Source organism: Nostoc sp. JL31 (genome assembly GCF_017114965.1).
GTDB lineage: Bacteria > Cyanobacteriota > Cyanobacteriia > Cyanobacteriales > Nostocaceae > Nostoc > Nostoc punctiforme_A.
The window spans coordinates 1-115,343 of the sequence record NZ_JABXKO010000103.1 but is presented as its reverse complement, the minus strand read 5'-3'; the positions used below and the strand labels follow the sequence as shown (position 1 = coordinate 115,343).

At 41.0% G+C, this 115,343-nt stretch carries 92 protein-coding genes and 2 pseudogenes (1 of these 94 running past the window's edge); 50 read left to right on the top strand and 44 right to left on the bottom strand.

From position 1 onward, the window contains the following. A protein-coding gene (locus HWQ43_RS25610; RefSeq protein ID WP_292738880.1) for a hypothetical protein crosses the window boundary here: on the top strand, positions 1–63 show its final stretch. It extends 219 nt beyond the left edge of the window; the window shows 63 of its 282 coding nt (coding positions 220–282); its start codon lies beyond the left edge, outside the window; it ends in the stop codon at positions 61–63. On the opposite strand, the gene dprA is transcribed toward HWQ43_RS25610, so the two are convergent. Then, on the bottom strand, positions 60–1,178 hold the full coding sequence (dprA, locus tag HWQ43_RS25605; RefSeq protein ID WP_292738878.1) for a DNA-processing protein DprA: 1,119 nt from the start codon (positions 1,176–1,178) through the stop codon (positions 60–62). The genes HWQ43_RS25610 and dprA overlap by 4 nt on opposite strands. 322 nt (positions 1,179–1,500) lie before the next feature. Between dprA and HWQ43_RS25600 the strand changes: the two genes are divergently transcribed. Beyond that, entirely contained in the window at positions 1,501–2,535 is a 1,035-nt protein-coding gene (locus tag HWQ43_RS25600) for an alpha/beta hydrolase (RefSeq protein WP_292738876.1), read from the top strand. A 92-nt stretch (positions 2,536–2,627) separates the two neighbouring features. Here HWQ43_RS25600 and HWQ43_RS25595 read toward each other — a convergent pair whose 3' ends face one another. From HWQ43_RS25595 to HWQ43_RS25585, 3 genes are all read right to left on the bottom strand, one after another. Then, a complete protein-coding gene (locus HWQ43_RS25595; RefSeq protein ID WP_292738874.1) occupies positions 2,628–3,317 on the bottom strand; it encodes an ElyC/SanA/YdcF family protein in 690 nt (229 codons plus the stop codon). Next, positions 3,317–3,973 carry a DUF2301 domain-containing membrane protein gene (locus HWQ43_RS25590; protein WP_292738872.1) on the bottom strand — a complete coding sequence of 219 codons (657 nt, stop codon included), beginning with the start codon at positions 3,971–3,973 and terminating at the stop codon, positions 3,317–3,319. Before HWQ43_RS25590 ends, HWQ43_RS25595 begins: the two co-directional genes overlap by 1 nt. 330 nt (positions 3,974–4,303) lie before the next feature. Further along, positions 4,304–5,107: an SAM-dependent chlorinase/fluorinase gene (locus HWQ43_RS25585; protein ID WP_292738870.1), complete on the bottom strand. Its 804-nt coding sequence runs from the start codon at positions 5,105–5,107 to the stop codon at positions 4,304–4,306. A gap of 109 nt (positions 5,108–5,216) precedes the next feature. Between HWQ43_RS25585 and HWQ43_RS25580 the strand changes: the two genes are divergently transcribed. Further along, the gene (locus HWQ43_RS25580; RefSeq protein WP_292738868.1) at positions 5,217–5,372 is read left to right on the top strand and encodes a hypothetical protein; all 156 of its coding nucleotides are present in this window, start codon (positions 5,217–5,219) and stop codon (positions 5,370–5,372) included. 138 nt (positions 5,373–5,510) lie between these two features. Here the strand turns inward: HWQ43_RS25580 and HWQ43_RS25575 are convergent, their stop codons facing one another. Continuing rightward, on the bottom strand, positions 5,511–6,239 hold the full coding sequence (locus tag HWQ43_RS25575; RefSeq protein WP_292738866.1) for a Uma2 family endonuclease: 729 nt from the start codon (positions 6,237–6,239) through the stop codon (positions 5,511–5,513). A 364-nt stretch (positions 6,240–6,603) separates the two neighbouring features. Here HWQ43_RS25575 and crtD point away from each other — a divergent pair, with 364 nt between their 5' ends. From crtD to HWQ43_RS25560, 3 genes are all read left to right on the top strand, one after another. After that, a complete protein-coding gene (gene crtD, locus HWQ43_RS25570) occupies positions 6,604–8,118 on the top strand; it encodes a C-3',4' desaturase CrtD (RefSeq protein ID WP_292738864.1) in 1,515 nt (504 codons plus the stop codon). Positions 8,119–8,320: 202 nt separating this feature from the next. Continuing rightward, positions 8,321–9,427, top strand: a complete 1,107-nt coding sequence (locus tag HWQ43_RS25565) for a saccharopine dehydrogenase NADP-binding domain-containing protein (protein WP_292738862.1) — start codon at positions 8,321–8,323, stop codon at positions 9,425–9,427. A 588-nt stretch (positions 9,428–10,015) separates the two neighbouring features. Continuing rightward, positions 10,016–10,405 (top strand): hypothetical protein, encoded by a 390-nt coding sequence (locus HWQ43_RS25560; RefSeq protein WP_292738860.1) that lies wholly within the window; start codon positions 10,016–10,018, stop codon positions 10,403–10,405. Positions 10,406–10,545: 140 nt separating this feature from the next. Here HWQ43_RS25560 and HWQ43_RS25555 read toward each other — a convergent pair whose 3' ends face one another. After that, on the bottom strand, positions 10,546–11,844 hold the full coding sequence (locus HWQ43_RS25555) for a sodium:proton antiporter (RefSeq protein ID WP_292738858.1): 1,299 nt from the start codon (positions 11,842–11,844) through the stop codon (positions 10,546–10,548). Between the two features lie 632 nt (positions 11,845–12,476). Between HWQ43_RS25555 and HWQ43_RS25550 the strand changes: the two genes are divergently transcribed. Beyond that, complete coding sequence (locus HWQ43_RS25550) at positions 12,477–12,746, top strand: hypothetical protein (protein WP_292720957.1); 270 nt, start codon at positions 12,477–12,479, stop codon at positions 12,744–12,746. A gap of 193 nt (positions 12,747–12,939) precedes the next feature. On the opposite strand, the gene HWQ43_RS25545 is transcribed toward HWQ43_RS25550, so the two are convergent. The 4 genes and pseudogenes from HWQ43_RS25545 to HWQ43_RS25530 all read right to left on the bottom strand — a co-directional run bounded on the left by HWQ43_RS25545 (position 12,940) and on the right by HWQ43_RS25530 (position 18,649). Beyond that, positions 12,940–14,091, bottom strand: coding sequence for a glycosyltransferase family 4 protein (locus tag HWQ43_RS25545; protein ID WP_292738856.1), 1,152 nt, complete (start codon positions 14,089–14,091; stop codon positions 12,940–12,942). A 63-nt stretch (positions 14,092–14,154) separates the two neighbouring features. After that, positions 14,155–15,324 carry a glycosyltransferase family 4 protein gene (locus HWQ43_RS25540; protein ID WP_292738854.1) on the bottom strand — a complete coding sequence of 390 codons (1,170 nt, stop codon included), beginning with the start codon at positions 15,322–15,324 and terminating at the stop codon, positions 14,155–14,157. Positions 15,325–16,131: 807 nt separating this feature from the next. Beyond that, positions 16,132–17,271, bottom strand: a complete 1,140-nt coding sequence (locus HWQ43_RS25535) for an amidohydrolase family protein (RefSeq protein ID WP_292738852.1) — start codon at positions 17,269–17,271, stop codon at positions 16,132–16,134. Positions 17,272–17,298: 27 nt separating this feature from the next. After that, a pseudogene (locus HWQ43_RS25530) lies at positions 17,299–18,649 on the bottom strand (glutamine synthetase). A gap of 172 nt (positions 18,650–18,821) precedes the next feature. On the opposite strand from HWQ43_RS25530, the gene HWQ43_RS25525 reads away from it, so the two are divergent. Further along, positions 18,822–21,263: a hypothetical protein gene (locus HWQ43_RS25525; RefSeq protein WP_292738850.1), complete on the top strand. Its 2,442-nt coding sequence runs from the start codon at positions 18,822–18,824 to the stop codon at positions 21,261–21,263. Between the two features lie 207 nt (positions 21,264–21,470). Here the strand turns inward: HWQ43_RS25525 and HWQ43_RS25520 are convergent, their stop codons facing one another. Beyond that, positions 21,471–21,755, bottom strand: coding sequence for a DUF2470 domain-containing protein (locus tag HWQ43_RS25520; protein WP_292738848.1), 285 nt, complete (start codon positions 21,753–21,755; stop codon positions 21,471–21,473). Between the two features lie 270 nt (positions 21,756–22,025). On the opposite strand from HWQ43_RS25520, the gene HWQ43_RS25515 reads away from it, so the two are divergent. Beyond that, entirely contained in the window at positions 22,026–22,781 is a 756-nt protein-coding gene (locus HWQ43_RS25515) for a metallophosphoesterase family protein (RefSeq protein WP_292738846.1), read from the top strand. A 489-nt stretch (positions 22,782–23,270) separates the two neighbouring features. Here HWQ43_RS25515 and HWQ43_RS25510 read toward each other — a convergent pair whose 3' ends face one another. The 3 genes from HWQ43_RS25510 to HWQ43_RS25500 form a co-directional block, all read right to left on the bottom strand. After that, complete coding sequence (locus HWQ43_RS25510; protein WP_292738844.1) at positions 23,271–24,614, bottom strand: glycosyltransferase; 1,344 nt, start codon at positions 24,612–24,614, stop codon at positions 23,271–23,273. Further along, a complete protein-coding gene (locus tag HWQ43_RS25505) occupies positions 24,614–25,408 on the bottom strand; it encodes a hypothetical protein (protein ID WP_292738842.1) in 795 nt (264 codons plus the stop codon). Before HWQ43_RS25505 ends, HWQ43_RS25510 begins: the two co-directional genes overlap by 1 nt. Positions 25,409–25,855: 447 nt before the next feature. Next, positions 25,856–26,719: a M48 family metallopeptidase gene (locus HWQ43_RS25500; RefSeq protein ID WP_292738840.1), complete on the bottom strand. Its 864-nt coding sequence runs from the start codon at positions 26,717–26,719 to the stop codon at positions 25,856–25,858. A gap of 393 nt (positions 26,720–27,112) precedes the next feature. Here HWQ43_RS25500 and HWQ43_RS25495 point away from each other — a divergent pair, with 393 nt between their 5' ends. Continuing rightward, complete coding sequence (locus HWQ43_RS25495) at positions 27,113–27,646, top strand: DUF4330 domain-containing protein (RefSeq protein ID WP_292738838.1); 534 nt, start codon at positions 27,113–27,115, stop codon at positions 27,644–27,646. Positions 27,647–27,770: 124 nt separating this feature from the next. Here the strand turns inward: HWQ43_RS25495 and HWQ43_RS25490 are convergent, their stop codons facing one another. Beyond that, entirely contained in the window at positions 27,771–28,667 is an 897-nt protein-coding gene (locus tag HWQ43_RS25490) for an alpha/beta hydrolase (RefSeq protein WP_292738836.1), read from the bottom strand. A gap of 742 nt (positions 28,668–29,409) precedes the next feature. Here HWQ43_RS25490 and HWQ43_RS25485 point away from each other — a divergent pair. Then, positions 29,410–29,994: a hypothetical protein gene (locus HWQ43_RS25485; RefSeq protein WP_292738834.1), complete on the top strand. Its 585-nt coding sequence runs from the start codon at positions 29,410–29,412 to the stop codon at positions 29,992–29,994. Between the two features lie 186 nt (positions 29,995–30,180). Next, positions 30,181–30,954, top strand: coding sequence for an armadillo-type fold-containing protein (locus tag HWQ43_RS25480; RefSeq protein ID WP_292738832.1), 774 nt, complete (start codon positions 30,181–30,183; stop codon positions 30,952–30,954). A gap of 70 nt (positions 30,955–31,024) precedes the next feature. Here the strand turns inward: HWQ43_RS25480 and ftsE are convergent, their stop codons facing one another. Then, entirely contained in the window at positions 31,025–31,771 is a 747-nt protein-coding gene (gene ftsE, locus HWQ43_RS25475) for a cell division ATP-binding protein FtsE (protein WP_292738829.1), read from the bottom strand. 309 nt (positions 31,772–32,080) lie between these two features. Further along, entirely contained in the window at positions 32,081–32,836 is a 756-nt protein-coding gene (locus tag HWQ43_RS25470) for a WecB/TagA/CpsF family glycosyltransferase (protein ID WP_292738827.1), read from the bottom strand. Positions 32,837–33,259: 423 nt separating this feature from the next. Between HWQ43_RS25470 and HWQ43_RS25465 the strand changes: the two genes are divergently transcribed. The 3 genes from HWQ43_RS25465 (at position 33,260) to HWQ43_RS25455 (ending at position 36,245) form a co-directional block, all read left to right on the top strand. Beyond that, positions 33,260–33,979, top strand: coding sequence for a response regulator transcription factor (locus HWQ43_RS25465; protein ID WP_292738826.1), 720 nt, complete (start codon positions 33,260–33,262; stop codon positions 33,977–33,979). A gap of 163 nt (positions 33,980–34,142) precedes the next feature. Continuing rightward, positions 34,143–35,816, top strand: coding sequence for a SpoIIE family protein phosphatase (locus HWQ43_RS25460; RefSeq protein ID WP_292738824.1), 1,674 nt, complete (start codon positions 34,143–34,145; stop codon positions 35,814–35,816). Positions 35,817–35,819: 3 nt separating this feature from the next. Next, a complete protein-coding gene (locus HWQ43_RS25455; RefSeq protein ID WP_292738822.1) occupies positions 35,820–36,245 on the top strand; it encodes an anti-sigma regulatory factor in 426 nt (141 codons plus the stop codon). 285 nt (positions 36,246–36,530) lie between these two features. On the opposite strand, the gene HWQ43_RS25450 is transcribed toward HWQ43_RS25455, so the two are convergent. After that, complete coding sequence (locus tag HWQ43_RS25450) at positions 36,531–36,962, bottom strand: ketosteroid isomerase family protein (protein WP_292738820.1); 432 nt, start codon at positions 36,960–36,962, stop codon at positions 36,531–36,533. A gap of 239 nt (positions 36,963–37,201) precedes the next feature. Here HWQ43_RS25450 and queG point away from each other — a divergent pair, with 239 nt between their 5' ends. Together queG and HWQ43_RS25440 are read left to right on the top strand one after the other, a co-directional pair. Continuing rightward, the gene (gene queG / locus HWQ43_RS25445) at positions 37,202–38,176 is read left to right on the top strand and encodes a tRNA epoxyqueuosine(34) reductase QueG (protein WP_292738818.1); all 975 of its coding nucleotides are present in this window, start codon (positions 37,202–37,204) and stop codon (positions 38,174–38,176) included. After that, a complete protein-coding gene (locus HWQ43_RS25440; protein ID WP_292738815.1) occupies positions 38,151–38,786 on the top strand; it encodes an HAD-IA family hydrolase in 636 nt (211 codons plus the stop codon). The genes queG and HWQ43_RS25440 overlap by 26 nt, the downstream gene beginning before the upstream one ends. Positions 38,787–39,063: 277 nt before the next feature. Here HWQ43_RS25440 and HWQ43_RS25435 read toward each other — a convergent pair whose 3' ends face one another. Further along, complete coding sequence (locus HWQ43_RS25435) at positions 39,064–39,441, bottom strand: hypothetical protein (protein ID WP_292738813.1); 378 nt, start codon at positions 39,439–39,441, stop codon at positions 39,064–39,066. A gap of 222 nt (positions 39,442–39,663) precedes the next feature. Here HWQ43_RS25435 and HWQ43_RS25430 point away from each other — a divergent pair, with 222 nt between their 5' ends. After that, positions 39,664–40,194 (top strand): orange carotenoid protein N-terminal domain-containing protein, encoded by a 531-nt coding sequence (locus tag HWQ43_RS25430; RefSeq protein WP_292738811.1) that lies wholly within the window; start codon positions 39,664–39,666, stop codon positions 40,192–40,194. Between the two features lie 65 nt (positions 40,195–40,259). On the opposite strand, the gene HWQ43_RS25425 is transcribed toward HWQ43_RS25430, so the two are convergent. The 4 genes from HWQ43_RS25425 to HWQ43_RS25410 all read right to left on the bottom strand — a co-directional run bounded on the left by HWQ43_RS25425 (position 40,260) and on the right by HWQ43_RS25410 (position 43,636). After that, positions 40,260–41,024: an ABC transporter ATP-binding protein gene (locus tag HWQ43_RS25425; RefSeq protein WP_292738809.1), complete on the bottom strand. Its 765-nt coding sequence runs from the start codon at positions 41,022–41,024 to the stop codon at positions 40,260–40,262. 71 nt (positions 41,025–41,095) lie between these two features. Further along, entirely contained in the window at positions 41,096–42,118 is a 1,023-nt protein-coding gene (locus tag HWQ43_RS25420; protein WP_292738931.1) for an alcohol dehydrogenase catalytic domain-containing protein, read from the bottom strand. A 189-nt stretch (positions 42,119–42,307) separates the two neighbouring features. Continuing rightward, complete coding sequence (locus HWQ43_RS25415) at positions 42,308–42,508, bottom strand: hypothetical protein (RefSeq protein WP_292738807.1); 201 nt, start codon at positions 42,506–42,508, stop codon at positions 42,308–42,310. A 57-nt stretch (positions 42,509–42,565) separates the two neighbouring features. Then, positions 42,566–43,636: a glycosyltransferase family 4 protein gene (locus HWQ43_RS25410; RefSeq protein ID WP_292738805.1), complete on the bottom strand. Its 1,071-nt coding sequence runs from the start codon at positions 43,634–43,636 to the stop codon at positions 42,566–42,568. A 457-nt stretch (positions 43,637–44,093) separates the two neighbouring features. Here HWQ43_RS25410 and xth point away from each other — a divergent pair, with 457 nt between their 5' ends. Beyond that, positions 44,094–44,876: an exodeoxyribonuclease III gene (gene xth / locus HWQ43_RS25405; protein WP_292738803.1), complete on the top strand. Its 783-nt coding sequence runs from the start codon at positions 44,094–44,096 to the stop codon at positions 44,874–44,876. A gap of 296 nt (positions 44,877–45,172) precedes the next feature. Here the strand turns inward: xth and HWQ43_RS25400 are convergent, their stop codons facing one another. The 3 genes from HWQ43_RS25400 to HWQ43_RS25390 form a co-directional block, all read right to left on the bottom strand. Continuing rightward, complete coding sequence (locus HWQ43_RS25400) at positions 45,173–46,261, bottom strand: T3SS effector HopA1 family protein (protein ID WP_292738801.1); 1,089 nt, start codon at positions 46,259–46,261, stop codon at positions 45,173–45,175. A 100-nt stretch (positions 46,262–46,361) separates the two neighbouring features. After that, positions 46,362–47,609: an aminoglycoside phosphotransferase family protein gene (locus HWQ43_RS25395; RefSeq protein WP_292738800.1), complete on the bottom strand. Its 1,248-nt coding sequence runs from the start codon at positions 47,607–47,609 to the stop codon at positions 46,362–46,364. Positions 47,610–48,480: 871 nt separating this feature from the next. Beyond that, positions 48,481–48,801 (bottom strand): TMEM14 family protein, encoded by a 321-nt coding sequence (locus HWQ43_RS25390; protein WP_292738799.1) that lies wholly within the window; start codon positions 48,799–48,801, stop codon positions 48,481–48,483. Positions 48,802–48,888: 87 nt separating this feature from the next. On the opposite strand from HWQ43_RS25390, the gene HWQ43_RS25385 reads away from it, so the two are divergent. The 3 genes from HWQ43_RS25385 (at position 48,889) to HWQ43_RS25375 (ending at position 53,205) form a co-directional block, all read left to right on the top strand. Beyond that, positions 48,889–50,238 carry an ATP-binding protein gene (locus HWQ43_RS25385; RefSeq protein WP_292738798.1) on the top strand — a complete coding sequence of 450 codons (1,350 nt, stop codon included), beginning with the start codon at positions 48,889–48,891 and terminating at the stop codon, positions 50,236–50,238. Between the two features lie 254 nt (positions 50,239–50,492). Then, a complete protein-coding gene (locus HWQ43_RS25380) occupies positions 50,493–51,782 on the top strand; it encodes a tellurite resistance TerB C-terminal domain-containing protein (RefSeq protein ID WP_292738797.1) in 1,290 nt (429 codons plus the stop codon). Between the two features lie 94 nt (positions 51,783–51,876). Beyond that, positions 51,877–53,205, top strand: a complete 1,329-nt coding sequence (locus HWQ43_RS25375; protein ID WP_292738796.1) for an ATP-binding protein — start codon at positions 51,877–51,879, stop codon at positions 53,203–53,205. 196 nt (positions 53,206–53,401) lie between these two features. Here HWQ43_RS25375 and HWQ43_RS25370 read toward each other — a convergent pair whose 3' ends face one another. Beyond that, positions 53,402–53,989 (bottom strand): Uma2 family endonuclease, encoded by a 588-nt coding sequence (locus HWQ43_RS25370; protein ID WP_292738795.1) that lies wholly within the window; start codon positions 53,987–53,989, stop codon positions 53,402–53,404. 287 nt (positions 53,990–54,276) lie between these two features. Beyond that, positions 54,277–55,479: an AGE family epimerase/isomerase gene (locus HWQ43_RS25365; RefSeq protein ID WP_292738794.1), complete on the bottom strand. Its 1,203-nt coding sequence runs from the start codon at positions 55,477–55,479 to the stop codon at positions 54,277–54,279. A 230-nt stretch (positions 55,480–55,709) separates the two neighbouring features. On the opposite strand from HWQ43_RS25365, the gene HWQ43_RS25360 reads away from it, so the two are divergent. Further along, positions 55,710–56,609 carry an aspartoacylase gene (locus tag HWQ43_RS25360; RefSeq protein ID WP_292738793.1) on the top strand — a complete coding sequence of 300 codons (900 nt, stop codon included), beginning with the start codon at positions 55,710–55,712 and terminating at the stop codon, positions 56,607–56,609. Positions 56,610–57,133: 524 nt separating this feature from the next. On the opposite strand, the gene HWQ43_RS25355 is transcribed toward HWQ43_RS25360, so the two are convergent. The 4 genes from HWQ43_RS25355 to pheT form a co-directional block, all read right to left on the bottom strand. Then, positions 57,134–57,928, bottom strand: coding sequence for a Tab2/Atab2 family RNA-binding protein (locus tag HWQ43_RS25355; RefSeq protein ID WP_292738792.1), 795 nt, complete (start codon positions 57,926–57,928; stop codon positions 57,134–57,136). A gap of 28 nt (positions 57,929–57,956) precedes the next feature. Continuing rightward, positions 57,957–58,772, bottom strand: coding sequence for an ice-binding family protein (locus HWQ43_RS25350; RefSeq protein WP_292738791.1), 816 nt, complete (start codon positions 58,770–58,772; stop codon positions 57,957–57,959). A 497-nt stretch (positions 58,773–59,269) separates the two neighbouring features. Continuing rightward, positions 59,270–59,539 (bottom strand): YciI family protein, encoded by a 270-nt coding sequence (locus HWQ43_RS25345; protein ID WP_292738790.1) that lies wholly within the window; start codon positions 59,537–59,539, stop codon positions 59,270–59,272. 126 nt (positions 59,540–59,665) lie between these two features. After that, positions 59,666–62,116 carry a phenylalanine--tRNA ligase subunit beta gene (gene pheT / locus HWQ43_RS25340; protein WP_292738789.1) on the bottom strand — a complete coding sequence of 817 codons (2,451 nt, stop codon included), beginning with the start codon at positions 62,114–62,116 and terminating at the stop codon, positions 59,666–59,668. A 525-nt stretch (positions 62,117–62,641) separates the two neighbouring features. Between pheT and HWQ43_RS25335 the strand changes: the two genes are divergently transcribed. Next, entirely contained in the window at positions 62,642–63,118 is a 477-nt protein-coding gene (locus HWQ43_RS25335; protein ID WP_292738788.1) for a hypothetical protein, read from the top strand. Positions 63,119–63,257: 139 nt separating this feature from the next. Here the strand turns inward: HWQ43_RS25335 and HWQ43_RS25330 are convergent, their stop codons facing one another. From HWQ43_RS25330 to HWQ43_RS25315, 4 genes and pseudogenes are all read right to left on the bottom strand, one after another. Further along, positions 63,258–63,755 carry a hypothetical protein gene (locus tag HWQ43_RS25330; protein WP_292738787.1) on the bottom strand — a complete coding sequence of 166 codons (498 nt, stop codon included), beginning with the start codon at positions 63,753–63,755 and terminating at the stop codon, positions 63,258–63,260. Between the two features lie 554 nt (positions 63,756–64,309). Continuing rightward, the gene (locus HWQ43_RS25325; protein WP_292738786.1) at positions 64,310–64,714 is read right to left on the bottom strand and encodes a PIN domain-containing protein; all 405 of its coding nucleotides are present in this window, start codon (positions 64,712–64,714) and stop codon (positions 64,310–64,312) included. Further along, positions 64,711–64,821: pseudogene (locus HWQ43_RS33890) on the bottom strand (type II toxin-antitoxin system VapB family antitoxin); the annotation flags it as partial. The pseudogene HWQ43_RS33890 and the gene HWQ43_RS25325, both read right to left, overlap by 4 nt. A gap of 146 nt (positions 64,822–64,967) precedes the next feature. Continuing rightward, positions 64,968–66,353, bottom strand: a complete 1,386-nt coding sequence (locus tag HWQ43_RS25315; protein WP_292738785.1) for a response regulator — start codon at positions 66,351–66,353, stop codon at positions 64,968–64,970. Between the two features lie 747 nt (positions 66,354–67,100). Here HWQ43_RS25315 and HWQ43_RS25310 point away from each other — a divergent pair. From HWQ43_RS25310 to HWQ43_RS25200, 23 genes are all read left to right on the top strand, one after another. Continuing rightward, the gene (locus HWQ43_RS25310) at positions 67,101–67,775 is read left to right on the top strand and encodes a VWA domain-containing protein (RefSeq protein WP_094351580.1); all 675 of its coding nucleotides are present in this window, start codon (positions 67,101–67,103) and stop codon (positions 67,773–67,775) included. Between the two features lie 50 nt (positions 67,776–67,825). Continuing rightward, positions 67,826–68,608 carry a PP2C family serine/threonine-protein phosphatase gene (locus HWQ43_RS25305; RefSeq protein ID WP_292738784.1) on the top strand — a complete coding sequence of 261 codons (783 nt, stop codon included), beginning with the start codon at positions 67,826–67,828 and terminating at the stop codon, positions 68,606–68,608. Between the two features lie 57 nt (positions 68,609–68,665). Continuing rightward, positions 68,666–70,831: a tetratricopeptide repeat protein gene (locus HWQ43_RS25300; protein ID WP_292738783.1), complete on the top strand. Its 2,166-nt coding sequence runs from the start codon at positions 68,666–68,668 to the stop codon at positions 70,829–70,831. A 327-nt stretch (positions 70,832–71,158) separates the two neighbouring features. Then, a complete protein-coding gene (gene rfbF, locus HWQ43_RS25295) occupies positions 71,159–71,932 on the top strand; it encodes a glucose-1-phosphate cytidylyltransferase (protein WP_292738782.1) in 774 nt (257 codons plus the stop codon). A 118-nt stretch (positions 71,933–72,050) separates the two neighbouring features. Continuing rightward, positions 72,051–73,265: an L-2-hydroxyglutarate oxidase gene (lhgO, locus tag HWQ43_RS25290; protein WP_292738781.1), complete on the top strand. Its 1,215-nt coding sequence runs from the start codon at positions 72,051–72,053 to the stop codon at positions 73,263–73,265. 433 nt (positions 73,266–73,698) lie between these two features. Then, positions 73,699–74,727 carry an NAD(P)-dependent oxidoreductase gene (locus tag HWQ43_RS25285; protein ID WP_292738779.1) on the top strand — a complete coding sequence of 343 codons (1,029 nt, stop codon included), beginning with the start codon at positions 73,699–73,701 and terminating at the stop codon, positions 74,725–74,727. Between the two features lie 271 nt (positions 74,728–74,998). Beyond that, a complete protein-coding gene (locus HWQ43_RS25280) occupies positions 74,999–75,952 on the top strand; it encodes a glycosyltransferase family 2 protein (protein WP_292738778.1) in 954 nt (317 codons plus the stop codon). Positions 75,953–75,989: 37 nt separating this feature from the next. Then, positions 75,990–76,997: a glycosyltransferase gene (locus HWQ43_RS25275; RefSeq protein ID WP_292738776.1), complete on the top strand. Its 1,008-nt coding sequence runs from the start codon at positions 75,990–75,992 to the stop codon at positions 76,995–76,997. Positions 76,998–77,047: 50 nt separating this feature from the next. Next, positions 77,048–77,890, top strand: coding sequence for a phytanoyl-CoA dioxygenase (locus tag HWQ43_RS25270; protein WP_292738774.1), 843 nt, complete (start codon positions 77,048–77,050; stop codon positions 77,888–77,890). Positions 77,891–77,911: 21 nt separating this feature from the next. Continuing rightward, positions 77,912–78,757 carry a phytanoyl-CoA dioxygenase gene (locus HWQ43_RS25265; RefSeq protein ID WP_292738772.1) on the top strand — a complete coding sequence of 282 codons (846 nt, stop codon included), beginning with the start codon at positions 77,912–77,914 and terminating at the stop codon, positions 78,755–78,757. A gap of 132 nt (positions 78,758–78,889) precedes the next feature. Continuing rightward, entirely contained in the window at positions 78,890–79,435 is a 546-nt protein-coding gene (gene rfbC / locus HWQ43_RS25260) for a dTDP-4-dehydrorhamnose 3,5-epimerase (protein WP_094351590.1), read from the top strand. Between the two features lie 370 nt (positions 79,436–79,805). Next, positions 79,806–81,119, top strand: coding sequence for a Gfo/Idh/MocA family oxidoreductase (locus HWQ43_RS25255; protein WP_292738770.1), 1,314 nt, complete (start codon positions 79,806–79,808; stop codon positions 81,117–81,119). 303 nt (positions 81,120–81,422) lie between these two features. Continuing rightward, on the top strand, positions 81,423–82,523 hold the full coding sequence (locus tag HWQ43_RS25250; protein WP_292738768.1) for a glycosyltransferase: 1,101 nt from the start codon (positions 81,423–81,425) through the stop codon (positions 82,521–82,523). A 125-nt stretch (positions 82,524–82,648) separates the two neighbouring features. Beyond that, positions 82,649–84,880 carry a polysaccharide biosynthesis tyrosine autokinase gene (locus HWQ43_RS25245; RefSeq protein WP_292738766.1) on the top strand — a complete coding sequence of 744 codons (2,232 nt, stop codon included), beginning with the start codon at positions 82,649–82,651 and terminating at the stop codon, positions 84,878–84,880. An 814-nt stretch (positions 84,881–85,694) separates the two neighbouring features. After that, entirely contained in the window at positions 85,695–86,414 is a 720-nt protein-coding gene (gene hepC / locus HWQ43_RS25240) for a heterocyst development glycosyltransferase HepC (protein ID WP_292738764.1), read from the top strand. Positions 86,415–86,626: 212 nt separating this feature from the next. Then, entirely contained in the window at positions 86,627–88,477 is a 1,851-nt protein-coding gene (gene hepA, locus HWQ43_RS25235) for a heterocyst formation ABC transporter subunit HepA (RefSeq protein WP_292738762.1), read from the top strand. Positions 88,478–88,759: 282 nt separating this feature from the next. Then, on the top strand, positions 88,760–89,920 hold the full coding sequence (locus tag HWQ43_RS25230; protein ID WP_292738760.1) for a glycosyltransferase family 4 protein: 1,161 nt from the start codon (positions 88,760–88,762) through the stop codon (positions 89,918–89,920). A 64-nt stretch (positions 89,921–89,984) separates the two neighbouring features. Further along, positions 89,985–90,977 carry a glycosyltransferase family 2 protein gene (locus HWQ43_RS25225; RefSeq protein ID WP_292738758.1) on the top strand — a complete coding sequence of 331 codons (993 nt, stop codon included), beginning with the start codon at positions 89,985–89,987 and terminating at the stop codon, positions 90,975–90,977. A gap of 181 nt (positions 90,978–91,158) precedes the next feature. Beyond that, positions 91,159–92,361, top strand: a complete 1,203-nt coding sequence (locus HWQ43_RS25220) for a glycosyltransferase family 4 protein (RefSeq protein WP_292738756.1) — start codon at positions 91,159–91,161, stop codon at positions 92,359–92,361. Continuing rightward, the gene (locus HWQ43_RS25215) at positions 92,279–93,229 is read left to right on the top strand and encodes a glycosyltransferase family 2 protein (protein WP_292738754.1); all 951 of its coding nucleotides are present in this window, start codon (positions 92,279–92,281) and stop codon (positions 93,227–93,229) included. The genes HWQ43_RS25220 and HWQ43_RS25215 overlap by 83 nt, the downstream gene beginning before the upstream one ends. A 47-nt stretch (positions 93,230–93,276) precedes the next feature. After that, positions 93,277–94,746 (top strand): O-antigen ligase domain-containing protein, encoded by a 1,470-nt coding sequence (locus HWQ43_RS25210; protein WP_292738752.1) that lies wholly within the window; start codon positions 93,277–93,279, stop codon positions 94,744–94,746. Between the two features lie 32 nt (positions 94,747–94,778). Next, positions 94,779–95,912, top strand: a complete 1,134-nt coding sequence (locus HWQ43_RS25205) for a glycosyltransferase (protein ID WP_292738750.1) — start codon at positions 94,779–94,781, stop codon at positions 95,910–95,912. Positions 95,913–96,227: 315 nt separating this feature from the next. Further along, a complete protein-coding gene (locus HWQ43_RS25200; protein ID WP_292738748.1) occupies positions 96,228–97,877 on the top strand; it encodes a GMC family oxidoreductase in 1,650 nt (549 codons plus the stop codon). Positions 97,878–98,181: 304 nt separating this feature from the next. On the opposite strand, the gene HWQ43_RS25195 is transcribed toward HWQ43_RS25200, so the two are convergent. The 8 genes from HWQ43_RS25195 to HWQ43_RS25160 all read right to left on the bottom strand — a co-directional run bounded on the left by HWQ43_RS25195 (position 98,182) and on the right by HWQ43_RS25160 (position 106,291). Beyond that, the gene (locus HWQ43_RS25195; RefSeq protein ID WP_292738746.1) at positions 98,182–99,369 is read right to left on the bottom strand and encodes a sugar MFS transporter; all 1,188 of its coding nucleotides are present in this window, start codon (positions 99,367–99,369) and stop codon (positions 98,182–98,184) included. A gap of 232 nt (positions 99,370–99,601) precedes the next feature. Next, entirely contained in the window at positions 99,602–100,606 is a 1,005-nt protein-coding gene (locus HWQ43_RS25190) for an SDR family oxidoreductase (RefSeq protein WP_292738744.1), read from the bottom strand. A 468-nt stretch (positions 100,607–101,074) separates the two neighbouring features. Further along, a complete protein-coding gene (locus HWQ43_RS25185; RefSeq protein WP_292738742.1) occupies positions 101,075–102,346 on the bottom strand; it encodes a carbamoylphosphate synthase large subunit in 1,272 nt (423 codons plus the stop codon). After that, positions 102,343–102,582 carry a hypothetical protein gene (locus HWQ43_RS25180; protein WP_292738740.1) on the bottom strand — a complete coding sequence of 80 codons (240 nt, stop codon included), beginning with the start codon at positions 102,580–102,582 and terminating at the stop codon, positions 102,343–102,345. The genes HWQ43_RS25185 and HWQ43_RS25180 overlap by 4 nt, the downstream gene beginning before the upstream one ends. Before the next feature lie 120 nt (positions 102,583–102,702). Then, on the bottom strand, positions 102,703–103,242 hold the full coding sequence (locus HWQ43_RS25175; RefSeq protein WP_292738738.1) for a DOMON-like domain-containing protein: 540 nt from the start codon (positions 103,240–103,242) through the stop codon (positions 102,703–102,705). Next, positions 103,239–104,357, bottom strand: a complete 1,119-nt coding sequence (locus tag HWQ43_RS25170; protein ID WP_292738736.1) for an aminoglycoside phosphotransferase family protein — start codon at positions 104,355–104,357, stop codon at positions 103,239–103,241. Before HWQ43_RS25170 ends, HWQ43_RS25175 begins: the two co-directional genes overlap by 4 nt. A gap of 226 nt (positions 104,358–104,583) precedes the next feature. After that, positions 104,584–105,888, bottom strand: coding sequence for an agenet domain-containing protein (locus HWQ43_RS25165; protein WP_292738734.1), 1,305 nt, complete (start codon positions 105,886–105,888; stop codon positions 104,584–104,586). Between the two features lie 169 nt (positions 105,889–106,057). Next, the gene (locus HWQ43_RS25160; RefSeq protein WP_292738732.1) at positions 106,058–106,291 is read right to left on the bottom strand and encodes a hypothetical protein; all 234 of its coding nucleotides are present in this window, start codon (positions 106,289–106,291) and stop codon (positions 106,058–106,060) included. A 309-nt stretch (positions 106,292–106,600) separates the two neighbouring features. Here HWQ43_RS25160 and HWQ43_RS25155 point away from each other — a divergent pair, with 309 nt between their 5' ends. The 3 genes from HWQ43_RS25155 (at position 106,601) to HWQ43_RS25145 (ending at position 115,260) form a co-directional block, all read left to right on the top strand. Beyond that, positions 106,601–106,981 carry an endonuclease domain-containing protein gene (locus HWQ43_RS25155; RefSeq protein ID WP_292738730.1) on the top strand — a complete coding sequence of 127 codons (381 nt, stop codon included), beginning with the start codon at positions 106,601–106,603 and terminating at the stop codon, positions 106,979–106,981. 259 nt (positions 106,982–107,240) lie between these two features. Continuing rightward, the gene (locus HWQ43_RS25150) at positions 107,241–112,601 is read left to right on the top strand and encodes an AAA family ATPase (protein ID WP_292738728.1); all 5,361 of its coding nucleotides are present in this window, start codon (positions 107,241–107,243) and stop codon (positions 112,599–112,601) included. A 640-nt stretch (positions 112,602–113,241) separates the two neighbouring features. Then, on the top strand, positions 113,242–115,260 hold the full coding sequence (locus tag HWQ43_RS25145; RefSeq protein WP_292738726.1) for a carotenoid oxygenase family protein: 2,019 nt from the start codon (positions 113,242–113,244) through the stop codon (positions 115,258–115,260). Positions 115,261–115,343: the final 83 nt, after the last annotated feature.

The following is a 115,343-nucleotide window of genomic DNA, read 5'->3' as shown; positions in this document are numbered from 1 at the left end:
AACGAATGGGTAATTTATTTGTTGGAAGTCCCTAAACTAAAGTTGTTGTCTTTTAACTCTTAACTTTTTTGATACCGCATACCTGGTAGTTGCGAAACAAAACCCATAAGTTCCAACTGTAATAAAGCGCCGGAAACTGAGCCAGCAGCCATGCCGGTTTGTTGGACAATAAAATCAAAGGGTAAAGCTTCACTTGCGATCGCATCCATTACCCTTTGCAATTCTGGTGATAAAGTTGGCAAACTTAACTGTTCTGGTGCTATAGAAGCCTCAATTGCATCAATTTGTGGTATTGCTCCTAGCATGGTTAACAGTTCGTCTAGTTCTTTAAGAATGAAGGAAGCTCCCTGACTCAGCAACTTTAAGCATCCTTGGGATGGATAATCGTCCACTCTTCCAGGTAAGGCATAGACATCTCTACCAAATTCATTTGCATAGGTAGCAGTAATTAACGCACCGGATTTTAATGGCGCTTCCATTACTAGGATGGCGCGACTTAAGCCTGCAATAATTCGGTTGCGACGGGGAAAGTGAGTGCGATCGGGTGGGGTTTTTGTAGGGTACTCACTGACGACTAAACCAGCCGTCAAAATTTGCTTGTACAAATCCCGATTTTTATGTGGATAGATCACATCTACACCAGTTCCCAAAACTGCGATCGTGCGTCCACCTGCTTTCATGGCAGCGATGTGGCTTTCGGTGTCAATTCCCTCTGCCATACCAGAAACAACTGTAAAGCCATTTTTAGCCAAAGCTGTACTAATTTGGCGAGTCCAACGGATACCGTATTCTGAGGGTTGGCGTGTGCCGACAATCCCAACCATTGGTTTTTGTCCGAGATTTTCTTGGAGTTCAACTTCACCGCGATAGTACAAAATCGGCGGTGGACTCGGAGTTTCCAGCAGTAAGCGGGGATAATCTGCATCTGCTGGTGTCCAGAAATGGGAATTTTCCTGCTGGTGCTTGGTGAATAGTTGTTCTGGGTGCAAACGCGATCGCTGTTGTACTACTTTTTCTAGTGTCTGAAAACCAAAACCCTCTACTTCTCCTAACTGTACCTTAGTAGCGTTCCAAGCTGTTGCCAGCGTGCCAAAATGCTGTTGCAGCCGTCGCAGTAATACCGGCCCAATTCCTGAAATTTGTGCCCAAGCTAACCAATATGCGCCTTCTTCTACCACCGTTCTATCCTCACGCCCACTGGATTGAGTATTCCCAAATTGGGATTGTTTGTTGATGGGGATGAGGTGGATGAGGAAGCAGGGGAAGAATAATTAATGACTAATGACTAATGACTAATGACTAATGACTAATGACTAATGACTAATGACTAACCCCTTGACTTTTGACTCTTGACTCTTGACTATTAACTATTGACTATCTATCTTCTGATCTTCTGTGATGAAATATTTTTATCGTTTTTTAATAAGCCTATCTGGGTGCTTAATATTTTTACTGGTGCATAGTGGCCTTGGTTTGTTGCCTAGTTTGGCAGCCGAAAAAGTGACTATTAGATACGGATTGTTTGAGCAATCGATCCCAGTGGCAGATATACGCAACTATGGCGAGACACAAAAGGCTTCTAGCGATTTGCAATCTTTCTTAGATTACCTCAGCGCTAAGGAAAAACAGAAGTTCCAAGAAGCCCTGCAAGTGAAAATGTCGCTTGATATTGTGGCTTTAGATAAGCTGATAAACACAGGAATGGGCAAGCAAATTTTATCTTTTGCTTCTGGTGCGATCGCTCGTCGCGATCAAGCCAGTATACAAGCACTACGATCTGCCCTCATCATCGGAGCAAAATCACCAGAAGGTCTAGGAATAACCAGCTTTCTACAAGCCTATCCCAGTAATCAACTAGTTATTGATGTGTCAAAGATTAAGAAGCTAGTCGGTATGGCAAATCCCTCTGCTAGTTCTGCTGATGCGCCGCCGAAAGATGACGTAAGTTCTTCACCTTTAGGGAAAGTTGCACTACAATATCAAACACTCGCCGCCCAGGATAAACAGTTCTCCGGTTGCTTATTTGGCGATTCTATTTCGGCTGGACTTGGCAATACCCTTGGGAGTGGTACTTTTAATTTTGGGTTAAATGGTCTGAGTACAATCTCATTACTAGAACAATTAAAAAGTTTAATTCCTACCAAGGTGAAATGCGAAAAAGCGATTATTGCCATAGGTGGAAATGATGCTTTGTATAAAATTAGTGATGAGTTATTTACCAAAAATCTCCAAGAGGCGATCGCACTTCTGCGCACAATGGGAACTAAAGAGCTTTTTCTGATTCCGGCTTTTTATTCGACAGTGGCAGCAAGCTCAGATCCAACTGTAGCAGCTCCAAATTCTAAAGTGGAACAAATTAATGTTCTGATTAATCAAGTTGCTGAAACAGAAAAAGTACCAGTTGCCGCAGCCGGACTAGCACCATTATATGAAAATAATGTTTTGAAAGAAAATTTAACCAGTGATGGCGACCATCTGAATGCAGAGGGTCTGAAAATTTATCGGCAAGCATTATTACAAATCCTGGGTAAGTAATACTATTTTGAATTTTGGATTTTGGATTGACTTAAAAATCCAAAAGCTAAAATTAAATGGCTGCCAAAGCAAATATTTCTGCTGTCTTACTGTTAAGCTTTCCAATTCAAAAAACGTGCATAAAGATAAGCTATACCTTCATCAAGAACCGTCCGCACACCTTCGCTAGAACCCCACCATTTGTTTGGATTATAATCTTGTGTTGTAGCAGCAATCACACCAACATTAATTTCAGGGGTAAGTATTTTTTTAAAAAGAAACCAACTCCTGCGGGCATGAACGTCCAAGGAAAAAAGATTAATCGATTCTATTTTTAAATTTGAATTGGCTAGCCAACGCTCAAATTCAGCAGCAGATGCATAACTACGATCCTTAACCACAAAAGGTGTCGGAACAGCTACTACTTTTTCTGCTTCTAAACCGAGTTTTATGAATGTGTCAGCTGACACGTCTGCAAAGTTCTTATATCCGGTAAGATAACTTCCTTTTCCTAATGTGCCTCCGGTAGTAATTATTTGATGATAAGAACCGTTTTTAAATTCAGTCAAAGCTTTTTCTATAGCGTAATCTGGTAGCCATCCTTCAACAACTAATACTTCTGCTGATTGGATCGGGGAAGTTACGGCGAGAAATGAGTGTACATGAGTAAAAAGAAAAAATATTAAATAGGCAATCAAAGCGATCGCAATCGCCCACCCTTGAGCCGTAAGTGTCCACATTTCTTGGCGTTTGATTAGTTTGATTTTGGGAAATTTTTGACACCGACGATTTTTTATCCGCATTAAACCTTTGCTAAACGTTGTTCTTTCAAGTAGGTAAACACAGATTTATCTCCAATATCAGCAGGAATTGCTTGTACTGTTTTTCGCAAGGCAAATACTAAAAATAATATCGCCCATGTTCCTAATAAAATGCTTTCTCCCTGAGTTGGTAAAATTCCCACCAAATGTCCTAACAGCAGTAGCGGTACAATTGGGGTTAATACTTTGGTTTCCAGGCGATTGAAGCAAAAAGCCTCTTTAAAATAAATACCTGTCAAAGCTACGAAGATAAAACCAACCCCAAATAAAGTAATTGGCTGATTGTAAATAGCAAGAGCTAAAGGTTCACTACTAGTGATTGCCAAAATCACTGATGCGATAGTACCGATCGCCCAAAAAACTTGCAACGTTCGGTGCAGTGATGCCATATAGATATGGATGGTAAATAAACTTACACCAAGAGCGAGGCTAAAACAAGCATATAGAGGTGTCAGTAAAGTTACAACAGTTGGGTTATTGTTGAGTAAAATCAAGGCGCTGCCGATGGCAAAGCTCAGTGCTGCTACCATTAATCCAGCGCGATAGATAATTACGCCAGTGCGATCGCTCTGAGTAATTGTAAATTCTCCAAACTGACCTTGATAAACTTCTGGTGCAGAGAGTGTTTGTGTAGTCATAGTTAAGAATATAATTATGATTCTCTAGTAGAGTACAACAGGAAATTGCTCAAGGGTTACTTTTATTATTATGAGCAATAAGGCGAACTTCATGTCACCATTCCTAAACTTACGTCTTTTAGCAGTTGCTTTCTGGAAATTTTTGTCGAATTGTCACTACCTACGGTGAGTGTAACTGCTTGTTTTTAAGTGGTGTGTAGTTGCCCACCCTCCGTTTTATATCTAGGATTTTTCCTTTCTTTGCCTTTCCCACAAATCAGCAACAGGCACTTTGCAGTCTGATGATTTTTCACTGTCTTAACTTTAGCAATATTCACTGGTCTGATTTTCTTAAAAAAACAAGACTTCTAGCACATCTTGTAAATTAATCTGTAATTGTGAGTGAGCATCTCCGCAATTAATGGCAATTTCTACCCAGCCGTGACTGCCAACTAAAGCTATTATCTCTCCCACTTTGACCTCACTGTAAGTTTCACAGCCTGGTACACTCAATCCGGCAACTTGCACATACCAACTTTTGCCTTGCACGTAACTGGCTGGAATGTTACTCACTAGGTTGCCAAAGTGGTCAATATATTGAATGCAACCCACTACACTGGTGGTTGTCTGCTTGCAGTTACCTATATCCAGGTTTACCAAACTTACTAGTTCGATTTCTTGTCCTAGATGTTTGAAGGGGACACCACTAGCAAGATTAGCTGCCACTGGTGCAAAGATATCCCTACCGTGAAAAGTCTTGCTTGGTTGAGGAGTGCGCCAATAATTAAGATTTGTAAGTTCGACGGCTGCGATCGCAGGACTTTGACTAAGTACGCCGCTGAATATACCATTATCTGGCCCAACCAAAAACCCTTGAGCAAATTCTAGTGCGATCGCTCGTCGCTTGCTTCCCACACCTGGATCGACTACTGCCAGATGCACTGTCCCAACTGGAAAATGGGCATAAGCATTCATCAGGCTAAACCTTGCTGCGACAATATCTTGCGGCGGAATTTGGTGCGTTAAGTCTACTACCCTCAGTCTAGGGTTGATTTGGGCTATGACTCCCTTAATTATGCCTACATAAACGTCGCGATCGCCGAAATCGCTCAGTAAAGTCACAAGGGGTTGTCGATCTATCTGGTTATTAGACATATTTTGGTAAAAATATATAAAAAATATATTTTCTGTAGCAACAGCTACAAAATGTGTGCTATGTTAAGAATACAAGACATAAATTGAAAAATTAAAGCAGGTAATCACTATGAGTCAAAATAGACTACAAAGTTTGAGCAAATCACGAGAAACTCACAGAGCGAATATTCAAAGAAGCCTAGAGCATCGCTTGGAAATAGCTAGAGCAAAAGGCGACGAACAGCTAATTCGTCAACTGGAAGCTGAAATGAGGTATTCCAGCTAAATCAAGTTTTCATTGTTCATAGTTTTGTTGTGTAACCCGCTACGGCGGGTTTTTTCTTTTTAGATAGGGAGTTTCCTGGCAATTTCGCTCTGACAGCGTTTTGCAATTAATTGAATTACCCCACTTCCTACTCCCTCCTCACGCTCCTGGCTCAACACCCAAGGCTCGTAACTGTGCTGCCAAGCGTTCAACCCGTTGCAGAGCAGTTTCTTTAGCTTCTCGCTCTTGTTCGGCTCGTTCTGCACCAGTAGGAATCACATTACCTTCAGTGTCACACCACCGCAACCAAACATCCCGCTTACCTTCATACGCACCTTCCCACAAACATAAACCTAACTCAACTTCAGTCAGCCATTGCTCGCTTGTGGGTATATATTGCCGTCCTCGCAACTCATACATCTGTAGAATTTCACCACCAAGTTGCTGAGTTGGGTCAAAGATAATGTAGTACATTACCCGCATCCTGGCATACTCTAATAATTTTCGCCCTGTTTCATTGCCTTCTCGATTGGAGACAATTTCAATTACTACCTCTGGCGGTTTGCCAAACTCCCAAAAGAAATAGGAGCGATGTTTTTTTTCCCACCAGTTTTCTGCTATCTGTACATCTAGGCTCAAAAATACATCTGGCACAATCGGCGGTTGCTTACCAGTGGTAAATAAACCCACATTGGCAGCAACGAGAAACCCTTGGGCATTACTTGGCCCGTTCCAAGAACTGTAAAGGGTTTCTGTTAGTAATCTTTGTTGTTTTTCTGATCGTAAATTATCCAAGGATTCATCGTCTTCTGTCACCAGAAGACTAACATCTGGTAACAAATCTTCTGGTAAGAAGCCAGCGTCTGTCAAGGTAATAGATTCACTCATAAGAAATACTGGAGATAGCAGCTTAATTCTATTGTGGCAGCAGCATCAATTCCCTTCACCTTACTTAAGTACAACACAAAAATCTCGTGCAGCAGTTTTGAGGGAGGATAAGGTTAGCACTTCCATTTTTTAAATAGCCAAAGTTAATTGTTGCCAACCAGATTTACTCAATTCAAAGTTTGTCTGACCGATTCTTTTGCACACCCACTCTAAAGTAGAGAAGAATGAAAGTGAGGTCAAAACTGTACTGCACCGAAGCGAGAACCACTATAGCGATCGCTATCGCACCCTTCGACCCTATTGAAGTCAGAGATTAAGGTAAAATTATAAGTAAAAGTATTAAGAATTTTAAAGAAAATAATCAATGTCCAGCATTTCTCTTGACAAAAGTAACTCTCATGTCACCGTTATTGGCGCAGGAATAGGTGGACTGACTGCTGGGGCATTATTAGCTCATAGAGGTTATAGTGTCTTAATTTTGGATCAAGCCCTCGTACCAGGAGGCTGTGCTTCGACGTTTAAACGCCAGGGATTTACCTTTGATGTGGGAGCAACTCAGGTGGCGGGGTTGGAACCAGGGGGAATTCACCACCGGATTTTCTCAGAATTGTCAATTGATTTGCCACAAGCAACGCCTTGCGACCCTGCTTGTGCGGTGTATTTACCTGGGGAAAGCACACCCATCAACGTTTGGCGCGACCAAGAGAAATGGCAAGAGGAACGACAAAAACAGTTTCCTAGTAGCGAACCATTTTGGCAGTTGATGGCAACTTTATTTGATGCTAGTTGGGAATTTCAAGGACGCGACCCAGTGCTACCACCGCGTAATTTATGGGATTTGTGGCAGCTAACTCAGGCGGTGCGTCCGAGTACATTAATTACTGTACCCTTCACCTTGTTTACGGTAGGAGATGCTTTACGGTTATGTGGATTGGGAAATGACCGACGACTGAGAACTTTTTTGGATTTGCAACTGAAGTTATACTCCCAGGTAGATGCAGACGAGACAGCATTACTTTATGCAGCAACGGCGTTGAGTGTATCCCAACTGCCCCAAGGATTGTTTCACCTCCAGGGAAGTATGCAAGTATTAAGCGATCGCTTGGTACAATCTTTAGAAAGAGATGGCGGCAAACTATTGATGCGCCACACTGTAGAAGAAATCAAAGTAGAAAACGGCAAAGCCAGTGCTGTTGTTATTAGAAACCAGAAAACTGGTGAAGTTTGGACAGAAGCAGCCGACCACATAGTTAGCAACGTCACCGTGCAAAATTTGGTGCAGTTATTGGGGGAACAAGCGCCATCTGGTTATAAAAACCGGGTGGAAAAACTGCCCCAAGCATCGGGTGCTTTTGTGGTCTATTTGGGTGTAGATGCCAGTGCGATTCCGCCTGAGTGTCCTCCCCATCTCCAATTTCTGTACGATGTCAATGGCCCCATTGGCGAAAATAATTCCCTGTTTGTTTCCGTCAGTCATCCTGGAGATGGCCGCGCACCAGAAGGGAAAGCGACAATTATTGCTTCATCATTTGTCGATCCTGCACAGTGGTGGCAGACTGATGATTATGAAGGACTAAAAGAAAAGTTTACCCAAGAAGCGATCGCTCGTCTTGCTCAATACTTTTATCTCAAACCAGAAACGATTATTCATCAAGAAGCCGCAACACCGCGCACCTTTGCTCATTTCACAGCACGCGATCGCGGTATAGTTGGCGGTATTGGTCAAAGAATACCCACCTTTGGCCCCTTTGGGTTCGCCAATCGGACACCCATCCAAAATTTGTGGTTAGTTGGTGATTCCACCCATCCCGGCGAAGGTACTGCTGGGGTGAGTTATTCGGCGCTGACGGTAGTTAGGCAAATTGAAGCGCAAATGTAGTATTTTGTAAAGTTAGTAATGAAGAGTTTGTAGTAAGGACTTTAGTGCTTATAAAATAACGACTAAAGTCCTTACTACAAACTTGTTTACAACTATTTAGATAGAGCAAAAATTTTATTAAAAACTATAAATCATACTTATAACCGATGCCAGACAGGACAAAAAACTGATGAAATAAGGTTAGTGTTGCGAATCTGGAGTAATGACAGACAGAGTTTTAATTCTTGGAGGAAGAGGGCGGATTGGTAGCAGTGTTGCCGAGGATCTAGCTACCCATACGCAAGCAAAAATTACGATTACTGGACGTTCTGCGGAGTTTGGGAAAGCTGTAAGCTTGTCTTCGGGGGGACAAGTGCAGTTTTTGATATTAGACTTGGTAGAAGTTGACAAGCTGCGAGATGCGATCGCAAACTCTAACTTAGTTATTCATTGTGCTGGGCCATTTCACTATCGAGATACTAATGTTCTCGAAACCTGTATTGCTGAAGGCATTAATTATTTAGATGTCAGCGACCACCGTTCTTATACCAGCAAGGCTCTGAATTATCATGAAAAAGCTGCTGCTGCTGGCGTAACGGCAATTATTAATACTGGCATTTTCCCTGGTATTTCTAACAGCATGGTACGCCAGGGAGTTGAACAATTTGAGCGACCAGAAAAAATCCATTTAAGTTATTTAGTTTCTGGTTCTGGTGGTGCTGGCATTACAGTCATGCGGACAACTTTTCTAGGGTTGCAGTATCCTTTTGAGGCTTGGATAAATGGAAAATGGGAAATAGTCAAGCCTTATAGTGAAAGAGAAGTAGTTGAGTTTCCATCTCCATATAGACGCAGCGGAGTTTACTGGTTTGATATGCCAGAAACCTTTACACTACCCCATGCATTCCCATCAGTGAAAACTGTAATTACTAAGTTTGGCTCTGTTCCAGATTTCTATAATCATCTAACTTGGATTGCGGCACACGTTTTTCCCAAGTGGTTAATGCAACGTCGTTACATGATTGAATTTCTGTCTCATGTCAGCCATTCAATGACAGATGTCACTAATAATTTTAGTGGAATTGGAGTAGCAGTTCGTTCAGAAGTTACAGGGGAAAAAAATGGTGAGACAGCCGTTTATTGTTCAACTGTAGTGCATGAAAATACAGCAGTGGCTTCTGGTTACGGTACAGGTAGTATTGCCCAATTATTGCTAGAAGGTAAACTCAAAAAACCAGGTGTTTTTCCTGTAGAAGAAGCATTACCAACAAATTTATTTGAAGAGGTAATGCAAAGCCGAGGAATTAAAATTAATCACAGTTGGTCATAAGTCAATACGCTTGGTTTAAGCATTTTTTCTCTTCTCTCTCTTTCCTCTGCGCCTCTGCGGTTAGATTAAACAATTTGAATTTGATAAAGAGTTTTAGCCTTAACCCAAGCGTATTGGGTCATAAGTGTCTATCGGATAAAAAATTATACCAATTTGAAAAATGATTGCGACAGATGGAAAACTGAAACACTTATCCAATGGATGTTTCACAATCCAAAATCTAAAATCCAAAATGGTATTAAAAATGTCAGTCTACTTGAGTAGATTTGAGCTATTAGTCTAGAGCTGGAGTTCTGGATGGTATATTAGTAAGCACAACAATTTGTGACTATTTTTAAAGAGGGACACGGTTAAAATTACACAACTTTGTGCTACTACTAAAACATTTGTGAACAATCAAATCCGCGACTTCCTTTAAAAAGTCGCGGATTTTAGTCTTGTGAATAAGATTACTATAAGGAAAAATTAATATACCTTGAGGTAGAAGAAAGAACTGTACCTAAACACTTAGGATGCCTTTGAGCCTCAGATATTTAATCTATCTTATACCTCAAAAGGCTCATAGCAAAAGATTAGGAGATTTTTTTCATGCAAAAAATTCTATTAAGTTTAAAACAAGCATTACGTTCAAGCTTTTTGGTTGTTAGCTTGATGGTTTTCATCAGCTTGACAGGTTCCTTCATTTTTGTTCAGCAAAGTAGTTATGCAACTACTCTTGAAGAATTAAAACTAGTACCCCCAGAGTATAAACCAAATTCTGAAGAAAAAATTAATCGTGCTAACGAATACGACCCAGGTGTTGGCATTCAAGAAGAAGACAGAGAAAAAGCTTATGAGCAAGCAATCAAAGATTCAAAAAATCTTACTACTATAGAGAAGACTTACGAAAGAAATTTGAAGGCTGAACAAGAACAAAATCCACCAGAAAGTTTTGGTGAAAAAGCGAAAGGAGTTCTTGAAAAAGTTACAGGTAAATAGGGAATCTAGACCTAACCCGAACCCCTTTCCGATAAAAAAATGGGAATTGAAGACTAAAACCGCCTCTCAAATTTGGAGTAAGGTTCATAAAATTAAACTGTAGCGACTGTCTTGAAAGTCGCTACGTACAAAAATGGCTTTTACTCAAATTCATCTATTGTAGTGGGAGTGGTAGTCTTTCTCTTGTTAGCAAAATTGCGCTCATACCACTTCATTAATGGAGTTGCACTAATTCCATGCACAATTACTGAGGCTACAATAGTAGTGTAAGTTATCCAAGCAATTTGTTCGGCTGCTTCACCTTTCAAGCCATGACCAAAGGCATAAGCTAGATAATATAAAGAACCAACACCGCGAATACCAAACCATCCAAATAACCACCGAGTTCCTGGGTGGAAGGTTCGGCGGCGTGAATCTAGAGGACGTTTACCTATTGTGCTAATCCAAACTCCTAAAGGTCTGATGATCAAGAATAACAAAATTATTACTAACACAGATTGCATAGCATAATTAAGCATTGGTTTCAATAATAATATTGAACCTAATAGTAAAATTGTCCCAACTTCTAGTAGCTTTTCTACTTGCTCAACAAATTCTAATTGTTCTATCGGTTTTTCAGAATTTCTGTAACTGCGTTGGACAACTAACCCAGCAACAAATACCGCCAAAAATCCATAGCCATTAACCATTTCTGTTAATGAATAAGTTATGAGAATGGTGCTGATAGCAATAAAATCTTCCATTAACTCATCAGCAGGACGGCGTTTTTGAATTATTTGCTCAATCCAAACGATAGATTTGGCAACAACAATTCCCATAACAATACCAGATGCGATCGCCCATATTAAATCAACCGTAATCCACTGTTGAAGCCAGTTACCCCAGTTGTCATCTTCTAAGGCATGAATGCCAAAATAAACGAAGGGAAAAGCTAAAGCATCATTTAACCCACCTTCAGAAGTTAAACCAAATCTCAACTCATCTTGGTCATTTGCACTGGTGAGTTGTACTTCTGATGCTAATACTGGATCGGTAGGTGCGAGAATTGCTCCTAATAAAATTGCTTCTCCCCAATTCATCCCTAAAAACAATTTACCCACAACAGCCAGAGCAAAAATTGAAATTGGCATCAAAAATAGAATCAATCGCACCGTAATATCCCAAACCCCCAACTTTAGAGGCCGAACAATTCTTAAACCGCAGCTAAACACAGAAATAATTACTACAAGTTCTGTTATTTTCTCCAGCAGTTCGGTGTTAAAAACGTCATCTCGACGCAATTGAATCAGCCCTAAGCCATAAGGTCCTAGAAAAATACCAACCACTAGGTAGATAATGGCAAAAGAAAGAGGTAAGCGAGTAATCCAACCTGAGCCTAAAGTTACAATCAACAAAAGTAGACCAATCACAAATAGGTCAAGAATATAGATATCTACCATATAGCGATTTATATAAATATAAGGTGTTGCTTTGTAAGCTTAGTTGCAATAGCTTTGTATTAGAATTTACCTATGGGCAGATTTTCGGGGATTAAGAATTCAGAGACATCACCAAATTGCAGAAGAAAGGAATAGATAAATTTGGCGTTGGTTTTGCCCATTGTAGAAATCGCACTTTGATTATTTGTTAGAAGTCCTTTAACAATCCGATGTAGCACAGGAATATTCCTAAGACATACCTATACGCTTTATACGCTTTTACGAATGGTTTGTAAGCTAAACGACATCTAATCCAAAATTTATATAACTCTTGTGGCATAGACCGAAAAGCCTATGCTAATTATGCAAGTTAAACGAGGAACAGCTTAATCGTGTCCGGTTAAAGACTTATGATTACAGCTATTTTCAGGTAAATAGCTGTAAGACCGGAGAGGGGAGGGATTTTTGGGCTTTCTGCATAGATTTGGGAATATAGCTAATTAGCCGGACATGATATATTTCCTACTTTCTGACTCAGATATCGCCCAATTTAGTACAAATATACTATAATGGGTATAGCGTCCACAAAGCCTAGCCAAATGCATAATGGCTCTGTGAAAACCTTCTGGAAGATGGATTCAAGGGTTAGTTCGATGATGAAGCATTATATTCTCAACCTCAATCCGACTGCCAAGCATGAATGGGATCGGTGTATTTTACGCGATCCGCTGACTGCCAAACGCCCAGACATTGCTAAACTAATCGCCGAAGCAGTTGGTGCTGATACAGGTAGTTATTTGGTCAGCGTGAATATTGAAGTTCAAGTTTTGCAGCAAGCGGCAGTACCTCAAGCCGAACAACTCTCGCTTTCATTTCCAGAGGTGAGTGTGCCCTCACAACCACAACTGCGGGAAGTAGCTTAATGCGATCGCCTGGAATATCTGCGTCATAAGTTTATTGTGGCTAAGTTGGAAGCCAGATTAGCGTAGCTTGCCGCTGTAGGCATTGCTCAATAACTCTCTGATTTTGAATCTCGTGAATTAGTTGGTTTGTAATCACACGCATAAACCCCAGATGTGAATCTGGGGTTATCTAAACAAAATCGGTGATTGTAGATTAGTCAATTAATGATAATCTGTGGGACAGTAATTGGAAAATTTGCTGATTAATAGTTGCAACATCAAAACGCTGACTAGCAGTAGCCCTGGCATTATTAGCTATAGTCGCAATTATTTCCGTCTCCTGTAAACAAGTGATAATTACTTGTGCAAGTTCCTGGGGTTTTCCTGGTGTCACTAAAAAACCATTAAGTCCATGTTCTACTAATTCCATTGCACCCCCAGCTTTGGCTGCAACTACAGTTTTTCCACATAGCATTGCCTCTACAATCACTCTACCAAAGGGTTCTGGCGAAGTAGATGTATGTGCCACCAAGTCACAAGCTGCCATTAACTGAGGAATATCAGAACGAAATCCTAAGAATTTAACGCGGTTTTCTAATCCCAGTTCACTAACTTGTTGGTGCAACTTTTGGACATAATCTTGTTCGCCAAACAATGCGTCACCCACTAAAATTGCTGTTACATCATGGGGACATTTAGCAAGGGCATCAATTAAAATATGCTGGCCTTTCCAAGGTGCAAGACGGCTGAAGTGTCCAACGACAAATTTTCCTTCTAGTCCTAACTGTTGCTGTAATTGCTTAATGTCAGACTCATCAGTTTGATAACTTTTTGGATTAAAACCGTTATAAACAACTTCGATGATATCTGGGCGGCCTCCTGCTTGTACGAAGGCAGTTTGACTAGCTTGAGAATTAGCAATTACTAATGATGCAAAACGATTAGCTAAGTTAACAGCAATGCGAAGATTAGTTTGGCTAAAATGTTCTTTGGAAAGAATATCATGTAAATGATAAACCAGAGGACGACGACTGAAAAAACTTGCCAACGCTCCGACAACTAATGCTTTTTGGGTGTTGGCATAGATTAAATCGTATTCACGCGCTTTTTTAACTACCTTAATAATCAAAGGTGCAAGTTGTCCCAAACTCTTGAATCCTTGTAGCAAACTGCTTTCTTTGCGAACTTGGATTACTTGAGTTGCGAGAACTTCTACTGGAATATGATTTTGTTGTAGTAAATCTTTAAATGAACCATCTGCAAATAAACCTACCAAAGCGCGATCGCCATAAGGTTTAGCAATATCTATTAAACATAATTCGGCACCGCCTGGTTTACCGCTTTGATCTAAGAAAAGAATTCTCATTAAACCTCTATTTTATCTAATTTGGCTCATGTAGTGCCCTTGGCATTTATTAAACTTACTTGTTTAAGCTAATAAAACATTCCGTACTTGTTGGGCAATTTGATTCCAGTCGTAATTTGTGGTGGCGTAGTGGCGACAGTCCGATCGTGAAGGTATGGGGATATTTCCCAAAAGTGCTTGTTCTAATTTTTCGGCAATGTCTGAAGCGTCTGTTGAAGTCGTAATTAAATCGGGTGAAAATTCTGATAAAATTTCTGGCATTCCCCCAACTGGAGTACACAAAACAGGAGTACCACAGGCTAGAGACTCAACTATTACTAATCCAAATCCTTCAAAAGATTGGCTAGGCATAATAGTCAATTCAGCCGCTTGATAAGCTATAGGTAATTGCTCATCAGGGAGAAAACCTAAAAATTTAACGTTGTCATCTAGTCCTAATTCTGTAACCTGTTGTTGTAGTGCGGCTTGGATGTGACCACGGCCTGCGATCGCTAGCCAAACATCTGGTATTCTGGGCTTAATTATAGCCAGAGCTTGCAATAATTTGTCAACTCCGGTTCGATGTACTAAACGGCGTGATGTAAATATAATCCGGCGATTAATAGGCCAGCCTAGCTTTGCACAAGCCTCTTGGGGTGATAAATTTGGTTGAAACCAATTAATATCAACTCCACCGGGAATAACATTAATTTTACTCCACGGTACTTGATATTTATCATGTAGAATTTTACCAAAAGCTTTGCTCAAAACAATGAAGCGATCGCAGCGATTATAAGTGTTTTGTTCTATTAACCAGTGCTTAATTAAAAGACTGAGGTTTTTATTAACTACCTCTTGCTTGCTCTCAAAAGCCCAAGGTCCATGAAAGTTAAAAGTGACTGGTACTCCCTTTGGCAAAATATCTAAAATCGGAAAGCTGTATAATGCAAAGTGCAAATTAATAGCATCTGGTTTGCTGGTTCTTGTTTTCTGAAAATTCGTGCGAATCGACCATAATCTTTGCCAAATAGCACTATCGGGACTCGCCAAGTTAGTCAACTTAATCGGCGAATTTAGTTCAGCTTCTGGTAAACCGACTCCGCATAATTCAATCTGGTCTTGATTTGCTGCTAATTTATGAGTTAGTTCGTAAATATACCTTTCTAGTCCTCCGGGACTTTTGGGAAACCAGCCTAATCCCAGAGTGAGAATAGATGCAGAAGATGAAGTAAAATTTTTTAGTTTATTTTCCACTAATGTATCTCCTATAAATATAATAAAACAGGCGCACATCTGTGCGCTTTTATATCTGTATCCAAACCTGAATCAATAGAATTTATGAATACACATTACCAATAATAACTTTCGTATATAAAACCAATTTATAAACTATTTATATATCAACGTCAACAAGGAATTAAAGCTGTATTTTTATTAACTATATAACACCGAGATAGATATATATGATACCTATCAACTCAGAAATATGAATGCTATATAAGGAGAGAGAAAAGCTGCTATAAAGTAATAAATATATAAGATTTTTGTATTAATGTTTACCATTATGTTTTAAAAACAAGTAAATATTAATACCTTAACTCGACTATATCCATTTTTGTCGCAACGCGATCGCCTAAGCTGAAACTTCTGCGGGAAGGTAGGTTTATTTGTTTAAGTTTATCAATATCTGTGACGTGGAAAAAGTATGTACCCAAAAGCTAGAATTTTTACCGGATAAATAACAATACGGTTCAGTTAAGGCTAAAACTCTTTGCCAAGGTTATTTTTTAACGAACCGCCAAGAACGCCAAGAACGCAGAGAGAAGAAAGAAATGCTTAACTGAACCGTATTGGAATAAAGAAAACCAAGTTATTAATTTTGGATAAAGTCGAGCTTAAATAATGTTTTAAAGATATTAACTGAAAATTTAAAGAATAAGGGTAGCTACATAAAGCTTATGTAAAATAATTTGCTACTTATATATTGCTCTGCAATCACTCTATTCAACGAAAAATATCAGCCCAATTTGAAAGCAAGAGTGATTAGGGTAATAAATAATGCTAACGCTTAGTACTTGTTTCGTGCGCTGATTGGTAGAGAACTAAGGCGTTTCCACGTAAAATTGCTACAGAAATTGTCTCAGCTTCAGCTACAGTAATGTCAGAATCTGTAATTGCTTGCTCTAGCACTTCCCCTAAAACCTGGCGACCCCATTTTGCACCCAAGTAGTACAATTCTGGAATTGAGTGGGCATCAGAAGAATACATCAATTTAGTAGTGGGAGTTAATTCTAACATCTGCCTGATTGCTTCCCGCATTCCAGATACGCTTAAAAAGGGTATTGCCAAACCGAAATCTAGATAAACTTGGGGATATACAGAAGCTAAATAACCAGCCTGCTGCATATAAGGATATGAAGCGTGTAGCAATACTATTGGTACATGACGATACTGGGGTAACTCTAATAAATATCGCAGATTTAGAGGATTAGCTAATCGTAAATCCAAGCTGGGATCGCCGTAGCCAGTATGAAATTGTACTGGTAAGCGGTATTTTGCTGCTACTGATAATGCCTGTTGTAACAAAAAATCTATCAGCGGTTTATCTGTCAGTCGCAGAGGTTGATTGTGCAGTTGTTGCTTGAGGTTGTCAAAGTTAGCCGCCGCCACCTCGTCAGTTACCGATTGAATATCCAAACCGCTCCGGTAACAGGCAATACTTTTAAAAGCTACTACTCCCAGCGGTGGGGGATCGAGTTCACTGTTGAATCTGGCTAGGAAAGTAGCAAAATCAGGAGATTGCGGAATTAGCTGTTCTGCTAATAGTTCTAATCTCAGAATTCGTTGCACAGGAATAAACCTTTCATGCCACGACAGAGGTAGGATAGTTTCTGGCTGCAAACCATCATCTAAGTAAATCGCCTCTAGGTTAGCAGCCTGAAAATAAATCTGCGTTAGTTCTTCTAATCCTAGACTTTCGCGCCGTGCCAAAATTGCTGTTTCTTCAGCTTCACAGTTTAATAAAGCGGCAATCTCGCGCAAGCTACGCCGATAAAAGAAGGTATGACGGGCATGGTAGTTAATTATTTCTGGATCGTAGCCTTCAGTAAAGGCAGCCGCATAAGGAGACTGGGCAGCTACTTCTGGTTTTAAGATGTTGTGGGCGTGTTGGTCAATTAAAGGAATATCAGCCAGATTCATTTTTAGTAGGGAGTAGAGAGTGGGGTGCTAGTATTTTTCTAATAATGCTTTCACTTCTGCCGTTAATTCCCAATCTTTCATTGCTTGCCACTCTGCTTGACGCACTGCTAAGAACGCTTTGCCTAACTGGGGATTTAAAGCTGTTAATAGGATATCGTCTTGCTGGAGGTGAGTCGATCGCTTGCCCCAAATTATTTGGTAATGGGTCTATTGCATTAGCACTGCGTTCTTCAATTGATAAATATCCAGGGTCTTGATTTACTGGGTTTGGTGGTGTGAGACTGCGCTGCACGCCATCAAGTCCGGCTGCGATCGCTGCTCCTAAAGCTAAGTAAGGATTAGCTGAGGCATCTACAGTTTTCAATTCAAAGTGGCTGGGACAGCCCAAAGCAGGGTTACTAGGGACTCTAACGGCAGCCTCCCGATTATCTAATCCCCAACAACGGAAAGCACCACTCCAACTATGAGGAAGAATGCGGCGATAAGAATTAGTACTTGGGGTAGTTAGTGCCATCAGTGCCGGCAGATGGTGTAGGATACCAGCGATAAATTGTAATGCCACCTCAGAAAGACCATAGATACTCTGAGGATCGGGTAATAGGTTTTTCTCCCTATGCCAAAGGCTCAGATGGATATGACAACCACTACCCGCTGCATCCGGGAAAATTTTGGGTAAAAATGAAGCGATGAGGTTGTGGCGGTGGGCGATCGCTCTGACAGTTTCTCGAAAAGCAATTTGCCAGTCAGCTGCTTGTAAAGCATCGGTATAGCGCATGGAAATTTCTTGCTGACCTGGGCCTGATTCAGGATAATACTGTTCGACAGGTATACCTTGGGCAATAAGTGCATCAGCGATTTCATCAATTACTTCGCGGTGGAGATCCATCGCCTGAGTTGAAGCAAAAACTGTGGAGTCAGCCGGAATGATGCCATCAGGTGTTTGCCGTAGTAAATAAAACTCATTTTCAAAGGCTGCCCGTACTTCCCAACCAGTTGATTTAGCTGCCGCAATCATCCGCTTCAAGAAGTTTCGCGGGCATAATCCCCAAGCAGCACCATCTAATACCATATTGCCCATGACACGAGCATGACCAAAACTATAAGGTAAAGGCTTGAGGCTAGACCAATCTGGCACTAAGCGAATTTCACCTACTGGCCCTAAATTTGTTTCTGGCACAACTGCATCATACATTACGGGAATTCCCTGCTGCCCTACAGAAATCCCTACTCCATGTTCAAAGTAGTGAGCTAACATTCCCAGATGCACAGCTTTGCCACGGATAATATTAGCATTATTGCACCAAATAACTCGCACAAATTTAACATCAGCTTCTTCAAGATATTTTCGTATTTTTTTAAAGTTATTTTTTTCAGCCATTGTTAGTTATTTTTATTTTTACTCTGTTATTTTCTCATGAAAGTTATGGCAGAGTAATATCAGATGCCGTGTCCATACATAGACGGTATCTTAACCACTTCAAAATAGTTATATTTTTTTACGGATTTCATAAACAATGATTGTATATAAATAATTAAAACCTGAAAATTATATGATAAATAAATTACTGACGCAGTTAAAAAAACTACGTCACAAGCTCAATCAGCACATTAAAAAATTATCTAATCCTAGATATTTACAAAGAAATAAAACGTTCAAATTTTTACTCAGTCTGACTATTGGAGTCATTGTTACTACCCTTGGAATTACAACAGACTGGGCGACGACTGGAACACGCACGCTTACACATAATACTATTGGTAGTGAAAATCTGCGGGTACAAAATAATACTGGAATGCCCACACTTACACACAAAATATCGTCAATCAATAATACTATTGGCAGCGAACGTCTGTGGGGACAAAACAATACTGAAATACCCACACTTACACACAAAATATCGCCAATAAGTAATACTATTGGCAGTGAAAATCTGCTAGTACAAAATAATACTGAAACATCCGCGCTTAACTACAAAACATCGTGGATAGGTAATACTATTGGCAGTGGAAATCTGCGGGTACAAAACAATATTGAGGGCATGTATGTTGCTCCTGATGGCACAGTTTATACTAATAGCCATTGGGATGAGGCGGCAATGGAAGCAGGAATATATAAAGATGGTAAAGTTATTGCTGCCCTTGGGGATACTCACGGCTGGAGTCGTGGCGGTGGCAAAGCTGTAACCGCAAATAGTAAATATGTTTACATTGCCATGACTCAAGGTTCGAGGGGCGATACAAAAGAAGATTACCCATCAGAAGGAACAACTTGGTATAGCGTTAGACGCTATGACTTGTCAGGAAAACCTGCGCCGTTTCCGAATGGACGTGGTTGGGATAAAAGTATGTTGATTACCAGTACTAAAAGTGAAGTTACTGGATTAGCAACTGTGGGAAGCGAGTTGTATGTGAGTGATTTTGCTGCTAGCCGTATTCGTGTTTATGATACTGAGACGATGAAGGAACTCCGCAGCTTTACCGTTGCTAATCCGGGAGCAATAACTATCGATCCACAAAAAAATCTGTGGATTATTCAAAGTAAAAATGGTAGTAAGCCTGCAAAAATTTTACATTATTCCCAAAGTGGAAAGCAATTGCCGCAACAGATTGCAGATATCGTCGAACCAACAGCGATCGCTATTAATCATCAAGGTAAGCTGTTAGTAGCAGAAAATGGACCGCGTCAGCAAATGTTGACTTATGATATCAAAGATCGGCCAGTGCAGGTGAGTAGTTTTGGTTCTAAAGGCGGTATCTATGCAGGAGTTCCTGGTGAAGTTCGAGATTTGAAACTTTACGGACTTACCGGAGTCGGTACAGATGCTTCAGGGAATATCTATATAAATAGTAATGGTTTCAACAAATCAGGAACAGATTTGCGGAAATTTTCGCCATCGGGAAAACTAATGTGGCGATCGCTGGGATTGATATTCGTCGATAATGCAGATGCCGATCCTAAAACTGATGGTGTAGATTTATTCACCAAACAAGAACACTATTTGATGGATTACAGTAAGGCTGCTGGTAAGCAATGGATTTACAAAGCCTACACCTTAAATGCTTTCAAATATCCTCAAGATCCACGTCTGCATACATCCCCAGATGGAACCTTTGTTCGCCGCATCCAAGGGAAGCCGTTTTTGTTCCTCACAGATATGTATAACAGCTTTCTGCAAATATATCGTTTTAATCCCGCTACAGATGGTAAAGTTGCCATCCCCGCCGGCATGTTTGTCGGTACTAATGGCGCAGATAAACCATTTATTACCGGAAATTGGCCACCGCATCAACCAGAACAAGGGGAATGGATCTGGCGCGATCGCAACGGTAATGGCAAATTTGAAAAGAACGAATACGATCGCAGCAAAGATTATCCTCATCTTGGTGGCTGGTGGGTAGACAGTAAAGGAGATGTTTGGAAAGCTTTGCGAACAGAAGATGGCATTCGACACTATCCTTTACAGGGAATAGATCCTAAAGGCAACCCCATCTACAGCTATAGTTCGATGGAAAAGCAAACTACTCCCAAAATATTTAACGACTTGCGGCGGATCGAATATTTCCCTGAAACAGATAGTATGTTTTTGTCAGGCTTTACGGTAGATCGCCCTGCATTTGGTGACGATGCTGGAGTTGCTGGATCTGAGATTGCCCGTTTTGACAATTGGAGTAAAGGAAATCGTACTCCCAAATGGCGGATTGTAATACCCTATGACAGCACCGGGAAGCGTGAAGTGTCTACAGCAGCAATTAGTGTGACGGGAGACTATGTATTTGCCGTGACAGTCAAAACCGCAGAAGTATATGTCTACAATGCCAAGACGGGAGCGCAAGTACAACAGTTAAAACCAGGCCCAGAAGTTGGCAGCGAAAGTGGCTGGATTGATATACCCTACGGTATTCGCGCTTTTCGGCGTTCCAATGGTGAGCATCTGGTATTTGTGGAAGAAAATTGGAAAGGAAAAGTGATTATGTATCGGCTGGCGGGGTGAGTATTTACAGCAATTACGAAATCACACAGCTTTCAATACTGCTCGTTAAGAATTTTAAACTGGAATTTGGTTTGGGGAAAAGTGAAAGGGGTAAAGCTATGGAATTTTCCCTTCCCCTTTAACCTTTCCCCAGTCTAGTATTGCTATATGTACAAAAATATGTGGTTAAATGTATCGCAGATTTAATGTCAATTATTTTGTCATTTCCTATTTAGCCTTCACCCGCGCCTGCTTCACCATTGCAATCAAAGTTTGATGAGCATCTTCCGCATCTACTAAAACACGATCGAATTGAATGCGAACTGGTACAGTTTCCCCATTGACTTGCGCTGTTAAATCCATACCCTGTGCATCAATTGACAGCATTTCGGCTGCGGTTGCATCAGTGACACCACCAAAAGCTTTAGCATAAATAACTACAGCATCAGCATGATCGTCATTCATGTGCTTGCAGATGCGCGAACTAATTTCAGCAGAGAAACCATTAGACATTGTGAACTCAAAAGTGATGAATATGGCAAGAGCCTAAATTCTCGGCTAAGTAGTTTAAATTAGCAGAAAAACCTAGTCTTACGCCACTGATATTATAAGTTATATCTAAAAAACAATTGTCGTTGTATATATTTGATAAGTTAATTTTATTACTCGTACAAAAATTAAATTAAAATAAGCATTATCCAGTATTTTTACCTTTCATTGCGGAAAGCAGACAGCGTAAACTGTAGCAGAAGTATTAGCCAAAACTATTGCAGCTAAGAGACAATGAGCGAAACTAGCCCCAGACGAATTGTAATTGGGGATGTGCATGGACACTATGAAGGTTTAATGACACTGTTGGAGGCGATCGCCCCCACGTCAGAAGATCGAGTCTATTTTCTGGGAGACTTAATCGATCGCGGCCCTCATAGTGCGCAAGTAGTTAATTTTGTCAAGCAAAATAACTACTCATGTTTGTTGGGAAATCATGAGCAGATGTTACTAAACATTCTGACGAATGAAAGGATTTCCTCCTCGACGATGCAAGCATGGCTGTTTGGTGGAGGGCAAGCTACCGTGGCCAGTTACCAAGAGGCTCCCATTCCTGATGACCATCTGGATTGGTTAAAAGCTTTGCCTACATACCTTGACTTAGGGGATATTTGGTTAACTCATGCTGGTGTTGACCCTTCCAAGTCGGTGACAGAACAAACTGCCGATGAACTGTGCTGGATACGAGAGGAATTTCACAGTATTGAAAAACCCTACTTTCCAGATAAACAAATTATCATCGGTCACACCATTACCTTTACCCTGCCGGGTGTTTCTCCTGGTAAACTGGCACAAGGAAAGGGATGGCTAGACATAGATACTGGCGCTTATCATCCCCGGAGTGGCTGGTTGACTGGACTAGATGTCACAAATCAGTTGGTTTATCAAGTTAATATCTTTAAAAACTATATCCGTACCCTGCCTTTAGAAGAGGTTGTAATTAACATTGATCCAGCCAAAATTAAAGTCGATCGCCGCAATAGGAATTGAGGAATATTTGAAATGAGGGGGAGAAATCACTGTCCGTTCGCTGATTTTGAGGTGGTAAGCGGAATTAAAAGCTTGAGGAGAAAGGAATCAGGCAATTTTTGAACTTTTGGGAGATGACAAGCTGATTACAGGTAATGTGAAGACATGTAAGCGTTGTTTCAAAAAACGATATCAGTGGTCAACGGTAAAGCGACGATAGTATTGTCGCCAAAGTTCTTCTATTGAAGGCATTTCTTCTCCCACCCCCCATTCGATTATCATTGTTGTATTATTTTCTGAACAGGTATACTACACAATAATTGTTAAAGGTCAGGATGCTTTAAGGCTGACAAGATAATATTTTTAACCTCTAATTCCTTTTGATTTGCGTTCTCTCATATCGCTTTTAGTCTAAACTCCAGCTGCAATCACAGGCTGTTTTGTACCAACAAGTTCAGCAAGCTGTTTCTGTATTAACCCCGCTTTTGTTATAAAGAAGCGAAATGTGGGTTAAAGTGGTAATCGATTTGTAACTAATCGATATAAGAAACGAACGATTCCACCTAGAATTGGCAGCTTGAACAAGCGTTGGCGTAGCTGCATAGTTGTAGAGTTGTAAAGAGCAGTAACCTCATTCTGTAATTGGCTATGTTCAGCTTGCAGTTGAGCAGACTGTTCTTTTGTTTGTCCATTTTCTGCTTGCAATTGATTAACCTTTAGGTGAAGTTGCTGAAACTCAATTTGTAATTGGCTATATTCAGCTTGTTGTCGTTCAGATTCAATCTGCAAGTGAGAAAAGCTGGCTTGCAGCAGTTCGTATTCTCCATATCGAGGTGTCCAGCTATATAAATAACCTGAGACAGCTTTCGCCTCTACTTTGGGGTCTATGAGTTTTGCCTGATGATTGGCGATTGCTTCTCGATACAGAGCCACAATCTCGTTGACTGTGGCATTAAGTCCAGCCGTTTCACGAATTCGCCGAGAAACCTCAGCAGCATCATCAGAGTCATATCGAGTAATTTCTCTAACTAGCAGATCCGGATGCACAGGTTCTTGGAGTGTGCGAATGCCAAAATTGAAGCGTCTAAGTTGGCTCATTTCAGTTGCTGTCACCATTGAACCAGCACCCCTATAGTCACAGAGAATCACTGCACAACCAACCGCCATTGCTTCCAAAGCACATCTTGCCTTTGCAAAAACTAGGTCGTAGTTGCCAAGAACCTTTTCTGGATGGATGCAGACATTGCCTACACTCGCTCCAATTACATCTAAAGCAATACCTGTGCGGGCACATGCTTGTTGGACTGCTCGTAGATATGTGTGTTCGCTAGCCTGGTTGCTAAATACTAGTGCCCGTTTGGGAAATTTTGGCAGCGAAGGACGCAGACAAAATTTGTCCAAATCAACGGAATTATAGATAACCCGAACACGATCTTCTGAAATGCCATGCCTGAGTATTAGGCGATCGCGACAGGTGTAATCAACGCCAACATAGTATTGAATGCGAGGAAGTAAAGGTGGATGATCGTGCCACGCCAGCCAATCATGACAAAAAAATATCCCTGGCACTTCTGGAAAATGCAACAGAGCTGTCACCGTCCCTGGATGATGATGTCCGTGAATAATGTCCGGGACTGCTCCTACTGCATCTAGGTTATCTACCACAGGAACTGTAGCTACACGAAGTTCTTCTACTATGGAGTCTGTTTGAGTCGATGCACCCAGATGAGTGCAGTAAACAATAGGTGTGTGCCCTTGCTTGAGTAACTTGATTGCCAAGTCTCTTACATAAGTTTCTGTTCCAGATCGTGTGGCAAGGGTAATGTTAGTAATTAAAACTCGCAAACCACCCATTAGCTCAACCTTTTGATGTAAGTCCAAAGCGTTTCAGCCAATGGGTAGACGTGTTCACGATAACGCAGCACTTGCTGAAACAAGCCAGATGCAACTTTTTTTTCGCCGTACTGTTCGTAAAAAGGTGTTCCTGGCATCTGACAATCATTTTTACCACGAACGTGGATTCGGCTAAAACACTCGATTCGGAACGCTTCTATTCCAAATGCTTCGATTGCAGAATTCACTTCAGCAGCAATCTCATCATATGCCTGGGCAGTCGCTAGTTTTCTTGCCAAGGCATCATCATTTAGCGGCAGGCAAATCATTTGCTCAGAGAATGGTGCGGGGAAGTTATCTGGTTTCCCACTCAGCAAAAAGTCAAAGTTATCAATTTTATGTCCTCTTTTAAGCAAAATCTCTACAGCAGCATTGATTATTAGGCGACAGATATCATGAGATGGATTGTAGCCTTCTACTGCGTCCCCAATAACTAACTCCACCCTAAGCTGAGTGAGTATGTCAACTAATTCTTCAGTCAGTCTAATAAATAAATCAAAGTCTCGATTTAGAATTGCTGCATAAACTTGTTTATCCGAAAATCGACCATAAATATTACCTTGTTTTGCATTAACTTTTTTTAGAACTTTTGTAGTTGAGTCTAGCCTCGACTTGCCTGAATGTCCGGTGCCATCTGTTAGAACGAATACAAAGGGGCGAGCTAACTCTAACCAGCCATGAACTCTAATCTCATGTCCTGGATGGGCAATGATTAGGGCGCTGCAAGAGGTAGTTAGACAATCGCTAGGTATCATTCATTTCTATTTAAAAAAGATTTTTGGCTATCTATATCAGTGTATACTCACGGGGAGTATAACGTTTACCAATTCGCTGCACAGGTGATTTAGTCAAAGTTGACAATCATGTTATGCTGAAAAATCCTCAAAATTTTCAAATTGACAATATCTAAATTTTTAGGTCTTTCCTAAATAAGTTCTGATATCGAGTCGCTCATCTGCTTTTGCAAACGCTGGCGGTTATCGTCGTACTTCAAAACCGTTTGGACTTGGGCGTGTCTACTGAATCGTTGGGTGGCAACCCTCGACTCGACACGGTTGGGGTGCCGTTGATCAGTGCGACCCTTGGGGGCAATGGAGCAGATGATCCGTTATATTTGCCGACATGGCAAAGAATTTCTGCCCCCTACCTGGTTGTTGAGCGTAGTGGAAACACTGCCTCCTGCCTCCTCTTTCCCAATTTCCTCAAGACTTCGCTAATGGTCGAATATTTGCTTTATAACTAGCATTATCCAAGCCAGATTTTCCATTACTAGGTTGAGAGTTAATTGCACGTTTGAGGGCATCAATGCGATCGCTGGTTCCGGGGTGAGTACTTAAAAATGTTGGACTAGAACCACCCTTTTTCAGCAGCTTTTGCATAAAAGAGACCATTGCTGACTGGGCATAACCAGTACGTGTCAAAGTTCGTAGTCCTCTTTGATCGGCTTCCAATTCGTTTTTACGACTGCGTGGTAAGTCTCGCGCTAACTGTACACCAATTTGCACTGCGGAATTTCGATCTAAGCCAGCTGCTGTTAATAGACCACTTTCGAGGGCTTTTTGCTGCATCTGCTTGACTACGTGTTTCCCGCCAATGTGACCGATTTCATGGGCGAGTACACTTGCCAGTTCCGCTTCATTGTCTGCGGTTTTCAGCAAACCCGTGTGGACATATACATAACCGCCCAAGGTCGCAAAGGCGTTAATAGCGTTATCCTCAACTATCTGGAAAGTATAGGGGAGATCGGGGCGATCGCTATTCGCTGCTAAACGCCGACCAACTTGCTCTACATAACGATTAACTTCGGGATTGCGGTAAAGTCTGACTTGACTGCCGACCAATTCCTGATTAATCTGCTTACCAAGATCAACTTCTTGATTAGGGGATATATTAGAAAGCTGAAATGCCTGAACTCCTTGGAGTAAAAGAGGCAAGAAATCTAAAGTTCTTCCAGGCAAGGGTGTACTCAGGCACAGACTCAGGGCGACTACCACTGAAATTAGGGGATAAAACCAGCGACGCCGCCATACACGGTAATTTGCAGCAAAACCTTTCCAATTGAACATAATACGCTTTGAAGATTATTTCGGAAGAACATAAAATGAGGAGACAAATTATAAGACGGATTTAGAGTATTCTAAGTTGCATTCTTAACTCAAGACCAAAGGAGCTGTCATACAGATAATCTTGATGCAAATCTACCGAATTGCGGGAGGCTAGGGATTCTCTCTAAAGACAGGCTTAAACACTAGATTTTACTTTCTAGGTGCGTCAGTATTAACTAGTAAAAGTTTGAGGGTTAGCTGCCGTGCCTCGGAAATTACGAACTTGTGATAAACTGTCGCATAACCGCAACCCCCGAATACTTTGAGTTATTACCAAATAGGGAAAATTACCTTTTCCATCGAAAACTTTCGGGCTACAATCCATTACTTCACGATTACATCGGAAAACTTTTTATGGCTATTTTAGATTCAAAAGGTCGCTTGTTTGGCAAAATTAATCTCCTCGATTTAGGTGCTGCGCTGGTAATTCTGCTAGTTATATTTGGCATCTTTGTTTTTCCTGGCACTTCTGGTTCTGTTGCCCAAGTTGGTGCGAAAACAGTACCCATAGAAGTAGACTTAGTAGTTCGTGGTTTGAATGTACGCGACCCGGAAAAATTAATTGACAATGGTTTAAAAAAAGGTGGAAAAACCAATGTGATTATCCGCAATCAGCCTTACGGACAAATTGAAATTAAATCCATTCAACAGCTACCTAGAACAGTCAATGTTTTCCAACCGGATGGCACTGTTAAAGAACTGCCAGATCCCAAGAGCAACAATTACAGTACAGATTTTCTTTTGACTTTAGATGGCAAAGCCCAAGTTACTGAAAGTGGGCCAGTTTTGGGTAACAGTAAAGTTAAAATTGGGATGCCATTTGAGCTAGAAGGCTTTAACTACAACTTCAATGCAACTGTCATTGATATCAGATTGAAAGATAAATAGTATTATCACTTTTGTGGATAATTTTCTCTAGCAATCTTATTAAACATTTGGTGAAAAAGAATGTAGAGACGCGTTAGCGCTACGGGGCAAAGCCCAGTCCCATTTCGCGTCTCTACTACTCATGTTAATTAAGCAAAGGCAAAAATTTGCGAATTAACCCGATTGTCACTGCTGGTAATTCCAACTGTGGTGTTAATCCGACATCTTCCAACTGTTGAAAAAATCGGATTGCTTGAGGATTGATTTCGGCAAGGCGGCGACCAATTGAGGGCCCTGTAAATTCTGACTTTTGTCCCCAAATAATCGCGGTGGGAATGGTTAATTGTTGAATGTAAAGGGATAAATCAAAGCACAAATCGCCACGAACAAACGACAGTGCTGCATACTCAGCATTAGGCTGTTGGGCGGATTCTAGATAAGCATCTACAATTTCTTGGTAGACTCGATTGGATTGAGCAAATTGCCGTTGTTCTAAAAAGCTGCGAATACCACCACTAGTAGCAATTCCAGTGCTGTAAAGTAAACGATCGACAACGGGAACGCTAACTAACTGGGCAAAAAAACTCCGGGAGTAGTCTTCGCCAAAGTCAGAAAGTCCGGCGGGGGTGGTAAGAATTAAAGACTTGAATAAATCAGGACGATCTGCTGCTACCCGAATTGTAAATGCTGCGGTCAAAGAAGAAGCGATCGCTGTTACTGGGCCAGTACAAGTCTGCTCGAAAAACTCCCGAATCGTGGTCAAATAATCCTCAATATTATAACTCCGTGCTGGATGTTCAGACCTACCCCAACCGAGCAAATCTGGCGCAATAACCCGATATTCAGCCGCAAAAGCCGGATAAACTTTTGACCACTCATAAGCAGAAGACCCACCACCAAAGCCGTGCAGGAATACCAAAGTTTCCCGATCGTCTTTGGCAGTCAGATCATCCTGCCAAGGTGTTCCAGCAGCGGTATAATATACCATTCTACCTAGTGAGGTATCTATAGAGCGTTGTTCAAATCCTAGTGGTTGAAACATAAGTCTTTTTTTGTTGACTGTAGTGATTCGTTGGCACAAGTAATATAAAATACCTGGGAGGCAAGCACAGGAAGAGAAGATTTGATAATTTATCGTAAATTAAAGGGTTTAAGAACCTGCAATCTACATGTAGCACCCATTTCAGTCGGGGTTTAAATCCCCGTCTGAAATGTCTTTAATTTTGAATTTTGAATTTTGAATTTTGAATTTTGAATTGTTAATCGCCTCCCCTTTCGTCACCCTAAATGTTTACTGCATTCAGTGCTGAGTAAATTAAAAAGCACTTAATATTTGTGTACTTAGTAAGAGCAACGTCCCTTGTAGGCAGTCTTTTAACTCAGCACTCTTCATGTGTCTAGTTCAAACTTCCCACTCATTGTTATTATCAGCGAACCAATCACTCTCAGACTTCTCACTAGCGTCAGATTAAGTAGATATAAAATTACTAGATTACTTGTAAAGATTTGGTGCTTTTTTTCATAAAAATAAAGTAACTGAACGTTGAAATTACTGTTATATAAGGGTTTTTCATGGTAGCGAGGATCGCCCCAGCGTGAATTCAACATAAGTTTTTATGGTAGTCTATCAAAAAACCGATAAATAATTTTGACCGTCAACACGTCAAAAATAGTTAAAACGCTTATTTTAATAAGCTGTTAATTCTACTTATATATGTAGAAACAATAGCTTTTGATGTATAACTAATCTGATTTTTGTCTAAGTAATAGTAAGGCGGGATGTCATGGTAAAGCAGGCTACTCTTCAATCAAATAAACTACCAACGATTGAAGACGCTAAATTTGCGCTTGACAACTTGAATATACAAAACGAAATTAAAGCTTCAGCTAGGCGGGGTCAGGTCGAGCCAGTTTTTGATGCTGCCAAACTTACTGTACCTACTTGTATTTGTTTAGACTTAGAAGACTTGAAGTGTTTTGAAGCAGTAGAGCGTCAATATGAACGTTGGGGAGTCATTTTTCACAATTCTCTAGCAATACAGCCATCAAATCCGGCATTTCCAACCTATTCAGGGCTAATAGTCTTAATGGGAGCGCCCAAAAGCGGATTTTTAGAAGCTACTTTCTTGCGTCCAGTGAACTCGGTTAGCGCCTTTGTCACTAGTTCGCAACGGCTAGTGCTTTCCGCCTACGATCGCGATCGGCAACTACTCGCTCAAACTGCACTACCAAGCTCTAATCTTGCCAATTCCGACTCGCCAATTTCCCCCAATACCTTATTATCTATAAATGTGAATAACATTCACAGCGTTACCTTTTGTACTTTTGATGGTCAATTCACCCTTGATAACTTTCGTTTTTGTCTTTAAGTAAGACTTACGTACAAAATGCCCTTGCTCTGAGCGATTGAAAATGGTATCTTAATTTGCGCTGTGCTGTATTAGTCTAGTATCCCTCTATAAAATCGGGCATTTTGTGATTTAAGCCTTCATCCTTCCTTCATCCATAGTAAAACTTATACAATAGGTAATTTCGTAATCAAGTAGGTAAACACTGTGGCACAGGCTTCGTCTTCTTGGCAGCAATTGATCAACCAAATCCCCAACTGGAACTGGTCGCTTCCAAAATTCAAGACAAAGGGAGCCATAAAGCAGCAAACATTTAAACGTTTCTCTGGCCCTGGGGGCTTTCTTGGGTTCCTGACAATCATTATTGCCATGTTGTTGTGGAACTGGAAACTGCTACTGGCTCTCTTAATCGGCATTGGAGTAATGGTATTGGTTTACTCAATGCAAGAGTGGGACTGGCAATTACGCTGGTCTAAAATACGTAACTTCTTAAATAATTCAAATCGTCGGTTAGCTTTAGCAGTCATCAGTGGTGGTATTGCCACTGTCAGCACTTACATGGCAGCGGCGATATGGGTTGACTCTCACAGTCACTGGATTGCTGCTGGTGCGATCGCCCAAGGTGTGGGAACCCTGTTAACTTTAATTTTATTGGTATGGCAAATTGTCAACTTCTATGAAAATCGAGAAGAAAACCACCTCGATCGGTTGTTGATGAATTTAACAGAAAAAGATCCATTGAAGCGGTTGATTGCTCTAGGTCAACTAAGTAAATTCATCAGTCGTAAGCGAGTTGATTCTTCAGTGCAGCAAGATATTGTCCAATGCTTGCAACTCCTACTCAGTCGAGAGGAAGAAGTTGTAGTGCGAGAGGCAGCTTTTAAGAGTTTACAAGCCTGCGATCGCCTACAAGTGCTACCCCTCAAAACAGCAGTACCTTTCGTACCCGTATCAGCAAAAGTCAAACACCACGTTTATTAGTCATTTGTCATTTGTCTTTTGTCCTTTGTCCTTTGCAAATGACCAATGACTAATGACTAATGACTAATAATTATTTTCGAGACAACCTTCCATTGCGAACTTGCACTATCGGATGATTGCACCGCCGTACCAATTGCTCATCGTGGGTGGTGACAATTACCGTAGCCCCAAAGGAATTTAACTTCTGGAGAATCTGGATTACTTGCCAGGAATTATCTGGATCGAGATTTCCAGTAGGCTCATCGGCCAACAGTAGGGGTGGTGTACCAACGATCGCACGGGCAATACTCACCCGCTGTTGCTCTCCTCCAGACAGTTGATCTGGAAAGCAGTCAGCTTTACTCAGCAAACCTACCAGCTTTAAGGTTGGTTCTAAACGTCGTTGAATTTCTTTACGGGTATACCCTTGAGCTTGCAGCACAAAAGTGACATTTTCTGCTACTGTCCGTTGGGTAATCAGTTTGTAGTCTTGAAACACAATACCAATTCGTCGCCGCAATAATGACAAGCGATCGCCCCGCAAATCCGCTACATTACATTCATCAACAATTACTTCTCCCTGTGTAGGCAACTCTTGGCCATACAGCAGTTTCAAGAGCGTTGATTTACCAGAACCACTTGGCCCCGTGATAAACAGAAATTCTCCCTTTTTTACCTCAAGGTTTGCATTCAATAAAGCGTGAGTGCCGTTAGCATAAGTCTTGGTTACAGATTGCAATTGTACCTTTGTAGTAGTATTACTACCGTGCTGTTGAGTTTCACTGTCCTCTCCGCGAACGGAAAAGTCTTTCTTAACTGGAGTTGTTAATACTGGCATTGTTAAACTTTCCTCATACCCACAACCAAACAGTTTGCCTGCTTAGATGTGACATTCTCCCCAAAATAAGGATTCCCAGGTTTCGCCTGGGAATTTAAATTTCAACAAAGAAAATTTAAAATTTTTTCAAGACTTTAATACTAACTAAGTAAGAACACTCAGAATTGGGCATTGGGCATTGGGCATTGGGCATTGGGCATTGGGAATTGGACACAGGGACAGTCTTACACAGAGATAGTATTTGACTTTTTTTGCGTCGTCACGTCTCCTCATCCCCATGCCCTATGCCCCATGCCCCATGCCCCACTCTTAACTAATTGCACCCTTAGCTGTCAAACGATAAACAAACGCTTTCACAGCAAACGCTGGCAAAGCCAACATCCGCCGCCAGCGCCAAGGTTCTTGATAAAGGCGATACAACCATTCCAAATTATTATTTCCTAACCAGGCGGGAGCGCGAGTTTTAGTTCCCGACCAAATATCAAAACTGCCACCAACGCCAATCCAAATTGCTTGGGGACACAAATGGCGGTTTTCGGCAATCCATAACTCTTGACGTGGCACTCCCAAACCAACAAAAATCACTTGTGGCTGCAATTGAGCAAGAGTTTCTCGCAATTGTGCTTCTTCTTCTGGGGAATGGTAGCCTGAGTGAGTGCCGACTATATTCAAATCTGGAATTTGCTGCTGCCAAAAATCTGCCGCATTTGCTGCTACTCCAGGCGCTCCTCCATAGAAAAATATCTTTGTCCCTGTCTTCTGTTGCCCAAGCGCTTGCAAAAGTTTTTCTGCTAATTCAATCCCTGGAAACCGCTGCACTTTTTGCCATAACAGCCATCGTAAATACAGAACCACCCCAGCTCCATCTGGAATCACCAGTTCAGCATTTTTAATTACCTGAGCTAATAATTGATTTCGCTCTGCCTGCATAGTCATTTCTGCATTGAGCGTTACGACATGAGTTCCTCTGCCTGTGTGCAGGCATTCTAACAACCAGCCTGGATAGTCAGCCATCACATGAACTGGTATTCCCAACACTGAAAATGCTTGATTGCCGTTAGACATAGCCTATTCTTAAGTAATACTCACACCAGATTTTGCATGAATGTTAAGTTTATCAAATTTTTTTATATTAGAACTTAGGCAAAAGAGATTCCCCTTTTCCCTGCAACGAGAGAAAGCATAATTAAACTAAATAGACATAAGAGTGAACAAGAATGTATATACGTAGCAGTGCTACGTATATATAAGGGTTTTAGATACCACATAATTAATTTCACTCCTCTGTCTATTAATCTTGGGCGCTTGTACTTGGGCTGAACCAGTTCAACTTTTATTGTTACAGTGTAATATTCACTCAGTATAAAACGCTCAACTCGCAACTCTGGTTCCGGGAATAGAAACCCCCACTATACTGCTTGCAGCTAGTGTGGGAGTATGTCACGAAACTCGACTTTATGGTTATAGTGTAACGGGCTGAAGTTGGCTATGAGTAAAATTCGTATCGCTCTGATTGAAGACCATGACCTAACTCGTGTGGGTATTCGTACAGCACTACAGCAAAAGGATGAAATTGAAGTTGTAGGTGAAGCTGCTAATGCTGCTGATGGTCTAAAAATGTTAAAAATGCTACAACCAGATATTGCCATTGTCGATATTGGTTTACCAGATAAGGATGGCATTGAGTTAACGCGGGAGGTAAAATCTACTACTAATGGCCAGCAGCTACTTACAAAAGTGTTAATTTTGACGCTGCGGGATAACAAAGAAGCGGTGTTGGCAGCTTTTGCCGCTGGTGCAGACTCTTACTGTATGAAAGATATCAAATTTGATAATTTGCTGGAAGCAGTACGAGTAACTTACAATGGCAACGCCTGGATCGATCCAGCGATCGCTCGGATTGTATTACAACAAGCGCAACAAAATCCTCAAAAGTTGGAATCGGCTTTGGTCGATTCCAAGACTATTGCTCCTAACCCAGATTCTTTTGAGAATCTGGAAGGAATTCAACCTTACACCCTGACAGAAAGGGAATTGGAAGTGTTACAGTTGATTGTCGAAGGTTGTAGTAATGCAGTAATTGCGGAAAGACTTTACATCACAGTTGGCACTGTTAAAACTCACGTTCGCAATATTTTGAATAAGCTATGTGCCGATGACCGTACCCAAGCAGCAGTCCGCGCCTTGCGTTCTGGGTTAGTTGGATAAATTTAATTTTGGTGTGGGTCAATTGAGGATAATCAAGGGAAACTCATAACTTTGAAAATATAACTTTTCAAAGTGAATGGCTTTTCTGATTTTCTCTTATTTATTAGGTGGGATAAACATCATACTATCTCGCCATTCAAATATATGAAAACAAAAGTCAAATATGGCTGAGATTGGGACGGAAAAACTTAAGCTCATGGTGGTAGATGATGAGCCAGATAACCTAGATTTACTCTACCGCACTTTTAGGCGAGATTTTCAAGTATATAAAGCCAATCATGCCTTTGGTGCTTTGGAAATCTTGGATCAATTTGGCGAAATGGCGGTAATTATTTCTGACCAAAGAATGCCAGAAATGAATGGGACTGAATTTTTTAGTCGCACCGTAGAACGCTTTCCAGACACGATTCGGATTTTGTTAACTGGTTTTACTGATGTCGAAGATTTGGTAGATGCAATTAACTCCGGTCAGGTATTCAAGTACATTACCAAACCCTGGAATCCAGAACGGCTGAGAGGGTTAGTTGAGCAAGCCACTGATACGTATCGCTTAGTTAAAAAGCGCACCCAAGAGTTGCGTCGGGCCCTACGCCGAGAATCTTTGTTTAATGCGGTAACAACAGCAATTCGGGAATCTTTAGACTACGATAGTATGCTGCAAAAAATTGTCGCAACTATTGGAGAAACATTTGAAGCTAGCAGTTGCTTGCTCAAACCAGTAGAGGGCGATCGCCTCACACAAGACGAGTTTTTCTACCACGATCCGAAATCTGATGTATTAGATTCCGTCTTCGACTCCAGTGTTTTAATAGAAAAGGTGCTGGAAACCCGTCATTATCAACTCGCTCAAGATATATATGACGGTAATCCTAGTCACCACTTAGTTGTGCCACTTAGCTACCATCAGCATCTGTTGGCTGTGCTGACCCTCCACCAATGGGGACGCGATCGCCCTTGGGAAGACGAAGACATCCAACTAATTGCAGGTGTTGCTGAACAAGCAGCATTAGCTCTCTCCCAAGCAAAACTCTACCAACGCCTCCAAGAAAAGCAACAGCAGATTCACACTGAGTTAGAGGTGGCTCGCCAAATTCAATACAACCTGCTACGCCAAAGTTTACCTGACATTAAAGGTGTGAAGGTACAAGCTTGCTGCTATCCAGCGCGAGAAGTAGGAGGCGATTTTTTTGAAGTTTTTGTCCATCCTAAAGGCGACTTGTGGTTAGCAGTGGGTGACGTTTCTGGCAAGGGCGTCCCAGCAGCTTTATTTATGGCTAGTATTATTTCAGTTTTGCGCCGAGAATTATCTCAAGAGACACCAGCAGAGCCGAATGTGGTTATGCAGAACCTCAACCACGCTCTCAGTGAAGATTTAATTAGCAACAATTATTTTGTCACTCTTGTTTTAGCTTGTTATACCCCTAGCACTAAGGAACTGGTCTACACTAATGCCGGTCATATTTACCCAATATTATGGTCACGGCAAGGTGCTTTAGCCGAAAATCCCAATTACTTGAAAGTTCGCAGCGTTCCTTTGGGGATTTTGCCTAAGTGGCAGGCACAGTCTGGTCGCTTGGTTCTCGCTGCTGGAGACACATTGTTACTAGCCAGCGATGGAATTACAGAAGCAATGGTATCAAATAATCCTGATTCAACAGTAAAAACTGAGGCTGGGGTTGAGTCAGTGAACCGTTCGATGCTGAATCAAGATGGTCTTTGGCAACTCTTACAACAAGAGCAACAACCACTTTCTCTTAACCATTTACTAGCTCGCATTCAGGCAGATAATCACGTTCAAGAAGACGATCAAACTATACTTTCACTGGAGATTTTGTAAGTCATGAAAAGTGAGCTTCATGTACCAAGCGATTTGAATTTTCTGAATATTGTTGAAAACTGGTTGTTGGGATGTTTGAAAATTCAACTAGGGGAATCTGTGGATTGGTCGCGGCAATCAAGTCGTTTGAGACTGGCTTTAGTGGAAGCCTACTCTAATGCAGTCCGTCATGCCCACAAAGACCAACCAAATTTGCCCATCTTACTACGTTTAGAAGTGAAAGACCGAGATTTAGCCCTAGAAATTTGGGACTACGGCGAAGGCTTTGACATGTCTAACTACTACGCTCCAAATCCGATGGAAAAGCAAGAAGGTGGTTATGGTTGGCTGATTATGAATCGTCTCATGGATAAAGTAGATTACAAGTTGCAGGTTAATGGTGCTAACTGTCTGAAGTTAGAAGCTACTTTACCCGAATTAGTCCAATAGACAAAAGTTATACCAATTCAAAATTCAAAATGACGCTCTCTACGAGACGCTAAAAGCGAACGCGGACTCGCTAACAAAACTCACGCATAAAGAAAGTCAGACAGAACAAAGGTTTGGGAGTATGTATCTGTCGCATTCTTTTTTCAAATTGGTATTACTATTTTTCAAGTCATGCTATTTATGAGGAAGAATTTAGAATTCAGGAGTCAGAATAAAGCCATGAATCCTATGTGAGTAGGTAATAAATATTGGTTTAAAACTTTGCCCTTTGTAGTTATTTGCTACTTACTTTTCGCGACGTAAATTAAGTAACTCTTTGGGGGAAGCTAAAAGTTTGATTCTAGTATAAGAAATTTGCCGTTGTTGGTTGAGGATAAATAGCCACAATACATTGACACTACACCACGAAGTTTTTGCTTTGCCTGTTACCTGGATTTGGATATCACCATTTTCTAAAGTCTCGGCGATTCCTGTGTTGGGGTAAGCTTTAATGTTTTGACCTTCTTGTTTTAAGTAGGCTGCGATCGCATCTGTTCCCACAATATCAGATTCAAATGGCGGACGCATCACACCATCTATTGCAAACAAGGCAGCAGTTGCCTCAAATTCTCCTGCATTTAAGGTTTCAAAATAACGCAGTACGCTTGATTCTGTAATTCCCTCAATCTGGAATTCTTCTTTAAACTGCGCTGGCGATATAAATTCAGCAGAGGTCATAAAATTACCTGTATTATGCTATCTGAATATTAATTTCAATACAAAAATAAATAAAAAAAAAGCTGCTGTTGAGATAGATTGCTACATATTAATAAATCTTCCTAACGATGGAAGTATTGATTTGCTATGCAGCTTAAGACAGGCTATATGTCGGGTAAGTAACAAATCTTAATTAAAGGTATTGGTTACGTAATGTATTATTATGACGCCTTTATTTGGGCAAAATCCAGATAAAAAAAATGAATCAGTATTTTGTAACGAGCAGCAGTCTAGTGAAAGAAAAAGCCAGCGAGTTGGGCTTTCACAAAGTTGGAATTACTGCTGTAGATCGGGTAAATGCCACAGAAGCGCAGAGGTTGCAAGCATGGATTGAACTGGGTTATCACGCTGATATGAAATGGATGGCTAATCCAAAACGTCAGGATATCCGCTTAGTGATGCCAGAGGTGCGATCGCTAGTGTGTGTGGCGCTGAATTACTACACACCACATCAACGTCCTGAAAGTGAGGAATACGCCAAAATTTCCCGTTATGGTTGGGGAAGGGATTACCACAAGGTAATGCATAGAAAACTTAAGCAGCTATCTATGTGGCTCAAATCACTTGATGCAAGCGTATTAGCTCTTTATTATGCAGATACTGGCCCGGTGCCAGATAAAGTGCTGGCTCAACAAGCTGGAATTGGTTGGATTGCCAAGAATGGTAATGTGATTACACGGGAATATGGCTCTTGGGTATTTTTGGGAGAAGTGTTGACCAATTTAGAATTAGAGAGCGATCGCCCACATACAGAACACTGCGGTAGCTGTACTCGTTGTCTTCAGGCTTGTCCCACAGGTGCAATTACTCAGCCTTTTGTTGTTGATGCTAATCGTTGCATTGCTTATCATACAATTGAAAATCGTGACAAGGAATTACCAGAGGCGATCGCACCTCATTTGCAAGGCTGGGTTGCTGGTTGCGATATTTGCCAAGATGTTTGTCCTTGGAATCAACGTTTTGCCCAAACAACTGATATTGAAGAGTTTCAGCCTTATCCTGGGAATATTGCTCCCCACCTGCTAGAATTAGCCCAAATCTCAGATCGGGAGTGGGATAAACGATTTCCAGCATCTGCCTTGCGGCGGATTAAGCCAGAAATGTTACGACGCAACGCCCTAGCTAATCTTGACGCATCCAGGCAGAAGAATGACCCAGAAAGTAATTATTTTTGATTTTGATGGCACAATTGCTGATACAGTAGATGCCCTTGTAAGTATTGCTAATCGTTTAGCTGGAGACTTTGGTTATAGACAAATAAGCCCAGAACAATTAGCCTTCCTCAAGAACTTAACATCTAGGGAAATTATTAAGTACTCAGGAGTTTCTTTATTTAAGATCCCTTTTCTAGTTAAAAAAGTTAAAGGGGAATTAAAAAACAAAATTCCAGAATTAAAGCCAATTCTGGGTATTAAGGAAGCATTAACAGAACTCCAAAATCAAGGATATAAACTCGGTATCATCACTTCTAATTCTAAAGAAAATGTTACGCAATTTCTCACAATCAATGATTTAAATCACCTATTTGATTTTATCTACTCAGGAATTACAATTTTTGGTAAAACAACTATCATCAATAATGTCTTGAGGCAAAAGCAACTCAAACCTGAAGAGGTTATTTATGTTGGAGATGAAACAAGAGACATAGAAGCATCAAAAAAAGCAAATATCCAGGTGATTGCAGTGACTTGGGGGTTTAATTCATCGGAAGTACTAGCCAAGCAAAATCCAGATTATTTAATTCAGCAACCTAGCGAACTACTAGAAGTGATGAATAGTCGTTAATTAATAAATAGTCAAAAGTCAGTCAAAAGTCGATAGTGAAAAACTTAACAATTAACGATTGGTCAAAACAGTAGAGTGGGCAATGTCTACCAATAGTGAGAACTTTGATTTTCATATTTTTGACATTGCCCATATTATACCAATTCCATTAATGATTGCAAGACACCATTGGCTAAAGACGCGATGAATCGCGTCTCTACAACCTCTGTACAAATGGTCTATTTGTCGCCTTCTTTTTTCAAATTGGTATTACAAAATAGCAAGATATCAGGAAAAATTAATTTTTCCGTTCACCCTTTTCTAAAGCTTGTTTTACTAAATCATCACTGACATTAGTTGCATCTCCAGTCTCAGAATTCCCAACTTCTTTTGCTGACTCTAGAAAATCATCAGGATTGCCCGTTGACTGTGTTTGAGGTTTTGTCTCTTGTGGCTTAGAAGTTTGATATTTAGGTGCAGTTGCTGATTCTGCTGCTGCTTCACCTTTACCTGTGCGATCGACTTCACTCACACTGAATTTTTGTGCCGCTGCATAATCAGCATCAAAATCCACCGTTGGTGCTTTTTCTTCACCACTAGTTATGCTTTCAGCAGCTAATTGTGCATCCTGGGTGGAAGCTTCATTTAAATTGGGCTTTACTTCTTGATCAGCCATAATTAAAACCTTAGCTAAATTTTTTATTGCTTACTTGAGCAATCATAGCAAAGCAATTGGTTGCTTTATTGCTTCCTATAGAGAGACTTTTGCCTCTATTAAAAGGTAGATTAAAGCTGCAATTTCCAATAAATTTAACTCTTTCTATCGATAGTAGAATCTGATTGTCGAACTCTGGTAACAATTAGTTTGCCTATTAAATTATTTTGGAAACAAACAATAATGACTGCAAGTTACGACAAAACTATTTCTCAAGCTCAGAGCAATGAAACTCAAGAATTGGTGGATAGGTTTAACGCCTTAGATACCGATGCCAAATTAGCCTGGTTCTATTTTGTTTATGAAAAAATGGGTGATTCGATCACGCCCGCTGCGCCTGCTGCGGCTGAACCAGAGTTAGCGCCACTTCTGCTAGGAGATTATTTTAAATTATCCGATGGGCAGCAGCTAGATATTATGCGGGATATTGTTAACCGCAAAGACACAGAATATTCCCGTGCTTATGGGGCGATAAAAGAAAACAACCAGCTGCTAGTTTGGTATGCTTGGGCGGTAGCTATGGGGGATACGGTGGTGGGAATGCCAGCTAGCTACCAGGCAAGTAAGGCAGTTAACGATCTGCTTTCCGAAATTGAAGGACTAGATTTTGAAGAGCAAATGTCAGTGTTTCGGACAATAGCTGGTGAAGTGGGTTACACCGATGTTAAGCCGATTGAAACGCAAGCAGAAACTGGAAAAACATCAAGTTTGTAATCAGCTTTGGCGATTAGAAATCGCGGCTACACAAACCAAAGTCCGCCCCCGCGGACTTTAAGAACCTACGAGACAGCTAACTGACTCAAGTCGGCTGGGGTGAGGTTGGAGTGTACTACTTGACCATCACGGAACCAAACGATGCGCTGGGTTTGACGGGCAACTTCTGGTTCATGTGTCACCATAACAACCGTGATTCCACTGGCATTGAGTTCGCCAAAAATATCTAAGACTTCTTGGGTTGTGTGCGAATCCAGTGCGCCTGTGGGTTCATCTGCGAGGAGTACCACGGGACGATTGACGATCGCACGGGCGATCGCTACTCTTTGTTGTTGTCCACCAGATAGTTGAGTTGGTTTGTTGTTAAGGCGATTTGCTAAACCTACTCGCGTCAAAGCTTCCGTGGCGCGATCGCTTCTTTCTTTCGGATTTACACTAGCATAGACCATTGGTAGCATCACATTTTCTAATGCTGTAAGTTGGGGTAATAAATGGAATTGCTGGAAGACAAAACCCAGCTTTTTATTACGGATATGTGCCAGAGATTTATCATCCATTTGCGCCACATCAATATTATCTAAGTAATAATGTCCGCCTGTGGGTCGGTCTAGACAGCCGATAATATTCATAGCTGTGGATTTACCTGAACCAGAAGGCCCCATAATTGAACAATATTCGCCCTCATGGATAGTCAAATTCACATCGTTAAGTGCTTTGACTTCAGTTTCACCACTACCATATATTTTAAAGATATTCTCCAAACGAATAATTGTTGATTTAGGAACGGGATTAGGAACTAGAGAATCGGTAATTGAAATAGTGTTTGCCATAAGGATTTAGTTATTATTTGGTAGAGATGCAATAATTATAAAAATTTGATTAATTCATAAGGTGGCCGTAACTAAGGAATTATTGCCACCTTTATTACTTTACGCGCCTTCATATCAGAAAACACCTGTTCTAAATCTTTTAATGGTCGTTGTTCGCTAATAAGTAACTCAAAGGGAATTTTACGACTAGCTATGAGTGCAAGGGCCGATCGCACATACTCTGGTGTATTATGAAACACGCCTTTGAGAGTAAGTTCGCTATAGTGTAGCTGTTCTGTATTCACAGTAATGCTGGTATCCCGTGGACATCCACCGAATAAGTTGACTGTTGCACCAGGACGGGCACAAGCGATCGCAGTTTCCCAAACACTTGGGACAGCAGTGGCTTCAATTACTACATCTGCACCCCATCCTTGGGTAAGTTCTTTCACTACACTCGGAATCTCTGGAATTTGATGATAATTAAAGGTCTGGGTTGCACCCAATTTCTGACCAATTTCTAGTCTGTGGTTATTACCTCCCCACAGCAAAACTTCAGCTTTCTCACTCAGCGCCGCCACAAACATTAGCCCGATCGCCCCATCTCCCAAGACGACTACTTTATCTTTGGGCTTAATATTAGAACGCGCTATACCATGCAACACACAAGCTAAAGGTTCCGTCATGGCTGCCAATTCCCACGGCAACTCATCGGGAATCTGCAACATATTATGTTCTACTATCGGTGCGGGAATTTTCAAGTATTGGGCAAAAGTCCCATTATTCCAGGTCAAATTTGGACATAAGGAATATTCTTGACGTTGACAAAAAAAGCATTTCATGCATGGAGCAGAATTATTAGCGACGATGTGATCGTCTACTTGCCAATTTGTCACCCCTGTACCCACAGCAACAATTCGCCCAGCAGCTTCGTGACCAAACAGCGTTGGCGGTATCAGCATCCTGGCATGACCACCACGCCGCCAGACTTTCAAATCTGTACCACAAGTTGTTGCTGCCCCCACTTGGATTACAACTTCGCCAGCCGCCGGAATGGGGTCAGAAACTTCCTCTAGGCGTAAATCTTCTTGACCATGAAGTAACGCTGCTAACAAAACTTTAAACCTATCAATTAGCTTCATCTGATTTTACCAGTTGAAGTTGGTTGATAGGTTTAAACAAATTAGTCTTGATTTATAGTAAGCTTTTATGAATCGAAAATGGCGCAAATCAAGCTACCATTTGAAAACTTGCAAAAGCCTTGATATACAAAGCTTTTGACTTTTGACTTCTGCCTTGCGGTACTAGGTATTCACCACTGGCTGAGGAACCACTCCAGTGTTCCGGGTTTCCACATTAGGCAGGCGAGTAGTATTTAATAGCGGTACAGTTAATAGTGGTACTTCTTGGCGGCACGACAGGCAAAACCAATATAGTTCACCATGACGAGCATGACGCAGGAGGGAACCACCGCAGCATGGGCAGGTGTTGGCTCTCGTACTCATACCAATGTCCTCCTTAAAAAAATTGTTGTTTTAAGCTCAGTAAAAAAAAGCAGTTGATTAAAATTGAATGTTACCTGCATGAATGCGGCCATTCGATTCTATGCGGTCTTTAATAATTTGTCTGTAAACAGCTTCATATTCGTTAACCATTTGGCTAACACTAAAGTTGTTTTCTACATGTTTTCGAGAGGCTTGACGATTGAGTTCCAAAGCTAGTGGAATCATTGCCGCCATTTCTGCATAGCTATTGCAGATAAAACCTGTTTTAGTGTGGGCAATCACTTCAGGTACGGAGCCGAAATTCATGGCAATCACTGGTGTACCAGTTGCCATTGATTCAATCATTACTAAGCCAAAAGGTTCTTGCCAGTTAATGGGGAAAAGAGTTATCGCAGCATTACCCAGAAGTTCAGTTTTTTGGGCGTGGTTAATTTCACCGAGATATTCGATTTGCTGACCATCTATGTGGGGAGCAATCTCTTGTTCAAAAAACTCAGAGTGTACTGCATCAACCTTTCCTGCCATCTTCAAGCGCCAACCACTTTGTTTAGCAATGGCGATCGCATGGTGCGGGCCTTTCTCTGGCGAAAAACGACCTAAAAACGCTAAATATGGAGGTTCTAATGGTTGAGCTATGAATGGGTAATCTGCTAGCTCAATTCCGTTATAAACCGTGCCAACATAATTGAGATCGATTTGACGCTGAGAATTACTAATGCTGATGTATGGTTGCTTTTGGTAGTAGCTAAATGCGTGACGGTTATCAGTTGTAAAATTATTGTGCAGGGTGTGGACTGTAGGAGTTACTGTTATCAAACTCGCTAAAGGTAATGCCGAAATCCCTACATGAGAATGGATAATATCGAATTGGTCAGCATACTGGTAAACTTGGCTTAGTTCTAGCATTTCGTACACTGCATACTCTTTCACATTTGGGTCTAAGCGTAATGCACGTGGATAAACTGCTTCTAAATGAGCCAATGTTTGAGAATCACCAGAGGCAAATAAAGTTACCTCATGACCGCGACGAACAAGTTCATCAGTCAAGCGACTCACTACCAGTTCTATTCCTCCATAATTAGGAGGTGGAACCCTTTCCCATAAGGGGGCAACCTGAGCGATTTTCATAAGTTTTTCTGGTTCAGTCTATGAAATTGTCCTCAATAATCAGCTAGATCATTATTTTATGAGTAAAGAGCATTTGTACTTACTCTTTTGACATTAAAATTAACCTAACAGGCTATCAAAAGCGCAATAACGGTTAACCGTACCGTAAATTTTCTACCTACAAATCCAATTGACTATCGGTAAAAGTCAACTCTGAGCTACACTTTTAACCGTATCGCTAATCTATCAATTGTTGCATCTATCTTGGGGATCATAAAAAGGTAGAATATTTTGTAGCAGAACTTACAAAATTAAATATTTTGTAGCTGAAAATACTAAAATATTCAATGGGATCAAGTCATTCAAGCTTCATTTAAAGGTAATTGGGAAAGGGAAAAGAAATTATAAATATTAAGTAATTGTACAATAATTACATAATTTGTAATTAGTAATTTACAAAAATTCTGATAATTAACTAATGAAAATCGCTACTTGGAACGTCAACTCAATTCGCACTCGCCTTGAACAGGTTATCGATTGGTTAACCCTAAATCCCGTTGATGTTCTCTGCTTGCAAGAAACCAAAGTTGTGGATACTGAATTTCCGCGATCGCCTTTTGAGGAGTTAGGCTATAACATTTATATGTCAGGACAGAAATCTTATAACGGCGTAGCCCTGATTAGCCGCCAGCCACTTCTAGATGTCAGTAGCGGGTTTAGGGCAATTTTGCCAGATTTACACCACGAATGGGACGAGCAAAAGCGCGTGATTACAGGTGTAATTGATGGTATTCGGATTGTGAACTTATATGTTCCTAATGGCGCGGCGGTAGGAACGGAGAAATACGAATACAAACTGCGCTGGTTGACAGCGCTACACGAGTATTTGCGATTGCTAGTGTTGTCAGAATCTGCAATTTGTGTGTGCGGCGACTTCAACATTGCCCTAGAAGATAAGGATATTCATGAGCAAGTGAGTACAGAAAATCACATTATGGCAACAGAAGCAGAGCGCCAAGCCCTACGGGATATTCTGGCACTAGGATTTGCCGATGCTTTTCGTAAATTCACCACAGAAGGTGGAAATTATAGCTGGTGGGATTATCGCTCTGCCGCTTTTCGTCGTAACTTAGGTTGGCGAATTGACCATCAGTATCTCACGCCCATACTATATGAACGCACTACAGATTGTATTATTGATGTCGCACCCAGAAAGTTAACCCAACCTAGCGACCATGTGCCGGTAATTGTGGAATTTTGAATTGGGGCATTGGGCATTGGGCATTGGGCATTGGGCATTGGGCATTGCGGAAAAGGCAGAGTGTAAAAACTTGCTGCAACTTTTCCTATCCTCCTCTACTCCCTTATCCCCATGCCCAATAAGTAGTAAGACAAAATTAATTACACAAATTTCGACCTGAAACCCTTATGTAGCCTAAAATCTAATGTGTAAATATTTCTGTCCGATTACTTACTTCGCCACGAGAGGCTGCGCCAACAGCAACTTTTGGAGACGCACTCGCGTTCGCTCAGTACAAATGCCCCATACCCCATCAATCAATTTAACGGTTTATATATATCCTCAGAACTGGGATTGAGATAAGGACGTTGTAAATCTATTAAGTGTCGCGCAAAGTGTTGGTCAATAACCCTCATCCGTTCCTCCATTGCATTTTTACCTTTTTGCCAAGCTTCTAACAAAGCATTAGCAACGATTTGGCAACGGTTCATCCCAAAACTTTCTTGTGCCGCAAATTTTTGGGTTGGTTCTTCGGCTAAACCTAACCCTGGAGCTAAAAATTTGGTGAACAAAGGGATTTCGGGCTGGAAATGGGATTGATTTTCGATATAAACAGTCTGAAGGATTGTGCGGATTGCTGGATAGTCGGGGAGTTCAAAGTAAAGTAGCCCCGAATCATAGCGTCCGTATGCAGAAGGGTTGTGGAGAACCTGAAAGCTAAAGGGAATCGAGGCTGCATTTAGTTGCAGTGTCAAGCTTTCCATGAGAGCGATCGCACCAGATGCCGTAAAGTTAAAGTAGATTCGCCCTGCTCCTAAATCGGCGTCTGGGTTGCTTTGGCGTTCCTGTCCAACATTGCTAACTGCTAAGTAACAGCCGTTTTGCAGTCGATTTTTGGGCATCCAGATTGCTACCATGTCACCCACTTTGGTAGATTTCTTACTGGATTCTAGATGGCAATCTGGCTCAACATAAAGTGTTAAACCGCCTTTAGTCACCGCCATAGTCCCATCAGGTTCTTTCCGCAACACCTGCCATCGAGGGTCAAAGTAACCGATGCCGTGATTACTGGCGTGCAGTTGCTCGTAAAAGTCCCAATCAATCTCCAAAATGGAATTATCTGCTAAATTATGTTTTTGCAGTTGATTAGTATTGTCAGTATTGACTGCCAAAGTACTTTGTAGGGAGCCATTATAATAGATTCCATAGAGAAAATTTCGCAGCAGGAGAGTGAGATACTTTTGTTGTAAATCTACGGAATTTTGCTGAAATCTATCGGCTATTTTAGTCGGCAGAGCGAAGGGTTGATAATTGGGATGGTAAATACAAAAATTAGACTCAATCTGGATATTCTGAGCAATATCAAATAGAGAATTTAGCGATTGATTGATAGAGGAATTTAGCATTAATCGATTCAGAAATCAAACTTTAACAAAATAGAATTCAGGAGTCAGAATACAGAATGCAGAATTGTGTGTTCTTTTTAAATTGTTCTGCTACCTATTACTAACAACCACGCAGCCGAGTTTTCTCGTAATAAATCCGAAATAACTGCTGCTCTTTTACAGGCTGAGGAAATTTATGAATCTTTGCCACAGGATTCAGGATTTCTGATTCTGATATCCCAAAAATGGTCAGTACAGCTTGCTCTGGCATTACAAGTAAACTTTTAGCTACTTGCAGCATACACAGTTCAACATTATTAAAGTGTTTCCGGCACGTAATCATCTCCTGAATTTGATGAATTAGTGCCAGCCCCGCAAACTGAATAACCCGCGAAATAAAGTCACTGCGGTATTCCAGAATCATCGGGAAAGCATTTATATAAGCCCTAATTAAGGCAATAATTGAAGGTTGTAAAATCTCTAACGGTGTTAACGCCAAATTTAGAGATTCTTCTAACTCAATGGTGGGGTCTACTACCAGACTCTTGAGCCAAATTCCTAAATAGCTTGCCAGTAAAGTTCCTAAATCAAAGGCTGGGTCTCCCCAAGAACAAGCTTCCCAGTCAATTAGTCGTATAAGACAATTATCTAATTGCTCCCACCTGGAATGAACCAAAATGTTGTTCAATTTCAGGTCGTTGTGAGTTAAGCAGCAAGGATTCCAGCTATATGCCAAATCTGCGATCGCAGATTCCAAACTCTCGTATTGTTGATAGAGAACATAGAATTTCAGTGCATCCGTGGGAACAGTCCCAAAAATCTCCGGCCCAATCGACCCTACCCCTTGCGCTGGATTGTAAAACCCGTAGCGAAACTCTCCTTGGGGAGCAGTTGCCATAAAATCCCGATATTCTCGGCGGTTGTAGGTGGCGCGATGCAGTCCCGCCAAAGTAGTGCCGATGGCAGTGGCAATTTCTTGTGGAAAAATCTCATTGTTGTGGTACAATTTCGCAAGCTCTAGATATTCACTTAAGTAGCTACGGACAAGAATCGAATTTTCTTCGTCAAAATGCACTACCAATGGCGCGATCGCTGAAGTATTACCTAGAACTGGAAACTGTTGTAGCAACTGGTGAAACAGCCACTCCTGAAACAATTCATGAGGCGCGCCGTCATTGTTGTTAACGTTACGTTCTTGTTTAATGAGCAGTTGGCGATTATCTGCTAAAGTCACTAGTAAATTGAAATTGTTCTGACTACTTCCTGTTCCTGGCAACTCAGATTTGTCTGATGGGCCATCTTCTGAGCTACACAGACCCGCGTCTTGCAGATACTGGATAACGTTATGAGAAGACAGTGATAATACCATGTATTATTTCCTACTTCATTAAATTACTTAAACTTATCGTGTCAAATTTGCTTGGTCTTAAGAGTTTTCAGTAGATAGGAACTAATGCAAGAAAAGAGATGTGAATAACAATAAAGATTTCTACAATCTACTAATATCTCATATTTGGGAGAAAAACCTGCCAAAATGGCACCAAGTCCTTTGCAATTCCTTTAAAATTGGCTCCCAGATACCGTGACATCTTTACGCTTTATCAGCATAGTTACTTAGATACATCTACAGTAAGTTTTGTGGTAGAGCCTTTTGATGTGGCTCCATCTCCTTTTTTTGTGGCAAAGAAGCATCCCCAGCAAAAAAAACTGATTGGCGGCAGATGTTGTTTGATGTTCATGTAGTCATCTAAAAACAGCGAAGAACTTCAGTAACCCTTCGCAGTAAGAAGCACGAGATTCAACACTATTACTTTTATTTATCATCACAAAGCCAAAAAAACCGGAATTTTTTAGCAATTAATAATTATTTTTTGATTTAATTTTCAGAATTTGTGTCTGGAAAGCTCGTTATCACGTTATTTTTGTCACCTACAAATTGTAGATGACTATGGGCGATCGCAGACAAAGCCTACATGAGCGTATCTTATGTAACTGCACTTTTGTCAAGGTTGATAATTTTAAGGGTTTTCTACGTATTCACTTAAAAGATGAACAAAGGGCGATGTCTACGACGGACTACGCCTACGCAGTATAATCAACCAATAAAACTTTACCCTGATCTGGAAGTTATTAGGCAAGGGTAACAAGTCATAGTAATATAAATGTACTAGTATAATTCAAGGCAAAGAGAGTCATACTATACAAAAAACAGGAGGGTGGTTATTGCTAAAAGACCGATATTACCTTAAAGCCACCATTTGATTCACCATCACCGCCAATGCCAGCATACCTAAAATCGTCATTAATCCCGCAGGCATAAACTTGCGTGTTTTTGCCAGTCTAAATGCAAAGACAACTATTAAAACAGCAGTAACTAATACTGCTAAAATCGAACCCCAAGTTTGTCCTTGGAGTTGAAAGTAAGCGGCAAGTATTAGTAATAAACCGCTAATGCTACCACTTAGGAGTGAAACTTTACTTGTAGCCTGTATGTAGCCAATAACGCCACCAACAATCGCTAATATGCCGTAGGCAAAAGCAGCAACTATACCTAAATTCATTGTTAAAACCTATGTAGACTTTGACTTTACTGCCAGGGTCAGCAGACAATTTACCATAGCTATTTAGCTATACCACACAGTTGATTAATGGATAATAAAGCGATGCCAATGGCAAGTACTTCCTCATATACAAGGGTTCAATATCTCCAGCGCCAAGCAGCCTCACTTTTACTGTACCAATCTGTTCTACAAGGTGAAGTGGGGAGGGCATTTCTGGAACTGTTGCAAGCTATACGTTACACTGAAGCCGATGCACGAGGTTGTCTTCAAGCCTACGGCAGTTACTTTCACGCTTTGGCTGCTAGAAATCAAAACTGGGAAGACTATTTAATTACTCAAATTCTCTTCTCTGAGAATCCTTTTACAAGGCTGGCGGGAGTGCGAGAATTTGAAGATTTGCCCCCAGCTTTAGTAACAGCAGTTCAGCATGATTTACAAGTATTGCAAAGTCTATATGAGTGTAGCAGCGCTTCTTTGAGCGAGTGGGTACAAGGCGTAGCTCACATGCCGATTTCGCCAGTAGTGTGGTATAAAGAGCAAGAATTAGTAGGAGTAGAGACAAAATTTACTACATATCTACAAGAGTTAGATAATTGGGGTGATGCTGTAGAAGAGTTAGCAGCTTATTATCGGCAATGTGGCTCTGGTTTATTTGCAGAATATCGCGCTTTACGCTGGCAATCTGGGCAGTTTCTCGGTATCAGGTATTCTGACCCGGTTAAACTGAGCGCGCTTGTCGGTTACGAATCTCAAAAAGATGCTTTGCTGAAAAATACAGAGTTTTTATTATCAGGACAGATGGCACTCCATGTATTACTTTACGGTAGTCGCGGTTCTGGCAAATCTTCTTTAGTGAAATCTTTGTTAAATGAATATAGCAATCGCAGCCTCCGCTTATTGGAAGTGGCAAAATCTGATTTAAAAGACTTACCAGAAATCGTGGAACATTTACGGGGTGTATCACAAAAATTTATTATCTTTGTCGATGACCTTTCATTTGAAGAAGATGATGATGCCTTTAAAGCCCTCAAGGTAGTTTTAGAAGGTAATTTAACGGCGCGACCTCAAAATGTAGTTGTGTACGCTACTTCCAATCGCCGCCACCTGATTCGGGAGTTTTTTGTAGATAGACCGACTCCCAAGGATAACGAGGAAATCCATGCCTGGGATACGATGCAGGAGAAGCTTTCGTTTAGCGATCGCTTTGGTTTAACCTTGACTTTTGAACCAGCCAATCAGAAAACTTATTTAAAAATTGTACAACATCTAGTGGCACAAGCTGAAATTAATATTACCCAAGAAGATTTGGAATTTCAGGCATTACAATGGGCAACTCGTCATAATGGTCGTTCTGGACGTACAGCACGGCAGTTTGTTGATTTTTTAAAAGCAGATTTAACGCTTTTTTATGCAAATAAAAACACATCCAACACTTAATATCAAAACTTTTTCATTGATGATTGCGCTTTTTTGTAACTTACAAAATAGTGTTATGCACCATTAACTAAAATTAGAGATTTCATTACCATTCTGATACCCAAATTGAGAAAAATATCTTGATTGACCAGATATAACTACTTAGATTAAGTATTTTATATGTATTTGCTTTTTAATTACGAATTACGAATTAAAAATTATAAATTAGTATGACTACTTATTCAGATAATTTTACTACGCTAAAAACCAGCAATATGCAATCAGTAACGATCAGCAATCGATTTATACTAGTGATAGTTGCCTTTAGTGTGAGTTTTGGTCTTAGCCTTGTCCCAAGCTGGGATTTTAATAAAGCCTTTCTCACAGGTGTAATTACTGCCGTTACTATCCATACAACAGCATTATTCATAGACAAGCGGCGCAGAAATTATGAAATGTTTGTTTTAGGTTCTCTCCGCAAGCGAATTAAAGAGATGGAGGGATTAAAGGCTCGCGTTGTCAGAGAAATAAATCAAATTAAAGAACATCATAATTTATTATATTCTGAATCACAACAGGTGCAAAATCAAGTCATAGAAAGCCGTAGTCAAAGAGATAGTCTACAGCGAGAATTAAGAACATTTGCCGGACAAAAGAAGCAATTAGAAACAGAAATTAGTAACCTGCAAACTGAAATTAATAATTTGCAGAACAATCAAACTGAATTGAACAATGCTTTTTCTATCCTCACAGCAGAAAAGCGCCGTTTAGAGTCAAATTGTAATGTATCTCGTGCTGAAATCACTCAATTGCAAAGTCAAATTTCCGAGCTACAACACGAAAAACAAGAAGTTGAAAGTAATTTAACTCTTTTAGGCAGACTCAAACCCCAATTAGAAGAAAAATTATACGAACTGCGAATTGCAATTCAAGAGCTAGAAGTTGAGACAACTCAAAACAATCAATTGCTGGTAGCAACGAAAACCGAAAGAGAAAATCTCCAAGCTATTCTTAATTCTTCACAAACTCAACTAGCAGAACACAAAGCTGAATTACAGCAATTACAAGGACAAGTTTCATTATTGCAAGAAGAACGAGACTCATTACAAAATCAAGTATGGGAATTACTACAACAAGTAGAAACATTAAATCCAGAGCCTTTGTCTGATAATTTCCAAGAAGATGATATTGAATTGTTTCCATTTTCGGAAATAATTGAATCTTCAGATGTCATTAAAAATTCGAAAGTTGAGACATCAGAAAATATCCCCGAAGAATGGACCAATTTTCTCGAAAATCTTCCAGGACATGAGTTACAAGTATTAAAAGCTATAGTTGAACAAGATAATCCCAATAGTGCTATTAAAAAAATTGCCGAAGCAAATATTACTATGCCAAATTTATTAATCGATTCTATAAATGAACGGGCAAATGATACTATTGGGGAATTAATAATTAATTCTGATTCGGAAAGTCCAAAAGTTTATCAGGAGTATATAACAGATGTCAAAAAAATGATTGCGACGTATGAAGGCCTCATGGCTAGACATACTTCGTCAAATTAAATTGTTATTGCCGTCGTCAGATTTAGTAGTAAGATGATATCCCTTACCTACTTACTGCGTGCTTCTGCGTTTAGAATAAAGTGAAGTGTAATACATGGCAAAGCTCAAAATCTCGAAGAAAATCTCCACTGCTTTAATCAATTCCCTTGGTGCAGGGGTAGTACCAAGATTGGGAGTTGAATATATCGCAGTAGGTCGAGAAAAAGAACTAAAAAGCGTATTACAAAATCTCGATGATATTACAGAAGGTGTCGCAGCATTTCGCTTCATAATTGGTAACTACGGTTCTGGGAAAAGTTTTTTATTACAACTAATTCGCAACCGCGCTATGGAGCAAGGTTTTGTAGTAGCTGATGCTGATTTATCGCCAGAACGTCGATTAGCTGGAAGCAACAATGAAGGCGTAGCGACTTATCGAGAATTAATGAGTCACCTAGCTACAAAAACTCGTCCTGATGGTGGTGCTTTAGTTTCGATTTTAGAAGGATGGATTAATAAAATTCAACAAGAAGTGGTTAAAGAAACTCAAATGCGTCCCAATGACGATGGTTTTGATGACCAAGTTGAATCAAAAATTAGGGAAGTAGTTCAGTATATTGAAGACTTAGTTCACGGCTTCGATTTTGGTAGCGTGATTATCGCTTATTGGCGTGGCTATCGATTAGATGATGATAATTTAAAAAATGCAGCAATGCGTTGGTTGCGGGGAGAATTTACTACTAAAGTTGAGGCGAAAGCAGCTTTAGGAGTGCGTGTAATTATTGATGATGATAGTTGGTATGACTATATAAAACTGTTTGCGAAGTTTGTCGCTGAGATTGGCTATAAAGGACTGTTAATTCTAGTTGATGAAGCCGTACATTTATATCAAATATCTACTACAGTCACACGAGAAAAGAATTATAATCGACTCCTCGCAATGTTTAACGACACCATGCAATGTAAAGCAGAACATCTTGGCATTGTTGTTGGTGGAACAACTAAATTTTTAGAAGACCCCAAACGCGGACTTTTTGCAGACCAAGCTTGGCAAAGACGTACAAAAGAAAGTCGTTTTGTTGCCCAAGCTAATGTTCAGGAACATTTAGGGCCAGTGATTCGGCTAAATCCGTTGAGTGAGGCAGAAATATTGACGCTTTTGCAACGTTTAGCTGAGATTCATGCACTTAATTTTGGGTATGAACAGACTTTGACAAATCGTGAGTTGAAGGAGTTTGTGCAAGAAATTATTAATCGCTTGGGTGCAGAAGCATTACTGACACCAGGGGAAATTGTGCGGGATTTTATGAGTGTGCTGAATATTCTTCACCAAAATCCAGGAATTGCGTTTGGTGAATTAATTCATGGCTCTAAATTTAAACCTACTGGTGTGGGTAAGGATGCAGAAGTTGATGAGGACGGCGCAGCTGAATTTAGTTTGTAGTTTACTCTCTAGTAATTGGTAAGCCAAGCCAATCGCTAATTTCATGAGTTAGCCAGTCAAGTTCTGGCAGAGTCACAGGAAAACTATTAGCATAATTGGTATAAATTTCATACTTTCTGCTTCCTGCCCAGATTATTAGGTAAGGTCTATCGCAAAAGTATAAATAGCTTAACTCACTTTATGATACGAGCGAAAATCATTCATTAGCACTCTCTGGAAACAAGCGATTCAAGTCTAATAATGCATCTTCAAATCCAGGAATTGCTACTGACTGATTCGATAAAGAAATCTGCTTACTGAGATAGCTAAACTTACTTTGAGCATTCTGATATGGCTGGCTATGACGCTCAAGTTGACGAGCAGGCAAATTTACAATCCAGTAATCAGAAATTCCGGCTTCTGCATACAATGACAACTTGATTGTTTGATCGTAATCTATAGTTTTATCCGAAATTTCAATCACTAACAAAATATCTTCAGGATAGGGATGATGAGCGAGATAATCTTCATCTCTTCCTCTTGCAATGACAACATCTGGCTCAGGCTCACTTTGATTAGGAAGGGTGATAGGATCTTGTCCACGGAGGACTGCTCGATCGCCTAAAAGCCGATCCAATTGACGGCACAGGATAGAACTACAAACTGTATGAGGTGTTCCCTTTGCTGTCATTTGAATCAGTTCCCCTCGAATTAATTCAATACGATCGCCCTTTGTCAGAAATCCGAGTTCAATCAATCGATGGTATTCAGCGATGGTAAATCGCTTAGGTGTCACAACATTCATGAGACATCTTTCCAATATTACTTGTACACTAACAAAGATTAAACTGACTGCGTTGTTTACCGCCGCAGGCATCGCAATAACTTAAGCCGTCGTTACTACAACAGAAGCATTCATAAGTAACCTTAAAGCTGTTGTTACTAAAACTGAAGCTGTAATTATCAATGCTGAAGCCGTTATTACTACAGATGAAGCATTTATAAGTAACCTTAAAGCTGTTGTTACTAAAACTGAAGCTGTGGTAACGACAGCTTCAGTTGTGGTTATGAATATGAATTTTTGTAATAAGTTTATTGCAAAGGAGTAGCGATCGCCTCAAATTGCTGCCAACAAAGATACAATGCACGCGGTACGTGAAAACATCCTTTCCATTTGCCACCTTTGAGGTTCAACAATACTTCTCCACGCCGATTGAGATAACCGAACCACTCACCGTATTCTGAATCAGCAAAGTGTGACCAGGCGTAATCATGCATCTTTTGATACCATTCCCAACACACCTCACGCCCTGTCAGGCGATAGCCCATCGCTAATGCAACCAAAGACTCTAGGTGAACCCACCACAGTTTTTGATCCCATTCCAATTGTTGTGGGGGACGACCATCTGCATCCATAAAGTAATACAATCCGCCGTACTCGTTATCCCAAGCAAAATTCAGGATGTTTAACACCACATCAACGGCTTGGTTAATAGTTTTGGTATCATTTCGACGACTCGCGATGTCCATAATGAACCACATAGCTTCGATACCGTGACCTGGGTTAATCAACCGTCCCTCAAAACAATCGACATGGGAACCATCAGGGGCAACGTTTTCGTACATTAGTCCCCGTTCTTGGTCAAGAAAATCGGTCATCACTTCGCGGACAGTCTCAGCCAGGACATTTTCTAGTGTTTCCTTTGGCAGCAACCATTCCATTTCTAAAGTCAGGTTGGCTAAAATCATCGGTACAGCCAATGATTTCATCGGGCGTGTGCCGGGATAGGTTTTATTATATTTGCCCTTGGGGTTATCTTTGCGGCGTAATACGTTGTTATAAGCTTGTATAGCCACATCCTTTGCCCATTCTTCGCCGCCAGCGAGTGCATATTTACTAAATGCCATCGCCGCAAAGCAATCAGAAAAGATATTGTAAGGGTGAACCAATGGTTTCCCTTCACGGGTGAGGGCAAAGTACCAGTTCCCATCGCTATCTCTGCCATGTTGGGCGAGAAAATTAGCGCCGTTGCTGGCAATTTTTAGCCAATTTTCGCGCTTTTCTAGCTGGTTGTAAAGCATCGAAAAAGTCCACACTTGGCGATTTTGCAGCCAGATGAATTTATCTGTATCATAAATTTTGCCTTCGCGATCGAGGCAGGTGAAATAGCCGCCTTGCTGCCAATCGAGAGAATATTTTTCCCAAAAGGGGAGTACGTCGTTGAGGAGGGCGTTTTTGTAAAGTTCAGCGTAGGCGTAGCCCACCGTAGGCATTGTTTGAAAGTCCTTCTCCATAAATTTGCTCCCCTTTTATACTAAAACCAACAGCTTAACAGTTATCATATTTTGGCTTGAACATGGAGCGACGCCGATAGCGAAGCGGTAGCGAGTCATCGAGCGTCATAGCCCGTCGTAGACATCGCGTCAGTCTTTTACAAGATTTAGTCAGCAGCAGCTATACTTCTATCTTGTATCTTGCACCATTCTCAATAACTGTAGGGTAGTTTTTTAGATATGAGGTTGTTATGACTCAGATTGAACGAGTTGCGATCGTTGGAGGAAACCACGGTAATGAGTTAACAGGAGTACATTTAGTCAAAAAGTTTCAGCAATATCCTAATTTAATTAACAGGGCAAGTTTTGAAACTCTGGCATTACTTGGTAATCTCAAAGCTATTGAAGAAGGCAAACGATACATTGAAAAAGATTTAAATCGTTGTTTCACTAATCAAGGCTTACAAAATCCTCAACTCTCAAGTTATGAAGATACGCGGGCAAAAGCAATTAAACAGATATTGCAACCACAAAATCAGCCTTTTATAGATGTAATTATTGATTTGCACAGCACAACTGCCAATATGGGGTTAACTCTGATTTTTTGTGATATGCATCCTTTCTTGCTTAGGTTAGGCGCTTATTTAAGTTCTATCAATCCTTTAGTGAAAGTCTGTATTAATCAGGAATCCAAAGAAAATGGTTTTCTCCGTTCTTTGTGCGAATTGGGTTTTGTTATAGAAGTTGGGGCTGTAGCTCAAAATGTTTTAAACGCCAAATTATTTCAGGAAACAGAACAGCTTATTTATGCAGTTTTAGATTATTTTGAAGGGTGCAATCAGGGGAATATTCCGCAGACAAGCAACCACCTTACACTTTATAAATATATTAAGACTATCGATTATCCTAGAAGCGATGCCTACGGCGGGCTGCACCTACGCGGGGAAATTCAAGCCATGATTCACCCCCAGCTTCAGTTTAGGGATTATGAACCTTTGCATCCAGGCGATCCAATGTTTCTGACTTTTGAAGGAAAAGATATTTTCTATGAGGGAGCGTCTACTGTTTATCCTATTTTTATTAATGAAGCAGCTTACTACGAGAAAGGAATTGCGATGTATTTAAGTCAAAAGCAGGAAGAAATAGTTTAATTTTTTCATCACCTTCGCCTCACTTTCGCCTCACTTTTATCTCTACCCACTGTTGGATCGAGATTCACCCAAGGTATTTCTCCTCGCCGATAATTTAAATTACTCCCTGGCATTTATGCCATCTCCTGCAACGCCATCCCAAGCAGCAATTTCAGCTTGATACTCTGCATCTTTAACATCCTGCATTAGTGCTGTAATCATTTCTGCTGCTAAAATTCGGCGGCGGTGTTCTGCTAGCAGTGTATTGATGTATGCACTACGGTTTCCCTGTGCATACTGATCTACAAATTGCAGAATGTCTTTTTCTAAGCTAATTGTGACTTTGAGTATCTATAATTAATTTTTAGTATTACTATTTAGTATGACTTTATGATCATACTAATAATTTGCGAAACTTATATACCTGGCTTATATAGGCAAATTACAGTAAAGCGTAGACACATATTCCCTTGTAGTCAGACACCACTTTAATCGATTTATTTAGCTATAAAAATTAAGCAGACAAATATTTTTGGCAATTAATATCAATTTTCTGTCTGCAATAACCAAAAGCCGCTATAAGTCATACCAGAATCATCGGGTTGAACTAACAAAAAATGCAATCCTCGGCTTTGCTGCTTGCGTTGTTCAAATCCTTGGGCTGCTGTTGTAACTTCTGGATCTTCAAATGTGGCAACAATCCATCTATCTACCAAGCTAGCTTCTAATATTAAGCCATCCGGTGCGCCAGAAATGTAGTTCAAGCTGACGGCACGGGCTTGCTGTAACCACCGTGCTAGGCGCATTGATTGCCGTCCACCATAAATTATTACACCAGGAACAGGAACTGTTGATGCTAAACCCAAATTGATTGGTTTGAGATGTTCTGCGATGTGCAAAATGGGAATGGGGCGATCGCTAAATCTCGTTTCTACATCACTAGCAGCTAGAGTCGCAAAACGCCATTGTTCTCCCCAGAGGTTTTCTGGTAATGGTGCTGGGGGTGGTTTATCCAGCGTTGAGGGATATTGCTTTTCTTGTAACCACTGCTTTAACGCCAAGGTGTGGCGGCTAGGTTCGACATTAATACTTAAATTGCGTCCAGCTGCCTCAATTAAACTTAGAGACTGAGGACGAAACACCTGAATTACATCTGGCAATTTTTCACCAGCAGCTAGCTCAAGTTGAGTCGCAACCCAATTAGAATTTGCTGCTGACTGGAGACAGGTGGCTTCATACTCAAAGCTACGAGTTGCGTCACAAATCAACAACTCCCATAAAATTTGTCCAGACGCATCTTGTGAGGGACGACGATAAAAATCAACCTGCCAAATTTTCATAAGTGGGGAGTGGGGCATTCGTGAGAGTTTAAGATATTCTAAATCTTTTCCTGAAGGCGAATAACAGACCCACTATCCCGGAGCCGAGAACACCAAGTGATGAGTCAGGTTCTGGAACCACTGCTAGTTCTGGAACCACTGCTACTTTCTGTGGCTTTGTATCGCAGGCGCTGGAGACCCTGTTGGTATCCATCGTCACGATACCATTTTGCACCAAGGCTCTACCGCACATAATGTTTGCGCCAGTAGTCAGGGTGATGCTCGTGAGCGCTAGAATATTTCCCAAGAACTGAGTGCCAGTACCAAGAGTCGCGGAGCTGCCGACCTGAAAAAACACATTGGGAACGTCACCGTTGGTCGTGACAATAGACGAGTTGCTTGCGGTCGTGAGCGTACTCCCTATCTGGAAAACGAAGAGCGCATTGGGGTCTCCTTGATTGTTGAGTGTGAGTTTTCCGCTCAACTGAGCCGATGAGCTAAAAGAATAGACGCCAGGTGTGAGCGTGAGTCCACCCAGGTCCTTACCTGTCAAGTCCACATTGCTACTCAAGCCTGCTAAAAAATTGTACGCAGTTGCGTTATCCGTCTGAGCCTGAGCCGCAACTGTATCAGATGTGAATATCGTTCCGGTAACGCTTCCTGGAGAAAAGCCAGTGGCTGAAGAACCTGTGCTGACACCCAGAGATTCCGTGATCAGGGAAGGGCCGGTATTAGTTACCGTCGAGGCAGCCAAGACCCCGAAGTTATTCGCCGTTCCCAGCATAGAAGTAGAAGCGGCTTTTGCTTCCGCTTGAAAACTGGAGAATACCACGATTCCCAAAACTATTGCGTACTTGTAATTCATTTTTAAGTATTATTACTAGCATTAATATGCTTTAATGAATACAAGTTTAATTGATCTTAAAGGAAAAATTGTGCTTTCTTTAACCTTGACGTAATCTTTAGCATTGTATAAAAGCAGGATAAATTTGCACTTGACAAAGACCGAAGTAGTCAAGCATTGCTGGCAGAAGCTTTAAATGATTTATTTGAAAAATATGGGAGTCGTTTATGACAAAGGTTAAGCTGATTACCCAATTAAATACTTTGCCCCCCCGGAGAATCAAGACTTAGGCGTGGTTAAATATCTGTGAAAGCCAGTCTCCAAACAAAACAGAATTCAGCATGAATTCTATACGAGTGGCGGCTAGCGCAGCTTAAGAAGAGAAGAGGCTGCATCGTTCGCGTAGCGTCTCGTAGAGAAAGGTCGAAGTGTGGGTCTGAATCCCCCATTGATTGATTTTGACGCCTCGGCGGAGCGTCTCCGGCTTTGCTCCTAAATTCTGACTTCTGAATTCTTCTTCAAAAAGCCTGAATCCATTCTTTGACTGAATATTCAGTCCAGATGCCATTTTCCCAGTAAGGATCGTTTTCAATTAACTGGCGCACAGTGGCTTCGTCTTCGGCTTCGTAAATCCCAAAAACTTTTGTAACATCCTTGGTGGGGCCGATGGTAATCAGCACACCGGATTCTTTCTGTTTTGCTAATCCGTCTAAATGAGCTTGACGATAGGGGGCGCGTTTTTCGATAACGTCTTCGCAGTAAGTTCCCCAGAGTACATATTTAGGCATAGCTAAGACTATTTTGGATTTTGGATTTTAGATTTTGGATTTTAGATTTTGCAGCCAGTGCATCGGGGAGTGAGTAATTATTAATTTCTCACTCCTAGCAAATGACAAATGACAAATGACAAATGACTAACTTCTCAAATTCACGCCGAATTTTTCCACCAAGGCTTCGCGGACTTTATTGTGTACTGGTTCAACTTCAGCCTCAGTCAGAGTGCGATCGCTAGCCCGATAAATTAAGCGGAATGCTAAACTCCGCTGTCCTTCGGGGACATTTTCGCCCCGATATTCATCAAACAATTCTACCGATTCGAGCAAATCTTTACCAGCTTTGGTAATTACTTTTTCAATTTCGACAACTGAGATTTTCACGGGTGCGAAAAAGGCGATGTCGCGATCGCTAGCTGGATAGGTAGAATAGGGCTGGAATGTCGGGACGAGGACTTCATCTTGTTCTAGCGAATCTAAAAGCACATCTAGATCCAACTGGAAAACATAAACGGAATCTGGTAAACCTTTTTCTCGCCGCAATTGGGGATGGAGTTGCCCAAAAATCCCCAGTCTGTTACCCCGAATCCACAGAGAAGCGGTGCGTCCTGGATGTAAGCGCTCGTCGCGGCGATCGGGTTGAAATTCGATTTGCAAGCTAAGTTGCCGAAATACACTTTCTAAAATGCCTTTGGCTTCAAACCAGGTGATGGGTTCTTCGCGTCCACTTTTTGACCATTTGCCAAGGGTGCGATCGCCTCCGATAATTCCCGCCAGAGCTTCTGTTTCTTGCAAACCGTCTTCTTCTTGCCAGAAAATCTGCCCGATTTCAAAACCGTTCAGCGCACCATTACCCTGCTCTAAATTGTATTGAAAGGCATCAATTAACCCAGAGATCAAATCGGTTCGCAGCGCTGAATATTCAACAAATAAGGGGTTGGACAGTACTATATTTCTGTCTTCTCCTGGTTTGACTAAAGAATAGTGGATTAATTCTGTCAATCCTTCAGCCCGCAGGAAAGCTCGTAATTTGCGAATTAGTTCTTGATCTAAAGGCAGATAACCAGCTTCTGCTTTTTCTGGTAAAGTATCGCAGAATTTGTTGTAGCCATAGAGACGGGCGATTTCTTCAATTAAATCAATTTCTCGCTCTAAGTCGCGGTAACGATAAGGTGGGACGGAAACTGACCATGTAGGTTGATGGCTGCTATCTTCTCCTGAAGGAGTCAGCTGACATCCCAATGCAGTCAGGATGCGCTCAACATCTTGTCCTTGAAGTTCACCTGTGTCTTCTTCTAATTCGATTGGCCCCAATATCTGATTAACTCGGTCTAAACGCAGGGCGATAGAACGACTCCAGGTAGACGGATCGGGGCGGGTGTCGGCAATTTCTTGCTGGACAATAATTCCACTCGCTAATTCGCTAATTAAGGATAAGGCGCGGCGATTGGCTATTTCCAACTCAGCCCGGTTAACTCCCCGTTCGTATCTGCCAGAAGCCTCACTTCTTAACCCAACACTGCGCGAAGAACGGCGAATTGCCACGGAATCAAATAAAGCTGCTTCTAAAACTAGGCTTTGAGTACCTGCATGGACTTCCGTTTCTTCCCCACCCATAACTCCCGCCAGTGCAACGGGTCTGTCGTTAGCAGTAATTAACAAATTTTGGGTTGCGAGGGTGCGAGTTTGTCCATCCAGGGTTTTGAGGAATTCTCCATTATTGGCGAAGCGAACGCCGATGCTTAAATTTTCGCTACTTGCAACAGATTTTAGGCGATCGCCATCAAAGGCGTGCAGTGGTTGTCCCCATTCCAACAAAACGTAGTTAGTAATATCCACCACATTACTGATGGGACGTACCCCAGCCGCCCGCAAACGCTGTTGCAGCCATTCGGGAGATGGAGCAATTTTCACCTGTTCAATTACCGTACCGATGTATGCAGGACAAGCTTGGGTATCGGCTATTTTTAAAGCTAAATTTCCGGCATTTTTGGGAATAGAGACTTCACCAGCTTCAGGAATGCTCAACTTTCCACCAGTCAAAGCGGCTACTTCTCTAGCTACGCCTACCATACTTAGAGCATCAGCGCGATTGGCTGTTGCGGTCAGGTCTAAAATTACATCATCTAAACCCAACAATGGCCGGACATCACTACCCAATGGTAAATTTTCCTGGGTAAAAATATGAATTCCGTCTACATCGGTAGGCAAACCGAGTTCCTTTAAAGAACAAATCATGCCCTGAGATGCTACACCACGTAGTTTTGCGGGTTTAATTTTTAAATCAATTTTGGGTAAGTAAGTACCCGTAGTTGCCACAGGCACATAGATATCTGCCTTCACATTGGCAGCACCACAGACAATATTTAAAGTTTCACCTGTACCGATATCCACTTGGCAAACACTCAATTTATCGGCGTTGGGATGGGGTTGACGCTCAAGCACTTTCCCAATCACCACGCCATTTGCCCAAGTGCGGCGGTCTTCAATCTCTTCAACCTCAAACCCCGCCATTGTCAGGGTTTCGGCTAATTCTTCTGGACTAAGTTTTATCTCTACTAGTTCGCGCAGCCAATTTAGAGAAATACGCATGGAGTGTGCTTGTTTTAGGAATCGTCTTTTGCTCTTATTTTAGGGTGCCTGCTAGCGATCGATGGCTACTCGCCCTGCAAGGCGTACCCTTTCACTTGAACAATCGTACTACGTTAGCCTGGCAAAACAATATACTCCAAAAAAATGAGCTAATTAGGTAAGAGATGCGATCGCAAAGAATAGTAGTCCTAAGAGTTGCAAATATTTAAGTAGAAATTCTGAGTAACGGAGAGAAAATCATTCAATAAGTCATTTAGATTATCAACAATTATTTGTAAAAACCCTGCAACGATTCATTTATAAGCTCTTTACTAAGTTTAGACTTCGTTACATAGATTGATTTTTTAACGCCCACTTACTTAAAATTACTAGTCCCCAATACTTTACTAATTAAATACTTTGTTTTAATATATAATAACCAGCAAACAGCATGACGTAGTTTTTAGGTTGAAGCGTTTATGTTTGCAGTTAACCACAATTTTTAGAGGGGTTTAATCTATTATGATGAGTCTGAAGAAATTATGTGTGTCTACCGTTTTGGCGGGTACTACTGTAACTCTGACGACCTTTAAAATTAATTATGCTCAAGCTGTTGAGCTTTCAAATAACTCATTTCAACAATTCAATCAAATAGCAACTGTTACTGGAACAGATGATTTTAATGATGATTTAAAATACTTTCAACAAGGAAAAATGGTAGATTTATATGCAAAAGATAACTACCTTATTGCTCAGGCATTCCCTATAACTCCCAGAATTTTCTATTTAACTACTGCAACAAACGGGGATGGTTTCTTTTCTGTAGGACATGGTTTGGGGAACTCTTTCATTTATGGAATCGAAGTAGCTGTACAACATATTAATGGAAATTGGCACACTCTAGAATTCAGCAATTCCGTTGACAATCGGTTTTGGTGGAATACTGCAAAGGTAGAGGGATTCATAAATTCACCTAACTTTCGGTTTCGTCCTGTAAGAATTATCATTTTTGCATATCCCTAGAAATGCCGTAGAGCTATATACAGGATAACTATATAATCTGGGCTTGTTTTTTCTCTGTTCTCAACAAGCCCAGCTTTTTGCTCTGAGCAATTGATTTATTTTTTAATTTTTAATTAAAAAAAGGTCAAAGATTGGTCATCTAGTTTCTATTAACAACAAGTTGAACAATGTAGTCTTTGAGTGCGATCGCCTTTCCGCTCTTTGGGTACGGGGAAACCTCTATCAATCTCATTGAATATTTATCTAAAAATTGAATTGGTAAAGCATCACGACCTGGTATCAGGGTTAGCGTTAATGTTGAAACTTGCTGACCATTTTTTATGATGTCTAAGCCAATAATAACTTGCCCTTGCCAAATACAAGTTACATTACTTGGACACCGAGAATCCTGGATAACTTGTGAAAATTTGATTTCAATATTTTCAGTGGGTAGGTAAGCTGTCCTTCCATATCTAAGATAAAATGGAGTATTTAAAGCAGTTCCAACTCTAGCCATCAATTGTTGCTGATTACCTTGAGCAATTGATTTAACTTCTATACTTGAAGGCTTGATATTTGATAAGATTCCATAGCTAGGAAGGGAATTTACTCCACCAATCAATGTTAATATAACTGCTGCGCTCACTACACTTTTCATTTTTTATACTCCATAATTGAGAATTTTATTATTAGTTGAGCCAGAAAGTAGACTTATAAATTATTTTGTTTTCTGCTAGAGTGAAGTTTTAAAACACAAAACGCAATTAGCTAACTTGTGTATGTAGGCGCAGCCCGTCGTAGACATCGCTTCTTGCATAACCATTACGAGTGAGAGCCATTTGGTTTCTCACGCTTGAGCTAAAATCCCATAAAACCAGCAATCTAAATACACAAGCTTTTTTCTGATTTCAAAAATTTCAACAGCGCTTTTCCAAGAATTCGTTGCTTAATGTATCTTGAAGATTCACTCTAGTTTTACTTTCTAGCATTATTAGTCCATATTTGAGCAATTATTACATTATGTAAAAGGGACATTATTTTTTCTCTTTTCTCAACAAGCCCAGCTTTTTGCGATGAGCAATTACCAAGATTGTACAAGACTTTAGGCGAATTATTATCTGTTAGGTTATAAGGTGCGTAGGCGTAGCCCGTCGTAGACATCACCTGAGATTAAAATCTCTCTAACTTGAGTGCAGGGTAAATAGCCTAGACCTAGCATTGAAGCAATGTTATGGGAATATACTGACTGAAATTATCAAAATCGTTATCTGTAATTATTATTTTATAATTTCTCCGGGTGGCTGCGGCACAAATTAGGAAATCTGTGTTTGCACCTTGAACACCATTGCTTCTGCAAGTATTATAAAACTCAGAAGCAAGTTCATAGTCTTCCATATCTAACTCAAGATTGGGAAATGCGCGGAGATAATTTTTCAGCCGATTGTATTGGTTAGCGTCACGAATTCCTGAGAGTATCTCTTGCCGAACAGCGCCAAGCAAAGCAACTTGACCATCACTGATTAATTCTTGCAACACTGCAACATAGGGTGATTCATCAATTTTATAATTGCGTCTGAGAGCTAAAGACCAGACTGAAGTATCAACAATGACTTTCATCGACTCCGGCGCTGTAGCTTGTAGTCATAATCATCTTCGTATTCAATCGTGCCAAATAGCTCCAGAATTTTCAGTTGTTTTCGACGTTGGACATACTCTCGTAATGCCTCTTCTACAACGGCATCCTTAGTTGGATGATTACCAAGTTCGAGTAGCTCTCCTTAATTAAGTTTTCGTCAATTTCGAGATTAGTAATCATGTGTAGATTATCGCACAAAGTAATGTGCAGTAAAAACTCATTGGAGTAGTTAATTTAAGTCAAATGCATAAAAACTATTTTCAGTAGTTCGGCGCGAGTAAACGGTTTAGTAAGATATCCAGATGCCCCGACTAATTTGGCTTTTACTTTGTCTACAATTCCTTTATTCCCAGTGACAAAGATAATAGGAGTATTTTGAAACAGGGAATTATTTCGTATAATCCGGCACAACTCATAGCCATCAATTCCTAGCATGTTTAAATCCAACAAAATTAAATCCGGTTTGTGCCTTATAATTGACAAAACGGCTTTCACTGGATCGTTAATAGTCACTACAGAAAAATTTTCATTTTCTAAGAAATAACTAATTTCTTTAAGAATTGTAGGGCTATCATCTACAGAAACGATTTTGTGGACTTTTTGTACTGTTACCGTAGCAGCCGTTACTCTTTGGGAAGCAGAATTTATGCTATTTGATATTGTTGGTTCCTGAAAGTTTTCTTTTGAAGGAGTAGAAATCTGTGGTAATCGCTGAACAGGAACTATTTTCTCTTCAGGAATATTTTGGTAAGAATTGACAGTGCTACTTAGTTCTTGTTTGGTGTCAACTAACCCTAAAATCAATTTTGAGAAAAGCGATTGCTCCTCAAAAATCTTTGGTAATTTATCAAATGGTGGATCGGGTTCATGGAGGATAATCGCACCCTTAAGGATGTAAGGGTATAAATTGCGAGCTAGTTGAATTTCATCTTGATTCAAAATTACAGCCAGATGACACAGGCTAAAACCCTTCATCCAGTTAATTAAATCTGGCTGTAGATTTGGTAAATCTTGGTCATCAAACTTACTGTTAATCAACAGATATGGCCGTTGATATTGAGAAGAAATTTTTGGTGTAAAAGCCTGCCAATTCTGTAATCTTACTTGGCAATACTCTAGAATTTTTTCTACACCTAGCCTGCAAATTTTTGGCATTATCTCAATTGATTCTGTTAATTCATAAGTACCTTCTTTGATGAGCAAAAATGATTCAATGACCTCTTTAACTAATTCTTGAACCAGCACTGCTGCTTGTGTAGAATGTAGATGTTGTTGACTAACAAGCCAGGATATAGCCTGATACTCAGCAGGGTGGCTTCTCGAATTACTGTCATCTTGGATTAATTTACTGTGTGAGTCAGGTTCAAACATCAGCCGTACTTGAATGCGAACCTCATTAGTAAGGAGTGGAATTTGCTGGCTGAGGCGGCGCAAATGGCGTTCTAATCGATCAAATGGTTCCACGGAATGGGTAGCGTAAGTTATTTTGCCCTGTTCTAAGTAAATCGACCAAGAAACGGAGTTACTCAATACTTGTAAACAAGTACTGTCGGAACAATTGGATAATTGTCTTAACAAACTTAGAGGACGTAGTTTGGTGAATGTACCTGACTTATTCATATTTTTCAAGTTTTTTGCGGAATCAACAACCGAACATTTGTAGATTAAAAATATGATCTATAAAGTATTCTCTTCTTTGTAATATTTTTCTACCCACAAATTATTTATTTGAAAATATGTACATATATTAAAAATTGTAAGGTTTATATATTCTTTGTTACATTTAGCACATTTGACTTAATCTGACTCAAAAAGCAAGTAGGTATGAATAAAGGTAAGCATCTATCATAGCTAGATTATCAGTAGATGTTGGTTAATTCTGGATTTTACTAACTACTGACAACTTTTGAGTGAAGACCTTAATAATGACGTTTATTTATGCCCACTCACTTCAAGATGCAAATTTGATTCCAACTTCGCGTAGTTACACTGATATACTTCTAGAGTTAACGAGCTTAATTATGGTTAATTACTTTTCCTTAAAGAAACGATTCTTCTACATAAAATCTTTAAAAACTTATCTAGGAAAGTTTACGTATTTATTGTACTGTAGGTTTAATGGATATAACTTTTTGGTAGATACATTACAACAGGTAATGCTGGGTTTTGATAAACTCTTTTTTGCTAAACTAAGCTGTGCTCAAGTTCATCTTAAATATATAGAGAACTTTATGAAAATAATTTGTTTAATAAAGATTAGAGCATCTACCAATAGATACTATATTCTGTAGTCGCCTCGGCGATTGGAACTATATACTCTGAGCAAAGGGAAATAAAGCTTTGGACTTTAACATAACACAAAAAGTTATGCATGATACATTAAGACTTGATGAAGTAGTAGAATTTGCTGAGAACCCAGAACCACGTTGTCCTTGTGTACTTTTATTAGACACATCTGGGTCGATGCAAGGAGAGGCGATTGAGGCTTTAAATCAGGGTTTACTGAGTTTGAAGGATGAATTAGTCAAAAATTCCTTAGCCGCGAGACGGGTGGAAGTGGCGATCGTCACCTTTGATAGTAATATCAATGTAGTACAAGACTTTGTGACTGCCGATCAATTCAATCCGCCGATTTTGACAGCCCAAGGCTTAACTACAATGGGTGCGGGAATTCATAAAGCTTTGGACATAATTCAAGAGCGGAAATCTCAGTATCGTGCCAACGGGATTGCTTACTATCGTCCTTGGGTATTTATGATTACCGATGGAGAACCGCAAGGTGAGTTAGAGCAAGTGGTAGAGCAAGCATCCCAGCGTCTACAGGGAGACGAGGCTAACAAGCGGGTAGCATTCTTTACAGTTGGTGTAGAAAATGCGAATATGACGCGTTTAAATCAAATAACTGTACGTACTCCCTTAAAGCTTAAAGGATTAAATTTTATCGAGATGTTTGTCTGGCTGTCAACTAGTATGTCGGCTGTTTCTCATTCCCAAGTAGACGAACAGGTAGCACTACCGCCGATTGGTTGGGGGACTGTTTAATTAAAAATTGCAGCTTGATGTTTACACAGCTAGCTGCTTGAAAAAAATTTATGAACATATCAAAACAGATTGCTCAATGGCGGATTGTGGCTGCATCTGTATGTGGTACAAGTCACTTAAAAAACAATCAATTATGTCAGGATGCTCATCACTGGCAGATATTGTCAGATAATGTTTTAGTGGCGGCCGCAGCAGATGGCGCGGGTTCTGCTAGTCTTGGGAAAGTGGGAGCGATGGTTGCTGTGGAGACAGCAATAGAAAACATTTCTACCAAAGGGCTGACCCGAAAAAGTTTGACTGATGATACATTGGTGCGATCGCTCTTAAATGATGCCATATTAGCCGCCAAAAAAGCTGTAGAGGATGAAGCGGCTACTTGTGACAAACAGCCTCAAGATTTAGCAACTACCTTAATTATGCTGGTTGCCACACCAGAAGTTGTAGCTGTAGTTCAGATAGGTGACGGTTTGGCAGTGGCAAAAGATCGTCTGGGCAACCTGCTGGCGCTGACTATGCCTGACAGTGGTGAATACATCAACGAAACTACTTTTTTAACTTCGCCCAATGCCTTAGATACAGCACAGATGAGATTATGGCGCACAGATATAGTAAACGTTGGTATCATCACCGACGGATTACAAATGCTGGCTTTGAATATGGTTGTTGGCGAACCTCACAAACCATTCTTTTTTCCGCTGTTTGAATTTGTCGCCAATACCGAGGATAAGACAGAAGCGAAGGAGCAATTGGTAAAATTTTTACGCTCAGAGCGGATTACGCAACGCACTGATGATGATTTAACACTCATTATAGCCGCATTCAACGACTCATGAGCAATCGATTTACAGGTTTCACATCTTACAATAACTTCCGTTAGCGGTAATTTCATTATGCAGGTACTACGTTGTTCCCCCAGAAAAGAAATCCTCAGTCTCAATGTCAGTTTGGGACGTGGCGGTGAAGCTTGTGTTTATGCTGTGCCATCCGATAACGACTTGGTGGCGAAGATTTACCACAAGCCAACTACTGCCCATGCTGAAAAACTCCAGGCGATGCTTGCCAACCCACCAGAAAACCCTACGGCGAGTTTAGGGCATATCTCTATCGCTTGGCCAGAGGATTTATTACGGGCGGCAGATGGCAAAAATAGCATCCTGGGATTTTTGATGCCACGGATTCAGGGGATGCGTCCAATCATCGACTTTTACAACCCCAGAACCCGTCGGCAACATTGCCCCCTATTCAACTATCAGTACCTGCTCCGCACGGCTCGTAACTTGGCGGCAGCTTTTGCCGCTTTGCACGCTAGTGGATATTGCATTGGTGATGTAAACGAATCTAATATCCTCGTCAGTGATACAGCACTGGTAACTTTGATAGACACAGACTCTTTCCAAGTAACCGACCCAAACAGCAATGTTGTTTATCGCTGTCCAGTAGGTAAACCAGAGTTTACTCCACCAGAACTACAAAATAAAACTTTTGCCCAGCACGATCGCGAAATCTCTCACGATTTATTTGGGTTAGGGGTGCTAGTATTCCAACTCTTAATGGAAGGCACCCACCCATTTTCGGGGATTTTTCAAGGTGCGATTGAGCCACCACCTTACGAAGCCCGCATTGCATCAGGTCATTTCACGTACAGCGAAAAGCGTTACGTACCCTACCTGCCAACACCCATCGCCCCCCCTTGGGAAATTCTCCATCCCAGCTTACAGGAATTATTTGTCCGTTGTTTTGAAGAGGGTCATAACAACCCACAACTACGCCCCAGTGCCCAGACTTGGCTCTCAGCCATCGCTGAAGCCGAAGAGTCCCTAATTACCTGTACGACAAATCCCCAGCATCGCTACAACAACCACATGCGTAGCTGTCCGTGGTGCGAACGTACCGTGCGACTAGGTGGACGCGACCCCTTCCCATCACATCGGGCTATAGAAGCTAGAGAACATCTACAACCGCGAATCAAAGCGAGAAAACGCTACAATCAGACACCGCATTTTCCTCAGCGAGCCATGTCACCGCAGCTAGCTAATTACTGGCAGCCAATAATGACTCCCAGCGGTTCATATAAACCTTCCAAAAAGTCAAAGTTGTACCCGATTATTTGTTGTTTGCTGGGTTTTGGTTTATTGGGATATGCAGACGTAATGATTAAATTTACTCAGCCGTTGGTTTCCCAAAATGCTTACACCCAACAAACAATCAAGTCTTCCCAGCCAAATAATAAACTCAGCTTCGCTGATTCTTATCAGCAAGGTTATATTGCTTACAAAGAGCGGGACTATGAAAAAGCAATTGTCAATTTCAGCCAAGCAATTGAACAAGAACCTACACACGCTAGAGCAATTGTAAATCGTGGCAATGCCCGCTATAACCTGAAAGACTATGAAGGCGCAGTTACAGATTATAGCCAAGCTCTGAAAATCAATCCCAATCAAACCAAAGCTCTGGTAAATCGGGGCAATGCTCGCTATATGCTCGCCGAATATAGCAACGATCCCGATCGAGAATATAATCTAGCGATCGCAGACTATAATCGAGCCATCGGTTTAGATAATAATGAAATTGAAGCTTATGTCAGACGGGGGATTGTCCGCGCCCAAATGGCTAAATACAGCGGTGAATCACAACAAGCTTACAAAAAAGCGATCGCAGATTTTACTCAAGCCATACAACTTAATGTCTCCAAAGCCGAAGCTTACTTCCAGCGGGGTGTTGTTTATTATCAAATCGCTCAATATAGCAGCAATTATCAGCAAGAATATAATCAAGCGATCGCTGACTTTAACCAAGCATTAACTCTAAGCCCTAAACTAGCAAAAGCATATCTCAAACGAGGCATGGTTCGCTATGAACTGGCACAATATGGCGGTAGTGAAGCTAACAAAAACCAGACAAAAGCTGTCGAAGATATACAGGCATCTGCCAAAATATTTCTTGAGCAAGATGACATGGATAATTATCAACAAGCACTCAGTAATATGTGTGTAGTCATCGAAAACAAATGTGACCCTTTATTCCAAGGCTCAAGTAACATGGAAAAAACTAACTAGAAACAAGTAAGTTTTGTTACTAGCATATTGTTGGTTTTGATTGAAAAAATCAAGCCTGACTAGGGTTAGCGCCAGCTAACCCTAGTTATTTTATAGGTGATATTTTTATTTCCTTGAGTAATTTATTTCTGTATTTATAGATATTCATAGAGCTTTTATATAGAAAAGATTTTAATTTATCTTTCCTTTATAATTTCATCGGAAATTACAGTTAGATTATTGACGGAGAAACAGAAATCAGAAATACATTTCTCTCCCTTTAAGTGCATCCTCTTCATCTCGAAAAATTCAAATAATCATATCCCTACAAATCTCCGAGGTAATTGCATGAAAGCGGTGATTTTGGCTGGAGGTCTTGGTACACGCCTCAGTGAAGAAACCAGTGTTAGACCCAAGCCGATGGTTGAGATTGGTGGTAAGCCAATTCTCTGGCACATAATGAAAACATATTCTGCCCACGGCATTAATGATTTCATTATTTGTTGCGGTTATAAAGGTTACATCATTAAAGAGTATTTTGCTAATTACTTTTTACACATGTCAGATGTTACCTTTGACATGCGCTTTAACCAGATGAACGTGCATTCTGGTTATGCAGAACCCTGGCGTGTCACCTTAGTAAACACGGGTGATAATACAATGACAGGCGGACGCTTAAAGCGAATCAGCGAACATCTTGGTAACGAGACTTTTTGCTTTACTTATGGTGATGGTGTCAGTAATATTAATATCACTGAGCTAGTTAAATTTCATAAAGAACAAAGTAGCTTAGGAACACTCACAGCCGTTCAACCAGCCGGACGTTTTGGTGCTATTTCTTTAGGATATGAGCAAACCAAAATCACCAGCTTTCGGGAAAAACCTGAAGGTGATGGAGCTTGGATTAATGGCGGCTATTTTGTCTTAGAACCAGAAGTAATCAACTTAATTGCTGATGACTCTACAGTGTGGGAGCAAGAACCATTAGAAAAGCTAGCTGATATGGAACAGCTATCTGCTTTCAGACATGATGGGTTTTGGCAACCGATGGATACTTTACGTGATAAAAACTATCTCGAAGGGCTGTGGAAAAACAACCAAGCTCCTTGGAAGGTATGGTAAGGAGAGTTGGGGGAGCAGGGGGAGCAGAGGAGAATAATTAATAACCAATGCCCAATGCCCAATGCCCCATGCCCAATGACTTTATAGATTTACTGTAATTTGAAGTGCGATAATACTAATGTATGATTTTGCGATTATAGGTGGGGGAATAGTTGGACTCTCGACAGCGTTGGCTTTAGGAAAACGCTATCCTAATGCCCGGATTTTAGTACTAGAAAAAGAGAGTCAATGGGCATTTCACCAAACTGGCAATAATAGCGGGGTAATTCATTCTGGTATTTACTACAAGCCAGGGAGTTTCAAAGCTAAATTTTGTCGTGATGGTTCTCGTTCAATGGTAGAATTCTGCCAAGAGCATGGAATTGACCATGAAGTTTGTGGTAAAGTAATTGTTGCGACTGAAGAACAAGAACTACCACGCTTAGAAAATCTCTACAAACGCGGCTTAGACAATGGCATAGAAGTCCAGAGAATCAGCCCCGAAGAAGTGAAGGAAATTGAACCTCACGTAAGATGTGTAGGTGGAATTCGGGTATCTTCAACTGGTATTGTTAATTACAAGCAAGTTTGTTTGAAATATGCCCAGCTAATTCAACAGCAGGGTGGAGATTTACACCTGAATACAAAAGTCCTGAAAATCTCTCCAAGTGGTAAAAATCAGGTATTGCAAACAAACAAAGGTAACTTTGAAACCTGCTTTGTAATTAATTGTACTGGATTGCATAGCGATCGCACCGCCAAACTAGGGCAAGTTGAACCCCAAGCCAAAATTGTCCCATTCCGGGGAGAATACTACGAACTCACCCCAGAAAAACGCTATCTAGTCAAAACACTAATCTACCCAGTTCCCAATCCAGATTTCCCCTTCCTGGGTGTCCACTTTACCCGGATGATTGATGGTAGCGTCCATGCAGGGCCAAACGCAGTTTTATCCCTCAAACGCGAAGGCTACAAAAAAACCGACTTTGACTTACGAGATTTTCTGGAAGTCATCACCTATCCCGGTTTCTGGAAGTTAGCAGCTAAACACGCTGATGAAGGCATTCAAGAAATCATTCGTTCTTTTAGCAAAGCAGCCTTTACCAGAAGTTTGCAAAAACTAATTCCTGAAGTCCAAGCAGAAGATTTAGTTCCCACCCATGCAGGAGTTCGCGCTCAAGCCTTAATGAACGATGGCAAGCTTGTAGACGACTTTTTGATTGTTTCTGGTCAAAACTCCATTCATGTTTGCAATGCTCCTTCTCCTGCTGCTACATCTTCTCTAGAAATCGGCAAAGCGCTTGTGGCAGAAATTCCCCAACTTTCGCATCTAGAGAGTGTAGTCACTGCATAGATATCATAGTTGTTATTTCCGGGACTGCTGACGTAAGGGATGAATCTTGTATGGTGGGCATCTTTCTTTGCCTGCCTCGAAATATAAGGGACGAGTAAGATATCCATCCTACAACAAACAAAAAAGTGTGGTGCATCAATTCAGAACCGCTATAGAGTGCTTCTACCCAATGGGTTAGTCGGCAAACTATGTAATGACTTTATATATAGCGCTTCTAGGTTGAGTCCAATGACCTCCAACCTCAAGAAAAGGGGTAAGATTCAAAGCCTCTCTCCTAAAAGTAGAGAGGTTTGGAGAGAGGTCAAGTTATTGCATACAAACGAAAAATATAGCGGTTTCCTTCTAGATGCAACACACTCTAGGGCGTACATCTGTGCGTCCATGCTAAACGAAGAATTTAACTCATCAACACAATACAAAGGAATTAACCACAATGAAAATATTAGTAACTGGAACAGAAGGCTATCTAGGTTCGTTATTACCGCCTCTGTTAATTGAACGAGGACATGAAGTTATTGGTCTAGATACCGGCTTCTATAAAGTTGGTTGGCTGTACAACCCTAGTGGAGTCACACCCAAAACTCTGAATAAAGATATCCGCAACATCACCCCTGATGATTTGGAAGGTATTGAAGCCATAGTTCACATGGCGGAACTCTCCAACGACCCAGCCGGACAATTGGCACCAAATATTACCTACGAAATTAATCATGTAGGTTCAGTTCGTCTAGCTAGCCTGGCTAAGGCTATGGGTGTGCGTCGCTTCGTATATATGTCTTCGTGCAGTGTCTACGGTGTTGCAACCGCAGGTGATGTCACAGAAGAATCCCCAGTTAATCCCCAAACAGCCTACGCAGAATGTAAAACTCTCGTAGAAAGAGATGTCAGACCACTCGCTGACGATGACTTCTCTCCCACCTTTATGCGGAATGCTACAGCCTTTGGTGCTTCTCCCAGAATGCGTTTTGATATTGTTTTAAACAACTTAGCAGGGTTGGCATGGACTAGCAAAGAAATCAAAATGATTAGTGATGGTACACCTTGGCGACCATTAGTTCACGCATTGGATATTTGCAAAGCAATAGTTTGCACCTTAGAAGCACCACGCGACATTGTACATAACCAAATCTTCAACGTGGGAGATACAGCAAATAACTATCGCGTTAAAGAAATCGCGGAAATTATTGCTGATGTTTTCCCAGATTGTAAATTGTCCTTTGGTGACAACGGCGCAGATAACCGCAGCTATCGCGTATCCTTCGAGAAAATCAACACAATCCTACCCGGATTTAAATGTGATTGGAATGCCCGACTTGGTGCCCAGCAGCTATTTGATTTATTTAGTCAAATACACATGGCTGAAGATACTTTCTTGTTTAGAGGATTTACTCGCTTAAAACAGCTAGAGTATCTAATTCGCACAGAACAAATTGACAAAGATTTTTTCTGGAATAAAAAATAGCTAAAGTTGCCTAGCCGCAACGGACAAAGAATCTAAGCTTCCGAATCAAATAGCGTTGATTCGGGCTTATTCCATCCATCAAATTATTTGCAATCAGTGAATTAAATTTTATGGCTTTCCTCTCAGCATTAGGAAACGAGTTAGCCATCTGAAAGCTAAATAAATTGCTACTGGATTAAATCGCTACATTTTGAGCAACAGCTAAATAAACAAAGTATAATCTATTAAATTTTCTCTTTAAGGCTAAAGCAGAAGGTAAATCAATCGCTATATGAATAAATTGCTGACTATCGCAATTCCTACATTCAATCGTGCCCAGATTTTAGATAAACAACTTATTTGGTTAGCCAAATCTATTAAAGGGTTTGAGTCTGACTGTGAAATCTTTATTTCTGATAATTGTTCTACAGATAATACTCAAGAAGTTATTAAAAAGTGGCAGATAATTCTTGGTAATGTAACATTTAGAGCAAATATAAATAGTGAAAATATTGGGGTAATGGGTAATATTGCTTGTTGCTTAAAAGCCCCAACTAGTAAATATGTTTGGACAATTGGTGATGACGATCCAATTCAAGAGAGAACCCTAGATTATGTGTTAACAACACTAAAAAAACATTCAGATTTAGCACTAATGTTTTTAAACTTCTCTGGTCGTCAAAAACAAACAGATCAACTTGTTGTCGAACGCTGGTTGAATAGTGATAACGACGAATTAAGAGTTGATGGTAAAACTGTATTTCAAAGTTATCTGAATGAAAATTTTGGTGGTGTACTTTTTATATCAGCAGCAATTTATCGCACAAATCTAGTGCAACGCGCTTTACAAAAATGGCCGTCTGCTACTAGTAATTGGGCATCTCAAGCATATTGGACTGCATTTTGTGCTGCTCATGGGAGTGTCATCGTCACTAAAGACACTTATTTAGAATGTACTATGGGCGCTAGTCTTTTGGATCTCGACCCAACATGGAACTTTAAAATGCGATATGCGTACATACCTGAAGTTTATATAAAACTATTAAAGGTAGGATATCCTCATAAATTTTGTCAGGAAATGATTTGGCAGAATTTCCATCAAAAAACTGACTTAAAAATCTTATTAGGTGCTTTAAAACGTTGGCCTTTCTTGACAATCAAGATATTTATTCCTTACCTACGTTTGTTAAGCATATCAGCTTGGGCAATTCTTTTTCCACCAAAACAGCTAGAGACGAACCTGTAACCATTCATATATCAATTTATTAACTACTATTTTTACCATGCAGAAATTACTGACCATTGCTATACCGACTTATAATCGTGCTGAATTACTGGATAAACAGTTAGCATGGGTAGCTCAAGCTATCAAAGGTTTTGAAGATGATTGTGAAATTTTAGTTTCTGATAATTGTTCAACAGACAATACTCAGGATACGATCAAAAAATGGCAAATAATCCTTAGCAATATCCCATTTAAATCAAATAAAAATCCTCAGAATTTAGGCGTTGTCAAAAATATTATGTATTGCCTAAATTCTACTACAACAAAATATGTTTGGACGATTGGTGATGATGACCCAATTCAAGATAGAGCAATTGCTTATGTGATTAGCAAACTTAAGCAATATGAAGATTTATCATTATTGTTTCTCAACTTTTCTGGTCGGAACCAAATTACTGGTGAACCAGTTCATCCACCAACAATTGTTGGTAATCGCTGGTTTGATATAGATAGTGAAGATGGTAATGGTGATGGTAAAGCTATATTTGAGCATTGTTTCTCAAAAAGTGTCGGTGCAGTTATTTTTCTGACTGCAACAATCTACCGTACTGATTTAGTGAAACGCGCTCTACAAAATTGGCAAGATGCTGAGAATAACTGGATATCTTTAGCATATTTAGCCGGGTATTGTGCCTCTAATGGTCGTGTAATTGTCACGAAAGAGACTTATTTGGAATGTGTTGTGGGTGTGAGTTATTGGCAGAAAGAACCAAAATCTGCACTGTTAATGCAATACAAACACATACCTGAAGTAATTTTGAAATTGGAAGAGAGTGGATATTCTAAGCAGTTTTGTCGGCGGATGCTTTTGCAAAACGGTAAAGAAGTAAACTTGAAAGTTTTCTTAGGTGCTTTAAGAAGATGGCCTATGTCCGCCATTAAGATAGTAGTCCCATTTTTAGCTTTAGTCGGTTTATGTGCTTTTGACGTGATGATTTCTAAAGAATTTAGTTTAGCAGAATCAAGTGAAATACCTGCTCAAGAAATACGGAGCTATAAGCCATAAGCTACTAAATTACTGATAAATTTACATTAAAATTAGAAGGAGTTTACCACATGTTTAATCTAATTAAACGCAAAATATCTACGCTATCTTCTGACTTTGAATATTATGTAGCTCGTTGGAAGCATAGCAGAAATCTGCCAGCATTGGAAGGGCGCGATCGCAATATCCTCAAGGCTCTCAAAAAAGACGGTGTTTATGTCACAACACTGGCAGATTTAGGCTTCAACTCTAGCTCCGAACTGCTCAAAGCTGCTTACCAGCAATTGTCTCAGATGGAAAATCCCAACAACGACCATCTAGACGAAAAATTGCCACAAATTTCCACAGTTACAGGTTTACCAGAGTTTTATGCCTGGGCAATGGAGAAAAGGCTTCTCAATCTCATCGAAAACTATATTGGTCTTCCTATTGCTTTTCACGGTGTACATTTACGTAAAGATTTCCCTAGCAAACATCAGTTTGGCACACTACTATGGCATGGCGATTCCGAAGACCGTCGCATTATCAAAATCTTTGTTTACTTGAATGATGTCGAAGAAAAAAATGGGCCTTTTGAATACATTCCCCGCTCTTTAACTTCTTTATTTAGTTGGAACTATATTCGGCTCTATTACAAACTTTGGAAGTCAGGTTATAGGGGCATCGATGATGAAGAAGTGAAAACAGTCATCTCCAAATCAGCTTGGAAATCCTGCCCAGGCCCAGCAGGTACTGTCTTGATTGCAGATCCGAAAAATACTTTGCATCATGGCACAGTCCGCACAGAAGAACGCTCAACACTATTCTTTTGTTACACCGCCAATCCTCCTGAAAAGCCAGAACTCTGCACCCAATACTGGGATGATACTTATCCCAGAGCAGAGCTAAGGCAGCAAGTCGAAAATAGCCGATAGTGTACTAAAGGTAGTCATGCAATGCTGATCAAGATTAAACGCAAAATATCTTCATTGGGATCTGAATTAGTTTACAGATTAGCACTTTTGAAACACACTGCTAATTTGCCTACACTAGAAGCAAGCGATGGCAAAATTCTTGATGACCTTAAATGTGATGGTATTCATATTACCACACTTGCTGAATTGGGATTCGATTCAACAGCAGAATTGCTCAAGGCAGCTTATGGTTATTCATCCCAAATGGAATCTGGCAATTATGACGATTCACATGAAAAATTTCCCCAAGTTTACACAGTTACATATTTACCTGAATTTGCTACTTGGGGAAGCGAAAAAAGGCTTCTAAATATCATTGAAAACTACATTGGTCTGCCAATCATTTTTCATGGTGTACATCTCCGCAAGGATTTTCCTAATAAAAGTCAGTTTGGTACACAACTATGGCATAAAGATGCAGAAGACCGCCGCATGATCAAAATCATTATTTACTTAAATGATGTTGAAGAAAAGCACGGGCCATTTGAATATATACCAGCCTCTTTAACCTCTTTATTTAGATTAAACTATTACCGTACTTACTACAAGCTTTGGCAATCTGGTCATTTAGGCATCACCGATGAAGAACTAAATGAAATTATCCCGAAAGAAGCTTGGAAATCTTGTACAGGATTAGCAGGAACAGTCATTATTGTCGATCCCAAAAAAGCCATGCATCACGGTACATCACGCACAGAAGATAGGCTAACTCTATTCTCCTGCTATACTTCTACTTCTCCCGACCGCCCAGAAGTTTGTACTCAATATCGAGACAATACTTTTCCTCAACCAAAGTTAACTGAATCAGTCAGTAATAGCGCCATATAGTTCAATTAAAGCAAACTACTTGTTAATAGAAAAATCTGCTCAAGACTATTCTTGATGAAATTTATAACAAGTTAAGTTTTTAAATTTGCCAAGTTTTGTTGTCGTCAATATTCCTATCGAGGTTATTCATTCATGCTCTTTACTCAAACTGCACTCAAAGACGCATTCATCATTGATTTAGAAGAAAAGCCAGACCACCGTGGTTTTTTCGCTCGGTCTTTCTGCGCTCAAGAATTTGAAGCACACGGATTAAAGCCAACAGTTGCCCAATGTAACCTGTCTTTTAATTACAAAAAAGGTACTATCCGGGGAATGCACTATCAAGTTCTGCCAGCAGCAGAAACAAAATTAATTCGCTGTACGAAAGGCGCAATCTACGACGTAATTATTGATATGCGTCCTGAATCTCCTAGCTTTTTATCACATATTGGTGTAGAGCTAACCCCAGAAAATCGCCGTGCTTTATATGTTCCAGAAATGTTTGCTCATGGCTATCAAGCGCTCACCGATGAGACTGAAGTTGTATATCAAGTGGGTGAATTTTACACCCCAGGATATGAAAGAGGTTTACGCTATGACGATCCATTCTTTAACATTGATTGGCCTCTAGATGTGACTGAAATCTCCGAGAAAGATTTAAATTGGCCCTTGTTGAGAATGATGACTGTTGGCGTATAGACTATTTCTCTGTGCCAGGTGTTTTCCACACAACACACTGGCTCCTCTGCATGAGGTAATACACAATAATGCGAAAGTCACAAGTATTACCAATTTACCTGCTGAAGATCGGTATGGGAATATGCAAGAGCAAATCATACCAAAGAAAAGTTTGCCCAAGCCTACAGAAATGCTGTGGAGCAAATTATCAAAAATCATAGCCAAGAAAAACAGACTGCTATTATAACATCTAGCAAATAACTAGTTAGTAGCTATCATTCATGATAATTTCCATGAAAATGTACTTAATATCTAGCTGTAAAAAATTATTAAGTGCAAAATTATCGAGAATTTGTAACACAACAAACAGTTCTAAAAAGGAGTTTAGTTCATGATTATTATCGATCGCGCCTTACAAGCCCGTGCAGCAGCAGGAAATCCTATCAAGGTGGGAATGATCGGTGCTGGTTTTATGGGTAGAGGAATTGCCAACCAAATTGCCAATTCAGTGCCAGGAATGGAGTTAGTTGCTATCTCTAATCGCCAGATTAGTGCAGCTAAACAAGCTTATTCGGAAGCAGGAATTGAAGATATTCAAGTTGTTGCAACTGTCAGCGAATTAGAAGATGCGATCGCTAACGGTAAGTATGCAGTCACAGAAGACGCTAAATTACTGTGTCGGGCTGAAGGCATCGATGCATTAATCGAAGTCACGGGTGCAGTGGAATTTGGCGCTCAGATCGTTATGGAAGCGATCGCCCACCGCAAACATGTGATCATGATGAATGCCGAACTCGACGGCACCATTGGCCCCATCCTGAAAATGTATGCCGACAAAGCAGGCGTGATTCTCAGCGCTTGTGATGGCGATCAGCCAGGGGTACAAATGAACCTTTATCGCTTTGTAAAAAGCATTGGTTTAACTCCCTTATTGTGCGGTAACATTAAAGGACTCCAAGACCCCTATCGCAATCCCACCACCCAGGAAGAATTTGCTAAACGTTGGGGTCAAAAGCCCCACATGGTGGCTAGCTTCGCCGACGGAAGCAAAATTTCCTTCGAGCAAGCGATCGTTGCCAATGCCACAGGCATGAAAGTCGCCAAACGGGGAATGTTGGGATATGACTTCAGCGGTCATGTCGATGAAATGACCCAGTTATATGATGTTGAACAACTCAAAGAACTAGGCGGTATTGTCGATTATGTAGTTGGAGCCAAGCCAGGCCCAGGCGTATATGTATTTGCCACTCACGACGACCCCAAGCAACGCCACTATCTCAACTTATATAAATTAGGCGAAGGCCCACTTTACAGCTTCTATACTCCTTATCACCTCTGTCATTTTGAAGTTCCCTTGTCCGTAGCGCGTGCTGTTTTATTTGGTGATGCCGTTATGTCTCCACTAGCAGGCCCGCTAGTAGATGTTGTCACCACCGCCAAAATCGACCTGAAAGCAGGAGAAACCTTAGATGGCATTGGCTACTACATGACCTACGGACAATGTGAAAATTCCGATATCGTCCAACAGCAAAATCTTCTACCAATGGGTTTAGCTGAAGGGTGCCGCCTCAAACGAGATATTTCTAAAGATCAAGTCCTCACTTATGAGGATATAGAATTACCTGAAGGCAGACTCTGCGACCAACTACGAACTGAGCAAAATGCCTATTTCGCTCCAGAAAAAATCTTAGTAGCAGTTGGATAATATCGGTTCTCAAAACATTTGCCACAAATGAATTGGCTGTAGGGGCGTATAGCTGTACGCCCGTAATACGTTTCGGATAAGATCCCCCCGCCTGCGGCGACCCCCTTAAAAAGGGGGTAAAAAGAAGAAAAAGCCCCCCTTTTTAAGGGGGGTTGGGGGGATCTCCGAGACCCCTACTAACGTATTTGTCGCCAGAATTTCATCAAGAGGATAGAAAGCTATACTGCGGGACACTAAAGTTGTTGATAGTAACTTGCTGGGGAGCGTTTCAACAAACCCGATCGAAACTTTAGGTCAAATTTCATGAAAATTGCTCTCGTCCATGATTATTTAACCCAGCGAGGTGGGGCAGAGCGTGTGTTTGAACTGCTTTGTAAGCGCTATCCCGAAGCAGATATTTTCACATCTTTGTACGATCCCCAAAAAACTATCGATCTAGGCGATCGCATAGTTAATACAACCTTCTTGCAAAAGATTCCTGGTGCAGCAAAATATTTTAGATCGATGGCTCCTTTATATTTTCCTGCCTTTCGTGCCTTGGATCTGCAAGACTACGATTTAATTATTAGTAGTAGCACCAGCTTCGCCAAAGCAGTGCAAAAAAATCCCAATGCCCACCACATTTGTTTTTGCCATAACGTTACCCGTTTCTTATGGGATACAGCAACTTATTTAAGAGAGTACGGGGACTATAGATATTTTGCTCCTTTAATCGAACAAGTATTTCAAGTCATGAGAAAGGTAGACCTGAAATATGCACAGGAGCCTGACCTTTACATTGCTAATTCTAGTGTTGTTGCCCGCCGGATTGAAAAGATTTATGGCAAAAAGGCAATGATGGTGAACTATCCAATTGATACTAGTAAATTTGTTTTTTCAGATATAAAAGATGAATATTATCTGGCCTCCGCCCGGATGATCAGTTATAAGCGACTTGATATAATAGTCGAAGCTTTTAATTGGTTGGGGTGGCGGCTATTAATATCTGGTGACGGGCCAGAACTAGCACGGTTAAAATCCAAAGCATTACAAAATATTGTGTTCTTGGGACACGTAAGTGATAGAACCCGCAAAGACTTGTTTTCCAAAGCCAAGTCTATTATTGTCGCAGCCTTAGAAGATTACGGGTTAGTTCCAGTAGAGGCTAATGCAAGCGGCACACCAGTCATCGCTTATGGAGCGGGTGGAGTATTAGATACTCAAATTCCAGGTGAAACAGGAGTCTTTTTCAAAAGACAAACACCCGAATCTCTACAAGTTGCATTACTAGAAGCCAACGCCATTTCTTGGGATTACGATCGCATCCGTAATCATGCAGTAGCAAATTTTTCAGAAAATGCATTCTTTGGCAAGGTTGAGCAAATTATCAATCAAGCTTGTGGCGTGCAGCAATTATTCATTTGATTTCTGAATCTCTTTCCACTATCAGATTACCTATTTATTTGCTCTCTCCTCATTGGCGGTTCGTAAAAAAATAGGTATTCTTCGGAGAATCTCTTAGCGTAAGTCTTGAAGACAAGGATATAAAAGTGGTTCAAACTAGTCTAAATCCTCATCTAGCTCCAGCTTCTGAAAGTGAACCAAGTTACGGGCAAATGTTTGCCGTATTTGTGCGGAGATTTCCTTGGTTCTTAGCAGTATTAATTAGTTCTATTGCTATTGCCAGCATAGTAACTGTAAAAACGAAGCCTACTTATAAAAGTTCTATGCAACTGCTAGTAGAACCTAACTATCAAGGTAAAACGGAAGGTGGTGCGGGGGTAGACAATCAGTTTACTGACTCTAACGTGGTTATAGATACTGCCACTCAGCTTAACTTGATGCAAGGTTCGGGACTCATCCAGAAAGCAGTTGATAAACTTCAGTCTAATTATCCAGATATAACTTCAGCTGAAATTAAAGCTTCTTTGGTCTTAACTCAAATCAGGAGCAAAGAAGATAATGTCGCTACTAAAATCTTTCAAGTTGAATATACCGCTGGCGATCCTGAAAAGACCCAAAAAGTTCTGGATGCAATTCGACAAGTTTATCTAGAATATAACAAACAACAACAAAGTTCGCGTTTACAAAAAGGTCTGCAAATCATCAGGGAACAGTTAAGTAAAGCTAGTGAAGAAGTAAACGCATCTGAGACAAATTTACAAAGGTTTCGCAGAAATCAGAACTTAATCGATCCAGAGTCACAAGCCAAAGCGATTGAAACAGCTTTGAACAATCTTTCCCAAGAAAGACAGACAACTCGCGCTCAGTATGGGGAAGCTTTAGCACGCCAAAAATCTTTAGAAGAACAACTTAACCGTTCTCCCCAAAATGCTCTAGTTGCTTCTCGTTTGAGTCAGTCTACTCGCTATCAAGGCTTACTAAACGAAATCCAAAAAAGCGAATTGGCACTAGCACAAGAACGCTTACGCTTTACAGATCAAACTCCGAGTGTGCAAAAGCTGAAAGAACAGCTTCAGGGCCAGAAGGAATTATTGCAACAAGAAGTAGGAAGAACTTTAGGCGGAAAATCTGCTGGTGCATTCACTTCTGGAGACTCTCTTCTCGAAAAAGGACAGCTGGGACAAATCGATCTCAGCCTTGCCGGTCAGTTAGTAGAAACGCAGACAACTATAGTTGCTTTAACTGCTCGCGATCAAACTTTGGCTCAGAAAGAAAACGAGCTACGTTTGGAAATCAAACGCTTCCCGCCTCTGTTGGCTTATTACAATCGGATGCTACCGCAGTTGCAATTTAGTCGTGAAAGATTAGAGCAGCTTTTAAGAGCAGAACAACAATTACGGCAAGAACTTTCCAAGGGTGGATTTAATTGGGAAGTGGTAGAAGATCCCCAAAAAGGCGCACAATTAGGCCCCAATCTCCAACAGAATTTGCTGTTAGGTGCTGTGGTTGGCTTAATGTTAGGAGGAATTGCTGCCTTTATTCGCGAATCGGCTGATGATGCAGTTCATACTACTGCTGAGTTAGAGAAGCAAATGGCTATGCCGTTGTTGGGGACAACTCCCAAGTTACCGCCAGCTAAACCCAGAGAATCAATGATCAAGTTGCCTTTTGGCAAGCCAGAAGTTCTCGCCCCCTGGACGATTCAGGTATTGCAATCTCCACCGCGTTGGGAATCGCTGGATCTGATTTACAAAAACATCGAACTTTTAAATACTGTTACTAATTTAAAATCTTTGATGATTACCTCAGCTTTAGCCGATGAGGGTAAATCAGCTTTGGCGTTGGGTTTGGCAATGAGTGCTGCTCGTTTGCATAAAAGAGTACTGCTGATTGATGCCAACTTACGCGATCCCAGTTTACACCATCAACTGAATCTTCCTAATGAGCAGGGACTTTCAACTTTATTGGCGAGTGATACAACTCTACCCAACCAAATTAGTCTTCAATACTCAGGCTCCGCCTACATCGATATTTTGACTGCTGGTCCCAAACCTGCCGACCCAGCTAATCTGTTGAGTTCCCCGCGGATGATGCAATTAATGGCAGCATTTGAGGAAAACTATGATTTGGTTCTGATAGATGCGCCCCCAGTTCTCGGCTTGGTGGATGCGATGCTTACCGCATCATCTTGTCGTAGTGTGATTATGGTGGCAAGCATTGGTATTGTGACGCGAAGTCAGCTTAATCAAGCGACAGCTATGCTGAGTAAGTTAAATCTGATTGGGGTTGTAGCTAATGGGGTATCAAACTCTAGTAGCAATTACGTACCCAATATCAAACAACAGCAATTGGCTCTACGTCAAGCTGTAGAAAAGTAGCTAGTACGGCTAGATGATAAATCCCCGACTTCTTAGAGAAGTCGGGGATTTTGCGTTTTGGATTTTTTCTCGTTTTTAGCTAGAGGCTAGAAATGCTGTTCATTGGGCTGCTGCCGTGAGTAAAAGAGGCGGAGCCTCAAGGACGAGCATTCCCAGTCTGAGACTGGGAACGAGGCAATCTGCTAAAAGCTGGTTTTAGACTGGCTTTTAGCTTAAATTGACAGCAATGATTCATGAATTGCCTCTACGTTTTGAATGAACCAAATTGAATTTTGTTGCGATCGGGAAGAATTCAGTATATTTATGCTATCTTTATGAGTTTTCAGAGAAATCACTGACTCTTTAAAGAATAAATAAAGAAGTTATTTGAGCGATCGCTATTTCTACAGAGTCTTATATTCTAGAGATTAAAGCACCTTCATAAAGGCTAGAAAACAAGAGCAGACTGGTTTTTCAAATCTATCGAGACAATGAACACCTTAGCGTAATTAAACGTAGATATAGATTCATGGGTAATTTCCCTCTACACTTCTCTACTGTCAGTAGTTTCCGGAAAATCAAGATTTGCCCATGAATGTTAATAGTAGCGGTGATTGCTACCTATGTAATTAGTATCTGTCTAATTTGTACATCTCTACACCAGCAGAATTCTGCGCGATATGTGCTTGGCTAAGTGGCAAATACTATAGCATATTTTTGCCCTCAATTCTCTCCAACTTTTTGGACTTACAACAAGATTCGGATTTGGGTCTTTGGCATTAATAGCCTTTGATAACGCCTCAGTAATTCACTCCTGTATAAACCCAAAGACATTATGACAACTTCAATAATTCCAACTCTAGAGAATTTATATGATGTAACCCAGTCACACCAAGATAATCGTGGCTACTGCACACTCCAGTGGCGACGGGGTAAGCTGTTGGTGAAGCCGCTTGGAGGAGTGAAACAACCATATCTGGCTTCATTAGATAATAAGCGATCGCTAGTAGAATGCTTACAACATTCTCCAGTAAGTTTGGTCAGCATAGATCCAAAATTGGGTGAGACTTTGCTCAAATTTTGGGCAGATGCGTGTGAAGCAGCTCAAAAACCAATATTCCTAAGCATACCCGCTGGCAAAAAACTTCCTAACCAACCCTTCAGACAATTGCAGCGAGTAATTGATTGGATTGCTGCTTTCGTATTGCTGCTATTAGTAAGTCCAGTCATGTTGGGATTGATTGTATTAATGCAGGTTTACTCGCCAGGGCCTCTTTTTTGTCATGAATGGCGTGTTGGGGAACGGGGTAAACTCTTTCAAGCGATGAGCTTTTGCGCCAAGAATAACACACCGCTAGAGCGTTGGATGGGTAAATACAATCTCGACAATCTGCCACAGTTATTTAACGTCCTACGGGGTGACATGAGTTTAACCGGATCTCGTTGTTGGACTTTGAAAGATGCAGTACAGCTAAATAAATTACCAGAAATTACAGCTTCCTGGGAAGTAGAGGCACAGTCTCACCTGTTACATCTGGATAGCCAAACTCTGTAATTTATCTGTGCGGTAATTGATGATTTCATCTACCGCACTGAGGCTCAAACAAAAATTGTTTATGTAGCATCTATCTATAGAGTAATCCGGTTCTAGATAATTGATTTTCCAGACGCGATAAATTGCATCTCTACATTAGGGTTTTAGGCTTATCTGAACTGTATTAATCTATAGAGGTCTATCTACCTTGCCAAACTATTATGATAAAATTCATGAATTTACAGCTTCCTCAACCACTCAGTAATCTGCTTAAAGCTAGCAGCTTTTGGCAGGACAATTATTTGATATTGCGAGAATTTAAACACTTTCGTGAAATTGCAATTTTAGCTCTGTTTTTCTCAATTTTGGCGGCAACCTTTGAAGGTGTAAGTATTGGTTTTTTACTTTCCTTCTTGCAAAGCTTAACTAGCCCCAACGCTCAACCTGTCCAAACAGGAATAGAATGGTTTGATCTTTGGATTTTGGGAGCCAAGACCTCAGCAATTAATCGTTTATATCGTGTATCTTTGCTTATTCTATTGAGTACTTGGTTACGTGCCACCTTTAATTATTTTTCTCAAGTTTATACTGAATTATCTCAACTACATCTTGCCGATCGCTTACGCAAGCAAATTTTTGAACAATTACAATCCTTATCCCTAAGTTACTTTAGTCAAACTCGTTCTGGCGAACTAATTAACACAATTACCACTGAGATTGAAAGGATCAGACAAGGTTTTAGTGGCGGAGCTTTTTTAGTAACTAGAGGACTCACAACCTTTGTCTACTTAATATCAATGTTTTTGATCTCATGGCAATTGACGATCATCTCAGCATTACTATTTACACTTTTAGGTGTAGGGTTATCAAACCTGAATGCCAGAGTCAGAGAATCGAGTTTTGGTATGACAACTGCTAATGCTAATTTTACATCAACAGCCATAGAATTTATTAATGGCATTCGTACTGTTCATTCCTGTGGTACTCAAGAATTTGAGCGTCAGCGTTACTATAAAGCTAGCGATAAAGTAATAAGTAGTACAACAAAGGTTGTATTTACCTGGACACTTGTGAAGCCAATTGCCGAAGGTGTAGCAACTACGGTATTGATCGGAATGATTATTTTGGCATTCACTAGTCTTGTCACTAATGGAACGCTACAAGTTGCTTCTTTACTAACCTTTTTCTTTGTACTATTTCGCTTTATTCCATTTGTTCAAGATATTAATGGCACGAGAGCATATCTTAGCACTTTACATGGTTCAGCAGATAATATTAAAAATCTGTTAAAAAGTGATGAAAAATATTACTTTCAAAATGGCAGAGTTCAGTTTAAAGGATTAAACAGGTCAATAGATTTAGTATCTGTGGATTTTGGCTATGATGATGAAAATCTAGTACTGCATAATATTACCCTGACGATTGAAAAGGGAAAAATGACAGCGTTAGTCGGATCGTCTGGCGCAGGTAAAACAACCCTTGCTGATTTAATTCCCCGATTTTATAATGCTACAGATGGATATATTTACATTGATGAAATGGATATCCAGCAGTTTGAAATTAACTCTCTTCGTCGCAAAATAGCTGTCGTCAGTCAGGATACCTTCATCTTCAATACTAATGTTTGGCAGAATATTTCTTACGGCACTCCAGAGGCGACGAATGAGAAAATTCAAGAAGCCGCTAAACTAGCGAATGCACTAGAATTTATTTTAGAAATGCCCGAAGGTTTTGATACTCAATTAGGAGATCGGGGTGTTAGATTATCTGGAGGACAAAGACAGCGAATTGCTATTGCACGAGCTTTACTGCGGAACCCAGAAATCTTGATTTTGGATGAAGCAACTAGCGCTTTAGATTCGCTATCTGAGCGCTTAATTCAAGATTCGTTAGAAAAGCTATCTGTAGGCAAAACAGTAATTGCGATCGCTCACCGTCTTTCTACTATTTCTAAAGCAGATAAAGTTGTAGTTTTAGAACAGGGACGGATAGTAGAGCAAGGTAAGTATCAAGAACTATTGGAACTAAAAGGTAAGCTTTGGAAATATCATCAAATGCAGTATGAATTAAGGCAGCCAGATTAAAAACAACATCCAATTACCAAAAGACTTACAACATATTAATCGGCTGTATATCTCTACAGCCGTAAACCCCTAAATATGTATCAGTAATTTTGCAAAATCGTAGAACAATAATAGGACTTACGCAAAAACCCTCTCAAACTCTCATTTCTCGGTGATCTCTGCGCCCTCTGTGGTTCGTTTTCCGTTACCTGTGCGTAAGTCCTAAATAGGATTTTAACCATTTATTACCTCTATAAATAAGTTATTAGAATTAGCCCTATATACTTAAAAATCATAGAAAATATGTCCCAGGAAATCTTTGACAAAGACCTAATTTATCAATGCTCAAGCTTTGGTGTCGGTGGGAGCGGAGGTGTTGAAACTTATTTAGCTTCTCTGTTTGAACATCGACCACCTGATGTTAGCGATCGCGTGATAAAATCACTTAAAAATATCGATCAAAGACAGTTCAAACTGCTGCACATCCACAGTCCAGATTTGCTATTGCAGCTTACAGGCGAATGTCCTGCTATCTTCAGCGTTCATAATCACTCATTCTACTGTCCTAGTGGCACAAAGTATTTAGCAGAGCAACGGACAATCTGCGATCGCAACTTCTCTTACTTAGGATGTACCTGGGGTAAATTAGTAAATAAATGTGGTAGCCGTAGACCTTTAAGAACTCTTAGAGAACTTCAAACAACTCATCAGTTTTTAGATGTCTTGAAAAGGCTAAAAATTACTTTCATTGCGAATAGCGAATATGTGCGGCAAGAGTTAATTCAAAACGGTGTATCCCCAGAACAAACTATAACGCTACACTGTGGAATCTCTATACCAGAAACAGCAAGTTCACCCCTAAGCTTGGAAGTACATCAAAATCATCGAATTTTGTTTGCTGGACGAATTGTTTCTGATAAAGGTCTGGAATGGTTACTGAAAACCTTAATACATACAGACCCGAAAATTCAACTTGATATTGCCGGTGAAGGTTGGGAACGACCACGATTAGAAAAGTTAGCAAGCACACTCGGATTGAATCAGCGAATCACTTGGCATGGTTGGTGCAATTCGGATAAATTAGATAAACTTTATCAACAGTGTTTTGCAGTCATCTTTCCCAGTGTTTGGCCTGAACCTGCTGGTCTTGTAACTCTGGAAGCATACTCTCGTTGTCGACCTGTAATTGGTAGTGCAGTCGGAGGGATTCCAGAACATTTACGAGATGGAGAAACGGGTATTCTTGTTCCAGGCAATAATATCCAAAAGCTGGCTGATGCTATTAATGAATTGTATAGAGATTATCAAAAAAGCCGATACATGGGTGAGCAAGGTCATACTCTATTGATGAAGGAATTTACAATGGCTGCTCATGTAAATAATCTCCGAACAATTTATGCAAAAACAATAGCTGAATTCTCTTCCCCAGCCAACAAAGTATATAGTATCTCTCCAGCTAAATAAGCTGAATTTACTAAAAACATCAATTATTGCATCTTTTACTTAGAAAATATAAAGTGAGAAAAATATGTCATTACATCAAGAATGTCAACAACCTTTAGTCAGCGTTGTTATCCCCACCTATAATCGACCAGACTATCTCAAGCAAGCGATCGCAAGTGCAATAAAACAAACTTATCAAAATATTGAAATTATTATTTCTGATAATTGCAGTTCAGAAAATCCCCAAGCAATTGTCGCATCTTTTGGTGATTCACGCATCAAATTTTGGCAGCATCCGCAAAATGTGGGGATGCTAGCTAATCAGCAGTATGGTTTCAATATGGCACAAGGTAAATATGTTGCTAGTCTCCATGACGATGATATTTGGAATGAAGACTTTTTAGCAAAGCTTGTACCACCACTAGAAGCAAATTCTGATTTAATTCTCGCTTTTTGTGACCAATATATTATAGATGCTAATGGCATAATTAATTATGCTGGTACCGAAGAAAATACACGCGCTTACAAGCGAGACAAACTAGCAAAAGGAATTTATCAACCTTTTTCCAAAATTGGGTTAGTAGATAAAAGTATACCTACTGCTGCATCTTGCGTGATTCGCAATAATTTGGTGGATTGGTATAGTATTCCCTCAGAAGTTGCTGGGATGTGGGATTTATATTTAACCTATCTATTCTGTATATCTGGTTATGGCGCTTACTATTGTCCAGAAAGATTGACGCGATATCGCGCCCATGAACAAACTGATACTATGCTCAGTGGTAGTCGAGATGTACAAGCAAAAATTCGCAAAGCGAAAAGCGAAATGTTTTGCTATCAAGTATTTATGGAAGATCCTCGGTTACAGGAATTTAGAACTCATTTTCAACAGAAATGGTTAGAAGCTAATACTACTTTGGGAATTGGTTTGCTACGAAGCGAACAGATAGCCGCAGCACGTCCTTATTTTTGGCAGGCGCTGAATCAACAAAAATTTAATGTGCGAACTATGGCAGCACTTAGTCTTAGTTTTACGCCGCAATTTTTAGCAAGTAAGTTAATAGGAATATCGAAATAATATCTCAATATCTCTGAGTTGAGGAATTTATTTGTTAAAGAGACCTCTTGCATAAGTTGAATAGACCCCCCTTAATCCCCCCTTATAAAGGGGGGAAACTTTAAATCTTGCCCCCTCCCCAACACATCGGGGAGGCTTGGGAAGGGGTGATTCAAGGATTTTATCCTTAAGGAAATAGTGTATGAAACTTTGTATTGTTACTCATAAAATCAAAAAAGGTGATGGTCAGGGGCGGGTAAACTATGAGGTTGCTAAGGAAGCAATACGTCGCGGTCATCACTTGACATTATTAGCTAGTGAAGTTGCACCAGAACTAGAAGACAATAACCAAGTTAATTGGATTAAAATTCCAGTCAAAGGCTATCCTACAGAATTTTTACGTAATTTCGTCTTTGCCCACAAAAGTGCAGATTGGTTGCGTAAACATCGCTCTGACATTGATTTAGTTAAAGTCAATGGAGCAATTAATCTGGCTGCGGCTGATGTAAATGCTGTACATTTTGTCCACAGTTCATGGTTGCGATCGCCTGTTCATATTTCTCGCAATCGCCGCGATTTATATGGTTTTTACCAATGGCTGTTTACGGCTTTTAATGCCCGTTGGGAAAAACAAGCTTTCCAAAAAGCGCAGGTTGTTGTGGCTGTATCCGAAAAGGTAGCCCAAGAATTAGTCAACATTGGTGTACCGCGTTCTCGGATTCGGGTAATTGTCAATGGCGTTGACTTAGAAGAGTTTACTCCTGGTGAAAGTGAGCGCCAAAAATTAGGTTTACCAGAGAATGTCACCCTAGCCCTGTTCGCTGGAGATATCCGCACACCCAGAAAGAATTTAGATACAGTATTACACGCCTTGGTGAAAGTTCCCGATTTACATCTGGCGGTGGTAGGTCATATCGAAGGTAGTCCCTTCCCAGAACTAGCAGCATCCTTGGGGTTAAGCGATCGCGTGCATTTTGTCGGATTTCGCCGTGATATCCCCGAAATTATGCGGTCAGTAGATTTATTTATTTTTCCTTCCCGATATGAAGCTTGTAGCCTCGTATTGTTAGAAGCACTTTCTTCAGGACTACCAGTAATTACTGCCACAGCTACCGGGGGTGCAGAGTTGGTGACACCAGAATGTGGCATCGTCTTAACCGACTCAAATGATATCGAAGCTTTGGCTGTGGCGATGATGTCCTTGGTTAGTGTAGATATGCTTATGCAGCAAATGAGTCAAGCTGCTCGTTCTGTGGCAGAACAACATAGCTGGACTACTATGGCACAAACTTATGTGGATTTATTCGAGGAGTTAATAAAGAATGCGGAACACCGTTCTTATACCGACTTATCGCCGTCCACAAGACCTCTCACGCTGCCTTTTGGCGCTACAGGAGCAAACTAAACCAGTCGATCAGGTGATAGTGGTTGTCCGCGATACGGATGCAGAAACTTGGCAATTTCTTGCGCAATACACAGCGCACAATTTGCCACTGCATACCGTGAAAGTAACACAACAGGGGGTAGTAGCAGCTCTCAACGCCGGACTGGCAGCAGTGGAGGGCGATATTGTTTCCATTACTGATGATGATGCCGCACCCCACCCCGATTGGTTAGAGCGGATTGCGGCTTACTTTACCTGTGATAGTCGCCTCGGCGGACTGGGAGGGCGTGATTGGATATACCACGGCAGCAAATTAGAAGACGAATCCCGCCCAGTAGTGGGACAGTTGCAGTGGTTTGGGCGAGTCATTGGCAACCATCACCTGGGAGTGGGAGAACCCCGCGAAGTCGATATTCTCAAGGGCGTGAACATGAGTTTTCGTACCCAAGCTATCGGACAACTGCGCTTTGACGAACGGATGCGTGGTACTGGAGCGCAGGTACACTTTGAAATGGCATTCACCCTGGCATTAAAGCGGGCTGGTTGGAAGATAATTTACGATCCTAACGTTGCTGTAGATCATTATCCAGCACAACGTTTTGACGAAGACCAGCGAAATAACTTTAATGAAATTGCCTTTATTAACTTAGTCCATAATGAAACCTTAGTTTTACTAGAGCATTTACCATTTATCCGCCGGATTGCATTTTTGTTCTGGGCAGTATTTGTAGGTACATGCGATAGTTTGGGCTTAGTACAATGTCTGAGATTTTTACCTAGCCAAGGGCAATTGGCGGGGAAAAAGTTATTAGCATCCTGGCGTGGGCGTTGGCAGGGATATCAAGAATTCAAAATTCAAAATTCAAAATTCAAAATTAAGGAAATTTGAATTTATTGGAAGCTGCCAAATTTATTTATATGTACATCTAAAATTGAATGAATTCTAGACAGATACTTTTCAATAGTTTTTTACAAGAAAACTATTCTCCCGAAGAGCGATCGCTACAGGGTTGGATGGCGATCGCAGGCTTTATATTACTAACTGTAGTTTGCTATTTTGGTGGTGTTACTGCCGGATTGCGCCTAATTTACCCGGCGACAGCTTTAGTAGTAGCCTTATTTTTATACTTGCGGCATCCCATTCTCTACATTGGCTTTACCTGGTGGATTTGGTTTCTCACACCCTTAGCGACTCGCTTAGTTGACTATCGGGTAGGGTGGGATGCTAGCCGTCAAATGCTCATAGCACCATACTTAGTGGTGTTTATAACTATAGCAACATTTTTGCGGCATTTTCCCCGCGCTTCTCGCCAAGGGGGTTTGCCGTTTGTTTTGGCTTTTATTGGAGTTTTCTATGGCTTTCTCATCGGTCTAATTTACAACGCACCTATCCCTGTAGCACGCGGATTGATGGATTGGCTCAGTCCGGTTATTTTCGCTTTTCACTTATTTATCAACTGGCGAGATTATCCCAGCTATCGCCAGAACATTCAACGAACATTTCTCTGGTGTGTGTTGATTTTAGGAACTTATGGCGTATATCAATTTGTGGTTGCTCCTGAGTGGGATAGGTACTGGCTCATACAATCAAAATTATTCATGAGTTCTGGAAACCCTGTACCTTTTGGGATGCGCGTCTGGAGTACATTACACTCAGTCGGCCCCTTTGGTTCTGTTATGCAGGCTGGATTACTGTTGTTATTTACCGGTTCAGGAAACTTAATTTTTCCGGCTTCGGCTGTTGGTTACTTATCTTTTCTATTAACACAAGCACGTACTAATTGGGGAGGCTGGTTATTTGGAATAATTATGATTATGGGTTCAGTCAGAGCCAAAATTCAAATGCGCTTAATTACCATAATTGTGGTCATGGCTATTTGTGTTGTGCCATTGACAACTATCGAACCAATTGCTGGGGTGGTAGCAGCACGTTTTGAAACTTTTTCTAATATTCAAGAAGATGGCAGCTTTAAAGATAGATCGGGAACTTACGATAGAAATCTCGGTTTAGCCCTTTCTAATGCTCTAGGTAATGGCTTAGGAAATATTTGGAAGGTCAACGAAAAAACTGGTCAAATTGAAGTAGTGGTAATTGATAGTGGCATTTTAGATATGTTTTTCACCCTTGGTTGGTTTGGAGGCATATTTTATATGGGTGGATTAATCTTTTTGATTATTACTGTTAGCAGCTATGGTGAAGGTCGTTTCGATAGTTTTGTCAGTGCTGCCCGCGCCATTGGGATCAGTGCCGCTTCACAGTTAGTTATCGGTAGCGGGATGTTGAGCGTATCAGGGATGATTCTTTGGGGATTTTTAGCTATGGCTATGGCAGGGCATAAGTACTATAGCAATCCTCAGACGCTCTCCAATATTCCTAACTTTTCTAATAAATCGAGAATCTCATAAATTTTACAAATTAAATAGGACTTTTATAGATTATGAAAGTAATTATTGTCATGCCACTGGCCGAGCAACGAGGCGGTGGTGAAATGATGCTTTGGGATTTGGTACAGCAGGGACGTAATGCTGGTGTTGAGTGGCTGGTGATATTTTTAGAAGACGGCCCGATGGTCGAACAAGTAAAGTCTCTCGGTATTGATGCGCGAGTTGTGGAAAGTGGACGTTTACGCCAAATACACCGTTTTATTGGCGCTGTTTTGCGGATAGCAGCGATCGCTCGCCGCGAACGCGCAGATATAATTGTCAATTGGATGTGGATTACGCATATATCTGGAGGTTTGGCGGCAATGTTGGCGGGCTTGCCTGCTGTGTGGTATCAACTAGAAGTACCTAGTGATAAAACTTGGTTGGTGCGACTTGCTACTTTAATTCCAGCCCGTGCAATTATCACCCTTTCGCAAGATGGCAAGCAAGCACAGGCAGAGATTTGGCCCCACAGACCAACACCTTTGGTTTATCCTGGTGTCGCATTAGACCGATTTGAGCCGAATGCTTTACCAACTCCAGAAGAAGCACGGCGAAAACTAGGCTTACCTTTACACGGGCCTTTGATTGGAATTGTGGGACGATTGCAACGATGGAAGGGAATGCACGTATTGGTGCAAGCAATGCCCAAAATTTTACAGAAGTATCCCGATGCCCATTGTCTGGTAGTTGGCGGTAAGCACGATTTGGAACCGGATTATGAGAACTTCTTAAAAGCCGAAATCACCGCTTTGGGTTTGAAAGACCAAGTAATTATGGCTGGACTACAGCGCAATATCCCGGAATGGGTGCAGGCGATGGATGTATTTGTTCATGCATCAGATAATGAGCCATTTGGGATTGTGATTATTGAGGCAATGGCGTTGGGTAAACCTGTAATTGCTGGTAGTGCAGGCGGCCCGACAGAGATTATTACTGATGGCATGAATGGACTATTAACACCTTACGGCGATGCGGAGCAATTAGCGATCGCAATTCTCCGCTATCTTGACGAGCAAGAATTTGCCCGAAGTGCGGGAATAGCTGCACGAGAACGCGCTCTCGATTTTTCAACGCAGAATTATGCCCAAAATTTTATTAATGCAATTCGCTCTGTAATGCCTAGCCCTCTATCACAAAAGTTTTGATAGGTTTGTAGTAAGCACTTTAGTGCTTATTTGAAAAGTGTATGACTGTGATTTTAATCACCCCCCTTAATCCCCCCTTGTAAAGAGGGGAAACTAGAAAATCCAGTTCCCTCCCCTTTATAAGGGGAGGGTTAGGGTGGGGTAAAAAATATTTGATACATCAACTATGACTTTTCAAACAACCTCTTAAATATTTTCAGACTAAAGTCCTGACTACAAACGTATTTACGCCTCGTAATTAATGCGATAAATCATTATAAAACTCTCTGCACGTCTGCGTGATAAAAAAATATTTATGTAAAAGGAACTAAATCAATGTTGATTGATAGCCGCAAATTGCCAATAGATGAAATTATTAATACGGAAGTTTGTATAGTTGGTGCTGGCCCAGCAGGAATTACACTTGCACGAGAATTAATTGGGCAAGATTTTCGAGTGTGTTTACTAGAAAGTGGTGATTTGGAATTTAATCAAGAAACTGCATCTCTTGGTGAAGGTGAAACGGTTGGAGATCCTTTTCCACCTTTACAAGATATGCGTCATCGTCAATTTGGTGGAATGGCTAATGTCTGGAATATTGAAATTAATAAAAATCAACTTGGTCTGAGGCACGTGCCTTTAGACGAAATAGATTTTGAAAAACGAGATTGGGTTCCATACAGTGGCTGGCCTTTTAGTAAATCTCACCTGAATCCATTTTACGAGCGCGCTCAAGCAGTCTGTAAACTCGGCTCTTTTGCTTATGAGGCAGAGGCTTGGGAAAATGCTCAATCTCCTCGGACACATTTCACAAGTGACCGAGTTACTACTAGTATGTTTCAGTTTGGCCCACGCGATATTTTCACCAATGAATATCGCCACCAAATCAATCAATCTCCTAATATAACTACATTACTCAACGCTAATGTGGTAGAAATTGAGGCAGATGAAACAGCCCAAAGAGTGAAACGCGTGCAAGTTGCTTGTTTATCTGGTAAGAAATTTTGGGTTGTTGCAAAAGTATTTATTTTAGCCGCAGGTGGGATTGAAAACGCGCGTTTATTATTACTATCAAACAGAATTCAAAAGAATGGATTAGGCAACCAACATGATTTAGTGGGTAGATTCTTCATGGATCATCCATTTATCCGTTGTGGTATGCTTGTTCCGCAAAATCGCAAAATCTTTAATTCGATGGCTTTGTATGATTTACGCCGTGTGAATAATGTCACAGTCATGGGAAAATTTGCGCTGACGGAACAAGTGATGCGTCGCGAGAAATTATTAAACATGACCGCATTGTTATATCCCAGAGATGAAAGGTATAGATCGGCTGCAAAGGCTTCTGCAAAAATTTTGTTCTCTTCAGTTCGACAAAGACAGTTACCTAAAAATATTTTTCAGCATTTGCAAAATGTCATTACGAATATTGATGATTTAGTAGCTGATTGGTATAAATATAATCTCAAAAAGGAATATTTATTCCCTGATTTAAGTCATGGAGGATGGTCTGACCATGAAGGTAATGAACAGAAATATACAAAGTTTGAGGTTCTCAGCCAAACTGAACAAACTCCAAATCCAGATAATCGGGTAACACTCAGTAATCAACTAGATAAGCTGGGTTGTCCGCAAGCAAAATTAACTAATCATTGGAGCGAAATAGATATTTGCAGTGTGAAGCGATCGCAGTTAGTATTTGCACAAGAGTTTGCTAGTGCCGGACTGGGTGAGTTGCAGATTGAATTAGATGGAGATCGTCCAGTTGCTTCTCTTAGTACCCATCACAATATGGGTACAACGCGTATGCATCACGACCCAAAACAAGGAGTAGTCGATGCAAATTGTCAAGTTCACGGCATCTCTAATTTATTTATGGCAGGTAGCTCTGTTTTCCCTACAGGAGGCTATGCTAATCCTACGCTCACTATTGTTGCCTTGGCAATTCGATTGGCTGACCATCTGAAAGCTGAATTGTCTCACTAAGTATAACTTTGTGTAAAATCGTCACGTTTTAGATGTAGCGATCGCCTGATTCATATTTTGATTCAGCAACGCCAAAACTTATACCAATTCAATTAATGATTGCAACACATCCTTGGCTAAAGACGCGATGAATCGCGTCTCTACAAATGGTCTACTTGTCGCATTCTTTTTTCAAATTGGTATTATATGATGTCCGCCTAATTAGTTATAATTCCGGCATCTGTGCAAAAACCAGGAAACCCTCTTTCCCCCTGCCCCCTGCTCCCCTGCCGTCTTAATGATAAGTCTTTAACCGAACACGATATTACTTGCCTTTTACCGAATGTTGCACTAGCCAGCAATGTAAGCCTACCATTAGAAACGCTAATGGCAGCATCAACATTGGGATGATTTCTAAACTTGTCCAACTTGCAATCCAGCCTGCTCCAGTGGGTATAATCGCTGCCCCCAAACTGGCAGCACTAGTGGCAATGCTAACAGCCGCAGGAACATGGGGGTCTGGCAATCGTTGAGGGATTAACCAAATGGTTGCAGGAAAGATGGCTGCCAACCCAAAGCCAATCAACGGCAAGCTAATCCATTGATCTGGCAGTTGCCACCAAGCAAGCAATCCAATCATTACAAGACTGAGCGACATACTGATTGTGCGGACTGCCCCAAGCCATTGCAAGAAATAACCTAAGATGAAACGTCCCAATGTTAATCCCACCCAGTAGGCACTAACGCTGTAACCAGCTATCAGCGTGGGAGTGTGACGAGCTACAGACTGCACAGTGTATGCCCAGTTACCAATGCAGGCTTCAGTACCAACATAAACCAGCAAAAGTAATCCAGTTAGCAGTACTATCGGATTTTGCAGCGCTCTGCCCAGATTTTCTAACGCAGTTGTTTTTGAGGGCAATACCCTTACTGTCATTGGTGTGTAGTTGAAGATGATTACGCCCAGCACGCTCACAATTAATAGGCTGACAATCCCGGCTAATACCCCATAAACCTGTCGCCAGTTCATGCCAACTGCTAACAAAGTAGTAGCGATCGCGGGGCCTGAAAGAGCGCCAATACCATAGAAAGCATGGAGCAAACCAATCAAACTGGCACTGCGGGAATCTTGCACAATGTAAGTGTTGATGCCTGCATCAATCAACCCAATGCCCAATCCCAACGCCGATCCAGCCGCAACCATGAGAAACCAGGAGGGTGAGATGGCATAGATCGTTAGTGCCATCGTCAGCGCAGCCGCAGCAATCAACAGCATTCGCGCTAACCCCAGCCGACTACTCACCAGACTGCTGGTGAATGCTGCCAGAATGTAGCCGCTAATTTGACTGAGAAACAGCAGGGTGACGGTTGCTGGAGTCAGGTTATAGGTAGAGAGAATGGAGGGCAGAAGCACTCCTAATCCTGCTTCAGCTATACCAATGGCTATAAAGGCATAAAAGGCGATCGCCGAACCTATCCACAGAGGCGGTAAGGTGCGTTGATAGTCTGTCATTGGCTGGAATGCTCCTGGATCGGACAATTTGACTGCTGAGATTTACTCAATTAATCAAGAAATTTATGGTTGTACAAAGTATGAATAGTTAAAAATATTTTTATAACTACCAAATGGCATTATTAGTAATTATCTCAAAATCTCATCACCATGTGGCTAAAAAGTCTACAAGGATTTATCTCAAATCCTTGTAAAAACTAGATTGCAAATTTTCCGAAAAGTTTATTTATCCTCAATCTTTGAATACTTGAGCTGCTAGCAACGCTAATGCTGCTGTACCAGCGATCGCACCCCACTGTAAAAGCGGATTTTTATCTAGCCAGTCGGAAACACTAGGTATAACTAAGTTACTAAAATCACCCTTAACTCTGTCGTCTTCAGGAACAGATTGGTAAAAATTATTTGGTGCATCTTCAGACTTCGCCTCAGAAGAACGTAGTAAATCGAAGCCGACGAGCAGTAACAGTGAATCTACTAATGATGGTGAGATGCGCTGTACCACATCTAATATTTTAGCTACATCCCCAACCAAGAAGTCACGAGTTGGATGTTCGGCTACGTAGAGGATAGCATCAGCTACAAGTTTAGGATCGTAGTAAGGTGGTATCCCAGAAGGCTTTACGCCTAATTTCGTCAGACCATTATTCCAAAAGGGAGTGTTGATCACCGCTGGTTTCACACTCGTGACGCTGATCGGCCATTTTTCATGTAGCAACTCAAGGCGCATGGCTTCGATAAAGCCCTCAACCCCGTGCTTGGCTGCTGAGTAAGCACTTTGGTAGGGGAGCGATCGCTTACCTTCCATTGAAGAGACGTGGATCAGTGCCCCCCTTCCCTCACGCTTCAGATGGGGTAGGGCTGCCATTGCACCATACACTTGTCCCATGAGATCGACATCAATGACATGCTTAAACTCTTCTGGTGTGATGTTGTCGAAAGTGGCAAAGATGCCGATAGCAGAGACATGTACCCATGTATCGAGTCGCCCGTACATCTCTACAGTTTTATCTGCGATCGCCTTAACTTGCTCAAATACTTCCACATCAGCTACGTAAAAAGTTGCCTCGCCGCCAAAGCCGCGAATCTCCTCCACTAAAGACTTTAGCTTCGATTCACTCCGAGCCGACACTACGACTTTTGCGCCGCGTCTAGCAAACTCAAGAGCTGTGACACGTCCGATACCGCTGGAGGCTCCGACGACCGAAACGACCTGCTGATTGATTGGCTTTAATTGCATAAGTGTTACTTTTTAAAATAAATTAGGAATTGGGAATTGGCTTCGACAACGTTAGAGACTTTAGCTTCAGTAGGTAATTCAGTCGCTTCATTAGTATCAGTTGTTATTAAAAATATTTCTTAATAACTCTCCTATACATATATGTTAATTATTATTACGGTTACATTTCTCTGTCTATTGGGGAATCTGAAAGCGCCACAGGAAGTAGATGTAAGCATTTTCTAGACTTTTAAGACTTTCGACTAATAAACATCAGGAACTTAGTCAACAAATCTCACAAAATCTCATCTGTCGCCTTTTACTTACTTCAGAGGATGTTTGAAAAGTCTGTAGTAGTGTATCAAATATTTGTTTACCCCACCCTAACCCTCCCCTTGCAAAGGGGAGGGAACTAGTAGATTTTCCGGTTTCCCCCCTTTACAAGGGGGGATTAAGGGGGGTAATTCGACTTTATCTGATTAAATCTGTTTAAGGCAGCCATTGTAATCCCTTATTCTGTAACTTCTGCTCGATCTGCTGCATTTCCTGGATAGTTTCTCCAGTCACGATCGCATAAATTTCGGTGTAGATTTTTCCGTATTTGACCCTCTCTAAAGCCGACAGAACGATTAAGTCCTTGCGATCTAGTTCTGATTTTAAGGTGACTAAAATTGAATCTAATGTTCCTTCCATGCGGTAGCTACTAGAATATTTAGCAACTTCCTTTCCCAGTCCCAGTAGGGTGTGACGCTGCAAGCACAATGGAGTCGATCCATTAACTCGGAAATTGGCATCGATCGCATAAAATTGTCCGTCTCGATCTTCCAGCACATCGAACCCAATCACGCCGAAATAACCCTGTTTGTGAGCATACTGACCAATGGCGGCAATCATCTCAAAGAACTTGCTCATGTCAGTGTTGCGGTAGTCAATCAGTCCCCCTAAATAATTACCTTCTGGAGTGACGAGTTGCCTGGTAGTGCCGATGAGGGTTATCTCTCCCGTTTTGTTGACATAGAACTGTACGCAGTAATTCTGCACTTCATTCTTAACGAACTCCGAGATAATAATCCTATCGAGCAACTTAATATTGAGATATTTCCTGATTTCTTCCAAGCAGTAGTTCAGATCGTTGAGGCTTTTGATGATATAAGTGCCTTCCCCTGAGAGTCCGTGGGACGTTTTAATTAAGTAGGGAAATTGTGGTAAATTAATGTCTTCTAAATTACAGGTGTGCAAATCGTAACTATCGTATTTTGGACATTGCACCCCCAGTTCGGCTAGGGTTACTTTGCTGAGTAAACGGTAATGAGTGTCTGAATCAACAGCGTGTTTTTCTTTTTTGAGGCGATCGAAGGGAAATAGAGTAATAAGTTTATCAAAGCGTTCGCTGTGGCTGAGATCGTCCAGATAAGTTAAGCGATCCATTATCAACCTATGGGAGTAGCTGAAGCCAAAATGCTCTTGCCAGTATGCAAGCAGAGACTTTGGCGGCGGATTAATCATAATTCCTGGAATGCGATCGCCTAACACAGCTAAAATTTTCCAAGGTTCCTTTTGGCAAATCTTGTCAAAAGAGGTTTTGGTGGCTTCACTACTGCCATCTTGAATAAAATATTTTTCCAGGTTGGGATAAGCAGCCCAACTGGCTGTTGCAGGGTAATTTAGGATAAATCCATAAGATGCATCTGTGATGTCTTGAGCAAATAGATCGGAAAGAGAACTTCCTTGAAAGTATTGAAAGTTATATTGTGAGTTCATTTAGCCCTCCCAGAAACCGCATCCTCAAACAATTGCACAGATACATCTTCTGTCTGCACTCCTGCCAGCATAACCTTATCTTGCTCAGAGACAATTTCTTTAGTAATTGCAGCTAAAACTTCAATAAATTTCGGCAAAATGAATCTATCTGTTGGTTGATTTTGTTTGGAAATCAGTTGTAATTGTTTTGTTTTACTATATCTTATAGCCTGAAGATTGCTATATTTTTTTCGCATAAGCTAAAATTTGGTAATTTGCTCTTTATTTATATACCTTACTTATCTTTTAATTAACTCTATCAAACGAAAGAAGTAAATCACTTTATTCTTTCTACGAAATAGTTGTTCATCTTAATTTTACAACTTAACAATAAAACTATTCCGCAGATGAAAGTCAGCCTCCTCACCTCTATGAGTTAAAGCCCAGTAACTCACATTACCATCTATATTTTTGATAACAGTAGTAATGCCAATTTCAATAGCTTGTTCTGCCGAGACGATTTTATCCAAATCGACATCTAACCCAAGTGCTAAACCGTCGGCTTGATTCTGAACATTAAATGGTAGCTTTTCAAAAGCTGTTTCCTCTTGCATTCCTTGACGATACCCATCAAAGCGATAGACATTCCAATGTCCGGCGGGGGAGAGGTTAAATTCCCAATACCGTGCAGAATCTTTGATGCCAAGGAAGAACTCAAAACAAGTGTCTTCCCATAATTCGTACTTGCGTGATGGTGCATTTGATGATGGAACAATTGCAATTTCTTTTAAATCACCTCCAAGGTTGTAGCAGATAGTAAGTTGATTAGCATTTCGGGAGATATTACCTGTAATTTTCAAATGAGGAAAGGACTCGGTAGAAGGGAAAAGTTGCAGGGAAAATGTCTGGTTGTTCATTTCATATCTTGGATAATTTTGCGAATCTGCGTTTCTTGAGATTCAATACTTTCAGTCAGCTTAAACTGAACGATCGCTCTTGCCAAGTTATGTTCTGAGTGCTTAACTTTGAAGTAGACATTTCCTGCTAAATAATCAGCAAAAAATCTCAGTCCTAGTTCAAAAGTAATTAGACGAATGGCATCATAGATGTATGCATAATCATTCTCGGTCAGAAATGCCTTAGCCACAGCGAGATAACCCTGGAGGATTTCTTGACACAAATCGGTATCGAAATAAATACTTTCCCAATTCTCGGTTTCTTCACCAGCCGGATTGCAACCCGATCGCAGGCAATCACCAATATCGTAATGTACCAGACCGGGTTTCACGGTGTCCAGGTCGATGACGCTAACGGCTTGCTGGGTAACAATGTCAAACATCACGTTATTGATTTTGGGATCGCCGTGCATCAGACGTAGAGGTAACTTGCCTTCAGCTTTGGCATTTTCTAGGATATGTGCAAAGGTTTGGCGATCGCTAACAAACTGTAAGCAATAATTAACTTCCGAAGATTGACGCACACTAGTTTTCGCCAAAACTTCATCGTAATGCTGGAGATAGAACGGTGTAATATGGAAGCCTTTGAGGGTGTCAGCAACTTTTTCTGCTGGCAAATCGCTGATCAAATTGTGGAACATCCCCAAGGCATAACCGATTTCTTTGGCGTATGAGCGATCGCGCATACTATCAAAAGACTGGGAGCCTTCAATAAAGCTGATTGCCCGCCAAAAGGAGCCATCTGCATCCTTCCAGTGGTCTTGAGCGTTTTTGGTCAACAGTACGCGTGGTACTTCCCAGCGACGATTAAGGGGTATATCCTGCAACCTTTTTTGAACGTGTTCAGTGAAGGTACACATATTCTGCATAATCAGTTCTGGCTGACGAAACACTTGCGTGTTGATGCGTTGCAAGACAAAATGTTGCTCTTTTGAAGAATCTAGAGTTGCTAAAAAGGTGTCATTGATATTACCACTGCCCAAAGCTTGAACGTCAGTAACCTTTCCCAGTTGGGTAAATTGGTTAGCGATCGCCACCAGATTTTCTGCGCCTTGTGTATTGAATTCTTGTATCATCTGTTTGACCTGTACTACTCCTCACGTACATTGCACGAAAGCAATAGGGGATATCGTAGCGCAAGTATCAAGATAATTCGTAATTGATTACCGAACTGTCAATTATAAATTTTTAAAAGTACTAGAGCAATCCTGAATCTATTCGTGAAAACAAGATCCCCGACTTTTTTGAAAAGTCGGGAATCTGCGGGTTGCAATTCTCGTCAACCCCGTGCTAATTCAACAGTTAGGAAATCTCATCGCTATCAACCCACTCGTCATAAGATGAGTCATAACCAATGTAGTGAAGAAAGTATTGCTGACCTTGGACTTTCTCAATCGTTGCGGAATACCAAGCCTCTTGGTCATCATCCCAACATTTTACTTTTTGACTTACTGCATATCCATTTTCATCAGTGGAGCGAAGATCGCGAGTCCGAATGTCATCTTCGCCTACCCACTCGTCATAAGATGAACCGTAACCAAGGTAATGAACAAAGAACTGGTCATCTTCGATTTTCTCAATAGTTCCTTGATACCAATCCTCGTCATCATTATCCCAGACTTCTACTGTTTTGCTGACTTCATACTGAGTCTTATCTGATTTAGCAGCAGATGAGACATCTTGAATCGGCTTTTGTTCCTCTTGTTTTATTTCCTCTTTTACTAGAGTGTATGCTTGCAAAATCAAACTGCGAACGACAGTTTGAATTCCTGTATGCTCGTAGTAATTGGTTGTTTGATCTAAGAATGCTGCAACTAAATCTAAATTATCATCAGCAATCTGAATAAAATTACCCAAATGACTAGAAATTGATTGCGGGGTTACGCCCGTCTTGGATACTAAATTAGTCATCCAGCCTTGCACGGAGTTGAAACCCTGATTGATAAAACCAACTTTATCAGAAGGATTGCTGCCTGGAAGAAAGTTATTAACGGCTAAGAAAACTGGATTTTGAGTTATTGCACTAGAATCAGTACCATTAATAACTCCATGAATTTTGCTGAGAAAGTCAGGCCCCAATGGCAGAATTCCATCTAGACAAACTAAAGCTACCATCCGCATTAGGGATGCATTTTGATAGTTATTAGTTAAGGAATTAGCAAACTCTTGGGGATTGGGTTGAGGAATGCCGTTTAGTTTACAAAAGGCGATGATTTCGACAGCAATTTTCAATACCAAGTCAATAGATTGAGTGACATCAGCTTTAGGAGTAATTTTGCCTAAAAAGGAGAGAAAGCCGATTTTTTCACTAACTTTATTTGCTAAAGCCGCCGCTGCCATCGCTGTGTCTGCCTTATCAATTGTTTGATAAAGTTTGATTGCAAACTGGTAGCCTTGTTGAGGATCTTCGTATAAGGTGACAGCGCGATCGCGAATTTTCTGAATTACTTTAGCATCGGTTTCTCCAGTAATGGCGCGGATATTATTGTCAAACCCCGTCAAATTGCTCCATTCACCTGGTGCTACATAATCAAGAGCCTTTAAAACTTTGACAGTAATATTGTCAGTCGGTAACTCGTCAACCAACTGAATAATTGATTTATCCATCAGCCGATCCTCAAAACTCATAATATCGTTACAACACGGTTCAGAGCAGCCCACATCTAGCGCTGGGCAATTACTAAACCCTATTTATAGAGTTCCCCAACCTGACCAAAAAATAACCATGTTAGTAACAGAGGTTACACCTAAAGATGCTGTAACATAAGTCTGTTTCTCATAACGTCAAAACGGAAGTCGCTACAGGGAAGGCGGAAGTCGCTACAGGGAAGACGGAAATCGCTACAGGGAAGACGGAAGCCACTACAGGGAAGGCGGAAGCCACTACAGGGAAGGCGGAAGCCACTACAGGGAAGACGGAAGTCGCTACAGGGAAGACGGAAGCTACTACAGGGAAGGCGGAAGCTACTACAGGGAAGACGGAAGTCGCTACAGGGAAGACGGAAGTCACTACAGGGAAGACGGAAGTCGCTACAGGGAAGACGGTAGCCGCTACAGGGAAGAAGATTTTTATCTTTACTCGGTAATATGTGGTTATTTAACAGAGCATTAAAAATACCCCACCCTAACCCTCCCCTTGCAAAGGGGAGGGAACTAGATTTTCCGGCTTCCCCCCTTTGCAAGGGGGGATTGAGGGGGGTAATTCAACTTCTGTATACACGGTAGCCTTGCAAAGGGGAGGGAATTGTATTCCTAGTTTCCCCTCTTTGCAAGGAGGGATTAAGGGGGGTAATTTGGAATTACCAAAAATCAAAATGTTATGACAGAGCTTTATAACAAAACCTCGGAGAAAGAAAAAAGACGATCGCTCCGTAATAATATGCCATCTGCTGAAAAGATTGTGTGGGAAAGGTTGAAAAATCGGCAAATTGATGGTTGCAAATTTCGTAGACAGTACAGTATTGATGTATTTGTTGTGGATTTTTATTGTCCTGAATTAAAACTTGCTATAGAAATTGATGGTAATAGCCATTTTCAAGAAGGAGCGCAGGTTTATGATTATGAACGACAATGTTTTCTTGAATCCAAAGGGACTTGTTTTTTGAGGTTTACAAATCAACAGGTTTATCAAGAGTTGGAAGGTGCGATCGCAATGATTGCACAAACGGTTTGTCAATTGCGGAAGATTACCCCACCCTAACCCTCCCCTTGCCAAGGGGAGGGAACAGTTTCCCCCCAATGCATCGGGGGGATTAAGGGGGGTAATTTGACTTGTGTGTACACCGTAGCTCTCTACGCAACATCACATAACAAATAAATTTATATGCATTAAGCGATCGCTTTCGTTCGATCTACTCATAGTTTGTAAACTGTAGCATTCGGCTAATCTCTGTTCACTTGCAAGGTGAATAATTTATACTAAATAGGCCCTAACAATACAGCAAAAGCTTGAGTAATTTATGATCGCACTGGAAGGGTATAAAGTCCTGACAGAACTGCACACAAGCCCTAATTCTCAGGTTTATCGGGGATATCGAGAGTTAGATCGACAACCAGTAGTACTGAAAGTTCTGTGGCAAGAATACCCATCCCCAGAAGCGATCGCTCGGTTTAAACTTGAATACGATCTCACGCGCCGCTTTCAAGCGCCTGGAATCATCCAAGCCTACGACTTAAAAAAATATCAAAACACCTTAGTCTTAGTTTTAGAGGATTTTGGTGGACAACCTCTGCGTGAGTTACTCAATCAATCGCCTCTACCGCTACAGAATTTTTTGCAATTAGCTATACAAGTAGCAGCAGCTTTAGAAGAAATTCATCAGCAACAGATTATTCATAAAGACATTAATCCTGCCAATATTCTTCTCAATCCCACGACTCAACAAACGAAAATAATTGACTTTGGCATTGCTACTTTGCTGTCGCGGGAAAATCCCACGTTGCGAAACCTGAATGTTTTAGAAGGGACTCTCGCTTATATTTCTCCCGAACAAACAGGACGGATGAATCGCTCGATTGATTATCGCACCGATTTTTACTCTTTGGGAGTCACTTTCTACGAACTGTTGACTCAGCATTTACCTTTTATTAGCGACGATCCTGTAGAACTGGTTCACAGTCACATTGCCAAACAACCGATTCCGCCCGATCGAATCAATCCCCAAATTCCGCCAGCGCTTTCGCAAATTGTGATGAAGTTGCTGGAAAAAACTGCTGAGGCGCGTTATCAAAGTGCTTTTGGATTAAAGGCAGATTTACAGCAATGCCTGGAAATGTTGAATACTACAGGGCAAATTCCCTTATTTGAACTAGGACAACACGATTGCTCCGGTAGATTTCAAATTCCTCAAAAATTATACGGGCGAGAAGCGGAAGTGGCAAATTTGCTGGCAGCTTTTGAGCGAGCTAGTCACGGACAGAGTGAAGTGATGCTGATTGCAGGTTATTCTGGGATTGGCAAATCAGCCCTAGTTCAAGAAATTTATAAACCGATTACTCAGCAACGGGGATATTTTATTTCCGGGAAGTTTGACCAGTTCCAACGCAACATTCCCTACAGTTCTTTAATTCAAGCCTTTCAAGCTTTAATTCGCCAACTGTTAACTACAAGTGAAGCCGAAATTACTACTTGGCGCAAAAAATTATTAGATGCTCTTGGTGTCAATGGCCAGGTGATTATCGAAGTGATTGCAGAGGTGGAACTGATTATTGGTCAGCAGCCACCCGTTATAGAACTATCGCCCAAGGAAGCGCAAAGTCGGTTTAATTTAGTCTTGCAAAACTTCATTAAGGTCTTTACCCAAAAGGAACATCCTTTAGTGATGTTCTTGGATGACCTGCAATGGGCAGATAGTGCATCACTCCAGCTGATTCAGTTGTTAATGAGTCAAGCAGACAGTCAATATCTGTTGCTGATTGGTGCTTATCGTGATAATGAAGTAGATAAAAGCCATCCCCTGTGGACAACGATCGCATCTTTAGAACAAGCAGGGGTGGCTATTCACGAACTCACCTTAACACCCTTAGCATTACCTGAAATTCAACAACTTCTCAGCGATACCCTCAACAATGCCGATTTAGCAGATGTTACTCCTTTAGCAGAACTGCTTCAGCAGAAGACTAACGGCAATCCCTTCTTCATGAATGAGTTTCTGAAGTCGCTGTATGCAGAAGAATTACTCCAGTTTAATTTCACTCAGCGACAATGGCAGTGGCAACTGGCAAAAATCCAAGCGGCCCAGATTACTGATAACGTAGTTGAGTTGATGGCGCTGAAAATTCAAAAGCTGCCAGTTGCCACCCAGGAAGCTTTAAAATTAGCAGCTTGTATTGGCAATTCTTTTGATTTGCATACTTTAGCGATCGCTAGCTCAAAATCCCTTGCAGATGTAGCCGCCCAACTCTGGGAAGCTGTGCAAACAGGGCTAATTCTACCCCAAGGCAATGACTACCAACTCTTGCAAGTTGCCGACCTAGAAGTAACAGCGTTGACAAATTTGGATGTAGTCTACAAATTCCTGCACGATCGCGTCCAGCAAGCTGCCTATTCACTGATTTCTACTGACCAAAAACAGGCAGTACACTTGCAGATTGGGCAACTATTATTACAAGGCATTACTCCCCAAAAGCAAGAAGAAAGGATTTTTGACATTGTTAACCAACTGAATTTCGGCATCAACCTAATTACAGACCCTCAACAGCGACAAAAATTAGCTCAGTTGAATTTAACAGCAGGTAACAAAGCCAAAGCCTCAGCAGCCTATCAGCCAGCTTTAGATTATCTGACAATGGGGATTAACAGCCTAGCAGCTAGTTGTTGGCGGCAGCAGTATCAGCTAGCTTTGGCATTGCACACCGCCGCCGCCGAAGCTGCTTATCTGGGTGGGAACTTTGAACGCATGGATGCACTCACAGATGAAGTACTGCAAAAGACCCGCAGCACAGTCGATCAGGTGCAAGTTTATGCCATCAAAATCCAAGCTGCGATCGCTCGCGATCAACTCTTAGCAGCTTCTCAACTCGGTCTGCAAGTTCTGCAACTACTGGGCATTCCCTTAGCTAGCAACCCCGGTCAACCGCAAATTATGCTGGGATTGTTAAAAACTAAATTTGCTTTGGTAGGTAAGCAGGTACACACCTTAGTTGACTTGCCAAAACTCACCCATCCCACAAAATTAGCGGCAATTCGCATCCTTGCTAGTATCGCCTCCGCGACCTACCTCGCAGCCCCGAATGTTTTTCCTTTAACGGTCTTTAAACAGGTAGAAATATCCGCTAAATATGGCAATGCGGCGGAATCAGCCTTTGCCTACGCTACCTATGGCTTAATTCTCTGTGGCGTCGTTGGGGATCTGCAAGGGGGATATAAATTTGGTGAATTAGCCTTGAAAGTGCTAGACCGCTTCAATGCCAAGCACCTGCAAGCGAGAACTTTATTTGTAGTTAATTCCTTTGTCCGCCATTGGCAAGAACCACTCCAAAATACTATTCCTTCACTGCAAGCCGCATTTCAAATTGGGCGTGATACGGGTGATACCGAATACTCTGCATTTTGTGCCAATACATCCTCTATGCATTCCTATTTTTCTGGTCAAAATCTGGCTGAATTAGATGAATGTTTAGCTATTTACGCAGAAACAGTTCAGCAGTTTAAGAAAAAACCGATATTTGTTCTCATTCAACTTTATCGCCAAGTAGTTGCTAATTTACAGGGCAAAAATACTAATCCCTGTCAGTTAGTGGGCGAATTTTATGATGCAACGGCTATGTTAGCCCAGCATATCGAGAGTAACTATCGCACAGCTATTTTTTATATTTATACTAATCACCTAACGCTGAATTATTGGTTTGAAGATTATGCTACAGCCGTCAAAAATGCTGATTTAGCAATTCCTTATTTAGATGCAGTTGTGGCTTTATATATTGTAGGATGGTTCCACTTTTATGACTCTTTAGGACGACTAGCTTTAGCTTCTGTTGTTAGTGCGACAGAACGTCAGAAGTTACTCCAGCGAGTAGCAGCAAACCAGAAAAAATTGCAAGTCTGGGCAAAATTTTCTCCTGTCAACTATACCCATAAATTGGCGCTAGTAGAAGCAGAATGGCATCGGGTGCATGGAGAATCTAGTCAGGCGATCGCCTATTACGATCGCGCCATTGCCTTAGCCCAAGAAAACCAGTATTTGAATGAAGCGGCTCTCGCCAATGAATTGACTGCGAAATTTTATCTAGCCCAGAACAAATCCAAGATCGCCCAAGTTTATCTGCAAGAAGCCCGCTATCTTTATTTGCAGTGGGGAGCGATCGCTAAGGTAAAAGATTTAGAAGCCAAGTATCCCCAACTTTTAACGCGCATTCTAGAAAAAACTGTTAACTCAACTTTATCAACCACTACTTCTAACCCGACTGGACTCACAAGTACCAGTCGCTCAGAATCATTGGATTTGGTGACAGTTATCAAAGCTTCTCAAACCCTTTCCGAAGAAATTCAGCTAGATAAACTTTTATCTAATTTAATGCGGATTTTAATGGAAAACGCCGGGGCGCAACGAGGATTTTTGTTGTTGTCAACCAAAGGTAAATTTCTAATTGAAGCTCAGGGAACCGTTGGTGAGAATACTATTCAGGTATTGGAATCACTCAGTATTGAAAATAACCAAATTCTCTCGACTGCGATCGTTAACTATGTGATTCGCACTAAAACTAATGTAGTTCTAAACGATGCCATCAACGAAGCAGTAGGGATTGGGGAATTCATCAAAGACCCCTACATTCGCCAATACCAACCGCGATCGATTCTGTGTACTCCCTTAATTAACCAAGGAAAGTTAGCAGGAATTGTCTATTTAGAAAATAACTTGACAACCGGAGCATTTACCCCAGATCGTTTGGAGTTGCTCAACTTACTTTCAGCACAAGCAGCTATTTCCATTGAAAATGCCCGTTTGTATACAGATTTAGCCGCACTCAACAAAGCTTATGAGCGCTTTGTCCCGCGTCAATTTCTGCAATTTCTCAATAAGCAAAGCATTATAGATGTGCAATTAGGCGATCAGGTGCAGCGAGAAATGTCAGTCTTATTTACCGACATTCGCGCCTTCACCACCCTTTCCGAAAGTATGACTCCCGCCGAGAATTTCCGATTTATTAACTCCTATCTCAGTCGTATGGAGCCGATCATTCTGGAAAACAATGGCTTTATCGACAAATATATTGGTGATGCCATCATGGCCTTGTTTGCCGGAGATGCCGATGATGCAGTACAGGCGGGAATTGCCATGTTGCAGACATTAACAACCTACAACGAAAAACGCCAAACCAAGGGCTACTCACCAATTCAAATTGGTATTGGGATTAATACTGGTTCGCTAATTTTGGGGACAGTCGGCGGGTTGAATCGCATGGATAGCACAGTGATTAGTGATGCGGTTAATCTAGCAGCGCGAATCGAAGGATTAACCAAAACATTCAACGCCCCACTCCTAATTACCGACCAAACTTTTGAGCGCTTACAAAATCGCGATCGCTATGGTATTCGTGTAGTTGGTCAGGTAAAGGTGAAGGGTAAAACGAATGCTGTGACTGTTCATGAAGTGTTTGCAGCCGATCCCCAAAAAGTTAGTGCAGGTAAAACAGCGACTTTAGAAGTATTTGCGTCAGCATTAGCGTGTTACGAACAACAAGAATTTGCCGCAGCAGCCAAATATTTTCAAGATTGCTTGCAGCAAAACCCGTGGGATCAAGTTGCGCAGATATATCTTGAGCGCTGTCAGCCGGGAAAAGAAATAGCATCAATTTTTACTGAGGCAGTTAAATTTTAAGGGATTTACCATACTGATTGCTGACTAAATGAAGAAGTACTCAGTAATTAATTACCCCCCTTAATCCCCCCTTGGAAAGGGGGGAGACCGGAAATCTAGTTCCCTCCCCTTTGCAAGTTCGCTTGCAGTACAACACAGACCCAACTTTGATGGGGGAGACCGGAAATCTAGTTCCCTCCCCTTTGCAAGTTCGCTTGCAGTACAACACAGACCCAACTTTGATGGGGGAGACCGGAAATCTAGTTCCCTCCCCTTTGCAAGTTCGCTTGCAGTACAACACAGACCCAACTTTGATGGGGGAGACCGGAAATCTAGTTCCCTCCCCTTTGCAAGTTCGCTTGCAGTACAACACAGACCCAACTTTGATGGGGGAGACCGGAAATCTAGTTCCCTCCCCTTTGCAAGGGGAGGGTTAGGGTGGGGTAAAACCGTGATTTATCAGCTATTTCAAACTTATGTATACACGGTAGCCCGTTGTAGACAGTCTTTCAACTCAGCACTCTTCATAGTTGGATTCAAAAATCCTGAAAAAGCTGATGTTTGGACATTTGAGGGCAAAAACTCAATTTTTAAATTAAAACCTAATGTTATACCTAAAAGCAAAACACCAAATCAGAGTGCAATTCCAGGGTATCAATTAATGAATCCTAAAATTTCCGAACCCCGATTTCCAGAGGCAGCAATGACTGCCAGCCGTCAGGAACTATCGAATTTACCGCTGAATACGATCTATGGGCATATACCGACAGATTTATCTGGGCACATGTTCATTATTGCTCCTGTAGGTAGTGTTGCTTCTGGGGGTTTACCCAATCCAAATGCAACCCATATTTTTAACGGTGATGGGATGATTTACCGCTTAGACTGGCAAGACGGACAGGTTACTGTCAAGACGAAACTGGCACGTACACCTTGCTATTATGCAGATCAAGCAACTTTTAAAAATCTTGCTTATCGCTCTTATCAATTTCGCGATCATGGGTTGTTGCGCTTCTCCCCTTCCTTGGGCTTGCGAGATGAGGTAGATATTGCCTTTCTCGCCTTTAATACGGCTAAAGACAGCCAAGAGCGATTAATGATTACTTATGACGCTGGTCGTCCTTACGAAATTGATACCAGCAGTCTAGAAGTTATTACCCCGGTGGGTGCTAACACTGAGTGGAAACCGTTTCTACCTTTTTCCTATCCTTTCCCCCCTGTGTTGAGTACGTCTCACCCAACCTTTGATGGTTATACTAACGAAGTTTTCTTAGTTAACTATGGGCGATCGCTGAGTAATTTTCTTGAAAGTGCGCGTTTCATTTATGACCTCGAACAACTGCCCCAGGAATTCGAGCAACTGCTAAGTGCGATCGCTCAACTTTTAGACAACAATCCTTTGCGGATTCCTTTGGGAATGTTCTCGAAGTTTTCTCAAGGTGTCTGGCAACAATTGATTGGCTGGATTGAGAATTTGTTGGGAACTGCCATGCCAGATTTTGTTTATCTGTTGCAGTGGGATGGTGTCGGTAAACTCCAGCGCTGGCAGTTGATGCTGCCGGATGGTTCCCCGGTGCGAATTGAACAAAGTATGCATCAGTTGGCAGTTACCAAAGATTACGTGGTGCTGATGGACACTTCCCTGAAGATTGGCCCAGAACAAATCCTCAATAATCCCATTCCCGATAGTTTGGAAACTGAGCGCCTCCTGCGGCGATTACTGACGCGATCGCAGCAACCCAATTCTCCCATTTACATTGTGCGTCGGGCTGACTTGAAGGCAGATGTGACTACTGTGGTAGTCCGCCCAGCCGTAATTCCTTTAGAAACAGTGCATTTTTTGACCGATTACGAAAACCCTGACGGTCAAATCACAATGCATACTGCCCATCTCTGCGCTACAGATATCGCTGAATGGGTTCGCAAGTATGACATCTCAAAATTCGATGCTCCCAAATCTGCGCCTCTGTGGTTGGGAGGAATGCTGGCTAATGGGCAAATGGATGTCGGTCGTCTGGGTCGCTATCAAATAGACGGCGAGACAGGTCAGATTCGAGATGCTAAAGTAATTTACGATACTCGCCGTCATTGGGGTATAGGGTTCTACGCTTGCCAGGAAAAGCTGGCCTCTGGATTGCCTCCGAAGCGGATTGATAATATTTATTGGCAATCCCTCGGTTTTTGGCCAGAACTGCTGACTGAATTTATTTACAACTTGTACGAAAACTATCCCTATCGGGCTGTACCACTAAAAGAATTACTGCAACGAGAAGAAGCATTCAATCGCCCTTCTTCTTTGTTCCGGGTAGATACAATCAAGATGGAGGTAGCAGATTTTTATGATGCGCCCTCCGGTTACTTCATCAGTTCACCCCAGTTTGTACCGAGATTGAACAGCAATGGCAGTTCTACAGATGGCTATATCGTTTGTACGGTATTTGGGGGGAATAACAACGAAATTTGGATCTTCCAAGCCGATCAATTAGGGGCTGGGCCTATATGTAAGTTGAGCCATCCCCAACTGGATTTTGGCTTCACAATGCACACTACTTGGTTATCTGCGATCGCACCTCGCACTGCTAATTACGATATTCCGGTGCGACAAGACTATGAATCGTTACTTAACCAGCCAGCCATTCAGCAATTATTCGCAGAAGCAGTTTATCCGCATTTTCAGTAGAAATTGCGATTTGGCAAAGAGCATATACCCCACATTCCGCAGGGCGTGTTAAAAAAGAAGATAATATTTTCGACAAGGGGCAC

Bases quoted from the DNA above. Each gene is read 5' to 3' on its own strand.
- HWQ43_RS25230 (WP_292738760.1), top strand. From the start codon at position 88,760: ATGTCCCAGGAAATCTTTGACAAAGACCTAATTTATCAATGCTCAAGC.
- HWQ43_RS25220 (WP_292738756.1), top strand. From the start codon at position 91,159: ATGAAACTTTGTATTGTTACTCATAAAATCAAAAAAGGTGATGGTCAG.
- HWQ43_RS25390 (WP_292738799.1), bottom strand. From the start codon at position 48,801: ATGAATTTAGGTATAGTTGCTGCTTTTGCCTACGGCATATTAGCGATT.
- hepA (WP_292738762.1), top strand. From the start codon at position 86,627: ATGAATTTACAGCTTCCTCAACCACTCAGTAATCTGCTTAAAGCTAGC.
- HWQ43_RS25560 (WP_292738860.1), top strand. From the start codon at position 10,016: ATGCAAAAAATTCTATTAAGTTTAAAACAAGCATTACGTTCAAGCTTT.
- HWQ43_RS25585 (WP_292738870.1), bottom strand. From the start codon at position 5,107: ATGTCTAATAACCAGATAGATCGACAACCCCTTGTGACTTTACTGAGC.
- HWQ43_RS25450 (WP_292738820.1), bottom strand. From the start codon at position 36,962: ATGACCTCTGCTGAATTTATATCGCCAGCGCAGTTTAAAGAAGAATTC.
- HWQ43_RS25175 (WP_292738738.1), bottom strand. From the start codon at position 103,242: ATGAACAACCAGACATTTTCCCTGCAACTTTTCCCTTCTACCGAGTCC.
- HWQ43_RS25350 (WP_292738791.1), bottom strand. From the start codon at position 58,772: ATGAATTACAAGTACGCAATAGTTTTGGGAATCGTGGTATTCTCCAGT.
- HWQ43_RS25515 (WP_292738846.1), top strand. From the start codon at position 22,026: ATGAGCGAAACTAGCCCCAGACGAATTGTAATTGGGGATGTGCATGGA.
- HWQ43_RS25555 (WP_292738858.1), bottom strand. From the start codon at position 11,844: ATGGTAGATATCTATATTCTTGACCTATTTGTGATTGGTCTACTTTTG.
- HWQ43_RS25490 (WP_292738836.1), bottom strand. From the start codon at position 28,667: ATGTTTCAACCACTAGGATTTGAACAACGCTCTATAGATACCTCACTA.
- HWQ43_RS25590 (WP_292738872.1), bottom strand. From the start codon at position 3,973: ATGACTACACAAACACTCTCTGCACCAGAAGTTTATCAAGGTCAGTTT.
- HWQ43_RS25330 (WP_292738787.1), bottom strand. From the start codon at position 63,755: ATGAAAAGTGTAGTGAGCGCAGCAGTTATATTAACATTGATTGGTGGA.
- HWQ43_RS25395 (WP_292738800.1), bottom strand. From the start codon at position 47,609: ATGGTATTATCACTGTCTTCTCATAACGTTATCCAGTATCTGCAAGAC.
- HWQ43_RS25195 (WP_292738746.1), bottom strand. From the start codon at position 99,369: ATGACAGACTATCAACGCACCTTACCGCCTCTGTGGATAGGTTCGGCG.
- HWQ43_RS25380 (WP_292738797.1), top strand. From the start codon at position 50,493: ATGCAATCAGTAACGATCAGCAATCGATTTATACTAGTGATAGTTGCC.
- HWQ43_RS25430 (WP_292738811.1), top strand. From the start codon at position 39,664: ATGACTGCAAGTTACGACAAAACTATTTCTCAAGCTCAGAGCAATGAA.
- HWQ43_RS25400 (WP_292738801.1), bottom strand. From the start codon at position 46,261: ATGCTAAATTCCTCTATCAATCAATCGCTAAATTCTCTATTTGATATT.
- HWQ43_RS25525 (WP_292738850.1), top strand. From the start codon at position 18,822: ATGATAAATAAATTACTGACGCAGTTAAAAAAACTACGTCACAAGCTC.
- HWQ43_RS25200 (WP_292738748.1), top strand. From the start codon at position 96,228: ATGTTGATTGATAGCCGCAAATTGCCAATAGATGAAATTATTAATACG.
- HWQ43_RS25185 (WP_292738742.1), bottom strand. From the start codon at position 102,346: ATGAACTCACAATATAACTTTCAATACTTTCAAGGAAGTTCTCTTTCC.
- HWQ43_RS25190 (WP_292738744.1), bottom strand. From the start codon at position 100,606: ATGCAATTAAAGCCAATCAATCAGCAGGTCGTTTCGGTCGTCGGAGCC.
- HWQ43_RS25270 (WP_292738774.1), top strand. From the start codon at position 77,048: ATGTTTAATCTAATTAAACGCAAAATATCTACGCTATCTTCTGACTTT.
- HWQ43_RS25365 (WP_292738794.1), bottom strand. From the start codon at position 55,479: ATGGAGAAGGACTTTCAAACAATGCCTACGGTGGGCTACGCCTACGCT.
- lhgO (WP_292738781.1), top strand. From the start codon at position 72,051: ATGTATGATTTTGCGATTATAGGTGGGGGAATAGTTGGACTCTCGACA.
- HWQ43_RS25210 (WP_292738752.1), top strand. From the start codon at position 93,277: ATGAATTCTAGACAGATACTTTTCAATAGTTTTTTACAAGAAAACTAT.
- HWQ43_RS25485 (WP_292738834.1), top strand. From the start codon at position 29,410: ATGGTAAAGCAGGCTACTCTTCAATCAAATAAACTACCAACGATTGAA.
- HWQ43_RS25280 (WP_292738778.1), top strand. From the start codon at position 74,999: ATGAATAAATTGCTGACTATCGCAATTCCTACATTCAATCGTGCCCAG.
- HWQ43_RS25455 (WP_292738822.1), top strand. From the start codon at position 35,820: ATGAAAAGTGAGCTTCATGTACCAAGCGATTTGAATTTTCTGAATATT.
- HWQ43_RS25415 (WP_292738807.1), bottom strand. From the start codon at position 42,508: ATGAGTACGAGAGCCAACACCTGCCCATGCTGCGGTGGTTCCCTCCTG.
- HWQ43_RS25495 (WP_292738838.1), top strand. From the start codon at position 27,113: ATGGCTATTTTAGATTCAAAAGGTCGCTTGTTTGGCAAAATTAATCTC.
- HWQ43_RS25440 (WP_292738815.1), top strand. From the start codon at position 38,151: ATGACCCAGAAAGTAATTATTTTTGATTTTGATGGCACAATTGCTGAT.
- HWQ43_RS25265 (WP_292738772.1), top strand. From the start codon at position 77,912: ATGCTGATCAAGATTAAACGCAAAATATCTTCATTGGGATCTGAATTA.
- HWQ43_RS25375 (WP_292738796.1), top strand. From the start codon at position 51,877: ATGGCAAAGCTCAAAATCTCGAAGAAAATCTCCACTGCTTTAATCAAT.
- HWQ43_RS25470 (WP_292738827.1), bottom strand. From the start codon at position 32,836: ATGTCTAACGGCAATCAAGCATTTTCAGTGTTGGGAATACCAGTTCAT.
- HWQ43_RS25435 (WP_292738813.1), bottom strand. From the start codon at position 39,441: ATGGCTGATCAAGAAGTAAAGCCCAATTTAAATGAAGCTTCCACCCAG.
- HWQ43_RS25520 (WP_292738848.1), bottom strand. From the start codon at position 21,755: ATGTCTAATGGTTTCTCTGCTGAAATTAGTTCGCGCATCTGCAAGCAC.
- rfbC (WP_094351590.1), top strand. From the start codon at position 78,890: ATGCTCTTTACTCAAACTGCACTCAAAGACGCATTCATCATTGATTTA.
- HWQ43_RS25565 (WP_292738862.1), top strand. From the start codon at position 8,321: ATGACAGACAGAGTTTTAATTCTTGGAGGAAGAGGGCGGATTGGTAGC.
- HWQ43_RS25315 (WP_292738785.1), bottom strand. From the start codon at position 66,353: ATGAATAAGTCAGGTACATTCACCAAACTACGTCCTCTAAGTTTGTTA.
- HWQ43_RS25180 (WP_292738740.1), bottom strand. From the start codon at position 102,582: ATGCGAAAAAAATATAGCAATCTTCAGGCTATAAGATATAGTAAAACA.
- xth (WP_292738803.1), top strand. From the start codon at position 44,094: ATGAAAATCGCTACTTGGAACGTCAACTCAATTCGCACTCGCCTTGAA.
- HWQ43_RS25355 (WP_292738792.1), bottom strand. From the start codon at position 57,928: ATGAAAATTTGGCAGGTTGATTTTTATCGTCGTCCCTCACAAGATGCG.
- HWQ43_RS25505 (WP_292738842.1), bottom strand. From the start codon at position 25,408: ATGATACCTAGCGATTGTCTAACTACCTCTTGCAGCGCCCTAATCATT.
- queG (WP_292738818.1), top strand. From the start codon at position 37,202: ATGAATCAGTATTTTGTAACGAGCAGCAGTCTAGTGAAAGAAAAAGCC.
- HWQ43_RS25300 (WP_292738783.1), top strand. From the start codon at position 68,666: ATGCAGGTACTACGTTGTTCCCCCAGAAAAGAAATCCTCAGTCTCAAT.
- HWQ43_RS25165 (WP_292738734.1), bottom strand. From the start codon at position 105,888: ATGGATAAATCAATTATTCAGTTGGTTGACGAGTTACCGACTGACAAT.
- HWQ43_RS25460 (WP_292738824.1), top strand. From the start codon at position 34,143: ATGGCTGAGATTGGGACGGAAAAACTTAAGCTCATGGTGGTAGATGAT.
- HWQ43_RS25145 (WP_292738726.1), top strand. From the start codon at position 113,242: ATGAATCCTAAAATTTCCGAACCCCGATTTCCAGAGGCAGCAATGACT.
- hepC (WP_292738764.1), top strand. From the start codon at position 85,695: ATGACAACTTCAATAATTCCAACTCTAGAGAATTTATATGATGTAACC.
- HWQ43_RS25550 (WP_292720957.1), top strand. From the start codon at position 12,477: ATGATGAAGCATTATATTCTCAACCTCAATCCGACTGCCAAGCATGAA.
- HWQ43_RS25285 (WP_292738779.1), top strand. From the start codon at position 73,699: ATGAAAATATTAGTAACTGGAACAGAAGGCTATCTAGGTTCGTTATTA.
- HWQ43_RS25500 (WP_292738840.1), bottom strand. From the start codon at position 26,719: ATGTTCAATTGGAAAGGTTTTGCTGCAAATTACCGTGTATGGCGGCGT.
- ftsE (WP_292738829.1), bottom strand. From the start codon at position 31,771: ATGCCAGTATTAACAACTCCAGTTAAGAAAGACTTTTCCGTTCGCGGA.
- HWQ43_RS25275 (WP_292738776.1), top strand. From the start codon at position 75,990: ATGCAGAAATTACTGACCATTGCTATACCGACTTATAATCGTGCTGAA.
- HWQ43_RS25580 (WP_292738868.1), top strand. From the start codon at position 5,217: ATGAGTCAAAATAGACTACAAAGTTTGAGCAAATCACGAGAAACTCAC.
- HWQ43_RS25595 (WP_292738874.1), bottom strand. From the start codon at position 3,317: ATGCGGATAAAAAATCGTCGGTGTCAAAAATTTCCCAAAATCAAACTA.
- HWQ43_RS25535 (WP_292738852.1), bottom strand. From the start codon at position 17,271: ATGAATCTGGCTGATATTCCTTTAATTGACCAACACGCCCACAACATC.
- HWQ43_RS25170 (WP_292738736.1), bottom strand. From the start codon at position 104,357: ATGATACAAGAATTCAATACACAAGGCGCAGAAAATCTGGTGGCGATC.
- pheT (WP_292738789.1), bottom strand. From the start codon at position 62,116: ATGCGTATTTCTCTAAATTGGCTGCGCGAACTAGTAGAGATAAAACTT.
- crtD (WP_292738864.1), top strand. From the start codon at position 6,604: ATGTCCAGCATTTCTCTTGACAAAAGTAACTCTCATGTCACCGTTATT.
- HWQ43_RS25225 (WP_292738758.1), top strand. From the start codon at position 89,985: ATGTCATTACATCAAGAATGTCAACAACCTTTAGTCAGCGTTGTTATC.
- HWQ43_RS25205 (WP_292738750.1), top strand. From the start codon at position 94,779: ATGAAAGTAATTATTGTCATGCCACTGGCCGAGCAACGAGGCGGTGGT.
- HWQ43_RS25425 (WP_292738809.1), bottom strand. From the start codon at position 41,024: ATGGCAAACACTATTTCAATTACCGATTCTCTAGTTCCTAATCCCGTT.
- HWQ43_RS25255 (WP_292738770.1), top strand. From the start codon at position 79,806: ATGATTATTATCGATCGCGCCTTACAAGCCCGTGCAGCAGCAGGAAAT.
- HWQ43_RS25250 (WP_292738768.1), top strand. From the start codon at position 81,423: ATGAAAATTGCTCTCGTCCATGATTATTTAACCCAGCGAGGTGGGGCA.
- HWQ43_RS25345 (WP_292738790.1), bottom strand. From the start codon at position 59,539: ATGCCTAAATATGTACTCTGGGGAACTTACTGCGAAGACGTTATCGAA.
- HWQ43_RS25410 (WP_292738805.1), bottom strand. From the start codon at position 43,636: ATGAAAATCGCTCAGGTTGCCCCCTTATGGGAAAGGGTTCCACCTCCT.
- HWQ43_RS25575 (WP_292738866.1), bottom strand. From the start codon at position 6,239: ATGAGTGAATCTATTACCTTGACAGACGCTGGCTTCTTACCAGAAGAT.
- HWQ43_RS25385 (WP_292738798.1), top strand. From the start codon at position 48,889: ATGGATAATAAAGCGATGCCAATGGCAAGTACTTCCTCATATACAAGG.
- HWQ43_RS25305 (WP_292738784.1), top strand. From the start codon at position 67,826: ATGAACATATCAAAACAGATTGCTCAATGGCGGATTGTGGCTGCATCT.
- rfbF (WP_292738782.1), top strand. From the start codon at position 71,159: ATGAAAGCGGTGATTTTGGCTGGAGGTCTTGGTACACGCCTCAGTGAA.
- HWQ43_RS25370 (WP_292738795.1), bottom strand. From the start codon at position 53,989: ATGAATGTTGTGACACCTAAGCGATTTACCATCGCTGAATACCATCGA.
- HWQ43_RS25310 (WP_094351580.1), top strand. From the start codon at position 67,101: ATGCATGATACATTAAGACTTGATGAAGTAGTAGAATTTGCTGAGAAC.
- HWQ43_RS25325 (WP_292738786.1), bottom strand. From the start codon at position 64,714: ATGAAAGTCATTGTTGATACTTCAGTCTGGTCTTTAGCTCTCAGACGC.
- HWQ43_RS25360 (WP_292738793.1), top strand. From the start codon at position 55,710: ATGACTCAGATTGAACGAGTTGCGATCGTTGGAGGAAACCACGGTAAT.
- HWQ43_RS25465 (WP_292738826.1), top strand. From the start codon at position 33,260: ATGAGTAAAATTCGTATCGCTCTGATTGAAGACCATGACCTAACTCGT.
- HWQ43_RS25155 (WP_292738730.1), top strand. From the start codon at position 106,601: ATGACAGAGCTTTATAACAAAACCTCGGAGAAAGAAAAAAGACGATCG.
- HWQ43_RS25150 (WP_292738728.1), top strand. From the start codon at position 107,241: ATGATCGCACTGGAAGGGTATAAAGTCCTGACAGAACTGCACACAAGC.
- HWQ43_RS25510 (WP_292738844.1), bottom strand. From the start codon at position 24,614: ATGGGTGGTTTGCGAGTTTTAATTACTAACATTACCCTTGCCACACGA.
- HWQ43_RS25545 (WP_292738856.1), bottom strand. From the start codon at position 14,091: ATGAGAATTCTTTTCTTAGATCAAAGCGGTAAACCAGGCGGTGCCGAA.
- HWQ43_RS25215 (WP_292738754.1), top strand. From the start codon at position 92,279: ATGCGGAACACCGTTCTTATACCGACTTATCGCCGTCCACAAGACCTC.